Raw genomic sequence first — 112363 nt, forward strand, 5'->3', positions numbered from 1 at the left:
GAGATCTTGATCTGCAGGTGGCCCACGTCATGCTCCAGCTTCAGATCGTCAAAGCGGGTAGCGATCTCCTGAGCGACCGGGATCGAGCGGGCAGTTGCCAGCGCGCAGTAATCCATGCCGGGGCAGGCGATGATGTCGGAGATCAGGCCGATATTGGCGGTGGCCAGACCGTGTTCCTTCAGCCGCGCATGGATCGCGGGCAGGTCGTTTTGATGGACATGCGGCAGGATCACATTCTGCTCGTGGCTGATGCGCAGTTCGCCATAGCCGTACTCTTCGGCCAGATCTGCCATCACGCGCATCTGCTCGGCGGTGGCATCGCCGGGCGTCTGGCCGTGGGCCTTGATCGAGATGGTGACGATGCTGTGGTTGTCCGCCTTATGCGCGGTCAGGTTGGTGTCTGCCCAGGCGCGGAAGACCGGGTCGGTCTGATAGGCGGCCTCATAGGCGTCGGTGCCGCCAGAGCGGAAGGCGGGGTTTGCGAAATGGGCCTTGATCTCTTCGAACAGGGCCAGATCGGCGCCGCCAAAGGTTGGGCGCACCAGCGCAAAGCGCTCTTCGGTCAGCTCGCGGATCTTGTCGAGGCCCAGCTCATGCACGGTGATCTTGATGCGCGCCTTGTATTTGTTGTCGCGGCGACCGTGCTGGTTCCAGACTGAAACCACGGATTCGATATAGGGCAGCAGGTCGTCCTGGCTGACAAAATCGTTCAACACCTTGCCGATCATCGGCGTACGGCCAAGACCACCGCCCACAAGGATCTGATAGCCGGTCTCACCCGCGTCATTGCGCACGATGCGCACGGCGAGGTCATGGGCCTTGAGAACCGCGCGATCCTTTTCACCGGCAGAGACGGCGATCTTGAACTTGCGGCCCATGAACTGGAATTCCGGGTGATCGGTCGACCACTGACGGATCAGTTCCGCGATCGGGCGGGGGTCTTCGATCTCGTCCGCGGCGGCGCCGGCGAAATGGTCGGCGGTCACGTTGCGGATGGTGTTGCCGGAGGTCTGGATTGCGTGCAGGTTCACCTCTGCCAGCGCGTCCAGCATGTCCGGCACGTCCTTCAGCTTGGGCCAGTTGTACTGGATGTTCTGACGGGTGGTGAAATGGCCATAGCCCTTGTCCCACTTTTCCGCCAGCAGCGCGAGCTGGCGCATCTGGTTGGCCGACAGCGTGCCATAGGGGATCGCAACCCGCAGCATATAGGCGTGCAGCTGCAGATACAGACCGTTCATCAGGCGAAGGGGCTTGAACTCGTCCTCGGTCAGCGAGCCATCAATGCGGCGCTCGACCTGGGCACGGAACTGGCGGTTGCGCTCTTCCAGGAAGGCAGTGTCGAAGTCGTTGTACTTATACATTGGCTGCGGCCTCCTGTTTGCCGTGGCGGTAGTTCGATGGGCCGGTGCGGCGGAAATCTTCGCGGAAATGGGTGGGCTCGGGGCCGTTGGCGCCTGCCTTGGCGTCGGTCAGATAGATGCCCACAACGCGCAGCGCGTCCTTTTCGGCTTCGATCAGGCGCAGCTGGGCTTCGGCCTCGTCCTCGATCAGCTCGGCCTGCGACATCTCGCGGGTCCAGCTGTTGTCGGCGGTGTAATAGATCACGTCGCCTTCAAGCAGGTCGTTGGCGGTGATGATTTTCGGCGTAAAGGGGCGGGGCATTATGCGAGCTCCATTTTCAAGTCACTCAGGGCCTGGGCGCTGGCGCGCGGGGCAAGGCCAAGAAAAGTCAGCGCCGGGCCGGTCAGATTGGCCGCGGCAAGGTCGGTGGGCAGGCGGTCCAGCGTGGTTTCAATCACCCGCTGATCTGCCCGCGAGGCGTTTTCGACAAGGGTCACGGGGGTTGCGCGATCGGCGCCGTGCATGATCAGGCGGCCCTGCACGAAGCGGGCGGATTTCTTGCCCATGTAGATCGCGGCAACCTCGCCGGGGCGGGCCAGTGCGGCCCAGTCGTGATCGGCAAAGCCCTTCATGTCGTGGCCGGTCAGAAACCGAACTGAGGCATTGCGGCCCCGTTGCGTCAGGCTTTGACCAATGGAGGCCACGGCCGCAGAGGCGGCGGTGATGCCCGGCATGATCTGATAGCCGATGCCAGCAGCTTCACAGGCGGTCAGCTCTTCATCGAGACGGCCAAAGACGGTGGGATCGCCGGATTTCAGGCGCAGGACCTTTTTGCCGGTGCGGGCATGGGCCACCATGCGGGCGCAGATCTCTTCCTGGCTGACCTGCGGCCCAAATCCCTCTTTGCCGACGTCTTCCAGCTGCGCCTGCGGCCCGGCAAGAGCCATGATCTCGGCGCTGACCAGACGATCAAAGAGGATCACATCCGCCTCTTGCAGCGCGCGCGCCACTTTGAGGGTCAACAGATCAGGGTCGCCGGGGCCGGAGCCTGCAAAGGCCACTTCGCCCGCAACCAGCCCACAACAGCGCCCGGCCTGCTGGGGCAGGGGCTTGTGGGATGGGGTGGTGATGGGACCGGTCATGTTGGGCCTCGTCTCTGTTGCTGGATGCGCCGGTTTGGGGGCGTCGGGTGTGTTTGACTTGTCCCTAGATATAGGAAATATTCCCTGTTATGCGCTACGTGCTGCGGCAAATAAGGAAAATCGTTCCAATCGGTGACGCAATCAGTCTGGTTGGTCCCGAAACAAGGAGAAAACAGGAATGACAGTGCGGATTGACGCCACAGACAGGAAAATCCTGGCAGAGCTGCAACGCGATGCAGGCCAATCGCTGGATGAAATCGCCCGTCGGGTGGGCAGTTCCAAGACCCCGGTGTGGAATCGTATCCGCAAATTGCGCGAGGCAGGCGTCATTGGCCGGCAGACCATGGTGCTGGATGCAGAGTCGCTGGGATTTGAGGCCTGTTTCTTTGTTCTGATCCGCACATCGGAACATGAAGCGGAGTGGCAGGCCAAATTCCTCAAGGCGCTGCGCGACCGCCCCGAAGTGCAGGAGGCGCACCGGCTGGCGGGGGACATCGACTATATCCTGAAGGTGCGGGTCAAGAACGCCCGGGCCTATGATGTTTTCTATCAGGCGCTGATTTCCGAGGTGAAGGTGCACAACGTTACCGCGCTGTTGTCGATGGAGGAAATCAAATCGACCACGCTTTTGCCATTGGAGGCGGTGGCCACCGATTGACGCGGTGGTGAACAGAAGGGGGAACAGAAGGGGGCGCTGCCCCCTCGGCGCGCTGCGCCTCTCCCCCGGAGTATTTTGGGAAAGATGACGGGCGCGGGTGCGCAGGGGGTGCGGCCAAATCCCTTGCGCCCAATCCCTTGCACCAAGTCCCTTGCATGGGGCGTCGGGCTCTGGGATAGCTTGGCTGATTTCAGTTGAGCCCCTTTGATCATGACCCATCCGATTGCCCCGGCACAGGCCCGCAGCCCGGTTCGCGCGCGGATCCTGTTTTTGCTGCTGTTGTTCAGCGGCACCATCTGCACGGCAATGACACTGCCGTTCATGAGCTATTTTCTAGTCGAGGGGCTGGGCCAGGCGCCTTGGGTCATTTCGGTGTACTCGGTGCTGGTCATCAGCGTGACCTTGACGGCAAACCGGCTGTTTGCGCGCCGCATCGATGCAGGCGCGCGGGTGTTTCCGCTGGTGGGGCTGGCGGCTGCTGGCTTTGTGCTGGCGGCGGGGGCACTGGCGCTCAAACCAGCGCTTTGGGTGCTGCTGAGCCTTGGGGTGCTGGGCTTTGGCATGTCGTCCAGCGCGATTTCCACCATGTTCAGCCTTGGCGGTCACATGGCAGAGCGTCATGCCGTGTCGCGGGTGCAGTTCAATTCGCATATGCGGGCCACCACTTCGACGGCCTGGATGATCGGGCCCGCGCTGAGTTTTCTGATCGCGGATGGCTTTGGTGCGCGCGCGGTGTTTGTGGCGGCGCTGATGGCAGCGGTGGCTTATGTGGCGCTGTGGTGGCTGACCTTGCCGCGGGAGATCACGGCCGCGGCACCGGAGCAGAGCGCGCACCGGACCCCGGCACAGGGGCAGGCCGTGGATCAGCCGGGGGCCCGCAGCTCTGCCGTCGGGGCCGGGCAGCTTTCGCGAGAGATCTGGCTCGCGGCTGTGTTTGTCTTTTCCCTGTCGTTGGCCCATGCGGCGACATTTTCCGCATTGCCGGTGTTTTTCGTTCAGGAGGTCGGGCTGCCGGGCTATGCGCCGGGGGTTGCCTTTAGCATGAAGACCTTTGTCGAGGTCATTGCGATTTTTTCGACACCCTGGGTGATTGCACGGTTTGGCATGTGGCGGGCGCTGCTGGCGGTGACCTGTCTGGCGATCGTGACGATCCAGCTGCTGGCCTTGGTGGAGACCTTTGCCCAGATGATGGCCGGGGCTGCGCTGGAGGGGCTTTATTATGGGTTCTACGCAAGTCTCGGCATCAGCTATGTGCAGTCGTTCGCCAAGGACGCCCCCGCGCGGGCCACGGCGATCTATTGGAACGCCCTGATGATGAGCGGCATTCTGGCAGGTCCGGCAGTGGGGGCGATTGCCCAGGCCTATGATTTCCAGACCGTGATCCGCAGCGCGTCTCTGGTGGCGATCGTGGCCTGTGTCGTGCTTATCCTGGGGCGGCCCAAGACGCCCGCGTGATGGCGTACTCAGGGCTGGCCAAACAGGGCAGCCAAATCCGCTTGGACAGGGCAGGTGGCGGGCCAAGCGGCCCGCCGGGTTTGTGTCACACCTCGACCATCAGGCGGGTCAGCCCGTGGAAGTGATAGGTGTTGTTGTATTCCGGGGCCGCGGCCAGTTTCAGGTTCGGGCAGCGCTCAAACAGGATGGGCAGGGCGATCTGCATTTCCATCCGCGCCAGCGGCGCGCCGACGCAGAAATGCAGGCCACCGCCGAAGCTCTGGTTGACCTTTGGCGGGCGCGTGGGGTCAAAACGCTCCGGATCCTCCAGCAGTTCCGGGTCACGGTTGGCCGCAGCCAGCAACAAGGCCACCTCGTCGCCGCGTTTGAAGGTATGGCCGAACATCTCGACCTCTTCATAGGCGTAGCGGGTGAACATGTGCAGCGGCGGGTCATAGCGCAGGATTTCCTCGACCAGCCCCTCGATCCCCTCGGGTGACAGCCAAGCGGCGTCCCAGCCCTGTTGCAGCATGGTTTTCACGCCATTGCCCAGCGAATGCACCGTGGCCTCGTGGCCTGCGTTCAGCAACAGGATGCAGGTGCCGATCAGCTCGTCCGTCGACAGGCTCTCGCCGTCTTCTTCGGCCTGGATGAGGCGGGTGATGAGATCCTCGCCCGGAGTCTTGCGGCGTTCATCCACATAGGTTGTGAGGAAGTCGATGAACTCCTGGCTGGCGCGGGCGGCGGCGTGTTCTGTCTCTTCGGTGCGCGAAGCCTGATACATCGCCACCATCTTGTGTGACCAGTCCAGCAGTTGTGGCGCCATATCGGTCGGCACGCCCAGAAGGCGGCAGATCGCGATCACCGGCACCTGGGTGCAGTAGGTCGACAGCAGATCAAACGGCGCGTCCTTGGGGAAGCTGTCGATCAGCTCATGGCAGAGACTGTCCAGGCCCGGCGCCAGCGCCTTGATTTCGCGGCTGGTGAAGGCGCGCAGGATCAGACGGCGCAGGCGGGTGTGGCGAGGGGGTTCCGCATCCAAGAGCGAATGGGCCTCGACCTGCATGAACGGGGCGAGATGGGCCGGGCTTTCCTTTGCCATCTCTGGCGGGATTTCGCGGCCAAAGCGGCGGTCGCGCAACAGCATGTGGACAGCAGCATGTGAAAAGGCCGCAACCATCTTGTAGTCCTGCCAGAAATGCAGATGTCCCTCGGCCCGTGCAGCGGCGTAAAAGCCATAGGGCGATTGGACGAAATCGGGATCGGTGGGGGATTGAGTCAATGTCTTCATCCGCGCAGCTTTTGCCAAGGCGGCTGGTCAATGCAAGGGGGGCTTTGCTACTGTGCGGCCAATGACGCAATTTCACGCACATCGGTGGATCATTCTGGCGCTTCTTTTGGGGGCGGTGGCGGCTGTGGCCGGGGGTGTTTACCGGCTGGGATATCGCCAAGCGCTTGATTCGCTTGCCGAACGCAGTGCCGCGGATCTGGAATTGGCGTCGGACCGGGTCACCACGCAGCTGCAGGTCTATCAGGAGCTGGCGGTTTTGATGGCCGATCACCCGACGCTCAAGCGGCTAGATCGGGCAGAGGCGCGTGCAGCGGCGCAGGGGCTGTTGCGCGAGGTGGCCGACAAGACAGCGGCGCTGGATGTGTTCTTTGTCGACAGGCAGGGACGGGTTGTTGTGGCCGCCGAGGGGGTGATGGGGCGCGATGTGACCCAGAGCGACTATTTCCAGCGCGCGATGCAGGGCGCGCTGGGCACCGGTTATGGCGTGCTGCAGCCGGGAGGGCGGCGCGCCTATATCTACGCGGCGCCTGATTTCGACGTGGATCGTCGGGTGCGCGGGGCGCTGGTGGTGGTCGCCGATGTCGAGGATGTGGAACAGACCTGGCGCGGGTCGCTGCCTGCGGTGTTTTTCACCAACCGGGGTGGTGAGGTGTTCATCGCCAACCGGCGCGAGCTGTTGTTCTGGCAGCGCAGCACCGAGGGGCCGGGCCTGTTGCCACCGGATGGCCGGCAGGTGGCGCTGCGCTCCTGGCTGGAAGGGCCGCATGAGATCTGGGACCTGCGCTGGTCGCCCTATCTGCCGGAACGCGCCCTGCATCTGTCGGTGAACCTGCCGCAGATTGGTATGGTGGGCGAGATCCTCGTGGATGTGGCCCCTGCGCAGCGCCTGGCGGGGTTGCAGGCGGCGGCGGTGGCCGCGATCGTGCTGGCGCTTGGGGCGATGCTGGTGCTCGCGATTGAGCGGCGCCGGACGCTGGCGGAGGCAAATGCCGTTCTGGAGAGCCGGGTGGAGGCGCGCACACGGGCATTGTCGGCCACCAACATGCGGCTGACCCGCGAGGTGCAGGAACGTCAGGAGGCCGAGGCCGCGCTGAAGCGCGCGCAGGAGGATCTGGTGCAGGCGGGCAAACTGTCAGCGCTGGGGCAGATGTCGGCGGGCATCAGTCACGAGCTGAATCAGCCTTTGATGGCGATCCAGCAATATGCCGAAAACGGCGAGGCTTTTGTGGCGCGCGGCAAGCCGGAGCGGGCAGGAGAGAACCTTGGCCGCATTGCCCAGATGGCGGGTCGGATGGCGCGGATCATCAAGAACCTCCGCGCCTTTGCCCGCAATGAAAGCGAGCCGATGGGGCGGGTCGATCTGGGGCAGGTGATTGCATCCGCGATCGAGCTGACAGAGCCGCGTCTTCGGCAGGACCGGGTTGACCTGATCTGGCAGCCACCTGCGGAGCCGGTCTTTGCCTGGGGGGGAGAGGTGCGGCTGTCGCAGGTGTTTGTGAACCTCATCAACAATGCGGCGGACGCGATGCTGGATCAGGAGCAGCGCGAAATCCACATCGCGATTGAGACACGTCAGGATGACGGCGGAGTGGATGCAGGCGGGCGGCTGGCGGTTACGGTGCGCGATATTGGCCCCGGCCTGAAGGAGCCCGAGAAGATCTTCGAGCCGTTCTATTCCACCAAGGCGGTGGGCGGCGCGGATGGTATGGGGCTGGGGTTGTCGATTTCCTACGGGCTGGTGCAGAGCTTCGGCGGCCATATCCGCGGGACCAACACAGGCACTGGCGCAGAGTTCACGGTAGAGCTGGATCGCTGGCGCGATCAGGCGCAGACCACCACGGGACAACAGGCCGAACGACGGGCCAAACAACGGGATGAACTGGCATGACCAATCGGGTTTTGGTGGTGGATGATGATGCGGCGGTACGCGCGGCGTTGGGGCAGACGCTGGAGCTGGCGGAATGTGACGCCATCACCGTGGGATCCTTTGTGGCGGCCAAGGATCTGATCACACCTGATTTTGACGGGGTGATCCTGTCGGACATGCGGATGCCGGGGCGCGATGGGTTTCATCTGCTGCGCTATGTGCGCGAGGTGGACGCGGATCTGCCGGTGATCCTGCTGACCGGCGAGGGCGACATTCCCATGGCGGTGCAGGCGATGGCCGAAGGCGCCTTTGATTTTCTCGAAAAACCCTGCGCCAGCGCGGATCTGATGGCGGTGGTGCGTCGGGCGCTGAAGACGCGGGCGCTGGTGCGGGAAAACCGCGTTCTGAAGTCGCAACTGGAAAGCGGCGATCCGGCAGCTCGGATGATTTTTGGCACCTCGCCGCAGGTGGAAGAGCTGCGGGCGCGGGCCCGTGCAGTGGCGGCCACGGGGGCCGAGGTGTTGGTGACAGGTGCGCCGGGGGGCGGAATTTCCAAGGTGGCGGAGGTCATTCACCTGATGTCGCCACGCGGGCAGGGGCCGTTTGTGAAACGTCCGGCGGCGGGGCTCAGTGCGGATGGGTTTGCAGACCTGTGCCGCGAAGCCGCGGGGGGATCGCTATACCTTGATGAAATCGCCGCCCTGCCAAGTGAAACGCAATATGCCATGTTGGAGGCGTTGGAGCAGGGCATCGAGGCGCGGGTTCTTGTGGGCTCGGTTGCGGATTTGGCGCAGGAGGCGGCAGAGGGGCGGTTTCTGGCCGATCTTTTCTACCGCCTCGATGTGATGCGGGTGCGCATTCCGGCGCTGTCAGAGCGGCCCGAGGATATACCGGTGCTGTTCAGCCACTATGTCGCCCAGGCCGCCGAGCAGGCAGGCATCGCCACGCCGGATATCCCGCAGGAACATCTGGCGGCGCTGATGGCGCAGGACTGGCCCGGCAATGCGCGCTCGCTGATGTCGGCGGCGATGCGGTTTGTGCTGGGGATGCCGGAGGAAGCGGCGCAGTCGGCGGAGCTGGGGCTGGCCGAGCAATTGGCGCAGGTCGAACGCTCGCTGCTTATCGCGGCGCTGGGACGGCAGAACGGCAATGCCTCTGCCGCGGCCAAAGCCCTGAAGCTGCCGCGCAAGACGTTTTATGACAAGCTGGCGCGCTATGGCATCCGGCCTGAGGACTATCGCCGCTGAGGGCTCTGTCCTGGCTTTTGGTGTGGTCCGCGTCCTGTGAGAGGCGCGGGGCAGAAGGTGGCGGCGCCGCCAGAGCCCCGATCAGGGGCAGGGGCGGAGGGGGATGGGGCCGCGTGTCGGTCGGCCCCATGTTCGTCAACCAGTGTCAACATCGGTCATGTGAACGCCCGCGGTCTGCAGCAGAGCTGCAGCGACGGGCCGGTCTCCGGTTTGCAGCCTGTGCCAGAGGCTGCGTTGTTGGGGTGATGTGCCAGATCACCCCGGTGTCGCGACAAAGGCCAGTCTGACAGACCCGAATGAACAGATCGCGTCCAATGCGTGCGCAGCCTAGGCAACACCCGGCAGGCCGCCGGTCATTTTGCTGCGCGCGGCGGGGTTTGAGTATTTGTGGAAAGATGACGGGCGCTGATTCCGTTTGCAGAAATGTCGAGCGCTAACAGGGTGTGCGGATTTTCGCACATGTTGGCAGGAGCCTTGTGCGGGAAATCGCACAGCTTTGTCACCGTGGGCGGGTTTGCCATTGAAAGGCGCTGCGTAAGCATCTGTTTTTGCGTGGGAACTGAGATTTTTTCAAGGGTGGCACGGAACCCTTGAGCAGGGGGCGCTGGCCCGTGATGCTGCATCTGGGGTCTTCGCCTTGGCGGAGGCTATGGAGAAATTCCGGGAGGAAAGACATGAAATTCGTAACTGCTGCCGCCACCGCTGTGGCGCTGACCATGAGTGCCGGGACCGCAATGGCGGCCTGTGATGATGGCGAAATCGTCGTCAAGTTCAGCCATGTGACCAACACCGACAAGCACCCCAAGGGGATTGCCGCCTCGCTGCTGGAAAAGCGCATCAACGAAGAGATGAACGGCACCATGTGCCTGGAGGTCTATCCGAACTCCACGCTGTACAACGACAACAAGGTGCTGGAAGCGATGCTGCAGGGCGATGTCCAGCTGGCCGCGCCGAGCCTGTCGAAGTTTGAAAAGTTCACCAAGCAGTTCCGCCTGTTCGACCTGCCGTTCATGTTCAAGAACATCGATGCGGTTGATGCCTTCCAGGCGTCTGAAAACGGTCAGGCGATGCTGGATTCCATGCAGCGCCGCGGCCTGCAGGGTCTGGCTTATTGGCACAATGGCATGAAGCAGATGTCGGCCAACAAGCCGCTGATCGAGCCTTCTGACGCCAATGGTCTGAAGTTCCGCGTGCAGTCGTCTGACGTGCTGGTCGCCCAGATGGAAGCCATCGGTGGCAGCCCGCAGAAAATGGCTTTCTCCGAAGTTTACGGCGCGCTGCAGCAGGGTGTTGTGGACGGGCAGGAAAACACCTGGTCCAACATCTACGGCAAGAAGTTCTTTGAGGTGCAGGATGGTGTGACCGAAACCAACCACGGTGCGCTGGACTATCTGGTGGTGACCTCTGTTGACTGGCTCGACAGCCTGGAGCCGGAAGTGCGCGACCAGTTCCTGACCATCCTGGGCGAAGTTACCGCGACGCGGAACGCCGAATCCACCAAGGTGAACGGTGAGGCGCGTCAGGCCATCATCGATGCCGGTGGTGTTGTGCGCGAGCTGACACCGGAGCAGCGCGCGGCCTGGGTCGAGGCGATGAAGCCGGTCTGGGACAAGTTCGCAGGTGACGTGGGTCAGGACATGATCGACGCGGCACAGGCCATCAACGCAGGCATGTAAGCCCGCATCCAAATGAAATCAGGGGCCGGCGCCATGATGCGCCCGCCCCAACCTATCGGCGGCGGATCGGCCCCGATATCCAGTTTCCAAACATGTCGGGGAGAGAAAGATGGCGGGGGCAAAACCTGGCCCGAGCGGCTTTATCCATAAGCTCGAAGAAACCCTGATCGCGCTGTTGCTGGGCCTGATGGCTCTGATCACCTTTGCCAATGTGATTGCGCGATTTGTCTTTAATTCCAATATCCTGTGGGCACTTGAGTTGACGGTGTTCCTGTTTGCCTGGTTGGTGCTGTTGGGGGCGTCTTATGCGGTCAAGGTCCATGCCCATCTGGGGGTGGATGCGGTTTTGAACATGCTGGCCCCTCCGGCGCGCCGGGTCATCGGACTCATTTCTGTGACCTGCTGCCTGGTGTTTTCGCTGCTGCTGTTGAAAGGCGCCTATGACTATTGGGCGGTCTTTGCAGATCTGCCGCCCACCTCTGGGCGTTGGTTCCCGACGGGGTTCGACATGAAGGCCCGCAGCCAGAGTTTCTATGAGGTGCAGGATGTGCCGATGGTGAGCTTTCTGCGCTTTCTCGAAGATCTGATCAACTATGGCGACGCCTACGAGAAGCTGCCCAAGGTGGTGCCGTATCTGGTGTTGCCAGTGTCGATGCTGTTGCTGGTGGTGCGCTTTGCGCAGGCGGCCTTGCAGATCCTGCGGGGAGAGACAGACCGTCTGGTGGCGAGCCACGAAGTTGAAGATGAGATCGCCGAAGTACAGGCGCAGCGCGGGGAGCACGACTGATGGACGTTGTACTGCTGTTTTCCATGGTCATTGGCCTGTTGCTGATCGGGGTGCCGATTGCGGTGGCGCTTGGCCTCAGCTCGACGCTGTTCCTGCTGATCTATTCCGACAGCTCGCTGGCATCGGTTGCAGGCACGCTGTTTGAGGCCTTTGAGGGGCATTTCACGCTGCTCGCGATCCCGTTCTTTATCCTTGCGTCGTCCTTCATGACGACGGGGGGCGTGGCGCGGCGGATCATCCGGTTTTCCATCGCCTGTGTTGGCCATCTGCCGGGTGGTCTGGCGATTGCGGGTGTGTTTGCCTGTATGCTGTTTGCCGCCCTGTCCGGCTCCTCCCCTGCAACTGTGGTGGCGATTGGCTCCATCGTGATCGCAGGCATGCGTCAGGTGGGCTATACCAAGGAATTCGCGGCCGGTGTGATCTGTAACGCAGGCACGCTGGGCATCCTGATCCCGCCCTCCATCGTCATGGTGGTCTATGCGGCAGCGGTCGAAGTCTCTGTCGGGCGGATGTTCCTTGCGGGTGTCATTCCGGGCCTGATGGCGGGCTTGATGCTGATGGTGACCATCTATGTGATGGCCAAGGTCAAGAACCTGCCCAAGGGCGAGTGGCTCGGCTGGGGAGAGATCTTTACCTCGGCGCGCGAGGCCGGTTGGGGCCTGTTCCTGATCGTCATCATTCTGGGCGGCATCTATGGCGGGATCTTCACCCCCACCGAGGCCGCAGCTGTTGCGGCGGTTTATGCCTTCTTCATTGCGTGCTTTGTCTATAAAGACATGGGCCCGCTGTCCAATGGCGAAGGGGAGGCAAAGACGCCGCTGCTGAAGAAGCCGCATGCGTTGATCACCGCCTTTTTCCACAGCGATACCAAACACACGTTGTTTGAGGCGGGCAAGCTGACCGTCACACTGCTGTTCGTGATTGCCAATGCGCTGATCCTGAAGCATGTGCTGACAGATGAGCAGGTGCCGCAGCATATCGCTAATGCGATGTTGTCGGCAGGTTTCGGCCCGGTGATGTTCCTGGTTGTGGTGAACGTCATCCTGCTGATTGGCGGCCAGTTCATGGAGCCCTCGGGCCTTCTGGTGATCGTGGCGCCGCTGGTGTTTCCGATTGCCATCGAACTGGGGATCGATCCGATCCATCTGGGCATCATCATGGTGGTCAACATGGAAATCGGCATGATCACACCGCCGGTGGGGTTGAACCTGTTCGTGACCTCGGGCGTGGCAGGGATGCCGATGATGGGCGTGGTGAAGGCGGCTCTGCCGTTCCTCGCGGTGCTCTTCGTCTTCCTCATCATGATTACCTATATCCCCTGGCTGTCGACTGTTCTGCCGAATGCGGTCATGGGGCCGGAGATCATTACCAAGTAGGCCGGCATCGGCAGGTTCGTATGAGTGGATAACGAGTAAGGCGCCCTGGGAGACCGGGGCGCCTTTTTTGTTTTGGATCAGGGGACTGGCCGAAGAAAAAGGGGCTTTGCCCCTCTGCGCGGGCGCGCATTCACCCCAGAGTATTTGTGGAAAGATGACGATGCTGCGGTGCGCCTGGTCTTGTCATCTTTCCCTTAAATACTCAGCTGCGCTTCAGCTGGCGTCGAGCGCGGCCGTGATGGGGGCGAAATCGGCGGCCTTGAGGCTGGCGCCGCCTACAAGCGCGCCGTCCACATGGGCCACTGCAAAGATGTCATCGGCGTTGGAGGCTTTGACAGACCCGCCATAGAGCAGGCGGATGGCATTGGCTGTCTCGCCGCCAAAGCGCTGGATCAGGCTGTTGCGCAGGTCATTGTGCACCTCGGCGATCTGGGCAACCGTGGGCACCTTGCCGGTGCCGATGGCCCAGACCGGTTCATAGGCAACCACCACGGTGTCACCGGTGCTGCCATCGGGGAGCGAGCCGTCGAGCTGGCTGCGCACCACATCAAGGGTCTTGCCGTTTTCGCGATCTTCGAGGGTTTCGCCCACACAGATCACCGCAGTGAGCCCGGCGGCAATGGCGGCTTCGGCCTTGGCGCGGACCTCGGCGTCGGTTTCGCCATGATCGGCGCGGCGTTCGGAGTGGCCGAGGATCACCGCGCTGGCGCCGGCATCGCGCAGCATTTCGGCGCTGACGTCACCGGTATGGGCACCGGTGGTTGCGGCGTGGCAGTCCTGCCCGCCGAGGGTGACATGGCTGGCGGACAGGCGATCGGCGGCACGTGACAGAAGTGTGGCAGGTGGGCAGATCAGCACCTCGGCGCGGGCCTCGCGGGTGGCCTCTGCCAGGGCGGCCAGCTCATCAAGCGCAGCTGCGGTTCCGTTCATTTTCCAATTGCCTGCTGCAAGTTTGCGCCGCATGTGGTGATCTCCCTTGGGTTTTCTGCTGTATCATTCAGCGTTGAGGGGGCGGGCCTTGGCCCTGTTAGCGCTGTTGGTAGCATCCTTGCCGGGGCAGAACAATTCGCCAGAAGGCAATCACCAGACAACAGTCATTCGCCACCAGTGCCCAGACCCAAGTAACCAGACCCAAGTAAACAGACCCAAGTAAACAGGCCGAAGCAACCAGGTCGAAGCCGTCCGAAGGTCATCACAGGGTGGGGCGTGGTGGATGGAGGGTTTGCGCGCGGCAAGGCCATCGCACGAAAAACGGGACGGATGGGAAAACCGTCCCGTTTCAATCTGGTTTGGTGCTGTCGCACGCAAGTAAGACTGTGCGGATCCAGCTGAGCGGCGGGCCAGTCTAGTGGGGTCAGTCCAGTGCGGCGTTGGTCCAGTGCGGTGCCAGTCCGGTGCGGCGTTGGTCCAGTGTGGTGCCAGCCAAGTGTCTGTCCAAGGGCAAGCGCCGCGCTGCGCAGATGGGTCAGCCTGCGGGCATGTCCTTGAAGCTGATGGATTCGCCGCAGCCACAGGCCTCTGCCACATTGGGGTTGTTGAACTTGAACCCGGCTTCCAGAAGCGAGACCTCATAGTCGATTTCGGTCCCGAAGAGGAACATCTGCGCCATGGGGGCGATCAGGACGCGGGCGCCATCCTGTTCGACAACCTCGTCGTTGGGGTCGGCTTCGTCCACATATTCCATGGTGTATTCCATGCCCGCACAGCCGCCCTTTTTGACGCCGATGCGCAGGCCGGAATGACCACCCTTGTCCATCAGTTTGGCGATCTGAGCGGCCGCCTTGTCGGTGATTGTGACCGCTTGTTTGCCGGGGATACCGAACATTTCATACTCCAATGTCGCGCGTTACTGCGTAATTTAGGGGGTGTGGGGCCGCGGCTCAAGAGGGGAGCAGATCACAGCCCCATGCAATTGGCATAATAGGTGACCGTTGCGGGCCAGTCGGAAAACACGCCCACGACGCCCACATCCTGTGCCAGCACATCCAGCACCTGATAGGTGGCTGCATCCGAGGTGATGGCCTCTGCCACCGACTGGTAGTACCAGCCGCCGCCATTGTGCAGGGGGCCGGACCGTTCAAGCGTCCAGGTGATGATGTTCAGTCCTGCCTCACGGGCTTGGATCGCATAGGGAGAGGGCGCCATCTGGCCGTCCTTCAGCGTCAACAGCATCCAGATCGGCGGGGCGATGTAGTTGACGCCCATCTCTTTCAGCTCTGCCATGCTGGGGCGGAAGCTGGCCGGGTCCATCGGGTCCAGTTTGCCTTCGTCGTCGTCGTGGCGGGCAAAGCGGTCATCGAGATAGACCGCCTGCTTGCCAAAGTCCGGTGTGTGTTCGATCCAGTATTTGATGTCGCTGAGGTCAAAGCTCTGCACCCAGACGTCCTGTGGCGGGATGCCTGCCTCGACATAGGCGTCGATCAGTTTCTGGGCATAGTCCTCCTGGGTCATCCCGTTGAAGGGCATCTGCACGGCGGGCGCCTTGAGCTCGGGGGTGAATTTCACCCCCAGATCACGAAAGAGCGCAACACTGTCGGCATGGGTGATCAGGGTGGCGCCGTTTCCGTAAAGAGTACTGCGCCAGGGGGCGAGGCCCTGCTGATAGGCGCTGGGGGTGGTGGCCTTTGGGTCGCGGCTGTCGAATTTCGGGGTGAGGCTCTGGAATTCGGCGAGGGTGAGGTCGCTTGTGCGGCATTCGGCGCTGGCGGGGGCGCTGTCGGTGGCCGGTTCAAACCCCATGTAGCAGCGCTCTGCCAGATCCGTGGTCAGGATGTTGGTGGTGGTGTGCAGGTCGTTCTGAGCATGCCGACAGACCAGTTCGAGATCCTTGGTAAAGGTGACGTCGCATTCCAGGATGCCCGCCCCCATGCGCGCGGCGGCTGTGTTGCTTTGGACGGTGTGTTCGGGAAACATCAGCGGGGCGCCACGGTGGGCGATGGAGAAATCGGTGGGCGTGGGGGTCTGCTGCGCGCAGGATTGCAGTTTTGTCTTCAGCGGGCCATCGGGGAGGGCATCCACCAGATAGGCCGGGCGCTGGCCATAGCTGAGGGCGATTGACGTGCTGTCTGCCGCCGCGGTCTGGGGCAGCTGTGTGAGCGTCGCAAGGGCGAGGGACAGGCTGAGGGAAAGGCTTCTGTTGCAAAAGACGGGGCGGGGCACGCGGGCAATCTCCTGATCTTGGGGCGCGGGGCAAATGACGGCGCGCATCTGAAGCGGTCTGAAACGGAATTTGGAAATGAAACGGGCCGGTTGCTCCGGCCTTGGTGGTATCTAGCTTGTGGTCCTGGTTGGACCAGTGGTGATTGGGCGGGCCGGGTTGCCTGCAACGGTTGCCCTTGCAGGAACGTCGCGGGTGACAATCGCGCCAGCGCCGATGGTGGCGCCGTCTCCAATTGTCACGCCGGGCAGGATAATGGCACCGCCGCCGATCCAGACCTGAGCACCAATGGTGATGGGGCGGCCAAATTCCCGTCCCGAGGCGCGCGCAGCGGGGTCGCGAGGGTGGTCTGCGGTCAGGATCTGGACATAGGGGCCGATTTCGGTGCCGTCACCGATGCGGATTTCGCACACGTCGAGCAGCACGCAGCCGAAATTCATGAACACGCCGCGACCCAGGTGAATGTTGCGGCCATAGTCCACATAGAATGGCGCGCGCAATTCGCAGGGGGTGCCATAACTGCCGATCAGCTGGTCCAGCAGGCTGTGGCGCACTGTGACCTCGGCGTCGATGGTGGCGTTATAGGCGCGCATCACCTGCTGGGCATGGGTGCGGTCTGCCACCAATTCGGGGTCGCTCGCGTCATAGAGCGCCCCCGATAGCATCTTTTGCTTTTCGCTGAGCGCCACGGCCTACATGAAGCCGAGTTCGAGACGGGCTTCGTCTGACATCATCTCCATTCCCCAGGGCGGCTCCCAGGTGAGTTCGACATCGCAGCTTTTGACGCCGGGAACGGGGGTCACGGCGTCAATGATCCAGCCAGGCATGTCGCCCGCCACCGGACAGCCCGGCGCGGTCAGGGTCATGATGATCTGCACGTCGTTCTCGTCTGAGATGTCGATCGTGTAGATCAGGCCGAGTTCGTAGATATTCACCGGAATTTCAGGGTCATAGACCGTGCGGCACGCCTCTACCACCGCGTCAAACAGCGGATGGTTCACGGAAGAAGGGGCGATAAGGGGGGTGCCTTCCAGTGGCTCGGATGCGTTGGTCATTTGGGCCTCGGTTCGTTTCCTGAGTGTTTATATAGGGAAGCTGGCCCTGAGGGTCCAGTGGCGGATGACGGCAGGACGCGGGGCTGTTCCGGGTTTGGGGGGTTCATTCCCCTTCAGGTTGCGGATAGTGTTGCGTCAAATTTGAAAAAGTGGATTTCAGACAAAATGTGGATCAAGGGCCTGTCCGGCAGTTTCTTTCGCGGATTTCCCGGGACGCAGGAGATTTCCGCGTTTCACTTCCAGGACACATCTGGTGGGTTCGCGCAGGTTTCTGGTCCCAATGGTGCGCAGTTCAAGCCCTATAGCGCGCCCTATGAGGCATTTGGTCAGACGCTCATCTCTGGGGAGGTGACGTCTGCGACGGGGCAGACCCTGGGGCATGAAGTCTATTCGCTTGATACAAAGACCAGCACCGTCAGCCTGTTTGCGGATATCGAGGCGGGGGACAGGGCGGTGACGTCTGGTGGGGCGATTTCCTGTTCTGTGGCCGGGTTTGTGAAAAGACGCGCCAAGAGGGCAGCGGCATGACGCGCCCATCAAGCGGCGCGGACCGGCTCTTGGGACTGGATCTGGCGCGATATGTTGCCTTTGTTGGGATGGTCATCGTCAATTTCAAGATTGCGATGGGCGCCGAAGGGGGCGCGGGGCTGGCGGCTGCTGTGACCTCTGCGATCGAGGGGCGGGCTGCGGCCACCTTTGTGGTGCTGGCGGGCATCGGTCTGGGGCTCGCAGGGCAGGCCGGGCTGGCGCAGACGGGCGCTGTGACGCTGCGCAGGGCGCTGTTTCTTCTGGCGCTTGGCCTTGTGAACATGACGATATTCGAAGCGGATATCCTGCATTACTACGCGGTTTATTTCGTCTTTGGCGTTGCCCTGCTGCGGCTGAGTTCTGCGGGGCTGATCGCGGTGATGGCTGGGCTGAACGGCCTCGCGCTGGTCATGATCCTGAGCCTTGATTTCGATCAGGGGTGGGATTGGCAGAGCTATCACTATGCGGATTTCTGGACAGCGACGGGGTTTCTGCGGAACCTGTTTTTCAATGGCTGGCATCCGGTCGTGCCCTGGCTTGGGTTTCTGGTGTTTGGGGTGCTGCTGAGCCGTCAGGCGCTGGCAGAGCGGGCGGTTCAGCTGCGGCTGGTGCTGGGCGGTGGTCTGGCTGTTGCGCTGGCTGAGGCGGGCAGCGGGATGCTGGCGCCTGTCTTGGCGTCGATAGATCCTGAACTGGCAGTACTGGCAGGCACCGATCCGGTGCCAGCGACGGTCTTTTACTTTGTCGCGGGCTGTGGAGCTGCCGCAGCTGTGGTTGGCGCCTGCCTGCTGCTGGCGGGTCCGCTGGCGCGGGTTGGGCTGGTGTCGCTGCTGGTGCCTGCGGGGCGTCAGACGCTGACGCTATATATTGCGCATATCGTTCTGGGGATGGGAGCGCTTGAGGCGCTGGGCCTTTTGGGCGGGCGCAGCGTGCAAGAGGCGCTGATCGCGGCGCTGGTGTTTTGTGCCGTGGCCACGGTTTATGCGGTGTTGTGGGCGCGGCTGTTCAAACGGGGGCCGATTGAAGCGGCGATGCGCCGGATCGCGGGATAGGGCCGCGCGAAAAAAAACAGGCCGCTGGGGGGCAGCCTGTTTGGTGGCGATCAGCCGTCGTTGATGTCGTGGTCGAAGGTTTTGACCTGGTCCTTTGGCCCCTTGAAACTGCGGCGCAGAACAAGCCAAGCCACCAGAGAAAGCCCGGAAAAGACCAGCAGGAGCACGGGCAGTGTCATGCTGCCTGCGGCGCTGAGGGCGACCAGAAGGCCGGTGATGGCTGCGCCGATGGCAAAGCCAAGGAACAGGAAGCCCGGCGCCAGCACCTCTATGATGGCGAGGCCGATGGCGGCCGCGATCCAGACCCACCACAATTCCCAGAGCGCGGTCATTTGCCGGGCCCTTTGAGCATGTTGAAGGCGTTGCCAAAGGCCTCCAGCGCGTTGGCTGGCACCAGAATGGTCTGCTTGCCATCGCCAGCGCCGAGCGCGTTCAACGCCTCGACCTGCTTCAGCGCGACCTGATACTGGGCTGCCTCCAGACCGTTCTCCGCAATCGCCTTGGCCACCACTTCGGTCGCGTAGGCTTCGGCGTCGGCCTGAATGCGGCGGGCCTTGGCGGTTTGTTCGGCTGCATATAGTTCGGCATCAGCCGCCAGTTCGACCGCACGTTTCTGGCCCTCGGCCTTGGTGACTTCGGCACGGCGGGCGCGTTCGGCATTGAGCTGCTGCAGCATCGCATCACGCGTGGCCTGATCGAGGTTCACGTCCAGGATTTCGGCGCGGGTGACCTCAATGCCCCAGTCATCCACGGCGCTTTCCACGCTTTTCTGGATCTGTGCGATCAGTTGCGAGCGGTTGGACTGCACTTCGTCCAGATCCATCTTGCCGATCTCAGCGCGGACAATGCCTGCAACCGTTGTGGCAATAGCGCCATCCACGTCGCGGATCCGGTAAACGGTCTTTTCCGGCTCAAGGATGCGGTAGAAGACGGAGGTGTCGATCTGCACCAGCACGTTGTCCTTGGTGATGGCGTCCTGTGTCGCGTTCGGCAACTGGCGTTCGAGGATCGACACCTTATGCGCCACGGAATCCAGAAGCGGGACGATGAAATTGATGCCGGGGCCAAGCACGGCGTGGAGGCGGCCAAACCGCTCGACCACGTATTTCTCGGATTGCGGCACGATGCGCACGCCTTTGACCACCAGAATGACCAACAGGAGGGCGCCGAGAAGGAAAATGATGTTCTCGCCAATCAGGCTGAGGATAAGGTCTTCGCTCATGCGGGTGTCCTTCAATGAATGTATGCTATGGTATGCATTTGGGTGTCGCGCGGTTGATTTTCAAGATCTTGTGATCTGTCACGAGGAGGCCGGCGCAATGCGGCGGCGCAGTGGGCTGGGGCGGACGCGGTTCTCGATTTCGTCATAGATCAGCCCGGCGATGTTCTTTGTGGAGGTGCGTTCGATCCCCTCAAGGCCGGGGGAGGAGTTCACCTCCAGCACCTTTGGGCCGGTTTCCGAACGCAGCAGATCCACACCTGCCACATTGAGCCCAAAGGCGCGGGCGGCCTGCACGGCGGTGGCGCGCTCTTCCTTGCTGATGCGCACGGATGTGGCGCTGCCGCCGAGATGGAGGTTGGAGCGAAAATCCCCCTCAGCCCCGGAGCGTTTCATCGCCGCGACAACCCGCGAGCCGACGACAAGGCAGCGGATGTCCTCTCCTGCGGCTTCCTTGACGAATTGCTGCACGAGAAAGTTTGCCTTGAGCCCACGGAAGGCGGTGATCACACTTTCCGCCGCTTTCTTGGTTTCGGCCAGAACCACGCCTTTGCCCTGAGTGCTTTCCAACAGCTTGACGATCAGGGGCGCACCGCCTGCGATATTGATCAGGTTTGCGGTGTCCTTGGGTGAGGCGGCAAAGGCGGTGGAGGGCATGCCGATCCGGTGGCGCGCCAGCACCTGATGGGCGTGCAGCTTGTCGCGGCTGGCGGTGATGCCGTCAGAGCCGTTGACGCAGAATGTGCCCAGCGTTTCGAACTGCCGCAAAAGCGCGGTGCCGTATTGGGTGATGGATGCGCCGATGCGCGGGATCACGGCGTCATAGCGGGGCAGGCGTTTGCCGTCATAGTGGATTTCCGGCGCCAGCGCGTTGATTGCCATATAGCAGCGGGTGGTATTGATGACCTCAACCGTATGACCCCGCGCCTCGCCCTCTTCGACGAGGCGGCGGGTGGAATAATTGTCTTCGCGGCTAAGAACAGCGATGCGCAGCGCCCGTTTGGGGGCGGATTTGCGGATGCTGGCGGAGGAATAGACCGAGTAATCCAACTCGGGCTGGCAAAGCCGTTCGGCAGGCACCACGCTGATATTGTCGGTCAGCGCCTGACGGCCAAGCAGCATATGAAGCGCCATGCCGCTGCGGTCGGTGAGCGTCAGCTCGATCGGCCACTGGTGCCCGGCAATCGCCAGGTTGGTTTCGATCACATAGCGCAGCTCGCTCTCGCCATTGGAGGAGGTCACATCGCGACGGTCCTTGATCACGGCGGAGCAGGGGATCGCAAGATCGAACTGACCCGGAATGGGATGCACGAGAAAGCGGACCTTGGGGGCGTTCTGTGGCCCGAAGGTTTCGATTTCGGTGGCATGGAGCGACGAGGTGCGGGCACCTGTGTCGACCTTGACCCGCAACGCAGGCAGGCCGAGATCGGGCAGGCCGACCCATTCTTCCCATCCGAGTTTCAATGTTGGCGCCTGGTCTGCTGTGGACATGCGCGGGGCTCCTTGGCATTAGGGGGAATCACCGGATTGCCGGTGTCATGGTAACGGCAGGAATACGAGATGGCAGAGCTTTTCAACTTCGAACTGAAGGCAACCGACGGTAAGGCACGCACAGGTGTCATCAATACCCCGCGTGGCGAGATCCGCACGCCTGCTTTCATGCCGGTTGGCACTGCTGCAACCGTGAAGGCCATGATGCCCGAAAGCGTGCGCGCGACCGGCGCCGACATTTTGCTCGGCAATACCTACCACCTGATGCTGCGCCCGACGGCGGAACGCATCGACCGTTTGGGGGGCTTGCACAAATTCATGAACTGGGAACGCCCGATCCTGACGGATAGCGGCGGCTTTCAGGTGATGTCGCTGGCGGGATTGCGCAAGCTGACCGAGAAGGGCGTGACCTTCAAATCCCATGTGGATGGCTCCAAACACGAGCTGACGCCGGAACGCTCAATGGAGATCCAGCGACTGTTGGGGTCTGACATCGTGATGTGTTTCGACGAATGCCCCGCGCTGCCTGCGGACCGCGACCGCATTGCTGAATCAATGCGCCTGTCCATGCGTTGGGCCGAGCGGTCGCGCGAGGCGTTCGGGGACCGTCCGGGCCATGCGCTGTTTGGGATCATGCAGGGCGGGCTGGAGCAGGACCTGCGCGAAGAAAGCGCCGAGGCGCTGAAGAAGATCGGTTTTGAGGGCTATGCCGTTGGCGGTCTTGCGGTGGGCGAGGGGCAGGAGGCGATGTTCGACTGTCTGGATTACGCCCCCGGTTTCCTGCCCGAGGACAAGCCGCGCTACCTGATGGGGGTGGGCAAACCCGATGATATCGTCGGCGCGGTGGCGCGCGGGATCGACATGATGGACTGTGTGCTGCCGTCGCGTTCTGGCCGCACGGGTCAGGCGTTTACCCGCTATGGCGTGGTGAACATCAAGAACGCCCGCCACCAGGACGACCCGCGCCCGCTTGATGAGAAGTGCGCCTGCCCGGCGTGCAGCAACTATTCCCGCGCCTACCTGCACCATGTGTTCCGCTCCAACGAGATGATCTCCGGCATGCTGCTGACCTGGCACAACCTGCATTACTTCCAGGAGATCATGGGCGGAATGCGCGAGGCGATTGCGGCGGGCACGTTTGAAGCCTGGCAGAAGGATTTTCACGACACCCGCGCGCAGGGCGATATTGAGCGGCTTTAGGGGCCATCGCTGCCAGCGTTAAGTCAAACTTGAGGGAATGTTCACTGGCCGGTCCAGCACCGAACACTTTTGCGCCACAAACGCGCGCTGAAGTGGGAGGCGTACTGGAATGAGTGGAGTGGAGAGACCCGATGAATGAGACTGTTTCAACCGGACTTGCGCATTGCTCGCTGATGGTTCTGCTGGCGGCTGGTGTGGCGATTTTTGCGTTGCTGGATGATGGCGAGGCCCATGCAGGTAAAGGTGGCAGCCTGACTCATTTGACACAAACGGCGACGAAATAGGCCGGTTTTTGCGCCTTTGCGGGGCGAAAAGGCAGGTTTTTGCAAGAAACGCGCAAAAGGGCGGCTCTGACAGGGCCGCCTTTCACCTTTTGGGAACCTTCTGTCGATTTGGTGCCTTGTGGTCCGCTGGCGCAGCGGGCAATGTGATCCCAACCTTGAGGCACGGCGGTTGAAATGTGACAAGCGCTGCACCAGATAACAATTCCAAAGAGGAGACGCGCCGTAGCTGCCGATAACCGGGGTGGGGGCGTCTTGCCAAACCAAAGGACCGAGTATGCAAGAGCCACTCAATTCATCCTATCCCGTCCTGCCGCTGCGCGACATCGTGGTCTTTCCCCACATGATCGTGCCGCTGTTCGTCGGGCGGGACAAATCGGTGCGCGCCTTGGAAGAGGTGATGGCCGATGACAAGCAGATCCTGCTGTCCAGTCAGATCGATCCCGGCGAGGACGATCCGCAGTCCGATGGCATCTACAATGTCGGCGTGCTGGCCAATGTTCTGCAGCTGCTGAAGCTGCCTGATGGCACTGTCAAAGTGCTGGTTGAAGGCCACGCCCGCGTCAAGATCACCGAATATCTGGAAAACGACAGCTTCTTTGAGGCGCGCGCAGAATACCTGAGCGAAATTCCCGGTGACGTCACCACTGTCGAAGCGCTGCTGCGCACCGTTGGCGACGAGTTCGAGCGCTATGCGAAGGTCCGCAAGAACATCCCCGAAGAGGCGCTGTCTGCCGTGGGTGAGACCACCGAACCTGCCAAACTGGCGGATCTTGTGGCTGGCCATCTGGGCATCGAAGTGGACCGCAAGCAAGAGCTGCTGGAAACGCTGTCGGTGTCCGAGCGTCTTGAAAAGGTCTATGGCCTGATGCAGGGCGAATTGTCGGTTCTGCAGGTCGAAAAGAAGATCAAGACCCGCGTCAAATCGCAGATGGAGAAAACCCAGCGCGAGTATTACCTGAATGAGCAGATGAAGGCCATTCAGAAGGAGCTGGGCGACAGCGAGGACGGCTCTAACGAGGTGGCCGAGCTGGAAGCGAAGATCGCGGAAACCAAGCTGTCCAAAGAGGCGCGCGAAAAAGCCGAAGGCGAGCTGAAGAAGCTCAAGAACATGTCGCCCATGTCCGCCGAGGCCACAGTTGTGCGCAACTACCTCGACTGGATCCTGGCGCTGCCGTGGGGCACCAAATCCCGCGTCAAAAAGGACCTGAGCCGGGCGCAGGACATTCTGGATGCCGACCACTATGGTCTGGAGAAGGTCAAGGAACGCATCGTCGAATATCTCGCGGTGCAGCAGCGCTCTGCCAAGCTGAAGGGCCCGATCCTGTGCCTTGTTGGCCCTCCGGGTGTTGGTAAAACCTCGCTTGGTAAATCCGTGGCCAAGGCAACGGGGCGTGAATTCATCCGCATTTCCCTGGGCGGGGTGCGTGACGAAAGCGAGATCCGCGGCCACCGCCGGACGTATATCGGGTCCATGCCCGGCAAGATCATTCAGGCGCTGAAAAAGGCAAAAACCACCAACCCGCTGATCCTGCTCGATGAGATCGACAAGATGGGGCAGGATTTCCGTGGCGACCCTGCCTCGGCGATGCTGGAAGTGCTGGATCCGGAACAGAACGCGACCTTCATGGACCACTATCTGGAAGTGGAATATGACCTGTCGAACGTGATGTTCCTGACCACCTCGAACAGCTACAACATGCCTGGGCCGCTGTTGGACCGGATGGAGATCATTCCGCTGTCTGGCTACACCGAGGACGAAAAGCGCGAGATCGCCAAGCAGCACCTGATTTCCAAGCAGGTCAAGAACCACGGTCTGAAGGCCAAGGAGTTCGAGCTGACCGATGAGGCGCTGACCGAGGTGATCCGCACCTACACCCGCGAGGCGGGCGTGCGGAACCTGGAGCGTGAAATTGCCAAGGTGGCGCGAAAGTCGCTGACCAAGATCGTCAAGAAAGAGACCGAAAGCGTCACGGTCACGCCAGAAAATCTTGATGATTTCCTTGGGGTTGCAAAGTACCGTTATGGTCTGGCCGAGAAAGAGGATCAGGTGGGTGTTGTCACCGGCCTTGCCTATACCTCAGTCGGTGGTGAGCTGCTGAGCATCGAGGCGCTGCGCCTGCCGGGCAAGGGTCGGATGAAGACCACCGGCAAGCTGGGCGATGTCATGAAGGAGTCGATCGAGGCGGCATCTAGCTATGTGCGCTCCATCTCTCCGCAGTTGGGCATCAAGCCGCCGCGCTTTGACAAGTGGGACATTCACGTGCACGTGCCGGATGGGGCCACCCCCAAGGACGGGCCGAGCGCGGGCCTTGCTATGGTGACGGGTATTGTGTCGGTGCTGACGCAAATCCCGGTGCGCAAGGACATCGCCATGACCGGCGAGGTGACCCTGCGTGGCAATGCAACCGCGATTGGTGGTCTCAAGGAGAAGCTGCTGGCGGCGCTGCGTGGCGGCATCAAGACTGTGCTGATTCCGCAGGAAAACGAAAAAGACCTGCCGGATATTCCGGATAACGTGAAAGAAGGGCTGGAAATCATCCCTGTCAGCCATGTGTCCGAAGTGCTGAAGCACGCGCTTGTTTCGCAGCCGGAGCCCATTGAATGGGACGAGGATGCAGAAGAGGCCGCAGCAGCCGCCAAGGCGGCACTGGGCGCATCCGATGACAGCGCGAGCGCAACGGCACATTGATTGCCAGTTTGATCTGAACGCATTGAACTGAACGCAATGGACTAAACGCAAAGGGCGGCCCTATGGGTCGCCCTTTTGCATGTGGCTGTGCAGGCGTCGACCTGACAGCCAAGCCGTGCGAGCGGGCGAACTGTGCGAGCTGGAAAACTGTGACAGGCGGTTTCGGTCCTGTCCTGCGGCCCTATTTGCCTGCGACATCCTCATAGTCGCCAAGGCGGATATACATGATTTCACGGTACAATTTGATCGTAGGGCGCATGCCGAAGAGGATTGAGCCGATCAGGAACAGCCAGGTTCCGATCGTCACGGTCGCATCATTGAAAAACAGGATAGAGCCCACCACAAACAGCAGCGCGGCAGAGACATCGACAAAGGTGTAGGCGATTTCGCAATATGCGTAGATCTTCTTGTGGCGGTCGCTGCGGTTGCGATTGTCGGGGTGAAACAGGGCCATCTTGTCCTCCGTCGCTTTGGTCTGGTTTGGTGGCTTTTCACCTCAACGCGCGGGCGCGCGATTGGTTCAGCGCCCGGCGCCTGGACACTGCTGGCATGAAAAAGGGCGACCCCATTGGGGCCGCCCGGATAAGGTTTTATACTTTTTCCCGATGTTTCGGGCTCTTCCGTCTGGCGCCCGCTCTTGCGCGGCGGGGTTGATCCGATGGGCCGCGCAGGGCGGGGCCCGTCGAATGGTCTGGTCTAGGCGGCCTTTGGCGCCATCTTGGCCTGAACGGTTGCGATGGCCACGGCATCCGGGCTGGTGTCTTCGGCGGTTGCCTGTTTCAGGATGGCGTCAAGTGTCACCACCAGCGCATCAAGGCGCTCTGCAACATAGGCGTTGCGGTTGCCGATCTTGAGAATCTCGGTCGCCACATTGATGATGCCGCCGCCGTTTGCAACGAAATCCGGGGCGTAAAGGATGCCACGGGCATGCAGCGCCTGACCATCCTCAGCGGTGGCCAGCTGGTTGTTCGCCCCACCCGCAACAACAGCGACCTTGAGCTGGGGTATGGTGGTTGCGTTCAGGATCCCACCGATGGCGCAGGGGGCAAAGATGTCTGCCTCAACCGCATAGATCTGATCCGGGGTGACTGCCGTGGCGCCAAAGCTCTCGACTGCGCGCGCGACCTGGGTGGTGTTGACATCCGTGACCACCAGTTTTGCGCCTGCCTTGTTGAGGAAATCGCAGAGATACCAGCCCACGTGACCAAGCCCCTGCACGGAAATGGTTACGTCCTTGAGACTGTCGCTGCCGGTTTTATGCGCCCAGGTCTGACGGATCGCGTTGAAAATGCCCCGCGCGGTGATCGGCGAGGGGTCGCCAGAGGCAAATTCACCATCCGAAAGACCGGCAACATGGTTCGTTTCCTCGGCCAGGATCGCCATGTCGGTCGGGCTCATGCCCATGTCTTCGGCAGTGATGTAGCGGCCGTCCAGCTTGTCGATGGCACGGGCAAATGCCCGCAGCAGCTCGGGGGTCTTGTCCTTGGCGGGATCACCGATGATCACCGCCTTGCCGCCACCAAGGGCGAGGCCCGCAGCGGCATTTTTGTAGGTCATGCCCTCGGACAGACGCTGCACGTCGACCAGCGCGTCCTCGGCGCTGTCATAGGGGCGCATGCGCAGCCCACCCGCCGCCGGACCCAGCAGGGTCGAATGGACGGCGATAAAGCCGGTCAGCCCAACAGAGGCGTCTTCGACGCGGTAGATTTCTTCATGCGTCGGTGTGGCGACAGGGGTGAGTGTGAGTGTCATGGGTGGGGTGCTCCTCCGTTTCGACAGAGATTACCACCAGCTGTTTGCCGGTTTTCGCCAAATTCACGCGTATGAATTGCCAGATTTGGAGATTTCCGCTATCTTAACCGCCAGTATTGGAGGAAAATCGTGGATCAGATCGATCGCAAGATCCTTGCCGCCTTGCAGGACAATGGCCGGATGAAGATTGCAGACCTTGCAGAGGCCGTTGGGCTGTCGCCGACCCCCTGTGCGCGCAGAGTGGCCAACCTCGAAGATCGGGGGGTGATTTCGGGTTATTCGGCGCGGGTCAACCAGGCGGAGGTTGGGCTTCCGGTGACGATATTTGTCGCGGTAGAGCTGGAGCGGCAATCCACCGAAGCGCTGCAGGCGTTCGAGGCGGCGGTGCGGCGGTTCGATCAGGTGATGGAGTGCTATCTGATGACGGGCAGCCGGGATATTCTGCTGCGCGTGGTGGCGCGGGACCTGACGGATTTTGACCAATTTCTGGAGCACCGCCTGATGCGCGTGCCCGGTATTCGCAACACGCGCTCGAGCTTTACGCTGCGCACGATGATTGATCGCAACCAATTGCCGCTGGGCTAGGGGCACGGCAGTTTCTCGCGCGGGCAGGGACGGGGCAGAAATTTGCCCGCGACCGAAAATTTTTGCGCCCTCCCTCTTGCAGCGCAGAAGCCTGCCCGGTAATACCGCCCTCACGGGTGATTAGCTCAGTGGTAGAGCGCTTCGTTCACATCGAAGATGTCAGGAGTTCAAATCTCTTATCACCCACCATCCTCCCCAATTTGTCAGATGTCACAGCAGTCGCAGTTGCGTGGTTTTGTGCTGATGTTATTGGCCTGACAGGATCATATCGGCGGCTTTTTCTGCGATCATGATGACCGGCGAGGCGGTGTTGCCCGAGACAATCCTTGGCATGATTGAGGCATCGACGACCCTTAGCCCGGAAATCCCATTGACGCGCAGCTGCGGGTCAACCACGGCGGCGGGGTCGGTGCCCATGCGGCAGGTGCCGACGGGGTGAAAGATGGTGGTGGCGATATTTCCCGCTTGCTCCAGGATATCGGCGTCGCTTTGGATTTTGGGGCCGGGCAGGATTTCCTCAGGCTCATGTTTGGCAAGCGCCTTTGCGGTCATGATCTCCCTGGCCTGGCGGATTGAGGCAACGGCTACGCGTTTGTCGTTTTCGCTGGAGAGATAATTCAGGCGAATGTCAGGCTGACGGCTGCTGTCTGGCGTGGCGATATGGCAGCTGCCGGTGCTTTGCGGGCGCAGGTTGCAGACCGAGACGGTGATCGCCGGGAAGGGATGCAGTGGATCCCCCAGTTTGTCGGTGGACAGGGGTTGGACGTGATATTCCAGATCGGGCATTTCGAGCGAGGGGTCGGATTTGGTGAACATGCCGAATTGGCTGGGCGCCATCGACATTGGTCCGCTTTGATTGAACGCATATTGCGCGCCGATCTTCAGCTTGCCGAGTGTGGAATTGGCCAATGTGTTCAGTGTCTTGGCGTTCTTTACCTTGAAAACCGTGCGGATCTGCAGATGGTCCTGCAGGTTCTCGCCAACCCCCGGCAAATCATGCAGCGGCGCGATCCCGAGTGAGGACAGCAGATCACCATTGCCGATGCCGGAGAGTTCAAGGATCTTTGGCGAGTTGATTGCACCTGCTGCCAACAGCACCTCGCGGCGCGCGCGCGCGACACAGTTGCGGCCCTTGTGGTGAAAGATCACCGCCTCTGCCCGTTTGCCATCCAGTCGGATCTGGCGGGTTTCTGCATGGGTGAGGACGCGCAGGTTGCTGCGGTTTCTGGCGGGGCGCAAAAAGGCCTTGGCGGTGTTCCAGCGCACGCCGTTATTCTGGTTCACTTCGAAAAAGCCGGAGCCTTCGTTGTTGCCGTCGTTGAAATCGGCGCGCGGTTGAATGCCGAACTCCTTTGCACCTTCCTGGACGGCATCAAGAATGTCCCATTTCAATTTCTGCCGCGAGACTTTCCATTCGCCGCCACCACCGTGCAGGGCGGTTTTGCCAGCGTGGTGGTCTTCGGATTTGCGGAAATAGGGCAGCACGTCCTCCCAGGACCAGCCGGGATTGCCCAGCTGGCGCCACAGGTCGTAGTCGCTGGACTGGCCGCGCATGTAGATCATGCCGTTGACCGAGGTGCAGCCTCCCAGCACCTTGCCACGCGGGTAGGCGAGGCTGCGCCCGTTCAGCCCCGGTTCCGGCGCGGTTTTCATCATCCAGTCGGTTCGCGGATTGCCGATGCAATAGAGATAGCCGACCGGGATATGGACCCAATGGTAATTGTCCGATCCGCCTGCCTCCAAAAGCAGGACGCGGTTTTTGGGGTCCGCGCTGAGCCGGTTGGCAAGAACGCAGCCCGCAGTGCCTGCGCCGATGATGATATAGTCGTAGTCGCCGCGATCGTGCGGTTGGGTCGTTGTCATTGCTGTGATGTCCTGCAGCGGGGGCGGAGGGTCGCCCTGTCTGTTGCTCTCTTGTGGGTCAGAGATGCGTTTCGGCCCATAGTGGGCGAAGGGCGTCGCGAAGCGCGAGGTAACGGCGGTAGCGGGTTTCGTAATGCGCGGCCATGTCCGGGTCGGGGACAAAGGTCTGCCGGGTGCGGACCATCTGGCGCAGGCCGCTTTCGTAGTCACCAAACAGTCCGGTACCGACCCCGGCGCCAATCGCTGCGCCAAGCGCCCCGGTTTCCTGCGCTTCTGCAACGCGGACAGGCACGCCCAGACCATCGGCAAAAATCTGTGGCCAGACCGGGCTGCGCGCGCCGCCTCCCGACAGGGCAGCGTTGTCGAAGGTGACGCCGGCTGCGCGCAGCACTTCGATATGGCGGCGGTGTTCGAACATCACCCCTTCAAACAGGGCGCGTAACAGGTGACCTTCTCCGTGCCAGCCGGCCACGCCGTAAAATCCGGCCCGAAAGGATGCTCCCTCGCGCGAGCCATAAAGGAAGGGATGAAAGAGCGGGTCATCCGCCGCCGGCGTGATTTCTTGGACGCGGGCATTGCAGTAGCCGAAGGGATCATCGTGATGGCCGCCGCGTTCGACGAATTCGCGGACGTACCATTCCAGATTGGCCGCTGACGTCGCGCTGGATTCGATATTGAGATACCGGCCTGCACCAAAGGCTGCGACCACGAAGACATCGCGGTTGCGCACCGGTTCCTTGGAAAAGACCTGATTGATGCTCCAGGTGCCCGCGATGATCGAAGCCTCTGACGGTTCCACCACACCAGAGCCCATCGCGCTGGATACCACGTCGAAATACCCTGCAATCACGGGCGTGCCTTGGGCCAGGCCAGTGCTGGCGGCGGCCTCTTGGGTGACGGTGCCGATGATATCGGCCGGGTCCGCCAGATCGGGGAGCAGGGCGGCGGCGTCTTCAAGGCCGTAGAGCGCGAGCAGGTCGCTGTCATAACGGGCCTGAGGCAGGCGCAGCAGCCCGCAGCCCGACATGTCGGAGAGGTCGCTGCGCCGCTGCCCGGTGAGCCGGAAGGTCACGAAATCCTTGCACATCAGCAAGGTCGCCGCGCGGCTATAGAGATCGGGGCGGTTTTGCTTGACCCAGGCCAGAAGGACCGGAGTCTGCGAGGGCCAGGGCGACTGCAGGCAGATTTCGTGCAGCGCATCGCCTGCCTCTACGTCCAGCTGCGCAGCAAGCGCGCTGGCGCGGGTATCAAGGGACTGGATGCCGATGACCGGCTCTCCCGCTCGGTCAATGAGATACAGACCATTGCCGTGGCCCGCACAGCCAATGGCGCGGATCTGCTCTGGCCGGATCCCGGCCTTGGTGATGCAGGCGCGGATGGCCTGGCGGGCGTTGTCCCATAGTTCATCCAGATCGCGCTCTACCTGACCGGGGGCAGGTGTTTGGGAGGCCCCATCAAGGGCCGCCATGGCGATCTGGTGGCCGTCCGTATCAAACAGGACGGCCTTGATCACGGTGTTGCCGGCATCCAGCCCCAACAGATATTCGCTAGTGTCAGCCACGGTTGTAGATATCCCATGCTTCTTCGCCACTTGCGCCCTGATGGATCATCGCCATGAGAGCGGACACGACGGCCTTTGGGTTGTCATGCTGATAGATATTGCGGCCATAGACCATGCCTTTTGCGCCCTGCGCCATAAGAGCGGCCGATTTCATCAGCACGGTCTTGAGGTCTTCCTTGCCGCCGCCGCGCACAAGGACTGGCACCCGCGCTGCTTCGACCACGCGGTGAAAGTCTTCGGGGTTTTCGGTCGGGTCGGCCTTGATGATGTCGGCGCCCATCTCGCTTGCCAGACGGGTGAGGGTGACGATTTTCTCTGCGTTGCCATCAACCTGATAGCCGCCGCGCACGTCATTGGGCAGCATGACCAGCGGTTCGATCATCAGCGGCATGCCGTATTTGTGGCAGGCTGCGCGCACGCGCGAGATGTTTTCGACGCATTGGCGAAACAGTTCCGGCTCGTCCGGCAGCATGAACAGGTTCACAACAACCGCGGCGGCATCCATTTCGAGGGCACCGATGATCGGCTCGTCTGCGTTTTGCAGCATCGACCACATCACACGGTGACGCTGGTCATTGTAGGGGTTGCCCATGTCGATGCGCATGACCAGTGCTGGTTTGTCCTTTTCCGGACGGCTTTGCAGCAGATCGGCCTGACCATAGGCGCATTGGATGGCGTCCGGGCGTGCGTCGATCAGCGTGTTCATGACGGCCGGCATGTCTTCCAGTCCGACCATGAAGCTAGGTTCATTGCAGACCCCGTGATCGATCGCCACGTCGAGGCAACCGCCGTGGGTGAAAAGACGGTTCATGCGGGCTTTGGTGCTTAGGCGCATTGGGTACTCCTTGGTCTTGATCTTTGTGCGAGCATTTCGGCGCTGACGCCGTGGTATTGGTGCAGCTCGGTGATGAGGGTTTCGATTTCTGTCTGGGTGGTGTCGCCACTCCAGCCGAGTGTCTTTGCCATCTGCATGGCGATGTCCTGGATCATCAGCAGGGAAATCCGGCCGGTGATGGCCAGGCTGGTGCGACGCAGAACCACATCAGAGAGGTGGCGGGCGTATTCATGGGTCACGAACCAGTCGATTTCGCCGCTGCTGACAGCCTGATCCGCGTCCTGGGGCAGGGGGGCTGATTGCAGCGAACATTGGCGCAGCAGTTCGTGGGCAGTGGTGCCGTAGGTCTGGGCAAGGTGGTGGGCACGTTCTTGGCCCAGTCCAAAGGTCTGCGCCAATGTGGCGGCAAGGGTTGCGTGATCGCGCGGAAAATCGCGTCCCCCCCCAATCGGCAAATCCTGTGTGGAGCATTTGCGCGCTGTTCCCAGCACCTCCAGCGCTTCGTCTGCGGTTTGTTCGGCGAAGGCGCGGAAGGTGGTCCATTTGCCACCCACCATGCAGATCTGGGGGATGTCCCCGTCGATCCGATGGGTGAAATGGCCGCGTGAGATCCGCCCGGTGAATTCCTGATCGCTGCGGGGCAGGGGGCGGATGCCGCTATAGCTGAAGACGACCTGATCGGGCGTAAGGGCCAGATCGGGGAAGACGCGGCGCAGCGAGGCCAGAATATAGTCGCGTTCGCTGTCTTCGCAGCGGGTCCGCCCGACAGTGTCGACGCGAATATCGGTGGAGCCTGCAAGCACTTTTCCGAGATAGGGAAACACGATGCAAACCCGGCCATCGGCATTTTCGAAAAAGATCATGTGCCCATCCAGCGCCCGGAACAGCTCTGGCGCCTCAAGGATGAGATGTGACCCCTTGGTGCCGGAAACCAGCGGTCTGCGGTCGCCGATGTTTCCCGGTTTCGGGGGGGCAAGACTATGGCGTACCTCGTCCAGCCACGCCCCAGACGCGTTGATGATTAGTTTGGGGCGGATCGCATGGCTCAGGCCGCTTTCCCGGTCGCAGATTTCAAATCCGTCCCCAATGGGGCGGGCCTCGGCGTAGTTCAGCGCGATGGAGTGCGGGGCCGCGTGCCTTGTGTCGCGGATCAGCTCAATCCCCAGGCGTTCGGGCATGGAGATCCACGCATCATAATAGGTCGCGGAATAGCGCAGATCCTGCATCAGATCGGGCCACTTGCGATGGGTTGCGCGCGCGGTGCGAAAGCGGTGGGGGGGCAGTTGGCGGCGCTTGCGGGTGACAAAATCATAGAGCGACAGGCCCACTTTCACAGGGAGCGCGCCGCGTTGGGCCGGACGACCCGCCCAGCCGAAAAAGCTGATTGCGGCGTTGAACAGGCCGGACAGATGGGTGGTCAGCGGAATGGTGGTCGGCAGGGGCAGCACCAGATGTGGTGCGTTGCGCAAAAGGGCGTCCCGCTCGGCCAGAGATTCCCGGACCAGATCAAATTCCCCGTTTTCAAGATAGCGCAGACCGCCGTGGATCATCCGGGAGGGGGCAGCACTGCAGCCGGAGCAGAAATCGTGTTTTTCCACCAAAAGCACGCGCAGCCCCTGCAGCGACAGATCCCGGTAAACGCCAAGGCCGTTGATCCCGCCCCCAATGACAAGGACGTCAAAATCGCCATTCTGGCGGATGCGGTCGAAATCGTCCTGTCGGGTCATGGGCATGTCTCTTCCGTTCGCCGGGACTGCGTGTCCCGGCGTTGCAATGGCGGATAGGGGCGGGTTGGGGTTAGGCGTCGAGGTCGCGCAGATGCCGCGCTGCCGCGTGGCTGATCAGGTCGAGTTCCTCTGCGCTGAGCCGCAATCTCCCGGCGGCGGCGTTTTCGCGGGCCTGTTGCGGGTTTCGCGCCCCGCAGAGCGAGAAGGTGATGCCAGGCTGCTGCACGGTCCAGGCAATCACGATCTGCGCAAGGCTGGCGTCATGTTGGTCCGCGACCGGGGCGATGTCCTCCATCATGGCGGCGATCTTCTGCCGGTTGGGCTGCGAAAAGCGCGGATTGTCCTTGCGCTGATCGTCGCCGGAAAAGACGCGATCCGGTCCGACCTTGCCACTCAGCAGGCCAAGCGCCAGCGACGAATAGCTCAGCACCGAAACCCCATGCTCGCTGCACAGGGGCAGAAGCGAGGTTTCAATGTCACGTTTGACCATGCTGTATTCTTCCTGCACCGCGTCCAGCTGGCCTGCCGCGACATAGGCGGAGATGTCTTCGGTGGTGGTGTTGCTGGCCCCGATGGAGCGGATCTTGCCCTGTGTTTTGAGCTGCTCCAACGCCTCCATCGTTTCGTCGATCGGCGTGGTCGGATCCTGCCAATGGGTGACGTAGTGGTCGATGTAATCGGTGCGCAGGCGGCGCAGGCTTTGTTCGACCTCGTAGATGATCGCGTCCTTGCCCAGATAGCGGTGAACCGGCGCGCCATCGTAGTCAAAGAAGTGGTTGCCTTTCTGGGTGTGCCAGACGAGCCCGCATTTCGTGGCCAGCACGACCTCATCCCGCCGTCCCTGCAAGGCCTTGCCGACGATTTCTTCGGCCAGGCCCTGACCATAGGCCGGGGCCGTATCGATGAGCGTGACCCCCGCATCCACCGAGGCCTGAATGGCCGAGATCGAGGCGTCTTCGTCCGTGCCGCCCCACATCCAGCCACCAATGGCCCAGGTGCCAAGCCCGATCACCGAGGCCTCGATGCCGGAGCGGCCAATGGCGCGTTTCATCATGTCATGCTGCATGTTCTGTTCCTTCCATCTGTGCGAGGACCGCTGTCACGGTCTCCTCGTCCAAAACCAGTTTGTTGACCAAATGCCCGTTCAAAACCGCCTGGATGGGGCGGGCCTTGTGGGGGCCTGCTGCCACGCCGATCACGGTGCGGCAGCTGCGGATTTCCTCGGGGCTGAGGGCGACGAGACGCCGGTTCAGCCCATAGTCTGCCAGCTGACCGTTGCGTCCGATCAGATGGGCCATGAATTCTGCCGTGACCCCCATGCTGACAAGCATCTTGCGATCGGCTTCGGGGACCGGGTTGAGGTCGTAGTAGCTGGAGCCGCGCGGCTCTACCGACCCGATCCCCGTCAGCGCCACATCCGCCCTGCGGGCCAGATCAAAGACTTCCTTGATGGACGCCATGTCGGTCAGCATGTTGCGCTGTTCCGTGTTCTCGGCAAAGAGCGGGGCATGCACCAACATCGGCTTGCCGCCCAGACGTTCGGCCATCCGTGTCACAAGGTGATTTACGTCGGTGTAGAATTTCCCCTGAACCCCGCCCGTCAGCGGCACCACCGTCACGTCGAGCGCCCGCTCTGGCGAGAGGTTTTCGACCACCGCGCTGACCGCCTTGCCGCCGGTGATGGCAATGACGTCGCCGTCACGGATTGTCTCCATCAGCATGTTCGCGGCTGCTTTGCCCACCTGCTGCAGCTTGGTGTCGGCATTGCCGGACACCGTTGGGGTCACCATCGCCGAGCTGAGGGCGGTGGCGGAAACCAGACGGGCCTCAAGCTCTGACAGCCTCTCAAACGGGCTTTCGATGTCGATCTTGACCATCCCCAGTTTCCGGCCCTGGGCGATCAGGCGGTTCACCTTGGAGGTGGAGAGGTTCAGTTTGGTTGCGATTTCGGACTGTTTCATGCCTTCGATGAAGTGCAGGACAAGAACAGTGTGGATCTGTCGGGTCAGTTGAAAGTCGGGGCTTGGATCGGCCATCTGCTCACCTCCGCCGCTTGTTCAGATAGTGGTCGATGGATACCGCCGCCAACAGGATCGAGCCTCGGATGATGTCCTGCCAGTAGACCGAGACATCGAGGAGGGCGAGGGAACTGGAGACGACCGACAACAGCACCGCGCCAAGGATGGCACCGAAGATGGTGCCGGAGCCGCCATTGAGGCTGGCCCCACCGATCACGGCGGCGGCGATGACATTCAGTTCCATCCCAAGTCCAAAGGTCGGCTGGGCCGAGCCAAAGCGGGCCATGTAGATGATGCCCGCCACACCACAAAGCGCAGAGCAGAGCGTGGTGGTGAGGAAAATGACCTTTTTCGTGCGGATGCCGGAATAGGCGGCGGCCTTTTCGTTGCTGCCGGTGTAGAACACTTTGCGAAATGCGGTGGTGCGGCGCAGCATGAAGTCAAAGGCCAGGACCACGATCAGAAAGATGATAATGACCAGCGGGATCGGGCCAATGGCCCCCTGACCGATGAATTTGAACTCAGCAGGCAGGGTAAAGAGACCAATGGGGCGACCGCCGGTGAACAAGAGACAGGCGCCACGGGCAATCACCATCACTGCGAGGGAGACGATAAAGTGGTGCAGGCCGACGCGGGTGACGAAAAACCCCATGAAAGCGCCAATGCCGGTGCAGGCGGCAATCGAGATCAGCGAGGCAACCCAAGGGTCGATGCCCTGCAGGAAAAGCCAGCCCGCAATCACCATTGCCAGTGCTGTAACAGAGCCCACTGACAGATCAATGCCGCCTGAGATCAGCAGAATGGTCATGCCGACCACCACGATGCCTTCAACCGCGAAGGCCATGACCATCGCGCGGATGTTGACCCAGGTCAGAAAGTAGGGCGAGGCAAAGGACATCCCGATACAGAGCGCCAGAATAATCAGGATCAGCCCTGTCTCGCGCATTCTGAGGAGTTTCTTCAGCGCACCCATGCCCTGTGTTGCAGGCGGTGCCAGATTGATCGACTTTTCCACGGGTGCCTCCCTCAGGCGCTTTGCAGTTGGGCATCGGCGGCGTCCAGAACGGAGGCCAGATGCATGATGTTTTCTTCGGTCATGTCTTCACCGCTGACTTCGCCACTGATCTGTCCCTCCCGAACGACCAGTACGCGGTCACAGACCCCGATCAGTTCGGGCAGTTCCGATGAGATCACCACGATGCCCACGCCAGAGCGCGCCAGGTCACGCAGGATGCGGTGGATTTCGGCCTTGGCGCCCACATCGACGCCGCGCGTCGGCTCATCCAGAAAGATCAGTTTGGGATCGACCGACAGCATCTTGGCAATGGCCACCTTTTGCTGGTTGCCCCCGGAAAGCGAGGAAACCGGATCGCTGAGGCGGCCGTATTTGATGTTCAGCTTGGCGGCGAGCGTTTCAGCCAGATCCGTTTCGCGCGCGGCATCAATGGTGCCGACCCGGTTGCCGACAAGCCCAAGGTCGAGGGCCGAGATGTTTTCGGCAATCGACATGTCGAGAAAGACACCGTCGCCTTTGCGATCTTCGGAAAGATAGACCATCCCTGCACGGATGCTGTCCCCATAGGTCCTGATCGACAGGGGGGTGCCGTTGAGCGAAATGTCACCTGAAACATCGCCTTCCAGCTGGCAGATGCCTTTGACGATCTCGCTGCGTCCGGCGCCAATCAGACCTGCCAGCCCCAGCACCTCGCCACGTTTGAGTTGAAAGGAAATGTCGCGAAAGCGCTGCGCTTCGCTGAGGTTGCGCACGTCAAGGATCGGTGGTGTCCTGTCCGACGCGCCATCCTGCGGGCGCATCTTGTCCGGATAAAGCGTGTCGACCACCCGCCCGACCATCGCGTTGACCACATCTGATGGCGCGATATCCGCGACAGTCTGGGTGGTGATATACTGGCCATCGCGAAACACCGTGACCCGGTCACAATTGTCAAAGATCTCGACCATTCGGTGCGAGATATAGATGATGGAAATCCCCTGATCGGCCAAACGCCGCATGATCGAAAACAGGATCTGGGCTTCGCGTTCGGTCAGGGCTGCGGTGGGTTCATCCAGGATGAGCACCTTGCAATCGAGGGTCAGGGCCTTGGCGATTTCGACCAGCTGTTGATGGGAAATCGGCAGATCACGCACCAGCATGGCCGGGTCGATATCGGCGAGCTGTCCGAGGATGCTGCGCGCGCGGTCTTCCAGGGCGCGATAGTCCATCAGCAGGCGGCGGCTGATGTTGGTGGCGGACATAAAGATGTTTTCGGCAACACTCACATCCGGACACAGAGCAATTTCCTGATGCACCAGCCCGATCCCCAGTTTTTGGGCTTCGGTGGGCGAGGCGATGCTGACGGGGGTGCCGTTCCAGCAGATGGTTCCGCTGTCGGGCTGCAGGATGCCGTCGATGATATTCATCAAGGTAGATTTGCCCGCACCGTTTTCCCCGGCCAGGGCATGGATCTCTCCCCTGCGCAGTTCGAAATTGACCCCACGCAGGGCGCGCACCGCGCCAAAGGATTTGTGGAGGTCAGAGATGTTCAGGATCACGTCGTCTTGCATGGGCCGGTCCGGGCTTGAGGGCGGAGGCGGGCCAGTGCGGCCCGCCATTGAGGTCAGCTGGGGTCGCGACCTTCCATGTAGGTGTTCAGGTCAAAACTGTCGGCGTTTGCCTTGGTGATGACTGCAAACCCATTGTCGACAAAGGGGATCTGAACCGGATTGTAGCCAGAGACCTTGTAGTCGTTGAACGGGTCAAACACATCGGAATGCGACGCCATGAAGGTGGCGAGGAAACCCATGAAGCCCTGCATGCCCTGGTTGGGGTTCAAAGCCATGTGGATATTGCCTGCCTTGATGTGTTCCAGTGTCGCCGGGGTGATATCGGCGTGCATGACCAGGACGTCGGACTTGGCTTCCAGGATGGCTGCAACCGCACCTTCGGCTGAGCCTGCTTCGGGGATCCAGATCGCGCCAAGATCGGGGTTGGCCTGCAGGATCGATGCGGTGGCGCGATAGGCGGCGGTGCTGTCCTGATTGGTGGCCTGACGTCCCACCAGTTTCATCTCCGGATAGTTTGCCTCCATATAGTCGATGAGAGCAGTGACGCGCAGATCGTGGTTGGACTGGCCGGGGTTTTCCAGAACGGCATACTGGCCGCTTTCACCGATCTGCTTGACGATTTCATCGGCGGCAAATTTTGCCTCGGCGAGATTGTCGGAGGTGATATAGGCGGTGCGGTTGGATTTTGGGGAATCTGCCGCAAAGGTGACGATCTCGGTGCCGTTTTCGATGGCGCGGTTGATCGGTTCGATGAACGGATCCGACTGCATCGGATGCACCAGGATGCCTGCAGGCTGTTTCACCATGTCCTGTTCGAAGGACGCGATTTGCTTGGTGATGTCGTAATCCGGTGTGCCCGAGAAAATCGTCTCGCAGCCAAAGGCCTCGGCCGCCTGTTTAAAGCCCTGATAGACAGGCACCCAATAGGGGTGACCAGAGACCATGACGTTCATGATATACGTCTCACCGGGTTCGCAGCGCAGGCCGCTTTCTGCCTGAACCGGAGTGGCGGATGCCATCGACAATGCGACTGCGGCCGGGGCCAAAGCCGCGACAAAGGCGGTTTTCTTCATATTATCCTCCCAAGTGCTGGGGTAGTTTACCCCTGATAAGGCCGCGACGACCTGCCTCCCTGCAAGTCTTTTCACGTCCCGCAATTTGTTGCGTAAGCCGACCCTAGGAGCCGTTCGTCGTTTCGGTCAACGCGGGTCGAAATTTTTTGTGAAATCTGAAATTTATTTCATTTCGCGCCGGGCTGAGCCCGCAACCCTGGCCCTTTCAGCGAAAACCGCTTTCCATCACAAAGCGCCGGCGCTAGCTGTTTTGGCGTATTTTCGAGAAGGGTTTTGCAATGTCTGAATTTCCGAAGATCTGGTTCCTGCGCCACGGGGAAACCTATTGGAACGCGGAGAAGCGTGTGCAGGGGCGCAAGGAATCTGATCTGACCCGCAAGGGGCGGATGCAGGCAGAGATGCAGTCGATGCTGATGGCGCCGGTTCTTAAAGATCGGGGGATCCCTTGTCTGGTATCGCCCCTGCGCCGGGCGCAACAGACCGCCCGCATTGCCCTTGGTGGCCGTGACTACGAGACGGATCCACGTCTTGCAGAGGCGATGGCCGGTGTGTTCGAGGGGCGGACGCTGGACGAGATCGCACAGAGCCATCCGGATATCAGTTCCGCCAACCCCCATGCGCTGGATCTCTTTTGCGAGGCCCCTGGCGGAGAGGGATTCGACGCCTTTGAGGCGCGCATCAGATCAGTGCTGATGTCGCTTGAGCAGCCCACCGTGCTGGTGGCGCATGGTTTGTGGGGTCAGGTGCTGCGAGGGATCATCTGTGGATTAGGCCGCGCAGAGATGGCCGCGCTGCCGAATGAGCAGGGTTGTGTCTATGTGCTGGAAAACGGTGAGGAATTCGTTCTGAGGGTGGAGTGAAGTTTTTTTCAAAAAACTTCAATTTCGCTCTTGCACCCTCCGCGCGCTTTCTCTAAATCAGCGCTCACCGGGTCGTTAGCTCAGTTGGTAGAGCGCTTCGTTTACACCGAAGATGTCGGGAGTTCGAGCCTCTCACGACCCACCATTCTCCCCTTGGAAATGTTCAGCTCTACCAGACGCCGCAGGCGGTGGTCCTTTGTGATTTGGTTGCCTGGCAAGTCGCTCGGCGTTTGCGGAATCGATTTCCCATCTCTCCCTCACGTGCGGCCAACTCTTGGTTGGTTTTGTGGATAACTTCCTGCTCTAACCGCTTAGGAATGCGGGAAAATCAATGACTTGATAGGTGGAGAGGGGGCTTTGGCATTTTTTTTCACCGAAACGGAAGAAAATGCCAAAACACCGCTTGACGATACCCGAGCGCTAGGAATATTACAGCCCAACATTCAGCGGCGACGTTGGATGGAACAGCAAGCGGTTGTAGCTCAGTTGGTTAGAGTACCGGCCTGTCACGCCGGGGGTCGCGGGTTCGAGCCCCGTCAACCGCGCCACTGCTGTCAGCCCCGGATCCGGGTCAAAGGGTCCAAATGAAATGATGCGCGGTTGTAGCTCAGTTGGTTAGAGTACCGGCCTGTCACGCCGGGGGTCGCGGGTTCGAGCCCCGTCAACCGCGCCACTTTCATTCACTGCCCTGGTGATCAGGGTCCGCCCCGGAGGGGAAACATATATCAGGCGCCTGCGTCTGATTTGCCGAAAGGCCCATGCGCGGTTGTAGCTCAGTTGGTTAGAGTACCGGCCTGTCACGCCGGGGGTCGCGGGTTCGAGCCCCGTCAACCGCGCCACTTTCTTCCAGAATACGGATGAACGCACCCTTCTTCGGAAGGGTTTTTGCGATTGTGGCCTCTGTCTTTTTCGACCTGTGGTCATGGCGATTTGCGTATCTTGTGGTCGCAGTTGCCAGCAGGGTGGGGGGCGTGGTGCGCGCCGGGGCGCACACCACTGGTTTTGTTATTTCGTGGTCAGAGCGTCCAGCACCCGCGCCCAGGAGCGGATACCTTTGTGGAAGCTCTCCAGATCGTATTTCTCGTTCGGGGAATGGATGGCGTCGTCTTCATTGGCAAAGCCAATCAGCATCGCGTCCATGTCGAGAATCGATTTGAAGAAGCCCGCAATCGGGATGGAGCCGCCCATGCCGCAGAAGACAGCCTCGCGGTTCCATTCATCAGACAGCGCGCCGCGGGCGGCCTCGAATTCGGGGCGGGCGATGTTCATCACCGAGGCGCGCGACCCTTCAAGATCGTTGTCCCAGACCACCTTGCAGTCGGGCTTCAGCCGCTCTTCGACGTGTTTGCGGATCTTCAGGCGCAGCGCGTCCGGGTCCATGTCACCGACCAGACGGCAGGTGATCTTGCAATGCGCCTCTGACGGGATCACGGTTTTCGAACCCGCGCCATTGTAGCCACCCCAGAGGCCGTTCACTTCCAGCGTCGGGCGGGCCCACTGCTGTTCCAGAACCGTGCGGTCCTTTTCCCCGTGGGCCTGGGTGTAGCCTGCGTTGGAGAGGTAGTCCCTTTCGTCAAAGCCGCAGCCTTCCCACTGGCGCAGCTGGTCCTCTGGCACCTCATGCACGCCCTCATAGAATCCCTCGACGGCGACCTTGCCGGTGTCCTCGTCATAGAAGGACGCGACGATGCGGCTGACTTCGCGCAGGGGGTTCAGGCCGGGGCCGCCGTAGTGGCCGGAGTGCAGATCGATCCGGGGGCCGATCAGGGTGAACTCGTCCTTCAACATGCCGCGCAGCTGTGAGGAAATGGACGGCACACCGCGCGATACCATGGATGTGTCGCAGATCAGGGCAAGATCCGCCTTCAGCTCGGCGGCGTGTTCTTCCATGAAGGGCACCAGCGAGGGCGAGCCGCTTTCTTCCTCGCCTTCAAAGAAGAAGGTGATGCGGCAGGGCAGGGAGCCATTCACCGCCTGCCAGGCGCGGCAGGCCTCGACAAAGGTCATCAACTGGCCCTTGTCGTCAGAGGCGCCGCGCCCGCGAATGACCGTGCCGCGCTCGGTCTCTTCCAGTTTTGGTTCAAAGGGGGGTGTGTTCCACAGGTTCAGCGGGTCAACGGGCTGCACATCATAGTGGCCGTAAAACAGCACATGCGGCAGCGCGTCGTCTTTGGGACCGACGTGGCCCACAACCATCGGGTGGCCGGGGGTTGGGCGTTTGTGCGCATCGATCCCGATAGAGCGCAGGTCCGCAACCAGCCAGTCTGCGGCCTTGTCGCAGTCTTCCTGGTAGGCCGGATCGGTGGAGATCGACTGGATGCGCAGCAGGTCCATCAGGCGGTTGGTTGCAGCGTCCAGATCGCTGTCGATCCGGTCCAGTACGTCGTTCAATGACATGGGTGTCTCCTGAGGCTTTTGTTGAATTCTGCGAGAGCCTAGCAGTGCCCGCGGGGAGGGGCCAGCGGGCATCATGCAAATGCGGTTTTGCAGATTTGGGGGCTGTGCCGCTGGCTTGCGCCGTGATTGGCGGGTGTCGGTTGTGCCAAATCGGGCGTCGGAGATGGGCGTCTGCCTGTGGCAGCGCGCTGATAGTGGTCATAATGTAGTGAAAATGCGCCCGTTTGGCCGTGCCTGCGTCGAATTGCGCCCCGTGGTGCGGTGATTTGCGGGCCGCGCTTGTTGCCGCCCCCGGCCCAAAGGTTTATTTGACCTACATCAAGGCTGAGCCAGACCGCCGCGCGTATTCGGTTGATCGAACGGAGGGGATGGTTTAACCATTCACTATTGTGAATATAAAGAACCTGACCACAGCACGCGCCAGATCCGCTGGTGCCACACTATGCCATGGAGATGCCGGTGGACTATACCGCGAAACTCGACCTTGCGATTGAACAGCTGCATGCGGAAGGCCGCTACCGGACGTTCATCGATATCGAGCGCCAGAACGGCCAGTTCCCCCATGCGGTCTGGACCCGCCCCGACGGCAGCCAACAGAACATTACAGTGTGGTGTGGCAACGATTATCTGGGGATGGGCCAGCATCCTGTTGTCCTGAACGCCATGCACGAGGCAATTGATGCCACTGGCGCTGGCTCGGGCGGGACGCGCAACATCTCTGGCACCACGGTGTATCACAAGCAGCTCGAAGCGGAGCTGGCGGATCTGCATCAGAAAGAGGCCGCGCTGCTGTTCACTTCGGCCTATATCGCCAACGACGCAACCCTTTCGACACTGCCCAAACTGTTTCCCGGTCTCATCATCTATTCGGACGCGTTGAACCACGCGTCGATGATCGAGGGCGTGCGCCGCAATGGCGGGTCCAAGCGGATCTTCCGCCACAATGACGTGGCGCATCTGCGTGAGCTGCTTGAGGCGGACGATCCTGCCGCACCCAAGCTGATCGCATTTGAGTCGGTCTATTCGATGGACGGTGATTTTGGTCCGATCGCAGAGATCTGCGACCTGGCCGAGGAATTCAACGCGCTGACCTACATCGACGAGGTGCACGCTGTGGGCATGTACGGTGCCCGTGGGGGTGGCGTGACAGAGCGGGATGGTCTGATTGATCGGATCGATATCGTGAACGGCACCCTGGCCAAGGCCTATGGCGTGATGGGCGGCTACATCGCTGCATCGGCAAAAATGTGTGACGCCATCCGCTCTTATGCGCCGGGCTTCATCTTTACCACTTCGCTTGCACCGGCGGTTGCGGCAGGGGCTGCGGCATCTGTCGCCTATCTCAAGACCGCGCCGGAACTGCGGGAACAGCACCAGATGCAGGCGCGGATCCTGAAGATGCGCCTCAAGGGCCTTGGCCTGCCGATCATCGACCATGGCAGCCACATCGTCCCTGTGATTGTCGGCAACCCCGTGCACACCAAGAAACTCAGCGATATGCTCTTGTCGGAGCACGGAATTTACGTCCAGCCGATCAACTTCCCGACGGTGCCGCGCGGCACGGAACGCCTGCGGTTTACGCCGTCACCGGTGCACGGCCCTAGGGAGATTGATGCGTTGGTCAAGGCAATGGACGCACTCTGGTCCCATTGTGCGCTGAATCGTGCCGAAATGGCGGGGTGATTCACAGTTCTGTGTCACTTTTGCGTTTTTATGTTACGGTAGCTGTAATCAAAGGGACGTAAGCGAGTCGCGACAACCGGCTTCTAAACGACCCAGAATGTCGAATACGGCAGGCTAACATGGGACAGCAGGCATGATCGGGCGCCTCACTCAGCGCAAGCAGAAAACGCACGAACAGTCGTCGCAACCGAAGGGTTTTGACGACTACGAACTGCGACTGGGTGATATGATGCGCGGTGAGCGGGCCACCATGGGCAAATCGCTCCTGGATGTGCAGCGCGAATTGCGGATCAAGGCCTCTTACATTGCCGCCATCGAAAACGCCGATCCGACCGTTTTTGACACGCCCGGCTTTATTGCCGGGTATGTGCGGTCTTATGCCCGCTACCTCAGCCTCGATCCCGATGCGACCTTTGCCGCCTTCTGCCAGGAAAGCGGGTTTCAGGTGGCCCACGGCATGTCTGCCGAGGCGTCGGTTCGCAAATCTGCGGCCGCCCCGATCGCCACGGGCATGGGCGGGCTGCGCAGTGATGCATTCACCTCTCCCAATACGCCATTTGTGCCAGCGTCCAGCAGCTTCTTCAGCTCGGTTGAACCCCGCGCGCTCGGCTCTCTGGCGGTTCTGGTCGCGCTGATCGGCGGGATCGGCTATGGCGGCTGGGCGGTGTTGAAGGAAATCCAGCAGGTCCAGATGGCACCTGTTGACCAGACCCCCATCGTGCTGGCTGATCTCGACCCGCTGACAGGTGCCGAGGGGCCCACGGCCGAAGGCGAAGATCCGGCAACAGAGGCCCTGGCGCGGCTGTACCGGCCCCAGGCGCTGGATGTTCCGGTGCTGATCCCCCGTGATGGCCCGATTGCAACCCTTGATCCCCGCGGGCTTGGAAATTTTGCCCTGCCGGAGCTGCCTAGCCTGGCGCTTGCAGAGGCCAGTCTGAGCGCGGATCTGCCTGCCCCGGCTGTGCCGCAGGTCGTGGAAGAGGTGGCTCCAGCCCTGCAGATGGTCGCGGTGCGGCCTTCCTGGGTGCAGGTCACGGCGGCTGATGGCAGCGTGATCTATGAAACCATCATGGAGCCCGGGCAGCATTTCGAAATTCCGCTGACCGAAGAGCCCCCGTTGCTGCGGACAGGCGAAAGCGGTGCGATCTATTTTGCCGTCAACGGTGCCCATTATGGTCCTGTTGGCAATCGGGGTCAGGTGACCAAGAATGTGGTGCTGTCCTCTGATGCATTGACGGAACGATTCCAACTGGCAGATCTGAGCGCAGATCAAAACAGTGCGCTGGCCACGCTGGTTGCTGAACTGCAGGCGTCGTCGCTCTCTGCGGATGTGGCGCCCGAAATCACCGACTGATCGCGCACCTGTCTGGACCATTGTCCGGATTGTCCCAACTGTCCCAGCGGTGGTCACGCCCCTTGGCGCTATAGTGTCCTGTTCCAATCTGCCCATGACTGCAGATTGATTTGCCCGTCTGTGCGGCTGCGCCCCATTGAAGCCCCGTCCCGGAGCGCGTATCTAACCCCAAAGATCCCAGCAGCTCAGGGCCACCGATAATGTCGATCAATCACATCCGTCCCTGGCGCCATATCGAGCGCCGCAAAAGCCGCCAGATCCATGTTGGCAACGTGCCGATTGGGGGGGACGCGCCGATTGCGGTGCAGACGATGACCAACACGTTGACCACGGATGTCGCGGCCACCGTGGCGCAGGTTCAGGCGGCAGCAGAGGCGGGCGCGGATCTGGTGCGGGTCTCGGTCCCGGATGAGGCATCCTCGAAGGCGCTGAAGGAAATCGTGCGCGAAAGCCCGGTGCCGATCGTGGCGGACATCCATTTCCACTACAAACGCGGCATCGAGGCGGCTGAGGCAGGCGCTGCCTGTCTGCGGATCAACCCCGGCAACATCGGGGATGAGAAGCGCGTGGCCGAGGTCATCAAGGCGGCCCGCGACCACAACTGTTCCATCCGCATTGGGGTGAATGCAGGCAGTCTCGAAAAGCACCTCCTGGATAAATATGGCGAGCCCTGCCCAGAGGCGATGGTGGAAAGCGGTCTCGACCATATCCGCATCCTGCAGGATCATGATTTCCACGAGTTCAAGATTTCGGTGAAGGCCTCTGACGTCTTCATGACCGCCGCGGCCTATCAGCAGCTGGCCGAGGCCACCGATGCCCCCATCCATCTGGGCGTGACCGAGGCCGGCGGCTTTGTCTCCGGCACCATCAAATCCGCAATTGGCCTGGGCCAGCTGTTGTGGATGGGCATTGGTGACACCTTGCGCGTCAGCCTCTCTGCCGACCCGGTGGAGGAGGTCAAAGTGGGCTTTGAAATCCTCAAGTCCCTCGGTCTGCGCCACCGCGGCGTCAACATCATCTCTTGTCCCAGCTGCGCGCGGCAGGGGTTCGATGTGATCAAAACCGTTGAAACGCTGGAACGGCGGCTGGAGCATGTGAAAACCCCGATGAGCCTGTCGATCATCGGCTGCGTGGTCAACGGCCCCGGCGAGGCGCTGATGACCGATGTCGGCTTTACCGGCGGGGGCGCAGGGTCCGGCATGGTCTATCTGGCGGGCAAGGCGAGCCACAAGATGTCCAACGAACAGATGGTCGATCACATCGTTGAGGAAGTCGAGAAGAAAGCCGCTCAGATCGAAGCTGAAGCCGCCGCTGCCGAATAACCGCAACCGCTGTTCCACCAAAAAAGGCGCCGGATCCTCCCGGCGCCTTTTTCTGTCTGGTCTTGCGGTTGTCATCTTTCCCGAAATACTCCGGGGGTCTGGGGGCTGGCCCCCAGGTCGAACTGTGTCTGGGGGCTGTCTCGGGGACGAGGGGGCTTAGCCGCGGGCGTCGCGGATTTCGGCGATCATGATCTCCATCTGATCGGCCGGAAGGAAGCCGCGCAGAAGTTCCTGATCCAGGACAAATGTTGGTGTACCCGAAATCGCCATCTGCTGTGCCAGAGCGCGGGTTTCCTGCAGCTGGCGCGAGATTTCGGGATCGCTCATCCGCGCCAGAATGGCGTCAGCGTCCAGATCAAGCCCCTCGGCAAGGCGGCGCAATGTGGCCTCGCTTGGCGCGCCGCCCATCGAAATCAGCGCGTCATGCATGTTCTTGTAGGCCTCGTCTCCGGCCACGAGCTTGGTGGCAATCGCAAACCGCGACGCCAGGACCGATGCCTCACCCAGGATCGGGAATTCCTTGATGATCAGGCGGATATTTCCGTCTGCGGCCAGCAGTTTTTCAACTTCGGGGGCGGCGCGGCGGCAATAGCCGCAGCGGTAGTCCATGAATTCCACAAGCGTGATGTCGCCATCTGGATTGCCGCCAACATAGGAAAACCCGTCGTTGTGCAGCGCGTTCAGGTTCTCGGCGACCAGCGCGTCATCGCGGGCTGCTTCGGCTGCGGCTTGTTGCTGTTCCAGTTTGTTGACGGCTTCCAGGATCACTTCGGGGTTTTCCAGAAGATAGGCCCGCACTTCGGCGCCAAAGGCTGCGCGTTCCTCTTCGCTCATCTGGCTGAGGTCAAAGGCCTGTGCAGCGGGGCCAAAGCTCAGCGCGGCGGCCAGAGCAGCGGCGCAGGCAAGGCCGGTGCGGGGCAGAGAAAGACGGATCATTTGCGTTTCCTTTTTTGATCTTGTTCGGCGGCGATCAGCACGTCCTGCGCGCGTCGCCATGCGGGGGATCCCGTGGGCAGCAGGCCGGTAGCGCGTTTGGCGTGAACACCTGCATCCTTTAGCCGCCCCTGCAGGGCATATCGTTCAGCTGTTGCAAGGGCCGCCATACCGGTTTGTCCGATCTTGGCATAGGCCTGAGCCATGTCGCGCAGCATTCCGGCATTGCGAAAATCGAGACTGCGGGAGGCTTCGAGGGATTTCAACGCGGACTTTGGCTGACCAGCGGCAAGTTGCGCGCGCCCGAGACTCGCGAGGATCAGCGGATCGCGTCCGGCTTGGCTCGCCGCGCGGCGGTAGGCGCCAAGGGCGGCCTCCCAGCGGCGGTTTTCCATCAGGATCTGGCCTTTCAGCTCGTTGTAATAAGGGTCGTTGGGACGCACCGCCAATGCACCGTCAATGGCGCCAAGCGCTTTGTTCAGATTGTTGCGGCGGTGATGGGCGACAGCTTCGCGCATCAGGCGGACATCCTTGTAGCGTTCCTCACCCACGCGGCGAAGTGTCCATTTCGGAGACCTGGTAAAGGCCGACAGCTTGCCACGCAGGCGGGCGAACCAGTACTGCGCATTGGGATCTGCCTTGCTGGTGTCGCCATGACTGGCCAGATAGGCCTCTGCCGCGCGGATACGGTCGCGGCTGAGCGGATGGGAGCGCATGTAGGGGTCTTGGTTGGCTGCGCTCAGCACTTCCTGTCCGGCAAAGATCCGGTGCAGATCGACAAGCCCCTTTGGGCTGATCCCGGCGCGTCGCAGCGTGCCGGCGGCGCTGCGGTCGGCCGAAGCCTCTTCGGCTCGTGTGTGGGCGAGAAATCCGCGCACCGCCGAGGCCTGCGTCCCAAGAGCAATTCCCGCAGCGGCTTCGCCAGCGCCTGCCGCTGCCGCAAGCACGGCCAGCGCCGCGCCAAAACCGGCGGCCGATTGGGCAGACCGCAGGTTTTGCGTGCGTCTTGCGATATGGCCGTTGGTAATATGCGCTGCCTCATGGGCGATGATGGCCTGCAGCATCTCTGGTCGGTCAACCTTTAGGATCAGCCCGTAATGTATGAAAATCGTTTGAGAATCGATCACGAACGCATTGAACGAAGAGTCATTCACCACCAGCACCCGGACCCGTTTGGCATTCAGGCCCGCGGCCCGGAGCACAGGGGCTGCGACCTCGTTCAGCCCGCGTTCGATGTCAGGATCACGCAGCAGGGAAATAGATGCAGCCTGCGCCGTCGTCGCCAGCGTGGTCGCGACAAAACACAGCGCGGCAAGAGCCAGGGCCGGGATTGACGCGAGGCGAGAGAAACGGTCAAAGGTCATGGCTGCACCATGGGAGATCAACATGCGAAACTCAACCCGGTCCAACGTCGATCCCTTCATTGTGATGGATGTGATGGAAGCCGCCCGTCAGGCAGAAGATGCTGGTCGTCATATTATCCATATGGAGGTGGGCCAGCCCTCGACCGGCGCACCTGCGGCGGCGCGCGATGCCTTGGCCAAGGCGCTTGATCAGGATGCACTTGGCTACACCGTCGCGCTTGGGCTGCCTGCATTGCGCAAGCGGATCGCCCAGCTTTATGGCGAATGGTACAATGTTGATCTGAACCCCGAGCGCGTGGTGATCACGCCGGGCTCTTCGGGGGCGTTCCTTCTCAGCTTTACGGCGCTGTTTGACAGTGGGGATCGGGTCGGGATCGGGGCGCCGGGTTATCCGTCCTATCGCCAGATCCTGCATGCGCTGGGGTTGACGCCGGTTGATATTGAAACCTCGCTAGATCATCGCCTGCAGCCGGTTCCTCAGGATCTTGCCGGTTTGGATCTGGCCGGTCTGATGGTCGCGTCGCCTGCCAACCCCACGGGCACCATGCTGGACAAGCCGGCGATGGCGGCTCTGATCGAGGCGGCACAGGCGCAGGGGGCGGCGTTCATTTCAGACGAGATCTATCACGGCATCGAATACGAAGCGAAGGCGGTCACTGCGCTGGAAGTGACGGATGACTGTTATGTCATCAACTCCTTTTCCAAGTATTTTTCCATGACGGGTTGGCGGGTTGGCTGGATGGTCGTGCCGGATGACCATGTGCGTGTCGTGGAACGGATCGCGCAGAACATGTTCATCTGCGCCCCTCACGCCAGTCAGGTTGCCGCCCTTGCGGCGATGGACTGCGAAGAGGAGTTGCAGGCCAATCTTGCGGTTTATGCCGAAAACCGTCGCTTGATGATGGAGGGGCTGCCCAAAGCCGGGTTTGACCGGATCGCGCCGCCGGATGGGGCGTTTTATGTGTATGCGGATGTGTCCGATCTGACAGATGACAGCCGGGCCTTTGCCAAGGAGATCCTGGATCAGGCGGGTGTTGCGGTAACGCCAGGGCTGGATTTCGATCCCAAACGCGGGGCGACGACCCTGCGGTTTTCCTATGCGCGTTCCACCGCTGATATCGAAGAGGGGCTGTCGCGCCTGAAAATCTTTATGGAGCGGCGTGGGCGCTAGGCCATTTGGGCAGTCTTGCGCTGATTGGGGGCTGAGAAAGGTGGCTTTTGCTGGCCTGCATCGGCGCTGGCGGCGTAGGATGGCGGCAAGAGACGGGCTGGAAACGTTCAGAAAACGGGCAGGCGGATGATCCAAGGAAAATTCAACATGGCGCTGATGGCGGCTGTGGTGGCGGCTGGGGTGCTGGCGGCGCCTTTTGGACCGGGCCAGGCCGAGGCGCAAACGGCGAAGGGGCAGACGTTTAGCGGTCTTGCGCGCATTGATGCCTCCGCGACAGCGGCAGAGGATCGTCGCGGCGGTGTCGATCTGTCTCTGGGGCTGAGCCAAGGGGTTCCGTTCCGCGTGTTCACCCTGACAGAGCCGCCACGTGTGGTCGTCGATTTCCAAGAGGTCGATTGGTCGGGGATGTCTGCTGATGCCCTGTCCACAGCGGATGGCATTCGCAATGCGCAGTTTGGAACCTATGTGCCCGGCTGGTCCCGGTTGGTGCTGGAACTGGCCCGCCCCATGGGTGTTGACGGGGTGGCGATGGACGTGGATGAGGTCAGCGCTGCGGCGACACTGGCGGTGGCCTTGCGCGATACCACGGCAGAGCAGTTTGCCGCAAAGGCGGGCGCGCCGCGCGATGCGCGCTGGGATCTGCCTGCGCCGACCCCGATGACGGCGCCTGACAGCAAGGATTCGCTGGCACCGCTGTTGATCGTGATCGACCCCGGACATGGGGGGATCGATCCGGGGGCTGAAGCCGAAGCCGACGCGGGGCTTGTTCAGGAAAAGGACCTGATGCTGCAGTTTGCGATTGAACTGGGCGAAATGCTGGTGCGTTCAGGGCAGTTTGACGTGCAGCTGACGCGGGATGACGACTATTTTGTCTCGCTGGAACGCAGGATTGCGTTGGCGCATCAGGCCGAGGCGGATCTGTTCCTGTCGCTGCATGCAGATAGCCTGTCCGAAGGCCGTGCACATGGGACGACCGTCTATGTCCTGTCTGATGATGCCTCTGACGCTGCATCTGCCACATTGGTCGAACGCCACGAGCGGGGCGATCTGTTGGCGGGCAGTGACCTAAGCCATGTGGATGACAGGGTGACGGATGTGTTGCTGGATCTGGCCCGGCAGGAAACCCATCCCCGCTCCGAAGCACTGGCGCGCGCGCTGGTGACAGGCCTTAAGGCGCAGGGCGGTGACATGAACCGTCGCCCTTTGCGCGAGGCGGGTTTTTCGGTGCTGAAGTCTGCCGATATTCCCTCTGTTCTGGTTGAAGTCGGCTTTCTGTCCAGCCCTCGGGATCTGAACAACATTCTGGACGCCGATTGGCGTCGACGGACGGCGCGTGGCATCCTGAACGGGCTGATCGCCTGGCGGATCGAAGATGAGGCGACGCGGGCACTGGTTCGACAGTGACGGCGACAGTGACGCGTGGTTGGCAAAAAATGGCCGCCTGAGCCCGCATTCGGGGGCAGGGTGGTCCAGTTTGGTGTTATGATACAGATAAATGCCACACGCGCGGAACCGATACCGCATTCGCCGTGTTGGCAACAAAGGGGGAGGCGCGCGCAGCCATTCCCCGCAGTTTGCGAGGGTTTCTGCTGGTTTTGCAGGGCAGGTGGCGCCTATATGCTGTTTCCCGTTTTGACCCCACGCATCGCTGCGCCTATATAGGCGGCACTGCGCGAGAAAGGCTCTACAGTGGTCAGATTTATTCTATCGTTCTTTGGTTCCATCTTCAGCACCATCACGCTGGGCATCGCGATGATCGCGCTGACCATCGGCGCGGTGTTCTGGATCTATGGGCGCGACCTGCCCAGCCATGAGTCGCTGGCCCAGTACCAGCCGCCAACCATCAGCCGGATCTATTCTGGTGAAGGGCAGCTGATTGACGAATTCGCCCAGGAGCGGCGTCTGTTCACCCCGTCCGAGGAAATTCCCGATCTGGTGAAACAGGCCTTTATCTCGGCGGAGGACAAGAATTTTTACAGCCACAAAGGCTATGACATGCGCGGCATCGCCGCTGCGGCGGTTGAAGCGGTGCGATCGCGCGGGGACAACGTGCGCGGCGCCTCCACGATTACCCAGCAGGTGATGAAGAACTTCCTGCTTTCGGGCGACCGAAAGGCTGAGCGCAAGGTCAAGGAACTGATCCTGGCGTCGCGTCTTGAGGACACGTTGGGCAAGGAAGACATTCTGGAACTGTATCTGAACGAGATCTTCCTTGGTCAGAATTCCTATGGTGTGACCGCCGCCGCCCAGACCTATTTCAACAAGACCCTGAGTCAGCTGGCCCCGCATGAGGCCGCAACACTGGCCTCCATGCCCAAGGCGCCGTCGAAATATCATCCGGTGACGCAGCGCGACCGCCTTTTGGCCCGCCGCAATTACGTTCTGCGAGAGATGCGCGAGAACGGATATATCTCTGATGCGGTCTACAAGGTCGAGGTGGAACAGCCGCTGCGGTCGGTTCAGAACGGCGATTTTGACAGCTTCCGCAATGCGCTGCCGCCGCGGGACTATTTTACCGACGAAATCCGCCGCCAGCTGTCGCAGGACTTTGGCGAGGGAGAGTTCTTTACCGGTGGTTTTACCGTGCGCGCCACCATCGACGAGGAAATGCAGACCGAAGCTGCCGAAGCGCTGCGTGGGGGGCTTGAGAAATACGACCGCTCTCGCGGGGTGTGGCGTGGCACAGGTGTGAGCCTGCCTGAAGAAGCGCTGGCCGATGAAGCCACCTGGCGCGCTGCACTGAGCGAGGCGGAAGTGCCCCGCGACATCACCCTTGGCGGCAAGTGGCATCCGGCTGTGGTGTTGTCCGTTGGGGACCAAAGCCTTGAAGTTGGTGTTGAGGGTGTTGATGGCACCGGCTCTGTCCCGCGGGCCGACATCAAATGGATGAAGGGCAGTTTCCGGGACAACCTGTCTGTCGGCGATGTGGTTCATGTTCGCGCCGTCGAAAAAGACGGTGTGATCGACCATTGGTCGCTGCGGCAGGTGCCGGAGGTCCAGGGTGGCTTTGTCGCGATGGATGTGAACACAGGCCGTGTTCTGGCGATGCAGGGTGGTTTCTCTTACCAGCATTCTGTATTCAACCGCGCCACCCAGGCCCAGCGACAGCCGGGATCCAGCTTTAAACCGTTCGTCTATGCGGCGGCGCTGGACAGCGGTTACAGCCCTGCGACCATCGTTGTGGATGCTCCGATCGAGATCAATACGCCGCAGGGCCTGTGGCGGCCCAAGAACTCGACCAATAAATTCTACGGCCCGACCCCTCTGCGGACCGGGATCGAACAATCGCGGAACCTGATGACCATTCGTCTGGCGCAAGAGGTCAGCATGGAGGTCATCGCAGGCTATGCCGAACGCTTTGGCGTCTATGACAACATGGGCGCGTTTCTTGCCAACTCGCTTGGGGCTGAGGAAACGACGCTTTATCAGATGGTTGCAGCCTATGCGATGTTCGCCAATGGTGGCGAGCGGGTTCAGCCGACGCTTGTGGACCGTATCCAGGACCGTCGGGGCGAGACGATCTATCGTCACGATGATCGCGACTGTGTTGACTGCTCGTCGCCCCTTTTGCCTGCGGGCCAGTCCCCTCGCATCGTTGATAATCGTGAACAGGTCATGGACCCGATCACTGCGTATCAGCTGACTTCGATGATGAAAGGTGTGGTCGACCGCGGTACCGCCTCCAGCGTGATCAACCTGCCGGTGCCCACCGCCGGTAAAACCGGCACAACCAATGACTCCCGCGATGTGTGGTTTGTCGGCTTTACCTCCAACATTGTGGCAGGCTGCTACATGGGGTTTGACCAGCCGCGGCCGATGGGGCGTGGCGCCTACGGTGGCACCATGTGTGGTCCGGTGTTCCAGCAGTTCATGAAGACAGCGACCGAGAAATACGGTGGTGGCCCGTTCAAGGTTCCGGAAGGCGGACATTTCATCAAGATCGACCGCTTTACCGGGGCGCGTCTGCCTGATGAAGCCTCCGGTGCTAATGTGGTGGCAGAGTATTTCCGCGACGGTGCAGAACCGATCTTTGGCCTGGCGTTTGACGGCGGCTTTGCGATGGGATCAAACCTGCCGCTGTTTGAGGAAGTGCAGCAGTCCGGGCGCCGGGTGACCACCTCTGATGGTGGAACTGCCGTGCTTGGGCCCAAGGCGAACTTTGGCACCATCAGCTCTGGCGGCTTGTACTGACGCCAGGTTTTTCCGCAGTGTTTTTGGGACCGGGGAGGGGCAACACCCTCTCCGGTCTTTTCATTGAGACCGCAGGTTCGCCTTGGCTTGCCCGCAGCGCGCGGGTGGTTTATCACGCAGGCCTGATACGTGACTTCAAGGGATTGCCATGCGCGCCGAGACTCAGAACATCGTGACCGATATCGAAAAGTCGCTTGAGCTGCTGGCTCAACGTCTGGATTGGGAAACCGCGGAGTTTCGCCTCGAGGAATTCAACGCCCGTGTCGAAGACCCCAACCTGTGGGATGACGCCGACGCAGCGCAGGCGCTCATGCGTGAACGCCAGATGCTGGTGGATGCGATCGATACCTATAAGTCGATCAAGCAAGAGCTTGCCGACAACATCGAGCTGATCGAGCTTGGCGAAATGGAAGATGACAACGAGGTCGTCAAGGACGCCGAAGAGGCGCTTGTTGCGCTGAAGGAGAAGGCCGCCGAGAAGGAGCTTGAAGCGCTTCTGGATGGTGAGGCGGACAGCAACGACACCTTCCTTGAGATCAACGCAGGCGCAGGCGGCACCGAGAGCTGTGACTGGGCCTCTATGCTGGCGCGGATGTATGTGCGTTGGGCCGAGAAGAAGGGCTACAAGGTTGAACTGCAGTCCGAAAGCGCAGGCGACGAAGCGGGCATCAAATCCGCTGCCTACAAGATTTCCGGCCATAACGCTTATGGCTGGCTGAAATCCGAAAGCGGCGTGCATCGTCTGGTTCGGATCTCGCCATATGACTCGGCAGCGAAGCGGCACACCTCGTTCAGCTCTGTCTGGGTCTATCCGGTTGTGGATGACAACATCGAAATCGATGTGAACCCTGCCGATATCCGCGTGGATACCTATCGTTCCTCCGGTGCCGGCGGTCAGCACGTGAACACCACCGACTCGGCTGTGCGGATCACCCACATCCCGACCGGGATTGTGGTGACCTCTTCCGAGAAGTCGCAGCACCAGAACCGCGATATCGCCATGAAGGCCCTGAAATCCCGGCTTTATCAGCAGGAGCTGGACCGTCGGAACGCCGATATCAACGCCGCGCATGAAGCCAAGGGCGATGCAGGCTGGGGCAACCAGATCCGGTCTTATGTCCTGCAACCCTACCAGATGGTGAAAGATCTGCGCACCAGCCACGAGACCTCTGACACCAAGGGAGTTCTGGATGGGGACCTGGATGGTTTCATGGCGGCCACGCTCGCGCTGAATGTCGCTGGCAAAAGCCGCTCTGAGGCGCAGGGCGACTGAGGTCGCGACAGGCCCGACATCGGGTCTATTCAATCCAACGTTGAAATTAGATCACCCGGTTGCGTCGCAAGCGGGTTTTCTTTGGTTTTCCGGGTCGCTAGGCTGTTTTTGTACAGCAGGCGAGGGCGATCATGTCAGCACATTTCCAAAGCGCACGTCAGGTTCTGCGCGATCTTGCGACGCGCAAGCTCACGGCGGCAGAGCTGATGGAGCACACGCTGGCGCGGATTGATGCGCTGAACCCCGACATCAACGCCATCGTCGCCCGGCGCGATGGGGCGGAGCTGATGAAAGAGGCTGAAACCGCCGATCACGCCCGCACCCGCGGGCCACTGCATGGGCTGCCGATTGCGATCAAGGATCTTGCCAATGTGGCGGGGCTGACGACGACGCAGGGCTCGCCCATGTTGCGCGATTTCGTTCCGGCGGAGGACGAGCTGTTCGTTGCGCGGCTGCGCGCGGCGGGTGCCATCATCATTGGCAAGACAAACACGCCGGAATTTGGGCTTGGGTCGCATACGTTCAACCCCGTTCATGGCGCTACGGCCAACCCCTATGATACCACGCGCAGTTGCGGGGGCTCCTCTGGGGGCGCGGCGGCGGCTCTGGCGACTGGAATGCTGTCGCTGGCGGATGGCTCTGACATGATGGGATCGCTGCGCAACCCTGCGGGCTGGTGCAACGTCTATGGATTCCGTCCCACGTGGGGGCGGGTGCCCAGCCAACCGCGGGGGGATCTGTTTCTGCATCCTCTCGCCACAATCGGCCCGATGGCCCGAAGCCCCGAGGATCTCGCGATCCTTCTGGATGTGATGTCCGGCGCTGATCCACGCCAGCCCCTATCGGCGACCTGCTGGGCTGACAGCCCCACAGCGCCGCTGCCGACCGCGCAACCCATGCGGATCGGCTGGCTGGGGGACTGGGGCGGAGCCTATCCGATGGAACCGGGCATTCTTGAAACCACGCGGGCCAGCCTGGATGTGCTGGCCGATCTCGGGCACAGGATCGAAGAGGTTCAGCCGCCATTCCCGGCGGATCGGATTTGGCAGGCCTGGTCGACCTTGCGCAGCTATGCATTGGCTGCGAGCCTGCGGATTTTCGCAGGTCAGCGCGGGCAGTTGAAGGCCAGCGCCCAATGGGAGCTGGACCGTGGATTGGCGTTGACCGGTCAGGAGGTCCAGTCTGCATCCGATCTGCGCTCAGACTGGCAGCGTTCGGCTGCGCGGTTGTTTGAACGCTACGACGCGCTGATCCTGCCTACCGCCCAATGCTGGCCTTTTGACATCAAGATGGGCCATCCGACGCGCATCAACGAGGTGGCGATGGATACCTACCACCGCTGGATGGAGGTGGTTGTCCCGGTCAGCCTGCTTGGCCTGCCCTCTGTGGCGGTGCCAGCAGGTTTTGGAGACGAGGGCCTGCCGATCGGTGTTCAGATGTTTGGAGCTCATGGCAGGGATCGGGCGCTGCTGGCCTTGGCACAGCAATATCATGAGGCCACGGATTGGCCCAACCGCCGTCCGCCGCCGGGGCCCAACCCCTGACAGATCGCAACAGCACAGCCGACAGGCAACAGCGGCAGAAGGGCCAGAGCAGCAGACAGGCCAGAAAGAGGAGGAGCGTCATCTGATGGAGGAAAAGGAATTCGGAGTGCCGCAGCTGCGGCCCATGTCAGCCGGCATCCTGCGGGAGGCATTGGCGCGGGGCTGGGCAGATTTCCGGGCGCGCCCCGGTTTCGGGCTGTTCTTTGCTGGTGTCTATGTGCTCGCGGGCTGGATGATGGCCTGGGTCACGATGGCGACTGGCACGACCTTCTGGCTGGTCCTTGCGGCAATCGGATTTCCGCTGATCGGCCCCTTTGCCGCGGTCGGCCTATATGAGGTTTCCCATCGGCTGGATGAACGCCAACCCATGACTACGCGCGATATTCTGGGCGTTGTGCTGCATCAACGCCGCCGCCAGCTGCCGTCGATCTGTGCCATCATCGTTATCGTTTTTCTGTTCTGGTTTTTTCTGGGGCATATGATTTTTGCCCTGTTTCTGGGGCATTCCACGATGACCAATATCTCGACCTCGGCCGACGTTTTTTTGACGGGCAACGGGCTCTTGATGTTGGCTGTGGGCACCGGGGTGGGGGCCGTGTTCGCCCTGCTGTTGTTCATGATCACGGTCCTGTCGCTTCCGCTGTTGCTGGACCGCGAGGTCGATTTCGTCACGGCCATGATCACCAGCTTCAGCTACGTCCAAAGCAATTTTCTGATGATGCTGATTTGGGCGGCGGTAATTGCGGTTGCGACCTTTGTGGCGATGGTGCCGGGGTTTCTGGGGCTGTTCTTGGTGTTGCCTCTGCTGGGCCACGCCAGCTGGCATGTCTATCGGTTGATCTCGCAGCCGGAGGGGGCGGCCTGATCCAACGCTCTAGCGAAACTGGCGTCCGGGGTTCAGCAGGCGGCGTTCAAACTGGGTCAGCGCCTGTTCCGCAAGGAACCCCGCCGTGCGGGCCGCGCGCAACACGGCTGCGGTGTCCTGGCCGAGGTATTCATAGAGCATTCTGGCCACGCGATCCCCGTGGTCGCTTTCGTGCGTGGTACGGGCAAGATAGCCTGACCAGAAATGCCCCTCCATCGTTGGCACTTTGGTCAGGTAGTTGAAGGTCGCAGTGACCGATCCGCGCCGCGCGATCAGAAAGGCGACGCCATCGTCCTGACTGGTGACCAGACCGCGAAACTCTCTGGATCGGGCATCGACCGGCAGGCCCTGATACAGCATCGCGGCCCTGGCCTCGTAGCCGCGTACATAGGTCACGCCATCGCGGCGAAACACGTAGACCAATCCCTGAACGTAACGATCCTGACGGACAAAGCTGCGTCGGACAAATCGGTAGAGGCCTGATGGAAAGAAATCATCCGTCAGCCGCGTGATCCCCGCGCCGAGAAAATCCGCAAGTTCGGGCCCCTGAAGGATCTGCCCCTTGGTGGCGAGTTGATCGACAGGATCGAGCAGAATGCGCGCATCCACGTCAAAAAAGCTACAAATCCGGTCAAGGATGTCAGGTCGAGGAAAGCTCTCGCCAGTGAGATAGCGGTTGAGTTGCGTCCGGTTGATGCCCAAACGGCGAGAAAGTTCAGAGATCGACGGATATTGCTGGGCGAGCTGGCGCAGATTCGCACCAAACATGGATCGCAGTTCAACCGGAGATCTTTGATTTTTACCCATGCAGATCAATCATTTGATGGTGGTCAGAGGTCTTGTTTTGAAATTTGTTAACCGTTGTTCTGAACAAAATAGCACAGGTTCGTTGGAAAATCGTGTCTGCTGATGCTAACTAGCGTCAAAATAGCATAAATCGGACACAAAGTGATCAATTGGTTTTTCGAGGTTCACGGTGTCCCACGGATGTGATTTATCACAAAATATAGGCAGACTTATGCGAGGCTTGATATGATTGGCGTCATTCTTTGGGCGGATCGAAATCTACGTCAGGCCATGATCTGGTGCGAGGATCATGGCGACCTTGCGTATTATCGTTGGACTGCCGACGAGGCCCCGCTTGCACTGAGCAAGGGGGATTGCGTGTCCTTCTCGATCACCATCGAGGGAAGCCTGCGGATCGCCAGCAATCTGGAGCGGCTGAGCACAGAGCAGTCAAATGATCTCAGTGCTCAGTTGGCGTGGGGGCGGCAGCTTGGTGCATCACATCCTGCGCAGGAGGCAGGTTACCGGGCGCCGGGGCCAATTGACCTGACCAGTGCAAATAGTGGGACGGTCATGACCTGGGCCGAAGCGCGCGAGGATCCTCTGTTTATCGACATGCCCGCCTTCGGAGAGCCTGACGCCCCTGCTGTGGCGCTGGATGGGGCGGAAGAGATGGGCAACGTCATCTCCTTTCCAGATCAGGCGGAACGGGCAGCTCGTCAGGCGCGGCGCGCCTGAAGGCAGATCACCACCTGCACTGAACGAAAAAAGGCGACGCCTCTGCGCCGCCTTTTGATTTTGTTGGGTGCTGATCGATCAGTTGCCGCGCAGCAGTGCCGCAACGCCAGTGCGGGCGATTTTGGTCAGCCCCAAGGGCCGCATCATTTCGGCAAATGCGTCGATTTTGTCCGGTGCGCCGGTCAGTTCAAAGATGAAGCTGTTGAGCGTGGTATCTACCACCTTGGCGCGGAAAATCTCTGCCAGGCGCATGGCTTCGACGCGCTTGTCACCTTCACCCACCACTTTGACGATGGCCAATTCACGCTCGACAAAGGGGCCGGCCACGGTGAGATCGGTGACTTCATGCACCGAAACAATCCGGCCCAGCTGTGCCTTGATCTGCTCAATCACCTGCGGGGTCCCGGTGGTAACGATGGTGATGCGCGACAGGTGGCCTGTGTGATCAACCTCGGCCACGGTGAGGCTGTCGATATTGTAGCCGCGGCCCGAAAACAGCCCGATGACGCGCGCCAGAACACCGGGTTCGTTTTCCACCAGAATGGTGATGGTGTGACGTTCCTGAACATCCGAGAAATTCGGACGTAGGTTATAGGCGGAGTGGCTGGTGGAGCCTTTTTTGATGTGTAGGGCAGACATTTACGTCCCTTTCCTAAAAATCGGGGCAGGGCGATGTCGCCCCGCAGTATCTGTTCCTGAACCGGCTTAAACCAGCACCGCGCCGCCGGACTGGATGACGCCTTGGGTTTCGGCCTCGCCCAGCAGCATCTCGTTGTGCGCCTTGCCCGAGGGGATCATCGGGAAGCAGTTCTCATGCTTTTCCACCAGGCAGTCAAAGATGACCGGACCGTCATAGTTGATCATCTCCATGATTGCGTCGTCCAGATCCTTGGGATCGCTGACGCAGATGCCCTTGGCGCCAAAGGCTTCGGCGAGCTTCACGAAATCGGGCAGGGCTTCGGACCAGGAGTGGCTGTAGCGTTCGCCATGCAGCAGTTCTTGCCACTGGCGCACCATGCCGAGACGTTCGTTGTTGAGGATGAACTGTTTCACCGGCAGGCGGTACTGCACGGCGGTGCCCATTTCCTGCATGTTCATCAGCCAAGAGGCCTCACCCGCGACGTTGATGACCAGAGCATCGGGATGCGCCACTTGCACCCCGATAGAGGCCGGCGTGCCATAGCCCATCGTGCCGAGACCACCGGAGGTCATCCAACGGTTCGGATCCTCAAACCCAAGGAACTGCGCGGCCCACATCTGGTGCTGGCCCACCTCGGTTGTGATGTAGCGGTTGTGTCCTTTGGTGAGGGCTTCAAGCCGTTCAAGGGCATACTGCGGTTTGATGGTGCCTTCGGATGCCGTGTAGGCAAGGCAACGCACATCGCGCCATTCTGTGATCTGAGACTGCCACTTGGCGATCGACTCGCTGTCCACCTTGCGGCCGCGGCTTTTCCAGATTTTCAGGATGTCTTCCAGCACATGCCCCACATCGCCGACGATGGGGATGTCGACGCGGATCACCTTGTTGATGGACGACGGGTCGATGTCGATATGCGCTTTGATCGAATTGGGGCTGAAGGCATCCAGACGACCGGTGATCCGGTCATCGAAACGGGCGCCGATGTTGATCATCAGATCGCAGTCGTGCATCGCCATGTTGGCCTCGTAGAGGCCATGCATCCCCAGCATCCCAAGCCAGTTCTTGCCAGAGGCAGGATAGGCGCCGAGGCCCATCAGGGTCGAGGTAACCGGGATGCCTGTCGCATCCACCAGTTCACGCAGCAACTGGCTGGCGCCGGGGCCGGAGTTGATGACGCCGCCGCCCGTGTAGAACACTGGCCGCTTGGCGGTTTCCAGCGCGGCCACCAGTTCGGTGATGGCGTCGAGGTCGCCCTTGACCGGGGGCTGATAGTGGGAGGCTGCCGGTTTCGGCGCGTGATAGGTGCCTGTGGCGAACTGCACATCCTTGGGAATGTCGATCAGCACCGGACCGGGACGGCCGGCGGTTGCAACATGAAAGGCCTCGTGCAGGGTCCCTGCGAGCTTCTCGGTGTCCTTTACCAGCCAGTTGTGCTTGGTGCAGGGACGGGTGATGCCCACGGTGTCTGCTTCCTGAAAGGCGTCAGAGCCGATCATGAAGGTTGGCACCTGACCTGTGAGAACAACCAGCGGAATGGAATCAAGCAGGGCATCCGTCAGGCCGGTTACCGCATTGGTTGCCCCAGGGCCGGAGGTCACGAGCACAACGCCCGGCTTGCCGGTCGAGCGTGCATAGCCTTCCGCGGCGTGAACCGCCCCCTGTTCGTGGCGCACAAGAATGTGGCGAATGTCATTCTGCAGGAAGATTTCGTCATAAATCGGCAGCACAGCCCCGCCAGGGTAGCCGAAGACGGTGTCGACCCCCTGATCCTTCAGGGCTTGAACAACCATTTTTGCGCCGGTCATCTCACGTGTCATCTGCTTATTGCTCCAATTGGCGGCATCGTCCGTTTCGCATAAAAAAAGCCCCCGATTTCAGGTCGGAGGCGCATGGGTTCGATTATGGTGTACCGTTACCGGCCCATGCGCATGGTTCCTACGATTACGACTAGGGTTTTCATCGCGCTGGCTCCTCTTAGCGTTGAAGCGGACCTTATGACCGGGGGGAGGGGGCGTCAACAGGCAAAAGAGATCAAAACACCCGGTTTTGAGAAATTTTCTTGCGTGAGCCTGTTGGCTTGCGACATTTTCAGGTTTTTGAGTGCGGAAATGCTGCTCAATTCGGTCTCAACTGCGAGTTTTGTTTCTCGGTTGGCAGCGCCGCCAGAGTGGGAGATGCCGGAATCCCGAAAAAAGGGTCCCATTGCGGACGTATTTTGGCGCGGGGCGCGCTGCGTCGCAGCAGATTGGTGGAACGTGCGGAAAGGGGCCAGCCCGGCGGGTCAGAAACTGTGACCGGTCCCCTGCAAAACGCCATGTTCCAACGCATATCGCGTCAGACCCGCGGTAGAAGAGATCCCCAGTTTGCGTTTGATATTCTTGCGATGGGTTTCGACAGTGCGCACAGAAATATCAAGCGCCAGCGCAACATCCTTGTTGGATTTGCCCTGTGCGAGTTCCAGCAGAATGGTCTGTTCGCGCCCGGTCAACGCCTCGCGGTCGGGATTGTCCTTGGGTTTGAGAGAGCCCTCCGCTCCGGTGCAGAGATAGGTTTCGCCGGACATGACGGCATCAATGGCCTGGCGGATTTCTTCGGTGGGGACATCCTTCAGCACATAGCCCATCGCACCATGGGACAGTGCAGAAGAGATGTATTCCGGGCTGTCATGCATCGACAGGATCAGGATCCGGGTCTTGGGGGCTTCCTCAAGGATGATCTCGGTCGCGCTCAACCCGCCCAGTTTCGGCATGTTCAGATCCATCAGGATCACATCGGGATTGAGCGCGCGAGCCTGCGCAACCGCTTCTTCGCCGTTGGAGGGAATGCCGACGACCTCAATATCGTCATAGCTTTCCAGAATGGACTGGATGCCTTCGGCGACCATGGGGTGATCATCTACAATCAGAACGCGGATGGTGTCTGGCATGGCTGCCCTCGTTTTGGTCTGGTGGCCCGGTTGGAGCCGTCCGGACGCGGGGGTCCGAACATGTTGCGCAGGTCAGGAGACCCACTTGGATGCTGACGCCTCTCCGGGGGGCAGCAGGTGGCTGAGTGGCAGCAGAACTTCGATCACCGTGCCGCTTTGCGCCCCACGTGATGACAAAATCCGCAGGGTTCCGTCAAGCTGTTCAATCCGCTCTTGCATGTTGCGCAGCCCAATTCCCGGGCCAGAGCGGTCCTGGGCGGGGGGCAGGCCGCGCCCATTGTCGGTGATGCGCATGGTGGCGCCGCGTGCGTGCCCACGCAGATCCATCGTGACCTCGCTTGCCTCGGCGTGGCGTTCGATATTGGTGAGCGCCTCCTGCGCGATGCGATACAGCGCGATCTTGGCCTCTTCGTCCAAACGGTTGCGGAACACCACCGTGCTGAAACGGGTTTCGATTCCGGTGCGCGCCGCGAAATCATCTGTCAGGGCTTTCAGTGCAGGGCCAAGGCCGAGGTCATCCAGAACACCGGGGCGCAGATCGCGGCTGATGCGGCGAACTTCGGTGATTGCAGTGCCAAGGTTGGAGATCCCTTTGTTGAGGGGGTCTTCGACCCGGTCAAAATCACCGCGCGTCAGCCGCCTGCGGGCATTGTCGAGGGCATAGCGCACCCCAACCAAGAGCTGACTGATCCCGTCGTGCAGCTCTCGCGCAACGCGGCCGCGCTCTTCCTCCTGGGCATCAAACACCCGCTGGGTCAGCTCTTTCAGCTTGGCATCGGCAAGGCGGCGTTCGCGGATGTTCAGAACCATCCCAGAGGCAAAGACCAGGCCAAGCGCAAACAGCGTGATCGCACCGATGTAATAAAAGGTCCGTTGGATCCGGCTTTCTACATCCGCGCGGGAGGCCGCAACAGAGGCGAGCACGTCATCGATGAAAACACCCGTGCCGATCGCCCATTGCCAGTCCTGCAGCCCCATCACATAGGCGACCATCTGGGCTTCCTCACCGGTTGAGGGTTTTTCCCACATGAAAGTGTGCCATCCCGCGCCCTGACGGGCGAGGCGGATGAATTCATCCACGACGGGTGTGCCGCGACTGTCCGTCAGCCCGCTCCAGTTCTTGTTGATGTAGTCGGTTTGGCGTGGGCTGACGAGATTGGTGCCGTCATAATCATAGACAAAGAAGAACCCGTCCCGCCCGTAGATCATCGCGCTGAGGATCTGGGTGACCTGTTCCTTGGCTTCGGCGTCATCCGGTGCCGCCAGCCCGTAGATGTGGGAAAAGCCGTTACGCGCCTGTGTCACATAATTGCGCAGTTCCGCCATCTTGGCCTGCAGGAGCTGTTTTTCCAGCGCCTGAATTTCGCGTTCGGCGAGCTCGCGGGATTGGATTGAAACAAGGACCGCGATGGCGGCTCCGGCCACGATGAGGGGCAGGGTCGCCAGCAGAGACAGCTTTTGCGCGTAATTGGGGCGCAGGAATTCCGGGATCAGACGCATGGTCGAATCGTTACGCAATCGGATTGAGGAATCAAAGCCCAGAAACGTGCGCAAGGCGCACAGTCGGCCGCTAACAGCTGCCTGAGGGCAGGGGCTGGCTTTGCGGGGTGCATGGATTTTGGACAAAAAAGTTGTCCAAATTGCGACTTTCTACGCAGTAGTAGGTATTCACATGCTGCGCGGTCTGGATAGGCTTGCTCCACTCGATGAGATCCACTCCGGCCGTCTGGTTCGGGGTTATCCAAATAAATGGGAGGAGAAACCTATGGATCGTCGTTCTTTTCTGAAGACATCCGCGCTGGGTGGCGGCGCAGCTGCCGCAACCACTCTGGCAGCACCGGCCTATGCACAGGGCAAGCGTACCCTGACCATGGTCACCACATGGGGCCGTGGCCTGGCAGGTGTGCATGACTCTGCTCAGCGTGTTGCAGACAACATCACCACCATGTCCGATGGTCAGCTGACCGTTGACCTGAAAGCCGCAGGCGAGCTGGTTGGTGCATTCGAAGTTTTTGACGCCGTGACCTCTGGTCAGGCCGACATGTACCACGGTGCGGACTACTATTTCGTGGGTCAGCATCCGGGTTATGCCTTCTTCACCGCTGTTCCCTTCGGTCTGACCGCTCAGGAACTGGTGAACTGGTACTACCAGGACGGCGGCATGGAGCTGCATGACGAGCTGGGCCAGATCTTTGGTCTGAAGTCCTTCCTGGCGGGCAACACCGGCGCGCAGGCGGGTGGCTGGTTCTCCAAAGAGATCAACAGCCCCGAAGATTTCAACGGCCTGAAGTTCCGTATGCCGGGTCTGGGTGGCAAGGCACTGGGTAAACTGGGCGCATCCGTTCAGAACATTCCGGGCTCCGAAGTGTATCAGGCGCTGTCCTCCGGCGCGATTGACGGCACCGAGTGGATCGGCCCCTGGGCGGACGAGAAAGCCGGCTTCCAGGAAATCACCAAGACCTACTACACCGCGGGCTTCCACGAGCCGGGCGCAGGTCTGTCTGTTGCAACCAACCGTGACGTCTTCGAGGGCCTGAGCCCGGCACATCAGAAGATCATCGAAGTGGCTGCAGCCGAAGCACACCAGTGGAACCTGAGCCAGTTCCTGGCCAACAACGGTGCCGCTCTGCAGCGTCTGCAGGCCGGTGGCGTCAAGGTCATGGAATTCCCGGACAGCGTTTGGGACGCATTCGGCAAGGCCTCCATGGAAGTGCACGAAGAGAACCTGGGCGACGAGCTGTACAAGAAGATCTACGACAGCGCGATGGCCTCCATGAAGGCGTCTTCGGCCTGGCACAACCTGTCCTCCAGCGCCTACACCGCGCAGCGCGACCGCGTACTGGGCTAAGCCCGCAGGACGGTTTAAATCGGATCCCCCGCGATGTGCGGGGGATCTTTCGCAATTGCAGCAGGCACCGGTGGCATGAACCGCCCGTCCCGAACGCGCCCGGCGAACGTTCATCCGTTCCGGCCTGAGGCCCGCGCTGCACGCAATCAATCGAGGGAAAAATGCAGGACGAAAGTGGCATTTCCTTTTTCGGGGCCCTATTCGGCGGTCTGTACTGGTTGATCCAGAACATCGCTGGCGCCTTCTACAACTTTGGCTATGCCGTCACCCACCCGCAGCTGTGGCTGGACTGGTCGGACAAAGCCTCCATCATGCGGTTCGTCTACTATGGCGGGTCGGTCGAGTTCTTCTTTGTGGTGTTCACCGCATTCCTGCTGCTGACGGCTGTTGGCATGTATCGCCGTTCGATCATGTGGGGCGTGGTGCGCGGGCTGGAGGGCTTTGCCAACACGCTGGGACGCCTCTTTGCCTGGGCGGGTCTTTTGATGGTGCTGCAGCAGATCGTGATCGTGTTCATGCAGCGGGTGTTTGCCCGCCCGGACATGAGCTTTGGTCTCGGCATCGCGCTGGAAAAGGATATCAGTTGGTTCGCAGAAGAGCTCAAGCTCTACAACGCCCTCGTGGTGTGCCTGTGCGTCACCTACACCTTTGTACAGGGCGGACATGTGCGCGTTGACCTGATCTATTCGGGCATCAGCTTTCGCGCCAAGCGCATGGTGGACATGATCGGTTCGCTGATCTTCATGATGCCTGCGGCCGTTCTGACCTGGATGTATGGCTGGTATTTCCTGTGGCGTCATCTGATCGTACCAAAGCCGTCGGCCTCTGACACGCTGGAGCGCCTGGTCATGAAATCCCGCGCGCTGCGCTGGAACGTGGAAACGATCGGTTTCAGCCCCAACGGCTTTAACGGCTATTTCCTCTTCAAGATCTTGCTGGTGACATTCGCCGGTATCGTCTTCCTGCACGCGATTGCCTTCTTCTACCGCTCATATCTGGAGTTCGTGGAAGGTCAGGGCAGCGAGAACAAGCACCTCGACAAGGACAGCCTTGGTGAAGGTGAAGAAGCCTATGAAGGCGCGCATTAAATAAGGGACGGCACCCATGCTATTCGGACTTGATGGCGTTGAAATCGGCCTAATCATTGTCTTTTTCTGCCTCTTCGGGGGTATCCTCTCTGGCTTTCCGGTGGCCTTTGCCATCGGTGGTGCCGGGGTCATCTCCTTCGGGATCATTGCCGCGCTCGACAGCGCGGGGATCCTGATCCACCAGGCCATCGACACCTCGTCGCAGGCCTATCGGGATCTGCTCGCCACTGGCGTGAAAACAGATGCAGTCTCGGTATTCAGATATCCGGACTTGCCCAGAATTGGCGAGCCGGTCTTCCCGCAGGGGTGGGAAGTTGCGATGGACCGCAACATCTCCTTCATCGTGAACCGCATGAACGAACGTGTTCTGGCCGGTGCATCGATCGAAACCCTGCTGGCGGTTCTGATGTTCGTTCTGATGGGCATCACTCTGGAACGCTCCAAGATTGCAAACGATCTGCTGACCACCATGGCGCGCGTCTTTGGCCCGCTGCCCGGCGGTCTGGCTGTGTCCATCGTTGTTGTGGGCGCCTTCCTAGCGGCCTCCACCGGCATCGTGGGCGCGACGGTTGTGACCATGGGCCTGCTGGCCTTGCCGACCATGCTGCGCAACAACTACTCGCCGGAACTGGCGACAGGGGTGATCGCAGCCTCCGGTACGCTTGGGCAGATCATTCCGCCGTCGATCGTTATCGTTCTGCTCGGCACCTTGGCGGGGGATCTCTACTCCACCGCGCAGGAAACGCGCGCGCAGGAGTTTGGTTGCTCTGATGCGCTGACCTATCTGGGTGAACCGGCCGTTGTTTCGGTTGGGACATTGTTCCAGGCGGCGCTGCTGCCAGGCATCATGCTGGCTCTGCTTTATGCGCTTTATGCCTTTGGCTATGCCATGCTGAACCCGTCCAAGGCCCCGGCTGTGGTGCTGGAAGGCGGGACCGGCGAGCCAATCACCCGTGGCGAAGGCCTGACCTGGTTCCTGGGTGTTCCGGTGGCAATCATTGCAGGTGCGATGCTTCTTGGTCAGGTGAACCTGATCGGCAGCCAGAACGTCAACGTCTCTGCCTTCTCTGACGCAGGTCAGACAGCATCGCTGCGCACCAACGTCGGCGAAGACTGTAAGGCGGCCATGATTGATCTGCATGGTCAGGAGGCCTGGGATACTGCGGTTGCAGAACAGGAAGCCATCGACGCGGCTGGCGGCGTGGCAGAGGCGACCAAGCTGACCGAAGAAGAACTGGAAGCAGCCCGCATCGCGAAGATCGAAGCAGCTGCACCGATCGGCACCGGTCTGACTGTTCTGATGGTCATGGCGGGTCTGGTTCTGGCAGTGGGTCGCGGCGTGTCTCCCTCGGCTGATCCCAAACCGCTGATCATTGGCGCCATCGGCGTGCTGTTGATTGCCTTGGTCGACGTGGTGGCGATTGCCCCGACGACAAGCCCGGGTGTGACGGTTCTGCTGATTGCTCTGCCGACGCTTCTGGTCCTTTACGGCTGCAAGGCAGCAGCTGCGCGCTGTGCCAAGAATGATCTGATCCGCGTGGTGTTCCCGCCTCTGGTTCTGATCGTGGCCGTGCTTGGCTCCATCCTTGGTGGCATCACCAACCCGACGCCCGCAGCGGCCCTGGGTGCAGGTGGCGCGATCATGCTGGCAGCCTATCGCAAGCTGCAGGATCAGGGCAAATCGGGCAAGATCATCATCTGGGCAACCTTTGCCGTGGCGATCTGTATCCTGGTTGGCGTGAACTTCGATCTGCGCATCAACGGCCAGGAAGGTGTCAGCGCCGAAACCGTCATCGCCTTTGGCGTGGCATATGGTGCATATATCTTTGCACTGTTCGGTCTGATCTACGGCTGCTGGGTGCTGTTCAAGGGCGGGGTTCTGACCCCAGTTGTCCGCGAAACGGCCAAGGTGACCTCGATGGTGTTTACCATCCTGATCGGCTCGCAGCTCCTGAACCTGGTGGTGATCTCCTTTGGTGGCGAACACTACATCCAGCAGTTCCTCAAGAGCTTTGACAGCGAGCTGAAGGTCTTCCTGATCGTCATGGTGGTTCTGTTCATCCTGGGCTTCGTGCTCGATTTCCTGGAGATCATCTACATCGTGATCCCCATCGTGGGTCCGGTTATCTACGGTGGTTCCTTCGATCCGAAGTGGGTGACGATCATGGTTGCGGTGAACCTTCAGACCTCGTTCCTGACGCCACCTTTCGGCTTTGCGCTATTCTACCTGCGCGGGGTTGCGCCAAAAGAGGTGACGACTGGCCATATCTACCGCGGGATCCTGCCATTTGTGCTGATCCAGGTGGTTGGTCTGGGCATCCTGTGGACCTTCCCGTCGATCGTGACGATTGTCCCGGCGCTGATCCCGAACTGATCTTGCGATCCATATGACTGAAAAAGGGCCCACCGTCGGAGGGCCCTTTTTTGCGTGTGGGTGTTTTTGATGACAGATGACGCCTGCCAAGTCGCCCGGACTAGGCTGGCTGGATCAGATCCCAGCGGTTGCCAAAAGGGTCCTGCCAGACGGCAACGATGCCATAGGGCTCGTGGCGAGGGGTTTCGTTGAACTGCACACCGGCTGCCACCATTGCGGCGTGGTCGCGGGCAAAATCGTCGGTGGTCAGAAACAGGCCCACGCGGCCGCCGAACTGGTTGCCGATGATGGCGCGTTGCGCGTCCGTATCGGCCCGCGCGAGGATCAGGCTGCCCTGGCTTGCGCCCGGCGGCAGGATACGCACCCACCGCTTGCGGCCCTGATCGACATCTTCGGCCAGCTGCCAGCCAAGCGTGCCACAATAGAATTCTATCGCCGGGTCGTAATCGGGGACGACCAGCGTGACTGCATGAAGAAATTGCATGGATTACCTGTAGGGTTTGCGCGTTTCCGGCAAGTGGATGTTGGCGACCTGCTCTGCGATCGGGTCGGTCGAGAGCGGATGCGCCGTATCTTCAAAGGCGCTCGGGTCGGACATCACCTGCCAGGAGCCGCCGTGATAGACTTCAAGTCCGGTGAACTTGGCCTTGTAGCCCATCTTGGCGCTGCCCGGAACCCAATAGCCGAGATAGACATAGGGCAGCCCGGCCTCGCGCGCGATTTCGATATGGTCGAGGATCATGAAGGTCCCAAGCGACCGCTGCGGCAGGTTCGGCCTGTAGAAGGAATAGACCATGCTCAGCCCGTCTTCGAGCACATCGGTCAAGGATACGGCTGTCAGCGCATTGGTTTCGCGGTCATTGTATTCCACCACGCGGCTGCGGATCGGGGTTTCCTCGATCATGGCGGCATATTCAAAGACGTCCATGTCAGCCATGCCACCGTCTGCATGGCGGCTGTCGAGATAGTCCCGAAACAGGCTGTACTGATCCTCGGTCGCCCAGGGGGAGGTGGCGCGCCGCTCCAGATCGGCGTTGCGCTTGAGTGTGCGTTTTTGACTGCGGCTGGCGGTGAAGGCCGCGACGTCGATCCGGGCCGACAGGCAGGCCGAACATTCGGAGCAGGACGGACGGTAAAGCACGTTCTGCGAGCGGCGAAAGCCCTGCTGAGACAGGCTGTTGTTCAGCTGCTCCACCCCATCGCCCTGCAGCGCCGTGAACAGCTTGCGCTCCATCCGGCCATCCAGATAGGGGCAGGGTTGGGGCGCGGTCACATAGAACTGGGGTGCAATGGGCAGTGTATGGCGCATCGGGTCGCGGTGATCCGTTTGGGGTGGGCAAAACGCCCCGGAACCGCGAATGGCTCGCGGTTGCGCGGGGCGATCTGGCCGCAGGGTTTGTTTGGATGATAACAACCGCTCTGCACTGCGCCAAGGGGCCAGATCGCATTAAGGTTTACAAGATGCTGTGGCGGGGTCTCACCTCAGCCGGGTCATGGTCGTGCAGGTCTGGCACCTCACAGTTACAGGCGAACGCCCCGGCGGTTCAGCATCACGGTCCCGAGCAGCGCGTCGGTCAGGCCCTGACCACGGGAGGAGGTCAGCATCATCAGGACGGAAATCACCTGCAGCACCGGGATCGCAACCGAGATCGAGTATCCGGCCGTGTGCAAAAGCGCGAGGGAGCCGTCCAGTCGACGCCCGCGCTGGTCGCGCAGCTCAATGCCTGCAAATCGCATCCCCCAGGTCGCGGAGCCGTTTGAAATGGTGGCGACCCGGTAAACAAAACCGATCACCAGATAGAGCAGCGGCCAGATGAACAGCCCGGTAAAGGCGGTCAGGACAACGGCAAGGCTTGCGAGGATGAAGATGAACACACTGTCCACCACCCAGGCAAGAAGCCGCTTGGAGGCGACGGACTGATAGAATTCAGCCTGGTAGTCGGGGTCAGGCAGGGCGGACATCGGCGTTTCCTTTTCTGGATAGCAATCGACAGGTTGGGTGTGCATCAGGTCAGGTCAGGTCAGGGCAGGGGCGGGATGGGTGGCGCCCCCGGGGCGTTCTGTTCGGTGTTGGTATCCACGGTGGCCCGGAATATCCGGGCCTGTGGATCTGATTGTCAGTGACGTTTTCCGCCGCGTGGGCTGTCGTCGTCGCTGTCGTCTTCATCAAGGCGTGTATCCTCGTCGGCTTTCAGCGCGCGTTCGTCCATGAACTGATCGAACTCAGACTTGTCCTTGGCAGCGCGTAGGCGTTCCAGGAAGGCCTCGAAGTCGTTTTGCTCCTGTTCCAGGCGGCGCAGCGTATCAGCTTTGTAGGCATCAAAGGCGCTGTTTCCGCTGGATTTCATCGCCGACATGCCGTGGCGGGTCCAGGAGGTGCGGCGGCGGCAGGATTTCGAGAACATGCGTTTGCTCCAGATCATGTAAAACAAGAGGGCGAGGCCGACAGGCCAGAAGAAGACGAAGCCCAGAACCATTGCGGCAATCCAGGCCCCTTTGCCCTTGTGGTCGAGCCAGGCCTCCGTGCGGGAAAACCAACCCTGTTCGGACGGGTGCGGGGCGGTAGAAGTGTAACTCGTCATTGCGGTCTCCAGGTTAGCGTTGATGTGCCGTCGCAATGTTAATGCGCTTCACATAAATGCATATCGGCATTGCCCCGTCAGCTTTCAAGCGTGTATGTAAATGTTTTTCACATTTTTCGGATAGGCGGTTGTTTTATTGGGGGAATTAAGGTGCCAAGCCGCAGTATTTTTTGCCGATCTAACCGGTGCGCTTGATCTTGGTGACACGTTCAAGTGCCCGCCAGACATCTTGTTCGATGCGTTGCAGGTTGGCGGTATAGTCTTCGCGGCGCAGGGTTGGCATGTTGTGATAAGATAGGATCGACATTGAGGGGTTTGCCTCGAACAGGACAAAGGCACTGTCGGATTTCCAGCCGATATCGACGCCAAAGAAATCCAGTTTCAGGCGGCTTCGGATGTTCTGCCCGAGGGTTTGCAACGCGGCCCAATCATCGGCGTTCAGAAGTATGTCCAGTTCGCGATTCACGATATCGGTGTCACGATGGGCAGAGTGGATCAGCCAGCTGTCCCCATAGAGAATGTGGCGCAACCGGACGCTTTCCGAGGTGATCGACAACCGAAGTTTGCGCCATTCCCCCTTGTCCGAGCGAAAATCTATCCATTGCGTCATGTACAACGTCCGCCCACCCCAAGGGATCTGGTGGATTTTGTCCCAGTCCTCTGTTGTGTCGATCTTCAGCAGATCATGCCCGGTGTGAGAGCCCGCCGGGCGGATCAGAACTGGATAGGCGAACTCTCCCTTTTCGAACGTTTCCCTGAAACATTGCGGGGATGTTGGGCTGAACCGCAGGCATGCCGGGCAGATCAGGTTGTCGATGCCCGATAGGTGATGCGTGACGAGATCTCTCCGGGTTTTCAGAACTTCGGCGGGACGATTGAAGATTGGCAGAGGGTTCGCGGCAAAGTTCCTGTCCAGAAACCGCAGGGCTTGATCGTAATGATCTGGATCGGCGAGCATGTTGACGATCCAGTCGAAGTTGCGAAGGGTCTGTCCTTCGCTTCCGGGATGCCAGAAAGGGCGCGAAAGCCGGGCCAGATAGGACTTCATATCGTCAAACAGCACTGTGCGACCGGGGAAAATCATCACCGGTTCGCCGCGTTGCGTCAGCTGGACTTGGATATCACGATGGGTTGGTAGGGCGTTGAAGATGATGCCAGGTCTGCGACCGGTTGCCGGTTTGGCCCCTTTTGCCCGGCGAGGTCGCGGCGTGGGTGGCTTGGATCTTTTCATCTGTCGTCTGGCCCTTGGTCGTCACTGTGCGGTGGTTGGCCGCCGCCCCCAACGTATCTTGCCGACGGGCGTAAAAGAACCACAAAACGAAGGCAGGGGTAGGGGCGAGTGCATGGCCAGCGCGGACCCCCTTATCATCTCAAAAAGCTGCGGAGAGGAATAGAACAGCGGTTGCGTCGCGTCGTCGGGCTGCGTTCCCTTTGGCGGGCCACTCAGCGCTCTGGACAGATCGAGAGTTGGTCCACCCCCTAAATGTGAGTAGGGCAATCAATCACTCGTCAAAAAATACGCCCGACTTACCCCCGGCGTGACGGACGCAACCACTCAGACCGTTTTAGCGGCACTGCCAGCCAGCAACCATTCCGGTATTCCTTACCCAGCGTCACCCTTGGGTCATGTGTTGGCACATCAGTCCTTTTTCCTGACCATTGCGTCGCTTTCACAGATTGACCTCGCGGGTGGATTTGCACAGTCTCGCGTTATGGCACATCCTGTTGATATTCAGCGCCTTCCACGCGCTTTTGATCCAGATCTGGGCGAGGACGCGCTGGCCTCTCTGCCGGATCTTTCCGGCGATCAGGCCGCGCTTGTGAAAGGGGCGGCCGGCTCCAGCCCCTATCTCAAGGAACTCGCGCTGAGAGAGGCGGGCTGGCTGCCAGAGGCGCTGGCCGACCCAGACGCGGCGATATCCGCTGTCATGGGGGATGTGCGTGCACTGGCACCAGATCAGCTGAAGCCGGGCCTGCGGCAGGCCAAGCGGCGCGTTGCCTTGTTGAGCGGGCTGTGTGACCTGGCTGGGGCCTGGGATCTGATGCAGGTGACTGGCACGCTCACCGATTTTGCAGCACTTTGCGCCGATGTTGCGATCAAGGCCGAGATCGCGGCGCTGATCCGGCGCAAGAAGCTGCCGGGATTGACGGATGACGATGTTGAGAGTGCCGGGGGGCTGACCCTTCTTGCGATGGGCAAGATGGGCGCGCATGAGCTGAACTACAGTTCGGACATCGACATGATCTGCCTGTTTGATGAAACCCGTTTTGATCCGGCGGATTTCTACGAGGCAAGGCAGGGCATGGTGCGCGCGACCCGCAATATGTGCACCACGCTCAGCGAACGCACGGCGGATGGGTATGTTTTCCGGACGGATCTTCGCCTGCGCCCGGATCCGTCGGTGACCCCGGTTGCCATGGCGATGGAGGCGGCAGAGCGCTACTATGAAAGCCTTGGCCGCACCTGGGAGCGTGCCGCCTATATCAAGGCCCGCCCCTGTGCGGGTGATCTTGAGGCTGGCGCGCGGTTCCTGACCACGCTGCGCCCGTTTGTCTGGCGGCGCCATCTTGATTTCGCGGCGATCCAGGACGCCCATGACATGCGCCTCAGGATCCGAGAAAACAAAGGCACCGGTGGGCCGATCACGGTGCCCGGACATGATATGAAGCTGGGTCGCGGTGGCATCCGTGAAATCGAGTTCTTTACCCAGACGCGCCAATTGATTGCCGGGGGGCGAGATGAAACCCTGCGGCCGCGCGGAACGCTTGATGGGCTGCAGGCGCTGGCTGCGCGCAACTGGGTGCCGCAGGAGGTCTGCGATCAGCTGATCGACCACTATGTGGCCCACCGAGAGGTCGAACACCGCATTCAGATGGTGCATGATGCCCAGACCCACCGGATGCCGCAGTCCGAAGATGGCATTGCCCGTGTGGCCTGCCTGATGGGGCGGGATGTCGATGATCTGATGGCAGACGTCAAAGCCCGCCTGAGCGAGGTGCACGAGCTGACAGAGGGCTTTTTTGCCCCGGATGCGCAGCCTGCCGCGCCGGTGGTTGCGGTCCCCCAAGAGCTGGATGGCGATATCATCGCGCGCTGGCCAACCTATCCGGCATTGCGATCAGCACGGGGCGCGCAGATCTTTGAACGGTTGAAGCCGGAGCTTCTCAGCCGTCTGTCGCGCACTGCACAGCCGGGCGAGGCGCTGGTGGCGCTGGATGGTTTCCTGGCGGGTCTGCCAGCAGGGGTGCAGCTGTTTTCGCTGTTTGAGGCGAACCCGCAGCTGATCGACCTGCTGATCGACATCGTTGGCACCTCTGGGACGTTGGCAAGTTACCTGTCGCGCAATTCGGGGGTGTTTGATGCGGTGCTTGGTGGATCCTTCTTTGATGTCTGGCCAGAGCGGTCAGAGCTGCGTGCCGCATTGGATGCGGTGCTGTCGCGCGAGGAGGACTACGAAAGCCAGCTTGATGCGACCCGGCGCTGGTGCAAGGAATGGCATTTCCGCATTGGCGTCCATCACCTGCGCGGCCTGATCGACGCTGAAACAGCGGGAAAACAATACAGCGAGCTTGCCGAGGTGGTGATTGCGGCTCTGGCGCCGCTGGTGGTGGCGCAATTTGCCCGCAAACACGGCACGCCGCCGGGGCGCGGGGCGGCTGTGTTGGCGATGGGGTCACTTGGCGCGGGGCGGATCAACGCCCAGTCCGATCTGGATGTAATCGTGATCTACGACGCCGCTGGCCAGGAGGCCTCGGAAGGGCCGCGAGCATTGGCAACCCGGCCGTATTATGCGCGCCTGACCCAAGCCCTGATCACCGCGCTCACTGCGCCGATGTCACAGGGGCGTCTATACGAGGTGGACATGCGGCTGCGCCCCTCTGGCACACAGGGCCCCGTTGCGACGAGTTTTGACAGCTTCACCACATATCAGGAAAACGATGCCTGGGTGTGGGAGCATCTGGCTCTGACCCGCGCCCGTGTCGTGGCCTCCCTTGCCGGGGAGGATCAGTCCGGTTCCGAGGCGCTCGCCGATGACATCCGTGCATTTCGCCAACGGTTCCTGTCACAGCCCCGGCCACGCGACACGGTTCTGGCAGAAGTGGCAAGCATGCGCGAGCGATTGGCGGCTGCAAAAACGCCCGCAGGCCCCTGGGACGCAAAGACCGGGGCAGGGCGGATGCTGGATATCGAACTGATCGGGCAGGCTGGTGTCTTGCTGAGCGGGGAAACGGCGCAGGATGTGGCCAGCGGGTTGCGCGGCGCTGTCGCCTGCGGATGGCTGGATGCCGCTGGAGCGGCAGAGTTGCAGCGCGGCTACGACCTATTCTGGTCCGTGCAGACCGCCGCGCGGCTGGTGTCTGGCAAGGCGATCGACGAGGACACGATGGGTGAGGGTGGCGCGCAGTTCCTGTGTCGCAGCACAGGCCATGACAGTTTGGCGGAGCTGCGCGAAGCATTGGAAACGGCCTATGCCGCCTGTGCGAAGATCATCGCAGAGGGACTGGCACAGGTCGGGGCTCATGACGCCGATGAGACCTGACAGGGCAGCGGTGAAAACTGGTCTGGTTTGAAAACTGGATCGCCTTGAAACCGGACAGGATCAGGGCATATCCAGAGCGGACGGGCCGGGCTGGGGTTGGCGTATCTGTGGCTGGCCTATCTGCGGTAGGCTGGCTTTGCGGGGGCCAGATTTTACAATCGTCCGATGGATGCGGACCACAGTCGCAGGCCAAGGCTACAGGCCATAGCGGCATCTGAACAGGGAGGGGCGAGGCAGATCATGAGCAGTGAGACACAAGACAGCAGAACCGCCACAAGCGGGTCGACTGGCCTGGATCCGGCACTTGACCCCAAGGGGCTGATCCGCGAATCCTATCGCATGGACGGCATATCCGAAGGGGAATGTCGCAGCATCTTTCTTGATTGGGCTCTGAGCCTGCCCGATGGTCAGGACAGCCGGGCGGCAATCCCCGGCTTGCTCGCAGCCTACGGTGCAGCGCAGCCCGATCATCCGATGACGCAGGTGCTGCGCGCCGGAGCCGAGGCCGCTGCAAAACCACGCAGGCGCGGCGGCTGGCGATCGCGCGACCGCTAGCGTCTTCTGCGCCGCGCAGGGCAGCGGTGTGGCTTGGATGGGTGCGTTGGCGTCTTGCGTGTGTCGATGTCTCGCGTGTGGGACGCTCTTCCAACGCGGAGATCTTGCAGGTAAGAGAGGCGCATGACAGCTTCTTCCTCCGCGCCTGAGCGCGCCCGCGTAAAACTGAAACCCAAGGCAAACGCCCGTGCCCTGCGCCACGGCTTTCCGTGGGTCTATGCCAATGAACTCGTGACTGACCGGCGCACGCGCAAGCTTGCCCCCGGCACTTTGGCGGTGCTGGAGGATGAGGCAATGACCCCGCTTGGGTTGGTTGCGATGAACCCCGAGAGCAAGATCATTGCACGCATTCTGGATCGTGACCCGGCGGCGGTGATCGACACCGACTGGTTTGCAACCCGCCTGCGCCGCGCGCTGGAGTTGCGCGAGCAGCTTTATGATGCGCCATTCTACCGGTTGGTTCACGCCGAATCCGACGGTCTGCCGGGGGTGGTGATCGACCGTTTTGGCGATGCCTGCGTGGTGCAGCCCAACGCGGCCTGGGCAGAGAGCCACCTGGAGGCCCTGACCGAGGCGCTGGCCGCGGTCACAGGTGTCACCACCATCCTGAAAAACGCCACCGGCCGCGCCCGCGGTCTGGAAGGGCTGGACGATCAGAACGCAACCCTTTTGGGGCTCGCGCCTGAGGCGCCGATTGCCGTGGGCATGAATGGTGCAACCTATATGGCGGATCTGACGGGCGGGCAGAAAACCGGCCTGTTCTACGATCAACGGGAAAACCACGGCTTTGCCGCGCGGCTGGTGAAACCCGGTGCCAAGGTTCTGGATGTTTTCTCCCATGTGGGTGGTTTCGGTTTGGCGATGCTGGCAGCGGGGGCATCTGAGGCGACCTGTGTGGACGGCTCTGCACCCGCGCTGGACCTGGCTGCACAGGGGGCTGCGGCGGGCGGCATGGCTGACCGTTTTGTAGCGCGGCAAGGCGATGCTTTTGAAGAGCTGACAAAACTTGGCGAGGAGGGAGCGCAGTTTGATGTGGTGATCTGTGATCCGCCGGCCTTTGCCCCGTCCAAACCCGCGCTTGAAGCGGGCCTGCGCGCCTATGAACGCGTGGCCAAGCTGGCGGCACCACTGGTTGCCCCGGGTGGCTATCTGGGGCTTTGTTCGTGTTCACATGCTGCAGATCTGTCGAAATTCCGCAACGCATCTGCGCGTGGCATTGGCCGGGGTGGGCGTCGTGGCCAGCTGTTGCACACGGGCTATGCCGGGCCGGATCATCCGCAGCTGCCGCAACTGGCCGAGAGCGGCTATCTGAAGGCTGTGTTCTTCCGGCTCGATTGAGACCTCTTGCAAGGGTGCGCGCCCGATGAAGCTGCTTCTTGATACCTGTGTTCTGTATCCAACCGTGATGCGGGAGATGCTGCTGGGCGTGGCCCGTCAGGGGCATTTTGAACCGCTGTGGTCTGCCCGCATCCTCGAGGAATGGGCCCGCGCCGCGCGCAAGATCGGCCCGACGGGAGAGGCGCAGGCGCGCGCGGAAATCGCCCTGATCTGTGCGGCCTGGCCAAATGCGAGCGTTTCGCCTGTGGCAGGGGGCGAGGCTCGGCTCTGGTTGCCGGATCCGGCCGACATCCACGTTCTGGCCGCTGCGGTTGCAGGGCACGCAGATGCGATTGTCACGGTCAACAACAAGGACTTCCCCCGCCACACATTGGCAGAGGAGGGGCTGGATCGCATCGGACCCGATCAACTGCTCTATGATTTCTGGCTGAAGGACCCCAACGGTCTTGCCGAAGTTGCAGGCAGGGTGCTGGACGAGGCCAACCGCCTGTCAGATGGCGGCTGGGACATGCGCCCCCTGTTGAAAAAGGCCCGCCTGCCACGGCTGGCCAAGGCGCTTGCGGCCTGACGCTCTGGTCTCAGATCTCGCTCAGGATCTCTGCCGCTGTTTCAAAGGAGCGCAGCCGCGCCTCATGATCGTGAATCTGACCCGTGATGATCACCTCATCCGGGCGATAGCGCGCGATAATGGAAGATAGCTCTGCGCGGACCGTGTCTTTGCTGCCAGTGGCCGAGATCCGCAGCGCCTCGTTCACGCCTGCAAGCACCGGCGCTGGTATGTGGTCGGTGATATCATCAACGGGCGCGGGGAGCTTTCCAGGTTTTCCGAGACGCAGACGCGCAAAGGCCTGCTGCATGGTCGTGCGCAGTCGGCTGCCTTCGGCGTCGCTGTCAGCTGCAAAGACATTGATTGCCATCATCGCGTGCGGTTTGCTCAGCGTGGCAGATGGGCGGAACTGACGGCGATAGACCTCCAGCGCCTCTTCCAGTGCAGCGGGGGCGAAATGAGACGCAAAGGCGTAAGGCAGTCCCAGGTTGGCGGCCAGCTGCGCCCCATAAAGGCTGGAGCCGAGGATCCAGACCGGAACATATGTCTCCTGTCCGGGAAAAGCCCGAACCGGGCGGTGTGGATCATCTGCGCCAAGAAAACCAATCAGATCTAGAACATCCTGTGGGAAGCTGTCGCCAGAGGCATGGTCATAGGCCATGCCGCGTCGCAGGGCGCGTGCAGTCTGCATATCGGTGCCGGGTGCACGGCCCAACCCCAGATCAATCCGGTCGCCATGCAGGCTCGCCAATGTTCCAAAGGCTTCGGCGACCATGTAGGGCGCATGGTTGGGCAGCATGATGCCGCCAGCCCCGACACGGATTGTCTGCGTCTGGCTTGCGATATGGCCGATGAGAACCGCTGTCGCCGCACTGGCAATGCCCGGCATGTTGTGATGCTCGGCCAGCCAATAGCGGTGGTATCCCCAGGCTTCGGCCTTCTGTGCCAGCTCTGTGCTGTTGCGCAGGGACTGGGCAATGGTCTGCCCATCAGGCACGGGGGCAAGATCAAGAACAGAATAGCGCATGGAGGCTCCGGCAAATGTGCCGCTCGTTTGCACCAAGCAGAGAGCGGCAGTGAAACACTACCTTCCCATGTGGGGAAGGTTGAGGGCGGCGGCAAGGGGTAAGGGGCAAAAGCAGAGGGTTAACTTGTGTTAACCATGTTTTGCAACTGGTTATGGGGTGAAGCTCATCTTCACGCCTTGTCCCATTTGGCCTCCAGCCGTTCGAGGGCAGCAATCCGCTCTTCGGTTTTGGGGTGGCTCATCAACCAGGCCGGCGCCATCCCGGCGCGGGCTTCTGTGAGGGCTTCCAGCTTGCGGAACAGGCTCTTCTGCGGTTCCGTTCCGATGCCTGATTTGACCAAAAGTGCGGCGGCATATTCATCGGCTTCATATTCATCACTGCGCGACAGCCGCGCGGCCAGCAAGGTGGTGAGCAGATTGGCAATCCAAGGACCGACCAAGGGAACAAAACGCCCGATGATCAGCATCAGCGCCGTGCGCAGGGCATTTTGACCGGAAAAGTCGATCATCCGCTTTTTTGCGTGACCCAGGGCGACATGGCCCAATTCGTGCGCAATGACCGAGGCGAGTTCGGCATCGCTCACCTCGCCGGTGCGGTACTTTCGATAAAAGCCCCGCGTGATGAAGATCCGCCCATCAGGGGCGGCGAGACCGTTCACAGGGTCGACTTCGTAAATGTAGACCGGGATGGAATTCACTCCCAGAGCGGCGGCCATTTGGTCGGTCAGCTGCCGCAGCCGGGCATCTGCCAGCTGTGTCGATTGCTGATCCAGCGCCCGATGCGTCCGCCACACGGAGAAGCGGTACATCACGAGACCATAGATCACGGCAAGGATAATAGGGGTTAAGCGAAGCATGACAGTGATATGGGGGGCAAAGGGGGCGGGGCAAGCTAGCTGTTGCTCTCGGCGCGGCTGTCTGCCTTCACTTCGTCCCAGAGGGCGTCCATCTCTGCAAGGTCACTGTCTTCCGGCCGTTTGCCGCGGGCCGCCAGTTTCGCCTCCACGCCCTCAAACCGCCGGATGAACTTGGCATTGGCCCGCCGCAGGGCGGCTTCGGGCTCTACGCCGAGATGACGACCAAGGTTGGCCATGACAAACATCAGATCACCGAATTCTTCCTCAACCTCATCCTGGGAAAGGCTGTCGCGGGCCTCAACCAGCTCAGCGGCTTCCTCCGCGATCTTGTCGATGACTTCATTGGTCGTGGGCCAGTCAAACCCGACACGCGCTGCGCGTTTTTGCAATTTGTATGCCCGCAAGAGCGCAGGAAGGCCGACCGCCACACCATCCAACGTGCCCTGCTGCGCCTTTCCAGCGCGTTCTGCCGCCTTGATGGCTTCCCAATCGGCTGTCTGCTGTTCGGCCGATTTCTCGCGGCTCTCATCGCCAAAGACATGCGGATGACGCGACACCATCTTGTTGGACATGGTTGTGACCACATCCTGAAAGGTGAAATGCCCGGCCTCTGCTGCCATTTGGGCATGAAACACCGACTGAAACAGCAGATCGCCCAGCTCTCCCTTCAGTTCGTCCCACGCCTCACGCTCAATCGCGTCGGCAACTTCGTATGCTTCTTCAATGGTATAGGGCGCGATGCTGGCAAAATCCTGCTCGATATCCCAAGGGCAGCCACCCTTAGGGTCACGCAGGCGACGCATGATTTCCAAGAGCCGTTCAATTCCGGCAGTTTCATCGTGAATGAGGTGATTTTCTTGCATTGCAGGCCAACTTATTCCGGTGTCAGATGCATCAATCCCGAGTCTGACCAAGGAGTCCACCCCAATGCCGGTTGTGAACCGAATTGCCGATTACGCCGAAGAAATGAAGACCTGGCGTCGGCACCTGCACCAGATACCAGAGCTGGCGCTGGACTTGCCCAAAACAGCCGCTTTTGTGGCTGAACGCCTGCGCGAATTCGGGGTGGATGAGCTGCACGAAGGGATTGCGACCAGCGGCATGGTGGCGATCATCAACGGGCAGGGGAATGATGCAGGCACCGGCCCAACGATCGGTCTTCGCGCGGATATGGATGCCCTGCCCATCCCGGAGGAAACAGGGGTCGATTATGTCTCTGGTCATGCGGGTAACATGCACGCCTGTGGGCATGACGGGCACACAACCATGCTTTTGGGCGCTGCCAAGTATCTTGCGGAGACGCGCAATTTCAGCGGTCGTGTCGCGCTGATCTTCCAGCCCGCAGAAGAGGCGATTGGCGGAGCGCGCATCATGGTGGAAGAAGGCATCATGGACCGCTTTGGCATTTCAGAGGTCTATGCGCTGCACAATGCACCCGGCCTGCCGGTGGGGGCATTCCTGACAACGCCCGGTGCGCTGATGGCCGCAACGGATGAATTCCACATCCATATCAACGGGCGCGGTGGGCATGCCGCCATGCCGCATGAGACGCGCGATCCGGTGATGGCAGCCTGCGGTATCGCGCAGGCGATCCAGACGATCGTCAGCCGCAACCACTATGCGCTGCAGGATCTCGTGGTGTCCGTGACCCAAATCCACACAGGCACCACCGACAACGTTGTGCCCGACACGGCCTACATCAACGGCACCGTGCGCAGTTTCGACCCGGATGTGCAGCAGATGGTGATGCAACGGATGAAGGAAATCGTGGCTGGCCAGGCCGCCAGCTATGGTGTCGAGGCCGAGCTGAACTATGAGGAGGGGTATCCCGCCACCTACAACGACCCCGCAAAAACCGCATTTGCGGTGGATGTCGCCTCGGAAATCGCAGGGGCCGACAACGTCGAGAGCGAAGGCGGACGCGAGATGGGCGCGGAGGACTTTTCCTACATGCTGCAGGCACGACCGGGCGCCTATCTCTTCCTGGGGCAGGGAGAGAGCGCAGGGCTGCACCATCCGAAGTATGATTTCAACGATGAGATTTCGCCGATTGGCGCGTCATTCTTTGTCCGTCTGGTCGAAAGAGCACAGCCCGCAACCTGATCTGACGGCAATGCGCGGCCTTTCAGATGACAAGACTGCGCGCTTTCGCTAGGAGGTGGCCATAACCCGAGAAGAGGGAGCAGTCCGCATGGCGCTAGAAGACGCAAAAACACAGGTCGATCAGGCCTTCACCCGCGAAGACCTGAAAGGGTTGAGCTTTGAAAACACCTTTGGGGGCGCCACGTCCTTTCTGCGACGCCGCTACACCAAAGATCTGACACATGCGGATATTGCCGTCACCGGCATCCCCTTTGATCAGGCAGTGACCAACCGTCCGGGCACCCGTCTGGGCCCGCGTGCGGTGCGCGAGGCTTCGGCCCTGCAAAGCCCCGATGCACCATATGGCTGGGACATCTGCCCGGCCAGCGAGCTGGCGATCGTGGATTACGGTGATCTGGCGTTTGACTATGCAAATGTTGCGGCCTTTCCCGACACGCTGACCGATCACATCCGCGGGATCCTCGCGACGGATACAGCAACCGTTGCCATCGGCGGCGATCACTATGTGTCGTTCCCCATCCTCAAGGCCTATGCCGAGAAATACGGGCCCATCTCCCTGCTGCATTTCGATGCGCATAGCGACACCTGGCAGGATGATGATTTCAGCCGTGTCGATCATGGCACCATGTTCTACAAGGCGGTGAAATCCGGGGTCATCGATCCCGCAACATCGGTCCAGGTGGGCATTCGTACGACGAACGAAGACAATCTGGGCGTTCCTACCATTGATGCGCCCACCGTGCATGCCATCGGCCCTGTCGAAACTGCGCGCCGCATCCGCGAGGTTCTGGGGGACAGGCCCGTTTATCTGACCTTTGATATCGACTGTCTGGATCCAGCATATGCACCGGGGACAGGCACGCCGGTCTGGGGTGGCCTCACCTCTGCGCAGGCAGAGGCGATCCTCAAGGAGCTGCGCGGTATCAATATTCTCGGCGGCGACGTGGTCGAGGTCTCGCCGCCCTTTGACACCACAGGTGCGACAGCGATCGCCGGGGCGCATGTTGCGATGAGCATCCTTTGTCTTCTTGGCTGGAGGATCACAGGCCGATGACCGATTTCAATCAGCCCATCAGCGGCAATGATCTTGCTCGGTTCTCTGGGCCCAACACCTTTATGCGGCTGCCGCAAGCGACCTCTCTTGAGGGGTTGGATGTGGCTATTTTGGGCGTGCCGATGGATATTGGCACCTCCTGGCGTTCGGGAACACGGTTTGGCCCAAAACAGATCCGTGCCGAAAGCGCGATGATCCGTCCCTATAACATGACATCAGGCGCTGCGCCGTTTGACAGCCTCAATATCGGTGACATCGGTGATCTGGCCATCAACACATTTTCGCTGTCGGACAGCCTGCGCATCATTCAGGAAAGCTATGCGGCAATCCTGACAGGCGATGTCATCCCGGTCGCAATGGGTGGCGATCATTCCATTACCCTGCCGATCCTGCGGGCCATCGCAGGCAAGTACGGGCCTGTCGCGCTGGTGCATGTCGATGCACATGCTGACGTCAATGACGACATGTTCGGCGAGCGGGAAACTCACGGCACCGTGTTCCGTCGCGCCTATGAAGAGGGGCTGATTGTCCCGGACAAGACCTACCAGATCGGGTTGCGCGGCACGGGCTATGGCTCTGAGGACTTCAAGGAAGCGCAGCGCTGGGGCTTTCAGCACTTCCCGGCGAGCGAGCTGTGGCACCGTTCTCTGCATGGCTTGGGTGCGGAAATTCGTCGCGATATCGGAAATAGGCCTGTCTATGTGTCCTATGATATCGATAGCCTGGACCCAGCCTATGCACCGGGAACCGGTACGCCGGAAATCGGCGGGCTGACCACGCCGCAGGCGCTGGAACTGATCCGGGCGCTGCGGGGGCTGAATATTGTAGGGTGTGACATGGTTGAGGTGTCGCCGCCTTACGACACATCGGGCAATACGGCGCTGACTGCAGCAAACCTGCTTTATGAGCTGCTCTGTGTGCTGCCGGGCGTTGAAACCAAGTAACGCGCATCGCTTCTGGCATGCGCCAGGAGAGAGTTGATAGCATATGGGGCGCGTGATGATATTTGTCTGGCTGAGCATCGCAGCAGTTGTTGTGGTGCTCGGTTTTATTCGTCTCGCGCCCAGTGATCCGCTGGACTGGAACACCCAGCCGGAATTTTCGGAGGACAGAACCTTTCGCGGGGGTGTCTTTCGGGTGATGCGGACCGGCGAAAGCGGGCTTGAACGTTTTCATGCCGTGGCCGCAAACGCGCCGCGTACACGTGTTCTTGCCGGTTCGGTCGAGGATCAGATGATCACCTATGTGACGCGCACGCGGTTTATCGGCTTTCCCGATTACACCACCGCACGTCAGGATGGTGATCTGCTGAAGGTCTATGCGCGCCTGCGTTTTGGGCGCTCTGACCTCGGCAGCAACAACGACCGCATCAGTGGCTGGATTGCCCAGATGGAAGGCGCCGCACAATAGGCGCGGGTGTCTAAGCGGCGGTTCAGATCCGCGGCCACGCCGTGCTTGACGCGGTATGGGGCAGATCAGAGACCGCATCAGCGCCTTTTGCCGACAGGCAGCCGTTCTGCACCTCTCTCCACATGGGAACGTTCAGCGACATCTGGCACTGCGCGGTAAACATGCGCCCGTCGACCTGCAGGCAGATGAATTCCCCCAGCTCTATGCGGCTGCCGCTACTGTCGGTGCAATAGCAGTCAATGGTGCGCCCGCCAGGTGTTTTTACATCAGCCTGTGCCACGCCACATGTCAGCGATGTGACCAAAACCACGGCCGCAAGGACGCCTCCGCAGGGTTTCGCTGCCGCGCCTGGCCGGTGATTGGCGATATCGGGACTGGCATGTTGCATGGGCCTAGCATATCACATGGCAGGCCCTCCGCCAAAGTCAGATCTAAACGGATACCCCACGCATGATCCCCGAAGACCGCCTTGAACAGATCCTGCAGAGGTTTCAATACCTTGAGGCTGCGATGTCCGATGGGGCAAGCGGCGAGGATATTGCAGCCCTCGCCAAGGAGTATTCCGACCTGCGCCCGGTCGCGGAGCAGATCCTTTCCTATCGTCGGTTGCTTGCGGATCTTGATGAAGCCGAGCAGATGCTGGCAGATCCCGATATGGCGGCTTTGGCCGAGGAAGAGCTGCCGGGTCTGCGTGCGGCCCTGCCAGAGGCAGAACAGGCGCTGCAGCTGGCCCTGTTGCCGCGGGATGCAGCCGATAGCAAACCTGCGATGCTGGAAATCCGTCCCGGCACCGGCGGGGATGAGGCGGCGTTGTTTGCCGGGGATTTGCTGCGCATGTACCAACGCTACGCAGAGGCGCAGGGTTGGACGTTTGAGATCATCGAAGAGCAGTCCACCGAACTTGGCGGCCTGAAAGAGGTGGTTGCCCATGTCAAAGGCAACAACGTGTTTGCCCGGCTGAAATATGAATCCGGTGTTCATCGGGTCCAGCGTGTCCCCGTGACCGAGTCTGGCGGTCGTATCCATACCTCGGCCGCGACGGTTGCTGTTTTGCCCGAAGCGGAAGAGGTCGATCTGCGCATTGACCCGGCAGACCTGCGGATCGACACGATGCGCGCATCCGGCGCGGGCGGCCAGCACGTGAACACCACCGACTCGGCCGTGCGGATCACCCATATCCCAACGGGCATCATCGTCGTCAGTTCGGAAAAATCCCAACACCGGAACCGAGAGATCGCAATGCAGGTTCTGCGCACCCGGCTTTATGATCTGGAGCGCCAGAGGATCGACAGCGAACGCTCCGCCGATCGGGCCAGTCAGGTGGGTTCGGGGGATCGTTCCGAACGGATCCGGACATATAATTTCCCGCAGGGCCGCATGTCGGACCATCGGATCAATCTGACGCTCTACAAGCTCGATCAGATCATGCAGGGCGATCTGGATGAAGTCATCGATGCGCTCACAGCCGACGATCAGGCACGGCGTCTGGCCGAGATGGGCCAATGAACGCGCCGCAGACAGCTGCACAGGCAATGGCCGCAGCAGCCGCGCGGCTGCGGGCGGCAGGGGTGCCTGACCCCGCCCGTGACGCGCGGGTCTTGCTGGCCCATGCAGCGCGGATCGAGGCAAGCAGGGTAACGCTGATCGCACCCGAGGATCTCGATCCCGATGTAGCCGAGCGCTATGAACAGCTGATTTCGCTCCGCGCAATCCGCGTGCCTGTCTCCCATCTGGTGGGAGAGCGCGAGTTCTATGGCCGCCGCTTCAAGGTCTCAAGCGATGTGCTGGACCCGCGCCCGGAAACCGAATGCCTGATCGAGGCCGCGCTGGCAGAACCGTTTGCCCGGGTTCTTGATCTTGGCCTGGGATCGGGCTGCCTTCTGGTCACCCTCCTTGCCGAACAGCCCAAAGCGACCGGGCTGGGCGTCGATCTGAGCGAAGCAGCCTGCCTGCAGGCCAGTGCCAATGCGGTTTTGCACCGGGTCGAGCCACGCGCCGATGTGCGCCAATCGGATTGGTTTGCGCAGGTCGAGGGGCAGTTTGACCTCATAGTCTCGAACCCGCCCTATATCGCGCTAGATGAAATGGAAGGCCTGTCCGCCGAAGTTCGGGGCCATGAACCGGAAATGGCCCTGACCGACGGGGCTGACGGGCTCAGCGCCTATCGCGCGATTTCGCAGCAGGTCGCTGAATATCTCGCGCCGGGTGGGCGGGTGCTTTTGGAAATCGGGCCAACTCAGGGCGCGCAGGTTGCGGAAATGTTGCGCACCGCAGGGTTGGTGGATGTACGTGTCCTGCCAGATCTGGATGGGCGCGACAGGGTGGTTTTTGGCCGCAACTGTGGCGAAAACACCGCCTAAGGCATGAAAACGCCGCCGAATTCGTAGTTTTGAAAGAAAAAACACGGAAAACTCAACCCAGCCTCTTGTCTGATGGGGCTGAACATGATTACTCAGAGGTGTCGCTTTTGAGCGAGGTGCAGAATACCTCCCGGCGACGCCAAGCCCAAAATAGTCGATGATCCGGCGCTAAGACGCGCCAATTGGGTCCAACGACAAATACAATCAAGGCTGACGTTAGACATATGAGATCGTCAAAATCACGTTCGCGTTCCAAGTCGAACCGGAACCGCCCCCAGGGGGCCAATGTTGTCAACCGCGTCTTCGACAGCTCCGGTCCTGAGGGCAAGGTGCGCGGAACGCCGCAACAGATCATTGATAAATACAACCAGCTGGCCCGCGATGCTCAGCTAAGCAATGACCGTGTTGCCACAGAAAATTTCCAACAGCATGCCGAGCATTATCTGCGGATGCTGAACGAAGCCCAACGCGAGATCGAGGCGCGCCGCGAGGAGCAGGAACGCCAGAACCGTGAACGCCAGGCAGAGCGGGATCGCGAGCGTCAGGAGCGGCTGGAACGCCAGGAACGCGAAGCGGCAAGCCGGGGCGAAGATGCACCGCAGCCCGACGTCGTTGATCCGCGCGACAGCGATGATGACAGCGGTCTGGTGGACACACCGGAGCAGGCCGCTGCAGAGCAGCCGTCAGCAGACCAGGGCGAAGCCAAGCCGCAAAAGGCCCCGAGCCGCAAGCCACGCGCACCGCGCAAGCCCAAGGCAGATGCGGCTGCGAAGGCTGAAGGTGGTGAAGGTGACAGCCCGGCGGCAGAGCGCAAACCTGCTGCAAAACGCGCCAGCAAGCCCAAGGCAAAGCCCCCGGCAGAGGACGCGCCTGAGGCTGCTGAATAAGCCACTGGCCTATCTGAAATGTGAAAACCCGGCCCCAGCAGTCTGCTGGGCGCCGGGTTTTTTCTGTCCGGGCTAGCGTGCCCTGTAAAGTGGGTCTGGATTGCGATCAGCTTTCGGCGGCCTTGACGCTGCGGGCAAGCGCACAGAAGGCTTCCAGGCTCACCTGCTCTGCGCGTTCGGTGGGCGGGATGCCTGCCGCGTTCAGGTGGTCTTCGATATCGGGGCTCACGCTCTTGAGGCTGGCGCGCAGCATCTTGCGCCGTTGATTGAAGGCGGCAGCGACAACCTTGTTCAGCGTGCCCGGATCAGCGGGGAAACGGGGCTCTTCCAATGCGGTCAGATGGACAACCGCACTATGGACCTTTGGGGGCGGGCTGAAGGCTTCGGGGGGCAGGGACAGAACGATGCGGGCATCCGCCCGCCACTGTGCCAAAAGCGCCAGACGTCCATAGGCTTTGGTGCCGGGCTGGGCCACGATCCGTTCAGCCACTTCACGCTGGAACATCAGGGTCAGGCTTTGCCAGAACGGCGGCCATGCCTTTGGGGTGAGCCAACGCACCAGCAGCTCTGTGCCGACATTATAGGGCAGGTTTGCTGCAATGCGGATCGGCGGAGTGAGATGGGTGAGGGGGTTTACCTCCAGCGCGTCGCCCTCAATGACTTCCAGCTTGCCGGGATAGGCTGCCGAGACCTCGGCAAGGGCCGGGATGCAGCGGCTGTCTTTCTCCACCGCCAGAACCTTGCGCGCGCCTTCGGCCAGCAGGCCACGGGTCAGGCCGCCGGGGCCGGGGCCGATTTCCAGCACGTCACAGCCCGTGAGATCACCCGCCTGACGGGCGATCTTGGCCGTCAGGTTCAGATCCAGCAGGAAGTTTTGGCCAAGCGACTTGCGCGCCAACAGCTGATGGGTCTCGATCACCTCGCGCAGCGGGGGGAGAGAGTCGATAGCGCTCATAGTATCGGTACCTTGCGACAGGGCGCAGCGGCTGCGCCTTCAGGTTTCATGCCTCCGGCGGGGATATTTCCAGCAAGAGGAAGTTTCAAGTGCTGGCGGCCATGCTCTGCGCCAGCCGCAGCGCCTCAATGAGGCTGGAGGGGTTGGCGACCCCCTGACCGGCAATGTCAAACGCCGTGCCATGATCGGGCGAGGTGCGGATGAACGGCAGACCAAGGGTAACATTGACGCCGCGGTCGAAATCGAGCGTCTTGATCGGGATCAGCGCCTGATCGTGATACATGCACACGGCCGCATCATAGCGTGCACGTGCCGCCGCATGAAACATCGTATCCGCCGGATGCGGGCCGGACAGCACATAGGCGCCCCCCTGCATGTCGGCAATGAGATCCTGAATCCAGTCCAGCTCTTCCGTACCCATTGCGCCATTTTCGCCTGCATGTGGGTTCAGCCCGGCAACAGCAATGCGCGGATGGGGGATGCCAAACTGATCCCTCAACCCTTGTGCGGTGATTTCGATGGTCGCACGCAGCCCCTCCGGGGTCAGCTTGCGGGGCACTTCGGACAGGGCAATGTGAATGGTGGCTGGCACAACCCGCAGGGCAGGGCTTGCCAGCATCATGACCACCTGCGTGTCACCGCCAAGGTGTGCAAGGAATTCAGTATGGCCGGGATAGGCAAAGCCCGCCCCGTCAATCAGCGCCTTCTTGTGGATCGGCGCGGTGCACAGAGCGCAGGCCTGTCCGGAGGTCACCAATGCGACACCGGTTTCGATCGCCGTGATCACACCTTGGGCATTGTCAGGATTGATCCGTCCGGGCTCATTGTCGGCTGCAAATTCAACAGGCAGGACAGGCATGGCCGTCGCGCTGACGTCCACTGCCTCAGCCGGGGTGCGAACCTCTTGCCAGATGGCTGTCGCTGGCAGATGCCGAGGATCACCAAGCCAGACGAACGGGCAGCTGTCTTTCAGCGTTTCCCAGGCCTTTGCGGCGAGTTCCGGGCCAATGCCCGCCGGTTCTCCACAGCTGAGCGCAATGGGGAGAGGTCGGGCAGTGGTGGTCATTTGATGTCGATCCGGGCGTCTGCCTTCAGCTGTTCCAAAAGGCTGTCTGCAAAGGCACCAAGGCGTTGCTGTGTCAGCGCATTGGCCACGGCCTCGCGGCTGGCTTCGGCGTTGACCTCGGCGGTGCGGCCACACATCATCAAGACGACCAGCGTCTGACCGTTGTTGCGGGTCAGCGCGGTAGAGGTTTCGCCGGGATCCAGCTTGGCCAGTTCGATTGCGATATCCTGCGGAATTTCAGAGGGCGCAAGGGTGACGCGATCCAGCACGGATGGATCCTGTCCAAGTGCCACGCCATACAGGTCATCGCAGGTGTCGATCTGACCAGTCAGCTTTTGCGCGGCGGCAAGTGCTTCGGGGGTCCGACCGCCGGGGATATAGTAGGCCGCATATTCGATAGCGGCGTAGCGCGGCGCGCTGCCTGCGCTTTCCCGCAGATCACGCATCTGGAACAGCGCAACCGCATTGTCGAGCGGAATGGGGGCGGTGACTTCGCCTGGGCTCAGCTCCAGCACCACCTGCTGCAACTGCGGCGGCAGATTGGTGAGCGGCATCCACGGCAGGCGCCCGCCATTTTCACGGGTGCGAGCGGCCGAGAACTGTGTCGCGGCCTGAGAGAAGGCGGCGGTGGTGTTCATCTGCGCAACCTGCTGGGCGACTTCCTCGACCTGGGGGGCGTTCTGGGCGTTGATCGGCATGATGAGTTCCGACAGCAGCACCTCAACACCGCCGGAGCCAGACAGGCCCATCGCGCGGTCGATCTCTTCTTCCGAGGGGCGGGCCTGACCGATGTAGCGCGATCCGACATAGCCGCGCCATGCGATGCCAACGCGGCTGAAGTCGCGCAGGGTTTGCGGATCAACACCGTTTTCGCGCAGGACGTTCAGGAACTCCTGCAGGCTGAGATTTGCGCGACCGGCGAGCTCCGTCATCCCTGCGGTGACTTCCTCATCGGTGGGGTCAATGCCCGCCTGCGCCAGCACTTCCAGCTTCAACCGGTCTTCGATCAGGTCTTCGCGGGCTTTTTCTAGCGGGTCGCCCGGCTCGCGCAGAAGGGCGAGGAAGCGGGCCCGTTGTTGCAGTTCGTAGTTCGTCACAACCGAGTCATTCACCGTCACGGCCGGTGAAAACAATCCCTGTGCCGAGCCGACGGCTGGCTGAAACAAAAGCGCAGCAGCAAGGGCAACCGCCGATGCGGTGCGTGTCAGCCGGGAAATGAAGGGGGCCGCGAAATAGGGCCGGGTACTCAGGTGTTTTTGCATGATCGCCTGTAACTCTTGCTGCCGCCGTCCACGGAGAAACCGTTTAACGCGATGGTAAAGCCGAAATCCGTTGTCGGCTCAACACTTGTTGTCGATGTATAGCGTCGGTTGACCGAAAGATCGACCTTTACACATTCGTTGGAATAAACGAGCCCGACACCTGCGCGTGTCGCACGGGCGTCAGAAATGTCGTATCGCAAATTGGCACTTGCGGTCCAGCCGGGCGAGACCTCGTAGGAGCCGTCAAACCACAGTTCAGAGGTTTCCTCGGACCGTCCTTCAGCGGGATCCGTGCCCAACCACAGATAGGTGCCGGTCAGGCTGGCCCGGTCGGTCATCCAATCGCCGCGCACTTCCGCCTTGGAGAAGTTCAGCGACCCGTTGAGCAGTCCGCGCGTGGAAATCGCCAGCTCGTCATTCAGCTTGAGTTGCGCGGCCAGCAACAAGTCCGAAGAGGTGCCGCCCAGACCGGAGCTTTTGGTGAAGCGCGTTTCGTTGGTATCGCGGAACACCTGGCCGATGGTTGCAGAGGCCTGCCAGCCGCTGGGGGAATAGCGCGCCCAGTTCAGACCATAGGCAACGGTCACACCTTCCTCGCGGGCGTCTGTCGCGGGAAAGCGGGACAGCTCCAGCAGGTTGCCGCGATCAAACTCGACAAAGTTGCTTTCGTCGTTTGGCACGGCGGTGTCGCCAATATCCGTCCAGCCAATTTGCAGAATGGGTTCAAGGTATTGCGTTGCGCCGCTGCCTTCGCGCCGGGTCATCGGCAGGCGGAAGGTCAGGGCGCTGCGGGGGCTGAAACGGGTGCTTGTGCTGTCAAAGACGCTGTCATCAAAGACCTCAAAGATATCAGCAGCCGCGCCAAGCGAGACTTCGGTTACAAGCCCGCTGTTGAACCGCCAGCTACGCCGCCAGTCCAGATCCAGGGTTGCGCGCCCCACATCGCGCCCGGCCGCATCTGTCAGATTGCCTTCCAGGTCAGAGGTCCGGTTGTGGCCATGTGTTTCGACCGACAGCCGCATTTCCCCGCCGATGCGGTCCGGAAAGAAGCGGCGCTCGTAGTAGATATTGCCGATGGAGGAGGGGATCAGGTCCTGATTTTCACTGTCCCGCAATGTCTTGTACGAAATCGCGCTGGCCCGCAGCAGGCTGTCGCGTTTCACTCGTGACAGCACCACCTCAGAGCGCAAACGGTCCAGGTCATCCAGTCCGTAGTCCACCAGATACGCATCGTCCGAGACGCTTTTCACGTCAAAGCGCAGCTTGAAATCGCGCGGCAGATCAAAGGTACCATCCGCAAACACATACCCGCGCCCCTCGCCGGGATAGAGATCATCGCGAGTATAGGCGCCGTTGATTTCGATCTCGCCGCGGCGAAACGCCTGACGATAGCGCAAATCGAGCGTCCGCGTGCGCGAGGACACATAGGGGGCAATGGTCAGATCCCGGTGCGGCCCAAGCGTGAGGAAATACGGCACCTTGACCCCGGTGCCGAGGTTCGATGTGGTCCGCAGCGAGGGGATCAGAAAGCCGCTTGCGCGCTCCAGCGTCGGGTCTGGCAGGCGAATGGCCGGGAAGTAGAACACGGGCACATCCATCACCCGCAGCTGCGCGCTTTCCAGATAAAGCTGCTTTTCCTGCTGGTCGTGCGTGATCCGTTCCGCCCTGATCTGCCAAAGCGGCGGACGCCCGTCATTGCAGACATGGCAGGAGGTCACGGCGGTTTTGTACAGCTGGGTGTAACGGCCCCCGACGCGGGTCATCTGCAGCGATGCAAGCTGCAGCTGTTGCTGGAAGACCATGCGCGCACCAACCAACAACCCGTTGCGCATATCGCGGTCCAGTTCCGCAGCATCCGCCAGAATGGTGACGTCTTCGCCCTCGTCAATGCGAATGGGGCCTTCGATCTGCAAAGAGCCTTCGGTCTGATCAAAGGTGATTTTCTTGGCGCTGAGGCGGGTGTTGCCCTGGAACGCCTCGACATTGCCCTGCGCAACCAACGTGCGCTCTGGTGTGATGAACAGTTGATCTGCCACCAGAATTGCAGGGGTCTGCGTTGTCCCGGCCGTCTGACTGCCAAAGGGGCGACCTTGGGCATCGGCGGGGGCCGGCAGTGACATCGGTGCGACCGCGAGAAACGGCAGGACAGTCGATAAAAGCAGGGCGCGGCGCATGTTATCCGTCCTCGGCATGTAGTAGCAGACCCATGGTCAGCAGGATCGCGGCAACCGGCGGCGCCCAGCCAGCCAGAGCCACCGGGATCTGGCCGTTCTCACCAAGAATCTGTGCGAAATTTCGAAGAAAATAAAGCCCAAAACCAAGCAGGACCGCCATCAGAACGGCCAGCCCAGTGCCACCAAAACGCGCATGACGCATGGTGAAGGCGGCGCCAACCAGAACCATGGCAATCAGGAACAGCGGGCGGGCCAGTTCAACCTGCAGCCAGACTTCGTAGCGTTTGGTGGAAAAACCGGCCTCTGCCAGCTCTCTGATGGTGGCGGGGAGATCATAGACAGAGATCCCCGTCGCGGTGCCCAGCGTGTCGCGGATCCGTTCAGATGTCAGTGTGGTCGACAGGCGCAAACTGGCGTGTTCGGTTGCGTTGGTCTCCGGATTGACGCCGGTCACCAACGGCCAGACCTTTGCATTTGTCAAAACCCAGTCGCTGCCATCCAGCGTTGCGCTGCGAGCGACGGTCTGACGGATCGGGCGCCCCTCCGGGCCATAGGACAGGATGGTCACACCGAGAAGCGTGACATCATCGACGTCACCGCTATAGCCCTTGGCGTGGATGACCGATTGGCCCTGCGCACCGCCTTGCCGCAGCCACAGGCCTTCGCCGGTCAGCGACAGCGCGGCCGGGCCACCATTGCGATAGGTTTCCGCGAGATCGCGGTAGTGGTTGGAGGTGGCGGCGACGATCGGGTTCAGCGTGCTGACCGCAAGAAGCCCGATAAAGGCCGCCAGCACCACAGGCGCAGCCAGCGCCCTGATGCCAGAGCGGCCAATGGCGCGGGTCACGACCAGTTCGCTGCTGCGGGCCAGACCCACAAACAGCACGATGGTTGTCAGGATCATGATGAGCGGGAGAAACTCGCTCAATGCGGCGGGAGCGTTGAGCAGGGTCAACCCGAACAATTGCCCAAAGCTCAGATCCTGCGCATCAAACCGCCTGATCTGCTCGTTGAGATCAATGAGCATCACCAGCGTCAGCAGGACAGCGCAGATAACGGCAAACCACTGCAGGAAGCGGCGCGCATAGTAGAAATCCAGCGTCATGCCATGCCTCCCTCTGTTTCGTCGCCATTTTGCGAGCGACGGCCATGGCGATGGCGTGCCCAAATCGGTCCCAGTGGCTTGGACGCGAGTTGGAGGAAAATCAATGCAGCCGTCACGCCGACAGCGGTGGGCAGGTAGATCAGCGGCCACATGTCGGCGTTTTCCAGCACCGGTTCGGAAACGACACCGCGCAGCCCTTCGACAAAGATCAGCAGCACAAAGGCAACCAGCGCTTGGCGCCAGACGCCAAATCGTGAAAAGCCCCCAACCATGAGCGCCGAGAAACCGATCAAAGCCACAGCGACACAGACCAGCGCGCGGGCAAACCGCAGATGCAATTCCTCTGCCAAAGCGCCAGCGCTGTATGGCCCTTCGGCGATCAGGCTGGCCCGGTCCTGCAGCAGCTCAAGGCTCGGGATGGCGCGGATGTTGCGGGTCTTTTCCTCGGCCTTGTTGGCAAGACTGCTGATATCATAGGAAAAATCGGAAAAGATCGTAGAGGACAGGCGCCGGGTCTGCATGTCGATCCGCTGGGACATCCCGTCGACCATGACCAGATGCGTCCGGTCTTCATCGCGCACCAGATAAGCCTTGCCTCCGGTATAGGTTACCACCTGATCCGGGTTGCGCCGGTCCGACAGGAAGACATCATTCAACGTGCCATCGGGGTCGATACGTCCGATGTAAAAGGTGACGCCGCGCGTTGGATGGAGAAAGTCGCCTTCGCTCAGCAATTTTGCGGTGACGTTACGGGATATTTCCGTCTCTCGCTGCTCTAGTGTCGCGATAGAGGTGGGCAGCAGGAAATGGGTCAGGATCGACATCATGATTGCCGTGATGATCCCAAAGGCCAGCGCAGGTTTCGCCATTTGCCAGGGGCTGGTGCCAGTGGCGCGCAGAACGGTCAGTTCGCTCTCGCTGTTGAGCCGGTTTGTCACCCAGACAGAGGACGCAAAAGCCGCCACAGGCAAAACCATGCGGATCAGGTTGGGCAGAGACAGCGCTGTGAACTCAAAGAAAACGAGGGCTGACTGACCATCGCCAATCAGTCGATCAAACAGCACCACGGCGCGGTTGATCCAGAAAACGGCCACCAGAATCAGGGCGAAGAACCCGAAAAACAGCAGGTATTGGGACAGCACATATCTGTCGTATCGTGACACTCGATCCCCCCAGACCTAACTGTCTTTGTTTTCCCGCGACCTTAGAGGATTTGTTTGCCGGGGAAAACTGCAATCTGCCAGCAATTTATGCGTTGGCGATCCTTGGCCTGCAGAGCGGATCACGGCGCGGTAAATCATGTGGTTCCTGCGCCCCTTGCAAGGGGGATGACATCGCCAGCGCCGGGCTGCGGATGTTTGACCCTAGCCATTGCTGTGTGGGCAAGCTACCTGTTGGGCAATTCGATTTTCATTTGCAAAAGGAACATCCGCACATGCGTCCGCTGACCCCGACCCGCTTTGTCGAATTTGACCCCAAGACCCTCTCGGATCTGGAAGGACGTGTTGTGGTTCAAATCACGCCGGAGGGAACGCTGGGGCAGGCGGCGCGGACCGCCAACCGGCTGACCAAAGGCGCGATTGCACGTCTGGTGGAGGCGGCGTCTTTTGAAAAATCAAAAGCCGGTGAGGTGATTTCGCTGGCATGGCCTGCGGGCATGAAGGCAGAGGCGCTGGACGTGCTGATCACCCCGCGCAAGATCACCCCAATCGAGGCGCGCAAGGCCGGGGCAAAGCTGGCGGCACTTGGCAGCGGCAAGACAGTCACTGTTATGGCTGGCTCGATGCAGCGGGCGGCAGATCTCGCGCTGGGAATGGCGCTGCGCGATTACCGGTTCGACAACCACAAGAGCAAACAGGAAGAGGACGGCGCAGGCGAGGTCATCATTGCGCACAAAAACCCGTCCGAGATGGAAGACGCCTTTGCCCCGATGGCAGCCGTTGCCGAAGGCGTGCATATGACACGAGATCTGGTCAACGAACCGGCAAACGTTCTGACCACGACGGAATTTGCCAACCGTCTGGCCGAGATGGAGGCGCTTGGCCTTGAGGTTGAAGTGCTCGAAGAGGACAAGCTGGCCGAACTGGGCATGCGGACCCTTTTGTCGGTTGGTCAGGGGTCTGACAGCCCGTCCAAGGTTGTTGTGATGCATTGGAAAGGCGGCGATGCAGATGCTGCGCCGCTGGCTCTGGTTGGTAAGGGTGTGGTGTTCGATACCGGTGGTATCTCTCTCAAACCTGCTGCGGGCATGGAAGAAATGACAATGGACATGGGCGGCGCGGGCGTTGTTGCGGGCACCATGCGCGCGCTGGCCAAGCGCAAGGCCAAAGCCAATGTTGTGGGGCTCGTGGGGCTGGTGGAAAACATGCCCTCAGGAAATGCCACGCGGCCTGGTGACGTCGTGAAATCGATGAAGGGTGATACCGTCGAAATCATCAACACCGACGCCGAAGGTCGGCTCGTTCTGTGTGACGTGATGTGGTACGCGCAAGAGCGGTTCAAACCCGTTGGCATGATTGATCTGGCCACACTGACCGGGGCGATCATCATCGGTCTTGGTCATGAAAACGCGGGGGTCTTCTCCAACGACGATGCCTTCTGCAATGCGTTCCTCAAGGCGGCAGAGGCCGAGGGTGAAGGCGCCTGGCGGATGCCACTGGGCAAGGCTTATGATGATCAGCTGAAATCCCGCATCGCCGATATGAAAAATGTCGGTGGCCGTCCCGCAGGCTCCATCACCGCAGCGCAGTTCCTGCAGCGGTTCGTGCAGGAAGGAACCCCCTGGATTCACTTGGACATCGCCGGTGTTGCCTCTGTCAGCAGCCCCACCGCCTATGCGCCGAAGGGGGCAACCGGCTGGGGCGTCATGGCCCTGAGCCGGATGGTTCAGGATATGCTCGAGACGGATTAAGCGCACTCATGGGGGCTGTCTATTTTTACCATCTGACACGGCGTCCGCTGGCCGAGACGCTTCCGGTCCTGCTTGAAAAGGCGATGGGCGCTGGTTGGCGCATCGTTGTGCGCGGGCAGGATCAGGAGCGGATCACCTGGCTGGATGATCGTCTGTGGCAGGGGCCAGAGGACCGGTTCCTTCCGCATGGTGTTGCGGGTGGCCCCCGCGATCATCTGCAACCTGTGTTGCTGACAACCCAGCCAGAACTGGCAGAGGGCACCCATTGCCTGATGGCGGTTGATGGCGCTGATGTCACGCCAGCCGAAGTGGCATCGCTGGAACGGGTCTGCATTCTGTTTGATGGCACCGATCAGGCGGCCGTGGCGCGGGCGCGGACGCAGTGGAAAACCCTCACAGATGCAGGCTGCGCGGCGCAATACTGGTCCGAGGAAAGCGGCAAATGGGAAAAGAAGGCCGAGAGCAAGGGCTGACACCGCCGCTCTTGGGGCAGTCGGCGGCTTGCAGGATCCCCGCCAAGGCAAGCTGCGGACAACCAGCCTTACCGGGTGAGCACCATTGCGCCCTCGCGGATTTCGATGCTGGACCAGCGCTGCAGATAGTCCATGCCCAATAGAGACTGATCCATCTGGCCTTCGTTCACCGCGACGCTGACATTGCGGTCGGTGATACCACCCAATGACATGCTGTCGACGCGGGTGCGGGCTGTGCGGACCTCTCCGTTTGCGGTGCGGGCTCGACCGAGATAGGCCAGATCGTCAAGATCAATGCCAACACGGCGGGCGTCCGCCGCGTTCAGCACAACAGCGCTTGCACCGGTGTCGACGAGAAACTGCACCGGAACATCGTTGACCTCCAGCGTGAGATAGTAGTGCCCATCCCGTGACCGCGGCACATCCACCCGACCTTCGTCCTGCAAGACGCTTTGCTGCGGGCTGACGGTCGTGCGGATGTCATCCCACAGCCCATAGCCTGCAATCACGCCCAGAAAAATGAACGCCCAGATCGCCAGTTGCTGCAGGGTCTTGCCGATACCCTGACGGTTTTGCACAAAAACCCAAGACCCCACCGCAACCAGCAGCAGGCCAAGATAGATCAGGCGTCCATAATCGTCACCGTTCAACTGGGCTCTCCTCACTTGTCCGGCCTGCGCAGGTAGCGCGGCCTGTTACGGTGAATATGGGGGCAGGGACACTGGATTTCGAGATAGGGCAGAGCCCGGATCAGCCGGCAAAGCCGAATGCCTGCAGACCATCCAGCACAAATTGCACCGAAAGCGCGGCAAGCAGCATCCCCAAAAGCCGGGTGACAACGGTGATCCCGGTCTTGCCCAGCAGGCGCTCCAACATGCCCGAGAACAGGCACATCACAAGCAGGATGCCCAGAACGGCAAACACCACGCCCATGACCATGAAAAACCCCGAAATGCCTGGCTGCTGGCCGGTCAAGAGGATCACCGTGGCAATGGATCCGGGCCCGGCAATCAGCGGAATGGCGAGCGGAAAGACGGACGGATCGTCAAAGTCATCTTCCTCACTGCGATCTTCGCGCCGTTTGTTGCGTCGCTCAAACAGCATGTCGAGAGCGGTCAGGAAAAGCAGCACGCCGCCTGCGATGCGAAAGGCGGGCATGGAAATGCCGACAAAGCCCAGCACCGCTTCGCCCAGAGCGGCAAACAGGGCCAGCAAGCCAACCGCCGTCAGCGTGGCCCGCAGGGCGATGCTGCGTTTCTGCTGCGCGCTCATGCCTTGGGTCATGGCGATGAAGATCGGGGTCAGGCCAATCGGGTCGATAATGACAAACAGCGTCACAAAGGAGGTGATCAGAAAAGCAGTGTCGATCATTGCGCTTCGGCCTGTTCCAGTTTTTCCAATGCGTCCATCCAGAGCCCTTCGGCCCGGCCAAGCGCTTCGATGCACTCGGCGTGTTTCTTCTGCCAGACCTCAATATCCGACGACTTGCCACTTTCGTAAAGGGCAGGATCGGCGAGCTTCTCGTCCAGCTTTTCGCGCATTTCGCTCAGTTTTTCGACCCGCGCCTCGGATTTGCGGACCTCAGAGCGCAGCGCGAGCAGTTCGTCCCGGCTGGCGCGTTTTGGTTTGGCGGCAGCTTTGGGCGCGGTTTTTTCAACGGGCTTTTCACGCGCCAGCAGCATATCGCGATAGCTGTCCAGATCGCCCTCGTATGGTTTGACCGTCCCGTCCGACACCAGCCACAGACGGTCGGCGACCAGCGACAGCAGATGCATGTCGTGGCTGACCAGAATGACAGCGCCGCTATAGGCTGTCAGCGCCTCCACCAGCGCCTCGCGGCTTTCGATGTCCAGGTGGTTGGTCGGTTCATCAAGGATCAGCATATGCGGCGCATCAATGGTCGCAATCAGCAGGGACAGACGCGCCTTTTGCCCACCTGACAGGCGGCCCACAGCGGTTTCTGCCTGTTCAGCACCAAGGCCGAAACCTGCCAGACGGGTCCGCCAGCGTGTCGGGGTTTCCTCGGGGCGCAGACGGCGCAGGTGGTCGAGCGGGGTTTCGTCGACATACAGCTCATCCACCTGATGCTGCGCAAAATAGCCGATCCGCAGCTTGGAGGACCGGGTCATCTTGCCCGCCATCAAAGGCAGCCGGTCCGACAGCAGTTTGGACAGGGTGGATTTGCCCTGACCGTTCTTGCCCAAAAGCGCAATCCGGTCGTCCTGATCGATGCGCAGGTTCAGCCGTTTCAGCACCTCCACCTCGCCGTAGCCGGTGGTGCCGCCCTCGATGTGGATGATCGGGGGTGACATCTCTTCGGGCTCTGGAAAGGTAAAGGCCCGCATCGCGGCTTCCTGCGGGGTTGAGATCGGCTTCATCTTTTCGATCATCTTCAGGCGAGACTGCGCTTGTTTCGCCTTGGTTGCCTTGGCGCGGAAACGGTCGACAAAGCTCTGCAGATGGGCGCGGCGGGCGTCCTGCTTTCTCGCCTCCGACAGGGCGGCGGCGATGCGAGCGGCGCGCGTTTCGGCAAAGGTGTCGTAGGTGCCCTGATAAAGCGTCAGCTTGCGGTCTTCTAGGTGCAGGATCGACCCCACCGCCCGGTTGAGCAGACCGCGGTCATGCGAGATCACCAGAACAGTATGGGGATACGAGGCCAGATAGCTCTCCAGCCAGAGGGCCCCCTCCAGATCGAGGTAGTTGGTCGGTTCGTCCAAAAGCAGCAGATCGGGCTGCGCAAAGAGAACCCCCGCCAGCGCAACGCGCATCCGCCAGCCGCCGGAATAGGCGGAACAGGGACGGCTGTGTTCTTCGTCGTCAAAACCAAGCCCCTTGAGAATGGCCGCAGCACGCGCTGGTGCGGACCAGGCGTCAATGTCGGCAAGGCGGGTCTGAACCTCGGCAATGCGGGCAGGATCCGTTGCCGTTTCGGCCTCTTCCAGCAGCGCGGCGCGTTCCAGATCGGCTGCAAGCACCGTATCGAGGATAGTCACCTCGGAGGAGGGGACCTCCTGAGCGACGCCGCCAATGCGGGCCTGCGACGGCAAAGAGATTTCGCCGGTGTCCAGCGTCAGCTCTCCGCGGATCAGGCGAAACAGGGTGGATTTGCCGGTGCCATTGCGGCCAACAATGCCGACCTTGTGCCCATCAGGGATGGTGGCAGACGCGTGGTCGATCAGCGGGCGGCCTTCGACCGAATAGGAGATATCTTTGATCCGTAGCATGGCACCTTCTGTTGTCCAAACCGGGGCAGGGGTCAATGGCTATTGCACCAGCTGACGTGTCCGCAGCCCGATCAGCAGCGCTGGACAAGCGTCGGTGGCGTGATAGGTCAGGGAGACCTTTTATCTGAAAGCCGTTTTCATGCGCCCCGCCCAAAGCCATCCGCATCTCATCACGCTGATCATGTGCACCGCGCTGTCGGTGCTCGCGCTCAACATGTTTTTGCCGTCCTTGGCCAATATCGCGGCGGAATACGGCGTGGACTATGCCTATGCCAACCTGTCCATCGCGGGGTTCCTGTCGATTTCGGCGGTGATGCAGATCGTGATCGGCCCGCTGTCAGACCGATTTGGGCGGCGCCCGGTCCTGCTGGTTGCGGTTTCGCTGTTCACGCTTGCATCTGTCGGGGCGGCGCTGGCGCAGGATATCACCAGTTTTCTCGCCTTTCGCCTCCTTCAAAGCGTCATCGTCGTAGGCACCGTGGTGCCACGGGCTGCCGTCAGGGATATGTTCGACACCGAGGAGGCCGCCCGCACGCTGGGCTATGTGACGATGGCGATGGCGCTGGCGCCGATGCTGGGGCCGATGTTTGGCGGGCTTCTGGATATCGCCTTTGGGTGGCGGGCATCCTTTTGGCTTTATACGCTTCTGGGGGCCATTGTGCTGCTGATGGTCTGGGGGGATTTCGGCGAAACCAACGCGCGCAAGTCAGATACTTTCATGGCGCAGATGCGCCGCTATCCGCTGTTGTTTTCTTCTCGACGCTTCTGGGGCTACAGCGCCTGTATCGCGTTTTCTCTCGGCGGGTTTTATTGCTTCATCACCGGTGCGCCCATGGTGGCGACTGCGTGGTTTGATATGAACAGTGCGCAGGTGGGGCTGGGCATCGGTATCATCACCGGCGGTTTCATGGTCGGCAACTTTGTCTCAGCCCGATTGATCCGGCGTGTCCCGCTCCTGACACTGATCCTCAGCGGGCGGATCAGTGCCGTAATGGGCCCTTCTTTGGGGCTCAGCGTGTTCCTGACCGGCCAAGGGGGCGCCTATCTGTTCTTTGCCTCTGCAGTTCTGGTCGGATTTGGAAACGGATTGACCATTGCAAATGCCAGCACGGGTCTGATGTCGGTTCGCCCAGAGTTGGCGGGCAGCGCTGCCGGGCTGTCTGGTGCGCTGGGCGTAGCGGTTGGGGCGATCCTGACCACGGTCACGGGCAGTGTCGTCAACGCGGAGAATGCGCCATTTGCCGTCCTTGGTTTGATCCTGGGCTGTAGCCTGCTGGCGCTGGCTTCGGCGCTTTATGTGCGCTGGGTGGATCAGCGCGAGCCGCTGACCGCCGCAGAATAGCAAAGGCCGGGCGCCGCAGCTCAACAACCCCCTTCCCATAAGGGCGCAGCCATGTTAGGCGGCGCGAGAACGCCAGCGCCGGGACAACCCGTCGATGGCGCAGAAATATCTAACACTTCTATTAGGAGATCGCCCGATGGCACTGGAACGCACCTTCTCGATCATCAAGCCCGATGCAACCCGCCGCAACCTGACCGGCAAAATCAACGCCAAGTTCGAAGAAGCTGGCCTGCGCATCGTTGCTCAAAAGCGCATCCACCTGACCAAAGCTCAGGCGGGTGAGTTCTACAAAGTGCACGCCGAGCGTCCGTTCTACGACGAACTGTGCGAGTTCATGGCATCCGCGCCGATCGTTGCTCAGGTTCTGGAAGGCGAAAACGCTATCGCGAAAAACCGCGAAGTCATGGGCGCCACCAACCCGGCAGACGCAGCTGCAGGCACCATCCGTGCCGAGTTCGCAGAATCCGTTGGCGAAAACTCCGTTCACGGTTCCGACGCTCCGGAAACCGCAGCGGTTGAAATCGCATACTTCTTCTCCGGTCTGGAGCTGGTCGGCTAAGCCACCGCTTCCGTCACGAGACGAAATAAAACCGCGTCGGAGCAATCCGGCGCGGTTTTTTGTTTGTCAGCTGGAGACAGGGCGCAGACGCAAGCTGCGCGCCGCCCGCCGTTTGCGGGGCCAGCTGGTGTCAGCCCAGCGGTGTCTGGCCTTGCCCGCCACGCTCAGGGCGTCCGGCCCCGGTGCGTTGATGTGGTCGAATCCGCGGCGGGCGAGCCGTTTGGCCAAGGGCTCCCCCGCCATTGCCTTTTTTTCAAGGTGCCTCCGCAAAAGGGCGACATTGCGCAGATTGGCCTTCCAGCCAACGTCAAACAGATCACCCACAAGAGGCACAGAACCGATCACTGCGTCGATCCCCACGTTTGCCGCCATTCGGGCGAGGGTCGGCGCAGAGGCGCCCATGCGATAGCCAGAGAACAGAATATAGCTCGCAGGCGCCAACGCCAGTGCATCGCCCACCCCGGGAACAAGACCCAGAATGCTGTCCCAACCGACGCGCACATTTATGATGGGCAGGTGAAACGCCTTGTCCATTCGGTGCGCAAGGCGTTCCAGCTCCTGTAGGCGCGGTTCATGATCGCTCAGGCCTTCAGGCATGTTTCGGCTCCCGTGCAATAACCCAGACAGCGTGCACGATACCGGGGATGTAACCCAACAGGGTCAGCAGGATGTTCAGCCAGAAATGCTTGCCAAGGCCGACCTGCAGAAAGACGCCAAGCGGCGGAAGAATAACGGAAAGAATGATACGGATCAGATCCATGTCGTGGCCCTCTCTGTGCGGTTGCAGTTGTTGGTACAACGTCCTGAGGGCGATTTGGGTTCCGTCGCTCAGCGTCGGTCGATGACACCGATCTCATTCAGGATGCGTTCGAATGCGGATTTGTTTTCATCAAAACTGCGGGCCTTCAGCGCGTCAAACCGGACGCGCAGCGCCTTCTTCTCCTCACCCTTGCAGTCATTCCAGGGACGGCCCTGCAAGCCCATCACCAGAACGTAGTAGCCGATGAAATGGGGCTTGGTTCCATGCTCCAGCAGTCGCGCATAAGCCGCATCAGCGCCCAACTCGCGCAGCGCCTCTGCAGAGTGGATGCCTGCCTTTGCACAGGCGGTCTCATAGGCGGGGCCAAGGTTGCGGATTGATGAAATGGGTGTGGACATAACGCGAACATATCGTCGGGCAGCGCGGCTGTCACGGTGAAACCCGCACCCGGCAGAGGTTTTTACGCAGCCTCCTTGGCGGCAAAACGTGCGTTTATCGCGCGGAAAAGTATATGCGCGACTATACTTTTGCGCGCAATCAGTCTCCGCACGGATAGGAGATTGGTTTGATTGATTTATCTAGGCTCGCTTCACCAATTAAGTTTTTTGAAAAGGGGGCGCGATGATTTTCCCGATCGTTCTGGCTGGCTCCAATCCGATTGACCCCTCGGTGGCTGCACAGCATCGTGCCTCGGATGTGCCATCCCATTTTCTGGCGGGCCCTTCTGGGCTCAGTCCGTTTCAGGACGTCTTGGGTCAATTGGCCAACCTGGGCGCGGCCTCTGTGGTAGTGCCCCATCTTGATGCCCGTCTTTGCGCGGCGCAGGTGCGCGACATTTCTTTTTGCGGGCAGCTTATTCTGGAGCCAACACGCGGGGGAACGGCTGCTGCGGTTGCAGCCGGGCTGGCCCTGGGGGGCGCGGCGGATGACGGGCTGGTGCTGTTGGTGCCTGCCCAGTTTCCGCGTCGCTGCCTTGGGGCTTTGCAGCAGGCCATTGCACAGGCCGAGGGTGTGGCAAATGGACGGGCGCTGGTGGCCCTCGCAACCGAGGCAGGGGAGGGCACATCGCTTTATGGTCGTTTGGAATGTGCATCCGCCGATGCGGCCTGCCCAGACCATCACCCGGCAATCGGATTTCGCTATTCCGGCGCGGCAGAGGCGGTGGGGGCTCTTCGGCCAACGGGGGCCTATCTGGTGCGCCACGATGTATTGAGAGAGGCCTACATGGCCTATGCCAGCCGTATTCTCCACGCGGTTGACCGGGCGGCGGCAGATGCCATTCGTGGCGCTGGAAAGGCCCTGCTGAATGTTGCAGACTACCGCACAGCACCGCCCACGTCCTTTGAAACGGCATTGCTGCGACCGCTGGTGTTGGCGGGGCGGGTACAAGTCGTAAAGGTCTAGACCCACTAAGACCGCCAGGCGATGGCCGCCTGTCAGGGCTCTGTTCCGCCCACGATCTGCAGGGGACGTGTGTTGGGCTTTTGTGGCTCCTGCGGGTCGGGGCGGGGGGTAAGGGCCATCATCGCCTCATGTTGGCTCAGGAATACCCGCCCGGTCAGCTGGTCGAGGAAGTCACCGCGCTCCAACCTGTCCATCACCGGTCCCTTGACCTCGCTCAGATGCAGCTGCACCTTCATCTCACTCAGGCGGTGCATGATTTCTTCGAGGGATTCCAACGCGCTTAGATCAATGTCATTGATGGCACTGCACTGCAGGATCACGTGATCAATCGCCTTGTCCTGCGCCACGCGGGTCTGGATGATATCCTCCAGGTAGCGGGCGTTGGCAAAATAGAGGCTTTCGTCAATGCGCAGAGTCAGGATCGAAGGGACGGTTTCCACCCGGTGCCGCAGGATATTGCGAAAGTGTTCCGTCCCCGGCACGCGGCCGACCTCTGCCACATGGGGGCGCGATGTCTTGTAAAGATGCAGCAGGATCGACAGGCCAACCCCGGCAGAAACGCCCACCTCTACGCCAAGGCCAAGTGTCAGCAGAATGGTTCCCAGCACGGCGGCAAAATCTGCCTTGGAATAGGCCCAGCTGCGTCGCAGGATTGAGACATCGACCAGCCCCAGAACCGCCACGATGATGGTTGCCGCCAGCGTCGCCTTGGGCAAATCATGAATGAGAGGTGTGAACGCAAGCGCGGCAACAGCCAGCCCGATTGCAGTAAAGGCCCCAGCGGCGGGGGTTGCGGCACCTGCATCGAAATTGACGACAGACCGGGAAAACCCGCCTGTGACCGGAAAGCCACCGAAAAAGGCCGCGCCAAGGTTTGCAGCGCCCAATCCAATGAGCTCCTGATCCGGGTCGACACGCTGGCGCCGTTTGGCAGCCAGGGTCTGGGCCACGGAAATCGACTCCACAAACCCGATGACAGAAATCAGAGCGGCGGGCAGCAGCAGTTGCGACACCAGATCCAGTGAGAGATCAGGCAAGGTGAAGGGCGGCAGGCTGGCAGGCACATGGCCCACGATTTGCACGGGATTTGCCCGCAGATCGCCATTGCCCAGATCCAGCCCCCACACCAAGAGCGTTGTTACAACCACCGCGGCAACCGGCCCGGCCTTGGTTAGCACATCCGCAGTTCGTGGCCCAACTCCGATCCCGCGCAAGGCAGGTTTCAGACCTTTGCGCACCCAGAACAGAAAGCCAGTTGCAGAGACACCAATCGCAAGGGTCGCGGGATTGGTTTGCGGCAGGCCAGAAACCAGGCTGCCAATGATTTCAGGCAGGTTGTGCCCTGCGGCGGGGATGCCAAAGACGTGCTTTAGCTGGCTCGCCGCGATCAGCAGGCCCGAGGCGGTGATAAACCCCGCAATCACCGGGTGGGACAGAAAATTGGCCAGAAACCCCAGACGCATGAGCCCCATCGCAAGGAGCATCACCCCAGAAAGCGCTGCAAGCGACAGGGCCGCCACGGCGTAGCCCATTGTGCCCTGATCCGCGATGTCGCTCAGGCTTGCGGCGGTCATCAGCGACACCACGGCAACCGGCCCGACAGCCAACGCGCGGCTGGTGCCAAAAACGGAATAAAGAAGGATTGGCACGATGGACGCATAGAGGCCAGCCTCAGCCGGTAGCCCCGCAAGCAATGCATAGGCCAGCGATTGGGGGATCAGCATGATGGTCACGATGACGGCCGCCATCAGATCATTTGCAAATGTCACGCGCCCATAGCTGCGCCCCCAGTCCAGAATGGGAAAATAGCGAAGAAGGCCTGCGTGCATCGGAGTGACTTTCAGTTCTGTTGGGGGTGGCCCGGTCCGTACTGTCACGCCGGGCCGTGCCATTGGGTTTGGTCTGTCTCAGCCGGTTGGGATCAGGCCTTGCAGGTCTTGATGCCGATCAGACTGTAGATCGGGCAAAAGCGGCTCGCGGCGACAGCCAGCATCACGCCACCTGCAAGAAATGCCACCGCGGTGGCCCAGGTGGCCTCGAACAGGGGCCAGCCGGTGACAAACGGCGCGGCAATCAGAAAAATGCCCAAGAGGGCGCGCAAGAGGCGGTCAATGGATCCGACATTGCGTGGCATGGGGTGGTCTCCTCAAATCCGGTGGACACGGCGCGATCGGCGCCGCAGATCCAGCATCGCAGAGGGGGCCGGCCACTGTCTGTGACTTTGTCACCAACGCCTGCACACCGGGACAGGTGGCCGCGTCGCGGTATCGTGATGCGCCTTCAACGTCCGCTCAGGTGGCGCAGGGCGTCACGGTCCAGGATGTCGACGGTGCCGCGCGCCAGTCGCACCCAGCCACGGCGTTGAAATTCCTGCATCTGTCGTGAAATCACCTCGCGCGCAGTGCCCAGGTCAACAGCCAGCTGCTGGTGTGTCACGGCTAGATGGTCGCCCTGTCCGGCAAGATCCAGCAGTCCTTGTGCCAGGCGGACGTCGATACGCTGAAACGCGACCTCGTCGATTACATGAAAAAGATCGGTTATCCGTTTGGAAAAAGCGGTAAAAACAAAGTTGCGAAAGGTTGGTGAGCTGGCCACCAACTCGTCAAAGATCGCCCGTGGGAGGGCGGCTGCGCGCACCGCCGTTTCGGCAATTCCTTCGGCAGCGTAGTCCTCGTAGGCCAACAGGCAGGCAGTGGTGAGCACACAGCTCTCGCCTGCCGTGATCCGGTACAGCAGGATTTCGCGACCCGTCTCTGACACCTGTTGCACCCGAACCGTACCATCCAGCAGGAAAAGCATGTTTTCAGGCGATTTTCCGGGCCCAAAGATGACCGCGCCTTTTGGTGCGCTGATGATCTGGCTTTTACGCAAGAGTTGCTCGCGGGTGTCCTGATCCAGTTGCATCAGCCCCTGAAAGCGACTGATCCAATTGGCCGTGTCTGCTGTTGGCTGGCGCATGTCCCCGGTCCCGCGTGATCTGATCCTGCGTGCCCACTGGTGGCGGAGCACGACACCGGCCTAGCATGGCCGAGTGTCGCGGCCAAGCAGACGTGCCGCCGCAGGCCCAGTGAGTTACATGAGCTGTGCGCCTTAGGTATCTGTTAATATGCTTGTTTTTAGAACAGGCCGGCCTCTTTGGCGGTCAGCGCCGCCTGGGTGCGGTTTTTTGCATCCAGCTTGCGGCAGAGCGTGCGCACATGCAGCTTGATGGTGACTTCCTGCAGCTCCAGTTCCCGGGCGATCTCCTTGTTGGAGAGACCACGGCACAGGCCATCCAGCACCTCGATTTCCCGTGGGCTCAACTTGTCTGCCAGCGGGTGGGACGGTGCCTCTGCCTCCTTGCGCATCAATTCGACAGGGACATAAATTTCCCCCGCGCTCATGAAACGCACCGCGTTCAAAAGCGATTGCGCCCCCATTGTCTTGGGGATGAAACCGATAGCCCCGGCATCCAGCGCCTCTTTTGCGGTGCGTGCGGGTGCGCTGCCCGACAAGATGGCAACGCCCTTGCCGCCATTGGCCTCAAGCGCGGTGCCCAAGCCAGCCAGCCCGTTCATTCCGGGCATGTTGTAATCAAGCAAGACCAGATCGTAGGGACCATTGTCCGCGATTTCCCCGAGCGCCCCGGGAAGATCGACAGCTGATGTGACCGTCGCGCCACCTTCGGATTGCAGATAGGCTGAAATGGTTTCGCGGACCATATCATGGTCGTCCGCCAATAAAATGCGCATGTAAGCTCCTGGCTCAGGTCGGGCTAACCCCCGCAACTCTATCCTGACATTCGTTTACGAGTTGTCAATATCGCTGGCGGGAGTGCCTGTAACACGAAACCCGGTAGAGTTGAATGTAAATTTCGTGTATTATTCCCCTAGGCGGGGGCCAATTTGTGGCTAAAGTTACAAAACATACATCAATACCACGGAAACTTTTGCAAGATCGGAACTAGGGCAGACGACGATAAGTCTCTGTCTTTTATACGAAACATACCCGTTGCGTCGCGTTGGGTGAACCAATGTGCCTGCAACGACAGTGGCAAAAGGATTGATTGATATGAAAATCCTCTACAAGAGGTTAGCCGCACTGCTGTTTGCGTTTGGCGTTTCAATGGCATGTGGCGCCGCGTCTGCCGTTGCGTCCGAGGCTGCGCTGACGGTCACTGAAAAGGGGGGTGATGGCCAGATCACGGCCCAGCACCACTTTACCATGGAAGACCTGCAACAAATGCCGAGGGTCGGTTTTGACACCGCCACCATCTGGACCTCGGGCGTGCAGCAATTTGCCGGGGTAAGCCTTGCGCATCTTCTGACGACGCTTGAGCTGCCGACCGACGGCGATGGTGTGCTGACAGCCCGCGCGATCAATGATTATTCCGTCGAAATTCCGCTGGCTGACGCGGTGGAGGGTGGCCCGATCGTCGCCTATGAGCGTAACGGCGCGGTCATGTCGCTCAGGGATAAGGGGCCACTTTGGATCGTCTATCCGTTCGACAGTGATCCAGCCTACCAGACAGAGGCGATTTATTCCCGTAGCATTTGGCAGTTGGAGGAGATTACTGTAACCAAATGAAACCCTTGGCCGAGGTTGAGAGTTAGGTGAAACTGCGCAGCAACTCCTTTTTTTCGCGCGGCGTGCTGATTGCCATTGCGGTGGTCGTCGCGCTGCTAGCCGTGCAATCTGTGCGGCTGGGACGAGAGGTGCTTTTTCGTCTTGATGGTCTGTCGACGGCCGCAACGGACAGCCTGCAATGGACCTTGTCGCAAGCGGAAATCGAACATCTGAAGCTCGAGAATGCGGTACTTGCAGCTGAAACTGTCGAGGATCTGGCGCAGGTTCGGCGCAAATTCGACATTCTGTTCAGCCGGATCATGACCATCCGCGAAAGCCGGACATTCGCGCCGGTCCGCAACGCGCCTGACAACGCCGGGATCATGCCGCGCGTGCAGCAGCGGATCGACTATCTCATCACCTACATCGACGGCCCGGATGAGGCGCTTTTGTTTGGCCTGCCCAGGGTCAGCGAAATACTTGAAGAAAACAGGACCGATTTGCGCAATCTCGCGCTTGCGGGGCTGACGGAACACGCCCGCGCGAGCGAAGAGAAACGACTGAATTTCTTTGATCTTCTGTCACGCCTTGCGATTGTAGTCCTGGCGCTTCTTGTGGCGTTGACGATGACGACGTTGATGATGGGGCGGCTTTACCAGCGGGGCAAGCGCCTGGCAGAGCGGACCCGCGAGGCCGTGGCGCGCATGCGCGCGATGGTCACCTCATCGCTTGACGCGATCCTCGTCGTCGACAGCGACGGAAAAATTCAGGAATTCAATGGCGCCGCCGAAGCCATCTTTGGCTATTCCAGGGCCGAAGCAACCGGCGCCAACATGGCCGATCTCATCGTGCCCGACCACCTGCGCGAGGCGCATGCCGAAGGAATGGAGCGGTTTCGCACATCCGGCCAGGAAACCGTCATCGGAAAGGGCCGTATCCAACTGGAAGCAAAGCGAAAATCGGGAGAGGTCTTTCCGGTTGAGCTGTCCATCACCGCGAGCAAGCCCACCGAGGATGGAGAAGAGGGCGAGACTGTCTTTGTCAGCTATCTGCGCGATATTTCCGACCGGATCGCGGCAGAGCGGGAGTTGCGCAATGCCCGTGACAAGGCCCTCGCCGGAGAGCGGGCAAAGGCAGAGCTGCTGACCGTCATGAGCCACGAGATGCGCACGCCGCTGACCGGTGTGCTGGGCGCGGTTGATTTGCTGTCTGACAGCGGCCTGAGCGCCGAACAATCCGGCTATGTGACCATGATCCGTCAATCCGGCGACCGGCTGATGGGGCACGTAAATGACGTCCTGCAGCTCTCTAATCTTGAAAGCAGCGTCGACAATGAAAACCGCCGGATATTTGATCTCGCCAAACTTGTTGGTGAACTGGTCAAATCCCAGCAGCCTGCGGCCCGCCAGGCGGGGAACGAGCTGAGCTGGAGTTGCAACCTGGGCCCCACCAACAACGTCTTGGGCCGACCGCTTGCCGTGCAGCGGGTGTT

The 112363-nt window shown here is 60.9% G+C and carries 103 protein-coding genes and 5 tRNA genes (2 of these 108 cut by a window edge); 51 read left to right on the forward strand and 57 right to left on the reverse strand.

Features of this window, described 5'->3' with window-relative positions; translation table 11 throughout:
• The 3 genes in view from KUV39_RS09505 to cobA are tightly spaced (each overlapping or abutting the next) and all read right to left on the reverse strand, a layout consistent with a single transcriptional unit that may run on beyond the window.
• Window positions 1-1361 carry the 5' portion of a nitrite/sulfite reductase gene (locus KUV39_RS09505; protein ID WP_222459632.1) on the reverse strand. Its footprint begins 307 nt before the window's first position, so 1361 of the gene's 1668 nt are visible here — the first part of the coding sequence; the start codon lies at window positions 1359-1361; its stop codon lies off the left edge, out of view.
• Window positions 1354-1662, reverse strand: coding sequence for a DUF2849 domain-containing protein (locus KUV39_RS09510; RefSeq protein WP_008563087.1), 309 nt, complete (start codon window positions 1660-1662; stop codon window positions 1354-1356). Before KUV39_RS09510 ends, KUV39_RS09505 begins: the two co-directional genes overlap by 8 nt.
• A complete protein-coding gene (gene cobA, locus KUV39_RS09515) occupies window positions 1662-2483 on the reverse strand; it encodes a uroporphyrinogen-III C-methyltransferase (RefSeq protein WP_244998303.1) in 822 nt (273 codons plus the stop codon). The genes KUV39_RS09510 and cobA overlap by 1 nt, the downstream gene beginning before the upstream one ends.
• A 178-nt stretch (window positions 2484-2661) precedes the next feature.
• On the opposite strand from cobA, the gene KUV39_RS09520 reads away from it, so the two are divergent.
• Both KUV39_RS09520 and KUV39_RS09525 read left to right on the forward strand, forming a co-directional pair.
• Window positions 2662-3141, forward strand: coding sequence for an Lrp/AsnC family transcriptional regulator (locus KUV39_RS09520; protein WP_008561313.1), 480 nt, complete (start codon window positions 2662-2664; stop codon window positions 3139-3141).
• Window positions 3142-3351: 210 nt separating this feature from the next.
• Complete coding sequence (locus KUV39_RS09525; protein WP_222459633.1) at window positions 3352-4596, forward strand: MFS transporter; 1245 nt, start codon at window positions 3352-3354, stop codon at window positions 4594-4596.
• 85 nt (window positions 4597-4681) lie between these two features.
• Here KUV39_RS09525 and KUV39_RS09530 read toward each other — a convergent pair whose 3' ends face one another.
• On the reverse strand, window positions 4682-5866 hold the full coding sequence (locus KUV39_RS09530; RefSeq protein WP_046211006.1) for a cytochrome P450: 1185 nt from the start codon (window positions 5864-5866) through the stop codon (window positions 4682-4684).
• 61 nt (window positions 5867-5927) lie between these two features.
• On the opposite strand from KUV39_RS09530, the gene KUV39_RS09535 reads away from it, so the two are divergent.
• Together KUV39_RS09535 and KUV39_RS09540 are read left to right on the forward strand one after the other, a co-directional pair.
• Window positions 5928-7754 carry a sensor histidine kinase gene (locus KUV39_RS09535; RefSeq protein WP_222459634.1) on the forward strand — a complete coding sequence of 609 codons (1827 nt, stop codon included), beginning with the start codon at window positions 5928-5930 and terminating at the stop codon, window positions 7752-7754.
• Complete coding sequence (locus KUV39_RS09540; RefSeq protein ID WP_222459635.1) at window positions 7751-8980, forward strand: sigma-54-dependent transcriptional regulator; 1230 nt, start codon at window positions 7751-7753, stop codon at window positions 8978-8980. Before KUV39_RS09535 ends, KUV39_RS09540 begins: the two co-directional genes overlap by 4 nt.
• Before the next feature lie 353 nt (window positions 8981-9333).
• Here the strand turns inward: KUV39_RS09540 and KUV39_RS09545 are convergent, their stop codons facing one another.
• The gene (locus KUV39_RS09545; protein ID WP_222459636.1) at window positions 9334-9603 is read right to left on the reverse strand and encodes a hypothetical protein; all 270 of its coding nucleotides are present in this window, start codon (window positions 9601-9603) and stop codon (window positions 9334-9336) included.
• A gap of 51 nt (window positions 9604-9654) precedes the next feature.
• Between KUV39_RS09545 and KUV39_RS09550 the strand changes: the two genes are divergently transcribed.
• From KUV39_RS09550 to KUV39_RS09560, 3 genes are all read left to right on the forward strand, one after another.
• Window positions 9655-10656, forward strand: a complete 1002-nt coding sequence (locus tag KUV39_RS09550; RefSeq protein WP_222459637.1) for a DctP family TRAP transporter solute-binding subunit — start codon at window positions 9655-9657, stop codon at window positions 10654-10656.
• A 109-nt stretch (window positions 10657-10765) separates the two neighbouring features.
• On the forward strand, window positions 10766-11443 hold the full coding sequence (locus tag KUV39_RS09555) for a TRAP transporter small permease (RefSeq protein WP_008562644.1): 678 nt from the start codon (window positions 10766-10768) through the stop codon (window positions 11441-11443).
• The gene (locus KUV39_RS09560; RefSeq protein WP_008561068.1) at window positions 11443-12819 is read left to right on the forward strand and encodes a TRAP transporter large permease; all 1377 of its coding nucleotides are present in this window, start codon (window positions 11443-11445) and stop codon (window positions 12817-12819) included. The genes KUV39_RS09555 and KUV39_RS09560 overlap by 1 nt, the downstream gene beginning before the upstream one ends.
• Window positions 12820-13032: 213 nt before the next feature.
• Here KUV39_RS09560 and tpiA read toward each other — a convergent pair whose 3' ends face one another.
• The 5 genes from tpiA to KUV39_RS09585 all read right to left on the reverse strand — a co-directional run bounded on the left by tpiA (window position 13033) and on the right by KUV39_RS09585 (window position 17031).
• Window positions 13033-13782, reverse strand: a complete 750-nt coding sequence (gene tpiA, locus KUV39_RS09565) for a triose-phosphate isomerase (RefSeq protein ID WP_222459638.1) — start codon at window positions 13780-13782, stop codon at window positions 13033-13035.
• Between the two features lie 502 nt (window positions 13783-14284).
• A complete protein-coding gene (locus KUV39_RS09570; RefSeq protein ID WP_008561193.1) occupies window positions 14285-14644 on the reverse strand; it encodes a HesB/IscA family protein in 360 nt (119 codons plus the stop codon).
• A 71-nt stretch (window positions 14645-14715) separates the two neighbouring features.
• Window positions 14716-16026 carry a glycerophosphodiester phosphodiesterase family protein gene (locus KUV39_RS09575; protein ID WP_222459639.1) on the reverse strand — a complete coding sequence of 437 codons (1311 nt, stop codon included), beginning with the start codon at window positions 16024-16026 and terminating at the stop codon, window positions 14716-14718.
• Between the two features lie 63 nt (window positions 16027-16089).
• Window positions 16090-16641, reverse strand: coding sequence for a sugar O-acetyltransferase (locus KUV39_RS09580; protein ID WP_244998304.1), 552 nt, complete (start codon window positions 16639-16641; stop codon window positions 16090-16092).
• Between the two features lie 27 nt (window positions 16642-16668).
• Window positions 16669-17031: an SUF system Fe-S cluster assembly protein gene (locus KUV39_RS09585; RefSeq protein ID WP_008559262.1), complete on the reverse strand. Its 363-nt coding sequence runs from the start codon at window positions 17029-17031 to the stop codon at window positions 16669-16671.
• Window positions 17032-17196: 165 nt separating this feature from the next.
• Between KUV39_RS09585 and KUV39_RS09590 the strand changes: the two genes are divergently transcribed.
• Both KUV39_RS09590 and KUV39_RS09595 read left to right on the forward strand, forming a co-directional pair.
• Window positions 17197-17559, forward strand: coding sequence for a hypothetical protein (locus KUV39_RS09590; protein WP_222459641.1), 363 nt, complete (start codon window positions 17197-17199; stop codon window positions 17557-17559).
• On the forward strand, window positions 17556-18611 hold the full coding sequence (locus KUV39_RS09595) for a DUF418 domain-containing protein (RefSeq protein ID WP_222459642.1): 1056 nt from the start codon (window positions 17556-17558) through the stop codon (window positions 18609-18611). Before KUV39_RS09590 ends, KUV39_RS09595 begins: the two co-directional genes overlap by 4 nt.
• Before the next feature lie 50 nt (window positions 18612-18661).
• Here KUV39_RS09595 and KUV39_RS09600 read toward each other — a convergent pair whose 3' ends face one another.
• From KUV39_RS09600 to rimK, 3 genes are all read right to left on the reverse strand, one after another.
• Window positions 18662-18943, reverse strand: a complete 282-nt coding sequence (locus KUV39_RS09600) for an NfeD family protein (RefSeq protein WP_222459643.1) — start codon at window positions 18941-18943, stop codon at window positions 18662-18664.
• Entirely contained in the window at window positions 18940-19833 is an 894-nt protein-coding gene (locus KUV39_RS09605) for an SPFH domain-containing protein (protein ID WP_046210998.1), read from the reverse strand. Before KUV39_RS09605 ends, KUV39_RS09600 begins: the two co-directional genes overlap by 4 nt.
• Before the next feature lie 78 nt (window positions 19834-19911).
• Complete coding sequence (rimK, locus tag KUV39_RS09610; protein WP_222459644.1) at window positions 19912-21321, reverse strand: 30S ribosomal protein S6--L-glutamate ligase; 1410 nt, start codon at window positions 21319-21321, stop codon at window positions 19912-19914.
• Between the two features lie 69 nt (window positions 21322-21390).
• Between rimK and tgt the strand changes: the two genes are divergently transcribed.
• From tgt to lon, 3 genes are all read left to right on the forward strand, one after another.
• The gene (gene tgt / locus KUV39_RS09615) at window positions 21391-22521 is read left to right on the forward strand and encodes a tRNA guanosine(34) transglycosylase Tgt (protein WP_222459645.1); all 1131 of its coding nucleotides are present in this window, start codon (window positions 21391-21393) and stop codon (window positions 22519-22521) included.
• A gap of 131 nt (window positions 22522-22652) precedes the next feature.
• Window positions 22653-22805: a hypothetical protein gene (locus KUV39_RS09620; protein WP_008559840.1), complete on the forward strand. Its 153-nt coding sequence runs from the start codon at window positions 22653-22655 to the stop codon at window positions 22803-22805.
• 274 nt (window positions 22806-23079) lie between these two features.
• Complete coding sequence (lon, locus tag KUV39_RS09625) at window positions 23080-25494, forward strand: endopeptidase La (RefSeq protein ID WP_008563282.1); 2415 nt, start codon at window positions 23080-23082, stop codon at window positions 25492-25494.
• Window positions 25495-25675: 181 nt separating this feature from the next.
• Here lon and KUV39_RS09630 read toward each other — a convergent pair whose 3' ends face one another.
• Complete coding sequence (locus KUV39_RS09630; protein WP_008560522.1) at window positions 25676-25948, reverse strand: YrhK family protein; 273 nt, start codon at window positions 25946-25948, stop codon at window positions 25676-25678.
• A gap of 242 nt (window positions 25949-26190) precedes the next feature.
• Window positions 26191-27246: a Leu/Phe/Val dehydrogenase gene (locus KUV39_RS09635; protein WP_222459646.1), complete on the reverse strand. Its 1056-nt coding sequence runs from the start codon at window positions 27244-27246 to the stop codon at window positions 26191-26193.
• A 129-nt stretch (window positions 27247-27375) separates the two neighbouring features.
• Here KUV39_RS09635 and KUV39_RS09640 point away from each other — a divergent pair, with 129 nt between their 5' ends.
• Both KUV39_RS09640 and KUV39_RS09645 read left to right on the forward strand, forming a co-directional pair.
• The gene (locus tag KUV39_RS09640) at window positions 27376-27831 is read left to right on the forward strand and encodes an Lrp/AsnC family transcriptional regulator (protein WP_008559052.1); all 456 of its coding nucleotides are present in this window, start codon (window positions 27376-27378) and stop codon (window positions 27829-27831) included.
• 114 nt (window positions 27832-27945) lie between these two features.
• Window positions 27946-28020 (forward strand) — tRNA-Val (locus tag KUV39_RS09645).
• A 57-nt stretch (window positions 28021-28077) separates the two neighbouring features.
• Here the strand turns inward: KUV39_RS09645 and KUV39_RS09650 are convergent.
• From KUV39_RS09650 to KUV39_RS09690, 9 genes are all read right to left on the reverse strand, one after another.
• Window positions 28078-29694 carry a GMC family oxidoreductase gene (locus tag KUV39_RS09650; protein ID WP_222459647.1) on the reverse strand — a complete coding sequence of 539 codons (1617 nt, stop codon included), beginning with the start codon at window positions 29692-29694 and terminating at the stop codon, window positions 28078-28080.
• Between the two features lie 58 nt (window positions 29695-29752).
• Window positions 29753-31255 carry an FGGY-family carbohydrate kinase gene (locus KUV39_RS09655; protein ID WP_222459648.1) on the reverse strand — a complete coding sequence of 501 codons (1503 nt, stop codon included), beginning with the start codon at window positions 31253-31255 and terminating at the stop codon, window positions 29753-29755.
• The gene (locus tag KUV39_RS09660) at window positions 31248-32090 is read right to left on the reverse strand and encodes a class I fructose-bisphosphate aldolase (RefSeq protein WP_050672694.1); all 843 of its coding nucleotides are present in this window, start codon (window positions 32088-32090) and stop codon (window positions 31248-31250) included. Before KUV39_RS09660 ends, KUV39_RS09655 begins: the two co-directional genes overlap by 8 nt.
• Entirely contained in the window at window positions 32081-33817 is a 1737-nt protein-coding gene (locus KUV39_RS09665) for a glycerol-3-phosphate dehydrogenase/oxidase (RefSeq protein ID WP_222459649.1), read from the reverse strand. Before KUV39_RS09665 ends, KUV39_RS09660 begins: the two co-directional genes overlap by 10 nt.
• Before the next feature lie 70 nt (window positions 33818-33887).
• On the reverse strand, window positions 33888-34883 hold the full coding sequence (locus KUV39_RS09670) for an aldo/keto reductase (protein WP_222459650.1): 996 nt from the start codon (window positions 34881-34883) through the stop codon (window positions 33888-33890).
• Complete coding sequence (locus tag KUV39_RS09675; protein ID WP_008559998.1) at window positions 34873-35853, reverse strand: sugar-binding transcriptional regulator; 981 nt, start codon at window positions 35851-35853, stop codon at window positions 34873-34875. Before KUV39_RS09675 ends, KUV39_RS09670 begins: the two co-directional genes overlap by 11 nt.
• Before the next feature lie 4 nt (window positions 35854-35857).
• Window positions 35858-36850, reverse strand: coding sequence for an ABC transporter permease (locus tag KUV39_RS09680; protein ID WP_008561771.1), 993 nt, complete (start codon window positions 36848-36850; stop codon window positions 35858-35860).
• Window positions 36851-36861: 11 nt separating this feature from the next.
• The gene (locus KUV39_RS09685) at window positions 36862-38400 is read right to left on the reverse strand and encodes a sugar ABC transporter ATP-binding protein (protein WP_168578381.1); all 1539 of its coding nucleotides are present in this window, start codon (window positions 38398-38400) and stop codon (window positions 36862-36864) included.
• Between the two features lie 53 nt (window positions 38401-38453).
• Window positions 38454-39473, reverse strand: coding sequence for a substrate-binding domain-containing protein (locus KUV39_RS09690; protein ID WP_046210990.1), 1020 nt, complete (start codon window positions 39471-39473; stop codon window positions 38454-38456).
• 278 nt (window positions 39474-39751) lie between these two features.
• On the opposite strand from KUV39_RS09690, the gene KUV39_RS09695 reads away from it, so the two are divergent.
• From KUV39_RS09695 to KUV39_RS09715, 5 genes are all read left to right on the forward strand, one after another.
• Window positions 39752-40333 (forward strand): histidine phosphatase family protein, encoded by a 582-nt coding sequence (locus KUV39_RS09695; protein ID WP_050672700.1) that lies wholly within the window; start codon window positions 39752-39754, stop codon window positions 40331-40333.
• A gap of 69 nt (window positions 40334-40402) precedes the next feature.
• A tRNA-Val gene (locus KUV39_RS09700) sits at window positions 40403-40478 on the forward strand.
• A gap of 326 nt (window positions 40479-40804) precedes the next feature.
• Window positions 40805-40881 (forward strand) — tRNA-Asp (locus KUV39_RS09705).
• Window positions 40882-40929: 48 nt separating this feature from the next.
• Window positions 40930-41006 (forward strand) — tRNA-Asp (locus KUV39_RS09710).
• Window positions 41007-41095: 89 nt separating this feature from the next.
• Window positions 41096-41172 (forward strand) — tRNA-Asp (locus KUV39_RS09715).
• Between the two features lie 166 nt (window positions 41173-41338).
• On the opposite strand, the gene KUV39_RS09720 is transcribed toward KUV39_RS09715, so the two are convergent.
• On the reverse strand, window positions 41339-42730 hold the full coding sequence (locus tag KUV39_RS09720; RefSeq protein ID WP_222459651.1) for a M20/M25/M40 family metallo-hydrolase: 1392 nt from the start codon (window positions 42728-42730) through the stop codon (window positions 41339-41341).
• A gap of 459 nt (window positions 42731-43189) precedes the next feature.
• On the opposite strand from KUV39_RS09720, the gene hemA reads away from it, so the two are divergent.
• The 3 genes from hemA (at window position 43190) to ispG (ending at window position 47089) form a co-directional block, all read left to right on the forward strand.
• Complete coding sequence (hemA, locus tag KUV39_RS09725; RefSeq protein WP_008561707.1) at window positions 43190-44413, forward strand: 5-aminolevulinate synthase; 1224 nt, start codon at window positions 43190-43192, stop codon at window positions 44411-44413.
• Between the two features lie 133 nt (window positions 44414-44546).
• Window positions 44547-45767 (forward strand): helix-turn-helix domain-containing protein, encoded by a 1221-nt coding sequence (locus KUV39_RS09730; protein ID WP_046210988.1) that lies wholly within the window; start codon window positions 44547-44549, stop codon window positions 45765-45767.
• A 200-nt stretch (window positions 45768-45967) separates the two neighbouring features.
• On the forward strand, window positions 45968-47089 hold the full coding sequence (gene ispG / locus KUV39_RS09735) for a flavodoxin-dependent (E)-4-hydroxy-3-methylbut-2-enyl-diphosphate synthase (RefSeq protein WP_008561725.1): 1122 nt from the start codon (window positions 45968-45970) through the stop codon (window positions 47087-47089).
• 156 nt (window positions 47090-47245) lie between these two features.
• On the opposite strand, the gene KUV39_RS09740 is transcribed toward ispG, so the two are convergent.
• Both KUV39_RS09740 and KUV39_RS09745 read right to left on the reverse strand, forming a co-directional pair.
• Window positions 47246-48025, reverse strand: a complete 780-nt coding sequence (locus tag KUV39_RS09740) for a DsbA family protein (RefSeq protein WP_008559932.1) — start codon at window positions 48023-48025, stop codon at window positions 47246-47248.
• Window positions 48022-49410 (reverse strand): M48 family metalloprotease, encoded by a 1389-nt coding sequence (locus KUV39_RS09745; RefSeq protein WP_222459652.1) that lies wholly within the window; start codon window positions 49408-49410, stop codon window positions 48022-48024. Before KUV39_RS09745 ends, KUV39_RS09740 begins: the two co-directional genes overlap by 4 nt.
• On the opposite strand from KUV39_RS09745, the gene KUV39_RS09750 reads away from it, so the two are divergent.
• The 6 genes from KUV39_RS09750 to KUV39_RS09775 all read left to right on the forward strand — a co-directional run bounded on the left by KUV39_RS09750 (window position 49409) and on the right by KUV39_RS09775 (window position 58430).
• On the forward strand, window positions 49409-50557 hold the full coding sequence (locus KUV39_RS09750; RefSeq protein ID WP_222459653.1) for a pyridoxal phosphate-dependent aminotransferase: 1149 nt from the start codon (window positions 49409-49411) through the stop codon (window positions 50555-50557). The two genes, KUV39_RS09745 and KUV39_RS09750, sit on opposite strands and share 2 nt — an antisense overlap.
• Window positions 50558-50683: 126 nt before the next feature.
• Window positions 50684-51961: an N-acetylmuramoyl-L-alanine amidase gene (locus KUV39_RS09755; RefSeq protein ID WP_222459654.1), complete on the forward strand. Its 1278-nt coding sequence runs from the start codon at window positions 50684-50686 to the stop codon at window positions 51959-51961.
• Between the two features lie 285 nt (window positions 51962-52246).
• Window positions 52247-54748, forward strand: coding sequence for a penicillin-binding protein 1A (locus KUV39_RS09760; protein ID WP_222459655.1), 2502 nt, complete (start codon window positions 52247-52249; stop codon window positions 54746-54748).
• Between the two features lie 148 nt (window positions 54749-54896).
• Entirely contained in the window at window positions 54897-56021 is a 1125-nt protein-coding gene (gene prfB, locus KUV39_RS09765; protein ID WP_008562926.1) for a peptide chain release factor 2, read from the forward strand.
• Between the two features lie 131 nt (window positions 56022-56152).
• Window positions 56153-57565 (forward strand): amidase, encoded by a 1413-nt coding sequence (locus tag KUV39_RS09770; protein ID WP_222459656.1) that lies wholly within the window; start codon window positions 56153-56155, stop codon window positions 57563-57565.
• Between the two features lie 85 nt (window positions 57566-57650).
• Complete coding sequence (locus KUV39_RS09775) at window positions 57651-58430, forward strand: DUF2189 domain-containing protein (protein WP_008562927.1); 780 nt, start codon at window positions 57651-57653, stop codon at window positions 58428-58430.
• A gap of 9 nt (window positions 58431-58439) precedes the next feature.
• On the opposite strand, the gene KUV39_RS09780 is transcribed toward KUV39_RS09775, so the two are convergent.
• Entirely contained in the window at window positions 58440-59237 is a 798-nt protein-coding gene (locus tag KUV39_RS09780; protein ID WP_244998305.1) for a helix-turn-helix domain-containing protein, read from the reverse strand.
• A gap of 225 nt (window positions 59238-59462) precedes the next feature.
• Here KUV39_RS09780 and KUV39_RS09785 point away from each other — a divergent pair, with 225 nt between their 5' ends.
• Window positions 59463-59954, forward strand: a complete 492-nt coding sequence (locus KUV39_RS09785; protein ID WP_222459657.1) for a hypothetical protein — start codon at window positions 59463-59465, stop codon at window positions 59952-59954.
• A 78-nt stretch (window positions 59955-60032) separates the two neighbouring features.
• Here the strand turns inward: KUV39_RS09785 and ilvN are convergent, their stop codons facing one another.
• Together ilvN and KUV39_RS09795 are read right to left on the reverse strand one after the other, a co-directional pair.
• Window positions 60033-60593, reverse strand: a complete 561-nt coding sequence (gene ilvN / locus KUV39_RS09790) for an acetolactate synthase small subunit (RefSeq protein WP_008559839.1) — start codon at window positions 60591-60593, stop codon at window positions 60033-60035.
• 66 nt (window positions 60594-60659) lie between these two features.
• Entirely contained in the window at window positions 60660-62411 is a 1752-nt protein-coding gene (locus KUV39_RS09795) for an acetolactate synthase 3 large subunit (protein WP_008562228.1), read from the reverse strand.
• A 72-nt stretch (window positions 62412-62483) separates the two neighbouring features.
• Between KUV39_RS09795 and KUV39_RS09800 the strand changes: the two genes are divergently transcribed.
• Window positions 62484-62888, forward strand: a complete 405-nt coding sequence (locus KUV39_RS09800; protein WP_222459658.1) for a hypothetical protein — start codon at window positions 62484-62486, stop codon at window positions 62886-62888.
• On the opposite strand, the gene KUV39_RS09805 is transcribed toward KUV39_RS09800, so the two are convergent.
• A complete protein-coding gene (locus KUV39_RS09805; protein ID WP_008562152.1) occupies window positions 62876-63520 on the reverse strand; it encodes a response regulator transcription factor in 645 nt (214 codons plus the stop codon). The two genes, KUV39_RS09800 and KUV39_RS09805, sit on opposite strands and share 13 nt — an antisense overlap.
• Before the next feature lie 72 nt (window positions 63521-63592).
• Window positions 63593-65020, reverse strand: a complete 1428-nt coding sequence (locus tag KUV39_RS09810; protein ID WP_046210979.1) for a cache domain-containing protein — start codon at window positions 65018-65020, stop codon at window positions 63593-63595.
• Between the two features lie 265 nt (window positions 65021-65285).
• Here KUV39_RS09810 and KUV39_RS09815 point away from each other — a divergent pair, with 265 nt between their 5' ends.
• The 3 genes from KUV39_RS09815 (at window position 65286) to KUV39_RS09825 (ending at window position 69830) form a co-directional block, all read left to right on the forward strand.
• On the forward strand, window positions 65286-66368 hold the full coding sequence (locus tag KUV39_RS09815) for a TRAP transporter substrate-binding protein (protein WP_008561043.1): 1083 nt from the start codon (window positions 65286-65288) through the stop codon (window positions 66366-66368).
• 161 nt (window positions 66369-66529) lie between these two features.
• On the forward strand, window positions 66530-67456 hold the full coding sequence (locus tag KUV39_RS09820; protein WP_008559242.1) for a TRAP transporter small permease subunit: 927 nt from the start codon (window positions 66530-66532) through the stop codon (window positions 67454-67456).
• Between the two features lie 16 nt (window positions 67457-67472).
• On the forward strand, window positions 67473-69830 hold the full coding sequence (locus KUV39_RS09825) for a TRAP transporter large permease (protein ID WP_008563261.1): 2358 nt from the start codon (window positions 67473-67475) through the stop codon (window positions 69828-69830).
• A 100-nt stretch (window positions 69831-69930) separates the two neighbouring features.
• Here the strand turns inward: KUV39_RS09825 and KUV39_RS09830 are convergent, their stop codons facing one another.
• From KUV39_RS09830 to KUV39_RS09850, 5 genes are all read right to left on the reverse strand, one after another.
• Window positions 69931-70314 (reverse strand): VOC family protein, encoded by a 384-nt coding sequence (locus tag KUV39_RS09830; protein WP_222459659.1) that lies wholly within the window; start codon window positions 70312-70314, stop codon window positions 69931-69933.
• A 3-nt stretch (window positions 70315-70317) separates the two neighbouring features.
• Window positions 70318-71139 (reverse strand): arginyltransferase, encoded by an 822-nt coding sequence (locus KUV39_RS09835; RefSeq protein WP_008561314.1) that lies wholly within the window; start codon window positions 71137-71139, stop codon window positions 70318-70320.
• 212 nt (window positions 71140-71351) lie between these two features.
• The gene (locus KUV39_RS09840; RefSeq protein ID WP_008561940.1) at window positions 71352-71792 is read right to left on the reverse strand and encodes an RDD family protein; all 441 of its coding nucleotides are present in this window, start codon (window positions 71790-71792) and stop codon (window positions 71352-71354) included.
• A 155-nt stretch (window positions 71793-71947) separates the two neighbouring features.
• The gene (locus KUV39_RS09845; protein ID WP_222459660.1) at window positions 71948-72412 is read right to left on the reverse strand and encodes a DUF2852 domain-containing protein; all 465 of its coding nucleotides are present in this window, start codon (window positions 72410-72412) and stop codon (window positions 71948-71950) included.
• A 178-nt stretch (window positions 72413-72590) separates the two neighbouring features.
• Window positions 72591-73643, reverse strand: a complete 1053-nt coding sequence (locus KUV39_RS09850) for a hypothetical protein (RefSeq protein WP_222459661.1) — start codon at window positions 73641-73643, stop codon at window positions 72591-72593.
• Between the two features lie 481 nt (window positions 73644-74124).
• On the opposite strand from KUV39_RS09850, the gene KUV39_RS09855 reads away from it, so the two are divergent.
• From KUV39_RS09855 to KUV39_RS09870, 4 genes are all read left to right on the forward strand, one after another.
• A complete protein-coding gene (locus KUV39_RS09855; protein ID WP_222459708.1) occupies window positions 74125-76953 on the forward strand; it encodes a [protein-PII] uridylyltransferase family protein in 2829 nt (942 codons plus the stop codon).
• 240 nt (window positions 76954-77193) lie between these two features.
• Window positions 77194-77508, forward strand: coding sequence for a hypothetical protein (locus tag KUV39_RS09860; RefSeq protein WP_222459662.1), 315 nt, complete (start codon window positions 77194-77196; stop codon window positions 77506-77508).
• A gap of 123 nt (window positions 77509-77631) precedes the next feature.
• A complete protein-coding gene (locus tag KUV39_RS09865; protein WP_046210974.1) occupies window positions 77632-78846 on the forward strand; it encodes an RSP_2647 family RNA methyltransferase in 1215 nt (404 codons plus the stop codon).
• 25 nt (window positions 78847-78871) lie between these two features.
• Window positions 78872-79414 (forward strand): RSP_2648 family PIN domain-containing protein, encoded by a 543-nt coding sequence (locus KUV39_RS09870; protein WP_222459663.1) that lies wholly within the window; start codon window positions 78872-78874, stop codon window positions 79412-79414.
• Window positions 79415-79424: 10 nt separating this feature from the next.
• Here the strand turns inward: KUV39_RS09870 and KUV39_RS09875 are convergent, their stop codons facing one another.
• From KUV39_RS09875 to mazG, 3 genes are all read right to left on the reverse strand, one after another.
• Window positions 79425-80420: an LLM class flavin-dependent oxidoreductase gene (locus KUV39_RS09875; RefSeq protein WP_222459664.1), complete on the reverse strand. Its 996-nt coding sequence runs from the start codon at window positions 80418-80420 to the stop codon at window positions 79425-79427.
• Window positions 80421-80590: 170 nt separating this feature from the next.
• Entirely contained in the window at window positions 80591-81277 is a 687-nt protein-coding gene (locus KUV39_RS09880; RefSeq protein WP_222459665.1) for a M48 family metallopeptidase, read from the reverse strand.
• A 35-nt stretch (window positions 81278-81312) separates the two neighbouring features.
• Window positions 81313-82140: a nucleoside triphosphate pyrophosphohydrolase gene (gene mazG, locus KUV39_RS09885; protein ID WP_222459666.1), complete on the reverse strand. Its 828-nt coding sequence runs from the start codon at window positions 82138-82140 to the stop codon at window positions 81313-81315.
• 64 nt (window positions 82141-82204) lie between these two features.
• Between mazG and KUV39_RS09890 the strand changes: the two genes are divergently transcribed.
• From KUV39_RS09890 to KUV39_RS09905, 4 genes are all read left to right on the forward strand, one after another.
• Window positions 82205-83380, forward strand: coding sequence for a M20 aminoacylase family protein (locus KUV39_RS09890; RefSeq protein ID WP_046210970.1), 1176 nt, complete (start codon window positions 82205-82207; stop codon window positions 83378-83380).
• 88 nt (window positions 83381-83468) lie between these two features.
• Window positions 83469-84434, forward strand: coding sequence for an agmatinase (speB, locus tag KUV39_RS09895; RefSeq protein WP_008561171.1), 966 nt, complete (start codon window positions 83469-83471; stop codon window positions 84432-84434).
• Window positions 84431-85378: an agmatinase gene (gene speB, locus KUV39_RS09900; protein ID WP_037302230.1), complete on the forward strand. Its 948-nt coding sequence runs from the start codon at window positions 84431-84433 to the stop codon at window positions 85376-85378. Before speB (KUV39_RS09895) ends, speB (KUV39_RS09900) begins: the two co-directional genes overlap by 4 nt.
• A gap of 43 nt (window positions 85379-85421) precedes the next feature.
• Window positions 85422-85844 carry a DUF1499 domain-containing protein gene (locus tag KUV39_RS09905; RefSeq protein ID WP_046210968.1) on the forward strand — a complete coding sequence of 141 codons (423 nt, stop codon included), beginning with the start codon at window positions 85422-85424 and terminating at the stop codon, window positions 85842-85844.
• 22 nt (window positions 85845-85866) lie between these two features.
• Here the strand turns inward: KUV39_RS09905 and KUV39_RS09910 are convergent, their stop codons facing one another.
• Window positions 85867-86232, reverse strand: coding sequence for a hypothetical protein (locus KUV39_RS09910; protein ID WP_244998306.1), 366 nt, complete (start codon window positions 86230-86232; stop codon window positions 85867-85869).
• A 62-nt stretch (window positions 86233-86294) separates the two neighbouring features.
• Between KUV39_RS09910 and prfA the strand changes: the two genes are divergently transcribed.
• The 3 genes from prfA to KUV39_RS09925 all read left to right on the forward strand — a co-directional run bounded on the left by prfA (window position 86295) and on the right by KUV39_RS09925 (window position 89091).
• On the forward strand, window positions 86295-87350 hold the full coding sequence (gene prfA, locus KUV39_RS09915; protein WP_222459667.1) for a peptide chain release factor 1: 1056 nt from the start codon (window positions 86295-86297) through the stop codon (window positions 87348-87350).
• Window positions 87347-88204, forward strand: a complete 858-nt coding sequence (prmC, locus tag KUV39_RS09920; protein ID WP_222459668.1) for a peptide chain release factor N(5)-glutamine methyltransferase — start codon at window positions 87347-87349, stop codon at window positions 88202-88204. The genes prfA and prmC overlap by 4 nt, the downstream gene beginning before the upstream one ends.
• A gap of 224 nt (window positions 88205-88428) precedes the next feature.
• Window positions 88429-89091, forward strand: coding sequence for a DUF4167 domain-containing protein (locus tag KUV39_RS09925; RefSeq protein WP_008558746.1), 663 nt, complete (start codon window positions 88429-88431; stop codon window positions 89089-89091).
• A 106-nt stretch (window positions 89092-89197) separates the two neighbouring features.
• Here the strand turns inward: KUV39_RS09925 and rsmA are convergent, their stop codons facing one another.
• The 6 genes from rsmA to lptF all read right to left on the reverse strand — a co-directional run bounded on the left by rsmA (window position 89198) and on the right by lptF (window position 96816).
• Window positions 89198-90046, reverse strand: a complete 849-nt coding sequence (gene rsmA, locus KUV39_RS09930; RefSeq protein WP_222459669.1) for a 16S rRNA (adenine(1518)-N(6)/adenine(1519)-N(6))-dimethyltransferase RsmA — start codon at window positions 90044-90046, stop codon at window positions 89198-89200.
• A gap of 85 nt (window positions 90047-90131) precedes the next feature.
• Complete coding sequence (gene pdxA / locus KUV39_RS09935; RefSeq protein WP_222459670.1) at window positions 90132-91112, reverse strand: 4-hydroxythreonine-4-phosphate dehydrogenase PdxA; 981 nt, start codon at window positions 91110-91112, stop codon at window positions 90132-90134.
• Window positions 91109-92374, reverse strand: a complete 1266-nt coding sequence (locus KUV39_RS09940) for a peptidylprolyl isomerase (RefSeq protein ID WP_046210964.1) — start codon at window positions 92372-92374, stop codon at window positions 91109-91111. The genes pdxA and KUV39_RS09940 overlap by 4 nt, the downstream gene beginning before the upstream one ends.
• Window positions 92359-94548 carry an LPS-assembly protein LptD gene (locus KUV39_RS09945; protein ID WP_008560110.1) on the reverse strand — a complete coding sequence of 730 codons (2190 nt, stop codon included), beginning with the start codon at window positions 94546-94548 and terminating at the stop codon, window positions 92359-92361. The genes KUV39_RS09940 and KUV39_RS09945 overlap by 16 nt, the downstream gene beginning before the upstream one ends.
• A 1-nt stretch (window position 94549) precedes the next feature.
• A complete protein-coding gene (gene lptG / locus KUV39_RS09950; RefSeq protein ID WP_222459671.1) occupies window positions 94550-95653 on the reverse strand; it encodes an LPS export ABC transporter permease LptG in 1104 nt (367 codons plus the stop codon).
• Complete coding sequence (lptF, locus tag KUV39_RS09955; RefSeq protein WP_209033473.1) at window positions 95650-96816, reverse strand: LPS export ABC transporter permease LptF; 1167 nt, start codon at window positions 96814-96816, stop codon at window positions 95650-95652. Before lptF ends, lptG begins: the two co-directional genes overlap by 4 nt.
• Before the next feature lie 272 nt (window positions 96817-97088).
• Between lptF and KUV39_RS09960 the strand changes: the two genes are divergently transcribed.
• Window positions 97089-98564 carry a leucyl aminopeptidase gene (locus tag KUV39_RS09960; protein WP_222459672.1) on the forward strand — a complete coding sequence of 492 codons (1476 nt, stop codon included), beginning with the start codon at window positions 97089-97091 and terminating at the stop codon, window positions 98562-98564.
• Window positions 98565-98572: 8 nt separating this feature from the next.
• Window positions 98573-99037, forward strand: coding sequence for a DNA polymerase III subunit chi (locus KUV39_RS09965; RefSeq protein WP_008562701.1), 465 nt, complete (start codon window positions 98573-98575; stop codon window positions 99035-99037).
• 68 nt (window positions 99038-99105) lie between these two features.
• Here KUV39_RS09965 and KUV39_RS09970 read toward each other — a convergent pair whose 3' ends face one another.
• From KUV39_RS09970 to KUV39_RS09980, 3 genes are all read right to left on the reverse strand, one after another.
• On the reverse strand, window positions 99106-99687 hold the full coding sequence (locus tag KUV39_RS09970; RefSeq protein WP_008562417.1) for a retropepsin-like aspartic protease family protein: 582 nt from the start codon (window positions 99685-99687) through the stop codon (window positions 99106-99108).
• A 100-nt stretch (window positions 99688-99787) separates the two neighbouring features.
• Window positions 99788-100408 (reverse strand): MarC family protein, encoded by a 621-nt coding sequence (locus KUV39_RS09975; protein WP_008562061.1) that lies wholly within the window; start codon window positions 100406-100408, stop codon window positions 99788-99790.
• Window positions 100405-102261, reverse strand: coding sequence for an ABC-F family ATP-binding cassette domain-containing protein (locus KUV39_RS09980; RefSeq protein ID WP_222459673.1), 1857 nt, complete (start codon window positions 102259-102261; stop codon window positions 100405-100407). Before KUV39_RS09980 ends, KUV39_RS09975 begins: the two co-directional genes overlap by 4 nt.
• A gap of 139 nt (window positions 102262-102400) precedes the next feature.
• On the opposite strand from KUV39_RS09980, the gene KUV39_RS09985 reads away from it, so the two are divergent.
• Together KUV39_RS09985 and ndk are read left to right on the forward strand one after the other, a co-directional pair.
• Window positions 102401-103603 carry a multidrug effflux MFS transporter gene (locus KUV39_RS09985; RefSeq protein WP_222459674.1) on the forward strand — a complete coding sequence of 401 codons (1203 nt, stop codon included), beginning with the start codon at window positions 102401-102403 and terminating at the stop codon, window positions 103601-103603.
• Window positions 103604-103739: 136 nt separating this feature from the next.
• The gene (ndk, locus tag KUV39_RS09990) at window positions 103740-104162 is read left to right on the forward strand and encodes a nucleoside-diphosphate kinase (RefSeq protein ID WP_008563265.1); all 423 of its coding nucleotides are present in this window, start codon (window positions 103740-103742) and stop codon (window positions 104160-104162) included.
• A 66-nt stretch (window positions 104163-104228) separates the two neighbouring features.
• On the opposite strand, the gene KUV39_RS09995 is transcribed toward ndk, so the two are convergent.
• The 3 genes from KUV39_RS09995 to KUV39_RS10005 all read right to left on the reverse strand — a co-directional run bounded on the left by KUV39_RS09995 (window position 104229) and on the right by KUV39_RS10005 (window position 105320).
• Entirely contained in the window at window positions 104229-104759 is a 531-nt protein-coding gene (locus tag KUV39_RS09995) for a DUF4112 domain-containing protein (protein ID WP_222459675.1), read from the reverse strand.
• Window positions 104752-104922, reverse strand: coding sequence for a YqaE/Pmp3 family membrane protein (locus KUV39_RS10000; RefSeq protein WP_008561339.1), 171 nt, complete (start codon window positions 104920-104922; stop codon window positions 104752-104754). The genes KUV39_RS09995 and KUV39_RS10000 overlap by 8 nt, the downstream gene beginning before the upstream one ends.
• 68 nt (window positions 104923-104990) lie before the next feature.
• Entirely contained in the window at window positions 104991-105320 is a 330-nt protein-coding gene (locus KUV39_RS10005) for a TfoX/Sxy family protein (protein WP_008562643.1), read from the reverse strand.
• Between the two features lie 223 nt (window positions 105321-105543).
• Here KUV39_RS10005 and KUV39_RS10010 point away from each other — a divergent pair, with 223 nt between their 5' ends.
• Window positions 105544-106326: a hypothetical protein gene (locus KUV39_RS10010; RefSeq protein WP_222459676.1), complete on the forward strand. Its 783-nt coding sequence runs from the start codon at window positions 105544-105546 to the stop codon at window positions 106324-106326.
• A gap of 32 nt (window positions 106327-106358) precedes the next feature.
• Here KUV39_RS10010 and KUV39_RS10015 read toward each other — a convergent pair whose 3' ends face one another.
• The 4 genes from KUV39_RS10015 to KUV39_RS10030 all read right to left on the reverse strand — a co-directional run bounded on the left by KUV39_RS10015 (window position 106359) and on the right by KUV39_RS10030 (window position 110057).
• The gene (locus KUV39_RS10015) at window positions 106359-108155 is read right to left on the reverse strand and encodes a SulP family inorganic anion transporter (RefSeq protein ID WP_222459710.1); all 1797 of its coding nucleotides are present in this window, start codon (window positions 108153-108155) and stop codon (window positions 106359-106361) included.
• 92 nt (window positions 108156-108247) lie between these two features.
• Complete coding sequence (locus KUV39_RS10020; protein ID WP_222459677.1) at window positions 108248-108460, reverse strand: YgaP family membrane protein; 213 nt, start codon at window positions 108458-108460, stop codon at window positions 108248-108250.
• Window positions 108461-108606: 146 nt separating this feature from the next.
• Entirely contained in the window at window positions 108607-109284 is a 678-nt protein-coding gene (locus KUV39_RS10025; RefSeq protein ID WP_209033460.1) for a Crp/Fnr family transcriptional regulator, read from the reverse strand.
• A gap of 158 nt (window positions 109285-109442) precedes the next feature.
• On the reverse strand, window positions 109443-110057 hold the full coding sequence (locus KUV39_RS10030) for a response regulator transcription factor (protein WP_008562408.1): 615 nt from the start codon (window positions 110055-110057) through the stop codon (window positions 109443-109445).
• A gap of 319 nt (window positions 110058-110376) precedes the next feature.
• On the opposite strand from KUV39_RS10030, the gene KUV39_RS10035 reads away from it, so the two are divergent.
• Window positions 110377-110892: a putative pterin-binding protein gene (locus KUV39_RS10035; protein ID WP_244998307.1), complete on the forward strand. Its 516-nt coding sequence runs from the start codon at window positions 110377-110379 to the stop codon at window positions 110890-110892.
• A gap of 26 nt (window positions 110893-110918) precedes the next feature.
• Window positions 110919-112363, forward strand: the 5' portion of a protein-coding gene (locus KUV39_RS10040) for a hybrid sensor histidine kinase/response regulator (protein WP_222459679.1). It continues 1207 nt past the right edge of the window; only the first 1445 of its 2652 coding nucleotides appear in the window; it begins with the start codon at window positions 110919-110921; the stop codon falls past the right edge of the window.

Origin of the sequence: Phaeobacter italicus (assembly GCF_019801785.1) — a bacterium.
Classification (GTDB): Bacteria; Pseudomonadota; Alphaproteobacteria; order Rhodobacterales; family Rhodobacteraceae; genus Phaeobacter; species Phaeobacter italicus.

What these genes read in the sequence shown, in the direction of transcription:
- KUV39_RS09785 (WP_222459657.1), top strand. Translation starts at nt 59,463, where the DNA reads ATGATTGGCGTCATTCTTTGGGCGGATCGAAATCTACGTCAGGCCATG.
- KUV39_RS09620 (WP_008559840.1), top strand. Translation starts at nt 22,653, where the DNA reads ATGAATGAGACTGTTTCAACCGGACTTGCGCATTGCTCGCTGATGGTT.
- KUV39_RS09865 (WP_046210974.1), top strand. Translation starts at nt 77,632, where the DNA reads ATGACAGCTTCTTCCTCCGCGCCTGAGCGCGCCCGCGTAAAACTGAAA.
- KUV39_RS09720 (WP_222459651.1), bottom strand. Translation starts at nt 42,730, where the DNA reads ATGTCATTGAACGACGTACTGGACCGGATCGACAGCGATCTGGACGCT.
- lptG (WP_222459671.1), bottom strand. Translation starts at nt 95,653, where the DNA reads ATGACGCTGGATTTCTACTATGCGCGCCGCTTCCTGCAGTGGTTTGCC.
- KUV39_RS09815 (WP_008561043.1), top strand. Translation starts at nt 65,286, where the DNA reads ATGGATCGTCGTTCTTTTCTGAAGACATCCGCGCTGGGTGGCGGCGCA.
- KUV39_RS09925 (WP_008558746.1), top strand. Translation starts at nt 88,429, where the DNA reads ATGAGATCGTCAAAATCACGTTCGCGTTCCAAGTCGAACCGGAACCGC.
- KUV39_RS09695 (WP_050672700.1), top strand. Translation starts at nt 39,752, where the DNA reads ATGTCTGAATTTCCGAAGATCTGGTTCCTGCGCCACGGGGAAACCTAT.
- rimK (WP_222459644.1), bottom strand. Translation starts at nt 21,321, where the DNA reads ATGTCCACAGCAGACCAGGCGCCAACATTGAAACTCGGATGGGAAGAA.
- KUV39_RS09850 (WP_222459661.1), bottom strand. Translation starts at nt 73,643, where the DNA reads ATGAAAAGATCCAAGCCACCCACGCCGCGACCTCGCCGGGCAAAAGGG.
- KUV39_RS09795 (WP_008562228.1), bottom strand. Translation starts at nt 62,411, where the DNA reads ATGACACGTGAGATGACCGGCGCAAAAATGGTTGTTCAAGCCCTGAAG.
- KUV39_RS09770 (WP_222459656.1), top strand. Translation starts at nt 56,153, where the DNA reads ATGTCAGCACATTTCCAAAGCGCACGTCAGGTTCTGCGCGATCTTGCG.
- KUV39_RS09730 (WP_046210988.1), top strand. Translation starts at nt 44,547, where the DNA reads ATGATCGGGCGCCTCACTCAGCGCAAGCAGAAAACGCACGAACAGTCG.
- KUV39_RS09840 (WP_008561940.1), bottom strand. Translation starts at nt 71,792, where the DNA reads ATGTCCGCCCTGCCTGACCCCGACTACCAGGCTGAATTCTATCAGTCC.
- rsmA (WP_222459669.1), bottom strand. Translation starts at nt 90,046, where the DNA reads ATGAGCGCTATCGACTCTCTCCCCCCGCTGCGCGAGGTGATCGAGACC.
- KUV39_RS09605 (WP_046210998.1), bottom strand. Translation starts at nt 19,833, where the DNA reads ATGAGCGAAGACCTTATCCTCAGCCTGATTGGCGAGAACATCATTTTC.
- KUV39_RS09960 (WP_222459672.1), top strand. Translation starts at nt 97,089, where the DNA reads ATGCGTCCGCTGACCCCGACCCGCTTTGTCGAATTTGACCCCAAGACC.
- mazG (WP_222459666.1), bottom strand. Translation starts at nt 82,140, where the DNA reads ATGCAAGAAAATCACCTCATTCACGATGAAACTGCCGGAATTGAACGG.
- KUV39_RS09670 (WP_222459650.1), bottom strand. Translation starts at nt 34,883, where the DNA reads ATGCAGCATGACATGATGAAACGCGCCATTGGCCGCTCCGGCATCGAG.
- KUV39_RS09745 (WP_222459652.1), bottom strand. Translation starts at nt 49,410, where the DNA reads ATGTTGATCTCCCATGGTGCAGCCATGACCTTTGACCGTTTCTCTCGC.
- prfB (WP_008562926.1), top strand. Translation starts at nt 54,897, where the DNA reads ATGCGCGCCGAGACTCAGAACATCGTGACCGATATCGAAAAGTCGCTT.
- KUV39_RS09580 (WP_244998304.1), bottom strand. Translation starts at nt 16,641, where the DNA reads ATGCTATCGGGGGCGCTCTATGACGCGAGCGACCCCGAATTGGTGGCA.
- cobA (WP_244998303.1), bottom strand. Translation starts at nt 2,483, where the DNA reads ATGACCGGTCCCATCACCACCCCATCCCACAAGCCCCTGCCCCAGCAG.
- KUV39_RS09780 (WP_244998305.1), bottom strand. Translation starts at nt 59,237, where the DNA reads ATGGGTAAAAATCAAAGATCTCCGGTTGAACTGCGATCCATGTTTGGT.
- KUV39_RS10035 (WP_244998307.1), top strand. Translation starts at nt 110,377, where the DNA reads ATGAAAATCCTCTACAAGAGGTTAGCCGCACTGCTGTTTGCGTTTGGC.
- KUV39_RS09810 (WP_046210979.1), bottom strand. Translation starts at nt 65,020, where the DNA reads ATGCGTCTGATCCCGGAATTCCTGCGCCCCAATTACGCGCAAAAGCTG.
- KUV39_RS09665 (WP_222459649.1), bottom strand. Translation starts at nt 33,817, where the DNA reads ATGACCCGACAGGACGATTTCGACCGCATCCGCCAGAATGGCGATTTT.
- KUV39_RS09940 (WP_046210964.1), bottom strand. Translation starts at nt 92,374, where the DNA reads ATGCAAAAACACCTGAGTACCCGGCCCTATTTCGCGGCCCCCTTCATT.
- KUV39_RS09555 (WP_008562644.1), top strand. Translation starts at nt 10,766, where the DNA reads ATGGCGGGGGCAAAACCTGGCCCGAGCGGCTTTATCCATAAGCTCGAA.
- ispG (WP_008561725.1), top strand. Translation starts at nt 45,968, where the DNA reads ATGTCGATCAATCACATCCGTCCCTGGCGCCATATCGAGCGCCGCAAA.
- KUV39_RS09880 (WP_222459665.1), bottom strand. Translation starts at nt 81,277, where the DNA reads ATGCTTCGCTTAACCCCTATTATCCTTGCCGTGATCTATGGTCTCGTG.
- KUV39_RS10010 (WP_222459676.1), top strand. Translation starts at nt 105,544, where the DNA reads ATGATTTTCCCGATCGTTCTGGCTGGCTCCAATCCGATTGACCCCTCG.
- KUV39_RS09870 (WP_222459663.1), top strand. Translation starts at nt 78,872, where the DNA reads ATGAAGCTGCTTCTTGATACCTGTGTTCTGTATCCAACCGTGATGCGG.
- KUV39_RS09510 (WP_008563087.1), bottom strand. Translation starts at nt 1,662, where the DNA reads ATGCCCCGCCCCTTTACGCCGAAAATCATCACCGCCAACGACCTGCTT.
- KUV39_RS09740 (WP_008559932.1), bottom strand. Translation starts at nt 48,025, where the DNA reads ATGATCCGTCTTTCTCTGCCCCGCACCGGCCTTGCCTGCGCCGCTGCT.
- speB (WP_008561171.1), top strand. Translation starts at nt 83,469, where the DNA reads ATGGCGCTAGAAGACGCAAAAACACAGGTCGATCAGGCCTTCACCCGC.
- KUV39_RS09550 (WP_222459637.1), top strand. Translation starts at nt 9,655, where the DNA reads ATGAAATTCGTAACTGCTGCCGCCACCGCTGTGGCGCTGACCATGAGT.
- KUV39_RS09890 (WP_046210970.1), top strand. Translation starts at nt 82,205, where the DNA reads ATGCCGGTTGTGAACCGAATTGCCGATTACGCCGAAGAAATGAAGACC.
- KUV39_RS09800 (WP_222459658.1), top strand. Translation starts at nt 62,484, where the DNA reads ATGGGTTCGATTATGGTGTACCGTTACCGGCCCATGCGCATGGTTCCT.
- KUV39_RS09635 (WP_222459646.1), bottom strand. Translation starts at nt 27,246, where the DNA reads ATGACACTCACACTCACCCCTGTCGCCACACCGACGCATGAAGAAATC.
- KUV39_RS09775 (WP_008562927.1), top strand. Translation starts at nt 57,651, where the DNA reads ATGGAGGAAAAGGAATTCGGAGTGCCGCAGCTGCGGCCCATGTCAGCC.
- KUV39_RS09975 (WP_008562061.1), bottom strand. Translation starts at nt 100,408, where the DNA reads ATGATCGACACTGCTTTTCTGATCACCTCCTTTGTGACGCTGTTTGTC.
- KUV39_RS10015 (WP_222459710.1), bottom strand. Translation starts at nt 108,155, where the DNA reads ATGCACGCAGGCCTTCTTCGCTATTTTCCCATTCTGGACTGGGGGCGC.
- KUV39_RS09585 (WP_008559262.1), bottom strand. Translation starts at nt 17,031, where the DNA reads ATGACCAACGCATCCGAGCCACTGGAAGGCACCCCCCTTATCGCCCCT.
- KUV39_RS09755 (WP_222459654.1), top strand. Translation starts at nt 50,684, where the DNA reads ATGATCCAAGGAAAATTCAACATGGCGCTGATGGCGGCTGTGGTGGCG.
- pdxA (WP_222459670.1), bottom strand. Translation starts at nt 91,112, where the DNA reads ATGACCACCACTGCCCGACCTCTCCCCATTGCGCTCAGCTGTGGAGAA.
- tpiA (WP_222459638.1), bottom strand. Translation starts at nt 13,782, where the DNA reads ATGCGGCGCAAACTTGCAGCAGGCAATTGGAAAATGAACGGAACCGCA.
- KUV39_RS09540 (WP_222459635.1), top strand. Translation starts at nt 7,751, where the DNA reads ATGACCAATCGGGTTTTGGTGGTGGATGATGATGCGGCGGTACGCGCG.
- KUV39_RS09750 (WP_222459653.1), top strand. Translation starts at nt 49,409, where the DNA reads ATGCGAAACTCAACCCGGTCCAACGTCGATCCCTTCATTGTGATGGAT.
- KUV39_RS09525 (WP_222459633.1), top strand. Translation starts at nt 3,352, where the DNA reads ATGACCCATCCGATTGCCCCGGCACAGGCCCGCAGCCCGGTTCGCGCG.
- KUV39_RS09650 (WP_222459647.1), bottom strand. Translation starts at nt 29,694, where the DNA reads ATGACAACGACCCAACCGCACGATCGCGGCGACTACGACTATATCATC.
- KUV39_RS09535 (WP_222459634.1), top strand. Translation starts at nt 5,928, where the DNA reads ATGACGCAATTTCACGCACATCGGTGGATCATTCTGGCGCTTCTTTTG.
- KUV39_RS09690 (WP_046210990.1), bottom strand. Translation starts at nt 39,473, where the DNA reads ATGAAGAAAACCGCCTTTGTCGCGGCTTTGGCCCCGGCCGCAGTCGCA.
- KUV39_RS09595 (WP_222459642.1), top strand. Translation starts at nt 17,556, where the DNA reads ATGACGCGCCCATCAAGCGGCGCGGACCGGCTCTTGGGACTGGATCTG.
- KUV39_RS10020 (WP_222459677.1), bottom strand. Translation starts at nt 108,460, where the DNA reads ATGCCACGCAATGTCGGATCCATTGACCGCCTCTTGCGCGCCCTCTTG.
- KUV39_RS09995 (WP_222459675.1), bottom strand. Translation starts at nt 104,759, where the DNA reads ATGCCTGAAGGCCTGAGCGATCATGAACCGCGCCTACAGGAGCTGGAA.
- KUV39_RS10005 (WP_008562643.1), bottom strand. Translation starts at nt 105,320, where the DNA reads ATGTCCACACCCATTTCATCAATCCGCAACCTTGGCCCCGCCTATGAG.
- KUV39_RS09860 (WP_222459662.1), top strand. Translation starts at nt 77,194, where the DNA reads ATGAGCAGTGAGACACAAGACAGCAGAACCGCCACAAGCGGGTCGACT.
- KUV39_RS09675 (WP_008559998.1), bottom strand. Translation starts at nt 35,853, where the DNA reads ATGGCCGATCCAAGCCCCGACTTTCAACTGACCCGACAGATCCACACT.
- KUV39_RS09590 (WP_222459641.1), top strand. Translation starts at nt 17,197, where the DNA reads ATGTGGATCAAGGGCCTGTCCGGCAGTTTCTTTCGCGGATTTCCCGGG.
- KUV39_RS09575 (WP_222459639.1), bottom strand. Translation starts at nt 16,026, where the DNA reads ATGCGCGCCGTCATTTGCCCCGCGCCCCAAGATCAGGAGATTGCCCGC.
- ilvN (WP_008559839.1), bottom strand. Translation starts at nt 60,593, where the DNA reads ATGTCTGCCCTACACATCAAAAAAGGCTCCACCAGCCACTCCGCCTAT.
- KUV39_RS09945 (WP_008560110.1), bottom strand. Translation starts at nt 94,548, where the DNA reads ATGCGCCGCGCCCTGCTTTTATCGACTGTCCTGCCGTTTCTCGCGGTC.
- KUV39_RS10025 (WP_209033460.1), bottom strand. Translation starts at nt 109,284, where the DNA reads ATGCGCCAGCCAACAGCAGACACGGCCAATTGGATCAGTCGCTTTCAG.
- KUV39_RS09845 (WP_222459660.1), bottom strand. Translation starts at nt 72,412, where the DNA reads ATGACGAGTTACACTTCTACCGCCCCGCACCCGTCCGAACAGGGTTGG.
- KUV39_RS09630 (WP_008560522.1), bottom strand. Translation starts at nt 25,948, where the DNA reads ATGGCCCTGTTTCACCCCGACAATCGCAACCGCAGCGACCGCCACAAG.
- KUV39_RS09520 (WP_008561313.1), top strand. Translation starts at nt 2,662, where the DNA reads ATGACAGTGCGGATTGACGCCACAGACAGGAAAATCCTGGCAGAGCTG.
- KUV39_RS09530 (WP_046211006.1), bottom strand. Translation starts at nt 5,866, where the DNA reads ATGAAGACATTGACTCAATCCCCCACCGATCCCGATTTCGTCCAATCG.
- KUV39_RS09685 (WP_168578381.1), bottom strand. Translation starts at nt 38,400, where the DNA reads ATGCAAGACGACGTGATCCTGAACATCTCTGACCTCCACAAATCCTTT.
- KUV39_RS10030 (WP_008562408.1), bottom strand. Translation starts at nt 110,057, where the DNA reads ATGCGCATTTTATTGGCGGACGACCATGATATGGTCCGCGAAACCATT.
- KUV39_RS09545 (WP_222459636.1), bottom strand. Translation starts at nt 9,603, where the DNA reads ATGCAGCATCACGGGCCAGCGCCCCCTGCTCAAGGGTTCCGTGCCACC.
- speB (WP_037302230.1), top strand. Translation starts at nt 84,431, where the DNA reads ATGACCGATTTCAATCAGCCCATCAGCGGCAATGATCTTGCTCGGTTC.
- KUV39_RS09875 (WP_222459664.1), bottom strand. Translation starts at nt 80,420, where the DNA reads ATGCGCTATTCTGTTCTTGATCTTGCCCCCGTGCCTGATGGGCAGACC.
- prmC (WP_222459668.1), top strand. Translation starts at nt 87,347, where the DNA reads ATGAACGCGCCGCAGACAGCTGCACAGGCAATGGCCGCAGCAGCCGCG.
- KUV39_RS09910 (WP_244998306.1), bottom strand. Translation starts at nt 86,232, where the DNA reads ATGCAACATGCCAGTCCCGATATCGCCAATCACCGGCCAGGCGCGGCA.
- KUV39_RS09855 (WP_222459708.1), top strand. Translation starts at nt 74,125, where the DNA reads ATGGCACATCCTGTTGATATTCAGCGCCTTCCACGCGCTTTTGATCCA.
- KUV39_RS09660 (WP_050672694.1), bottom strand. Translation starts at nt 32,090, where the DNA reads ATGCGCCTAAGCACCAAAGCCCGCATGAACCGTCTTTTCACCCACGGC.
- KUV39_RS10000 (WP_008561339.1), bottom strand. Translation starts at nt 104,922, where the DNA reads ATGGATCTGATCCGTATCATTCTTTCCGTTATTCTTCCGCCGCTTGGC.
- KUV39_RS09985 (WP_222459674.1), top strand. Translation starts at nt 102,401, where the DNA reads ATGCGCCCCGCCCAAAGCCATCCGCATCTCATCACGCTGATCATGTGC.
- KUV39_RS09570 (WP_008561193.1), bottom strand. Translation starts at nt 14,644, where the DNA reads ATGTTCGGTATCCCCGGCAAACAAGCGGTCACAATCACCGACAAGGCG.
- lon (WP_008563282.1), top strand. Translation starts at nt 23,080, where the DNA reads ATGCAAGAGCCACTCAATTCATCCTATCCCGTCCTGCCGCTGCGCGAC.
- KUV39_RS09980 (WP_222459673.1), bottom strand. Translation starts at nt 102,261, where the DNA reads ATGCTACGGATCAAAGATATCTCCTATTCGGTCGAAGGCCGCCCGCTG.
- KUV39_RS09835 (WP_008561314.1), bottom strand. Translation starts at nt 71,139, where the DNA reads ATGCGCCATACACTGCCCATTGCACCCCAGTTCTATGTGACCGCGCCC.
- KUV39_RS09825 (WP_008563261.1), top strand. Translation starts at nt 67,473, where the DNA reads ATGCTATTCGGACTTGATGGCGTTGAAATCGGCCTAATCATTGTCTTT.
- KUV39_RS09820 (WP_008559242.1), top strand. Translation starts at nt 66,530, where the DNA reads ATGCAGGACGAAAGTGGCATTTCCTTTTTCGGGGCCCTATTCGGCGGT.
- ndk (WP_008563265.1), top strand. Translation starts at nt 103,740, where the DNA reads ATGGCACTGGAACGCACCTTCTCGATCATCAAGCCCGATGCAACCCGC.
- KUV39_RS09805 (WP_008562152.1), bottom strand. Translation starts at nt 63,520, where the DNA reads ATGCCAGACACCATCCGCGTTCTGATTGTAGATGATCACCCCATGGTC.
- KUV39_RS09965 (WP_008562701.1), top strand. Translation starts at nt 98,573, where the DNA reads ATGGGGGCTGTCTATTTTTACCATCTGACACGGCGTCCGCTGGCCGAG.
- KUV39_RS09905 (WP_046210968.1), top strand. Translation starts at nt 85,422, where the DNA reads ATGGGGCGCGTGATGATATTTGTCTGGCTGAGCATCGCAGCAGTTGTT.
- KUV39_RS09600 (WP_222459643.1), bottom strand. Translation starts at nt 18,943, where the DNA reads ATGACCGCGCTCTGGGAATTGTGGTGGGTCTGGATCGCGGCCGCCATC.
- tgt (WP_222459645.1), top strand. Translation starts at nt 21,391, where the DNA reads ATGGCAGAGCTTTTCAACTTCGAACTGAAGGCAACCGACGGTAAGGCA.
- KUV39_RS09830 (WP_222459659.1), bottom strand. Translation starts at nt 70,314, where the DNA reads ATGCAATTTCTTCATGCAGTCACGCTGGTCGTCCCCGATTACGACCCG.
- KUV39_RS09560 (WP_008561068.1), top strand. Translation starts at nt 11,443, where the DNA reads ATGGACGTTGTACTGCTGTTTTCCATGGTCATTGGCCTGTTGCTGATC.
- prfA (WP_222459667.1), top strand. Translation starts at nt 86,295, where the DNA reads ATGATCCCCGAAGACCGCCTTGAACAGATCCTGCAGAGGTTTCAATAC.